The organism is Bacillus cihuensis, assembly GCF_000504145.1.
GTDB classification, from domain to species: Bacteria; Bacillota; Bacilli; order Bacillales; family DSM-1321; genus Peribacillus; species Peribacillus huizhouensis.
On record NZ_KI632495.1, the window covers coordinates 1,207,071 to 1,322,413 of the forward strand.

103 protein-coding genes, 1 riboswitch and 1 other annotated feature (2 of these 105 cut by a window edge) are annotated in these 115,343 nt (G+C 37.5%); of the genes, 22 read left to right on the forward strand and 81 right to left on the reverse strand.

Annotated elements, in window-relative coordinates:
* The 5 genes from deoB to spoIIM form a co-directional block, all read right to left on the reverse strand.
* Nucleotides 1-498 carry the start of a phosphopentomutase gene (deoB, locus tag V179_RS0111710; protein ID WP_028391615.1) on the reverse strand. Its footprint begins 690 nt before the window's first position, so only the first 498 of its 1,188 coding nucleotides appear in the window; its start codon is at nucleotides 496-498; the stop codon falls past the left edge of the window.
* A gap of 540 nt (nucleotides 499-1,038) precedes the next feature.
* Nucleotides 1,039-1,932: a site-specific tyrosine recombinase XerD gene (gene xerD, locus V179_RS0111715; RefSeq protein WP_028391616.1), complete on the reverse strand. Its 894-nt coding sequence runs from the start codon at nucleotides 1,930-1,932 to the stop codon at nucleotides 1,039-1,041.
* A 5-nt stretch (nucleotides 1,933-1,937) separates the two neighbouring features.
* Nucleotides 1,938-2,165, reverse strand: coding sequence for a DUF4227 family protein (locus V179_RS0111720; protein ID WP_028391617.1), 228 nt, complete (start codon nucleotides 2,163-2,165; stop codon nucleotides 1,938-1,940).
* 171 nt (nucleotides 2,166-2,336) lie between these two features.
* Nucleotides 2,337-2,801 (reverse strand): ferric iron uptake transcriptional regulator, encoded by a 465-nt coding sequence (gene fur, locus V179_RS0111725; protein WP_028391618.1) that lies wholly within the window; start codon nucleotides 2,799-2,801, stop codon nucleotides 2,337-2,339.
* Nucleotides 2,802-3,453: 652 nt separating this feature from the next.
* Nucleotides 3,454-4,101 (reverse strand): stage II sporulation protein M, encoded by a 648-nt coding sequence (gene spoIIM / locus V179_RS0111735; protein WP_028391619.1) that lies wholly within the window; start codon nucleotides 4,099-4,101, stop codon nucleotides 3,454-3,456.
* A 210-nt stretch (nucleotides 4,102-4,311) separates the two neighbouring features.
* Between spoIIM and V179_RS0111740 the strand changes: the two genes are divergently transcribed.
* A complete protein-coding gene (locus tag V179_RS0111740) occupies nucleotides 4,312-4,875 on the forward strand; it encodes a GNAT family N-acetyltransferase (RefSeq protein ID WP_028391620.1) in 564 nt (187 codons plus the stop codon).
* Between the two features lie 373 nt (nucleotides 4,876-5,248).
* Here the strand turns inward: V179_RS0111740 and V179_RS0111745 are convergent, their stop codons facing one another.
* Both V179_RS0111745 and V179_RS0111750 read right to left on the reverse strand, forming a co-directional pair.
* The gene (locus tag V179_RS0111745; RefSeq protein ID WP_028391621.1) at nucleotides 5,249-6,424 is read right to left on the reverse strand and encodes an endonuclease Q family protein; all 1,176 of its coding nucleotides are present in this window, start codon (nucleotides 6,422-6,424) and stop codon (nucleotides 5,249-5,251) included.
* The gene (locus V179_RS0111750) at nucleotides 6,425-6,976 is read right to left on the reverse strand and encodes an NUDIX domain-containing protein (protein WP_028391622.1); all 552 of its coding nucleotides are present in this window, start codon (nucleotides 6,974-6,976) and stop codon (nucleotides 6,425-6,427) included.
* Between the two features lie 190 nt (nucleotides 6,977-7,166).
* On the opposite strand from V179_RS0111750, the gene mciZ reads away from it, so the two are divergent.
* On the forward strand, nucleotides 7,167-7,328 hold the full coding sequence (gene mciZ / locus V179_RS30040; protein ID WP_084552325.1) for a Z-ring formation inhibitor MciZ: 162 nt from the start codon (nucleotides 7,167-7,169) through the stop codon (nucleotides 7,326-7,328).
* A 146-nt stretch (nucleotides 7,329-7,474) separates the two neighbouring features.
* The gene (locus tag V179_RS0111760; protein WP_028391623.1) at nucleotides 7,475-8,395 is read left to right on the forward strand and encodes an aldo/keto reductase; all 921 of its coding nucleotides are present in this window, start codon (nucleotides 7,475-7,477) and stop codon (nucleotides 8,393-8,395) included.
* 96 nt (nucleotides 8,396-8,491) lie between these two features.
* Here the strand turns inward: V179_RS0111760 and V179_RS0111765 are convergent, their stop codons facing one another.
* Nucleotides 8,492-8,743, reverse strand: a complete 252-nt coding sequence (locus V179_RS0111765) for a YqkE family protein (protein ID WP_028391624.1) — start codon at nucleotides 8,741-8,743, stop codon at nucleotides 8,492-8,494.
* Between the two features lie 127 nt (nucleotides 8,744-8,870).
* Between V179_RS0111765 and V179_RS0111770 the strand changes: the two genes are divergently transcribed.
* Nucleotides 8,871-9,800 (forward strand): alpha/beta hydrolase, encoded by a 930-nt coding sequence (locus tag V179_RS0111770; RefSeq protein WP_028391625.1) that lies wholly within the window; start codon nucleotides 8,871-8,873, stop codon nucleotides 9,798-9,800.
* Nucleotides 9,801-9,901: 101 nt separating this feature from the next.
* On the opposite strand, the gene V179_RS0111775 is transcribed toward V179_RS0111770, so the two are convergent.
* The gene (locus V179_RS0111775; protein ID WP_028391626.1) at nucleotides 9,902-10,234 is read right to left on the reverse strand and encodes an iron-sulfur cluster biosynthesis family protein; all 333 of its coding nucleotides are present in this window, start codon (nucleotides 10,232-10,234) and stop codon (nucleotides 9,902-9,904) included.
* A gap of 265 nt (nucleotides 10,235-10,499) precedes the next feature.
* Between V179_RS0111775 and crcB (V179_RS0111780) the strand changes: the two genes are divergently transcribed.
* Both crcB (V179_RS0111780) and crcB (V179_RS0111785) read left to right on the forward strand, forming a co-directional pair.
* Nucleotides 10,500-10,889, forward strand: coding sequence for a fluoride efflux transporter CrcB (gene crcB / locus V179_RS0111780; protein WP_312859676.1), 390 nt, complete (start codon nucleotides 10,500-10,502; stop codon nucleotides 10,887-10,889).
* Complete coding sequence (gene crcB / locus V179_RS0111785; protein ID WP_028391628.1) at nucleotides 10,886-11,251, forward strand: fluoride efflux transporter CrcB; 366 nt, start codon at nucleotides 10,886-10,888, stop codon at nucleotides 11,249-11,251. The genes crcB (V179_RS0111780) and crcB (V179_RS0111785) overlap by 4 nt, the downstream gene beginning before the upstream one ends.
* A gap of 207 nt (nucleotides 11,252-11,458) precedes the next feature.
* On the opposite strand, the gene V179_RS0111790 is transcribed toward crcB (V179_RS0111785), so the two are convergent.
* The 7 genes from V179_RS0111790 to V179_RS30705 form a co-directional block, all read right to left on the reverse strand.
* Nucleotides 11,459-11,743, reverse strand: coding sequence for a YolD-like family protein (locus V179_RS0111790; RefSeq protein WP_028391629.1), 285 nt, complete (start codon nucleotides 11,741-11,743; stop codon nucleotides 11,459-11,461).
* Nucleotides 11,744-11,880: 137 nt separating this feature from the next.
* Nucleotides 11,881-12,096 (reverse strand): DinB/UmuC family translesion DNA polymerase, encoded by a 216-nt coding sequence (locus V179_RS32450; RefSeq protein ID WP_084552327.1) that lies wholly within the window; start codon nucleotides 12,094-12,096, stop codon nucleotides 11,881-11,883.
* A gap of 39 nt (nucleotides 12,097-12,135) precedes the next feature.
* Nucleotides 12,136-12,705: a GNAT family N-acetyltransferase gene (locus V179_RS0111795; RefSeq protein WP_028391630.1), complete on the reverse strand. Its 570-nt coding sequence runs from the start codon at nucleotides 12,703-12,705 to the stop codon at nucleotides 12,136-12,138.
* 276 nt (nucleotides 12,706-12,981) lie between these two features.
* Nucleotides 12,982-13,452, reverse strand: a complete 471-nt coding sequence (locus tag V179_RS0111800) for a DinB family protein (RefSeq protein WP_028391631.1) — start codon at nucleotides 13,450-13,452, stop codon at nucleotides 12,982-12,984.
* A 673-nt stretch (nucleotides 13,453-14,125) separates the two neighbouring features.
* A complete protein-coding gene (locus V179_RS0111805; RefSeq protein WP_028391632.1) occupies nucleotides 14,126-15,487 on the reverse strand; it encodes an amino acid permease in 1,362 nt (453 codons plus the stop codon).
* A gap of 79 nt (nucleotides 15,488-15,566) precedes the next feature.
* Nucleotides 15,567-15,818: a binding site (T-box leader), on the reverse strand.
* A gap of 330 nt (nucleotides 15,819-16,148) precedes the next feature.
* Nucleotides 16,149-16,265: a YjcZ family sporulation protein gene (locus V179_RS30050; protein WP_084552328.1), complete on the reverse strand. Its 117-nt coding sequence runs from the start codon at nucleotides 16,263-16,265 to the stop codon at nucleotides 16,149-16,151.
* Between the two features lie 353 nt (nucleotides 16,266-16,618).
* A complete protein-coding gene (locus V179_RS30705; RefSeq protein ID WP_051404937.1) occupies nucleotides 16,619-17,218 on the reverse strand; it encodes a hypothetical protein in 600 nt (199 codons plus the stop codon).
* 238 nt (nucleotides 17,219-17,456) lie between these two features.
* On the opposite strand from V179_RS30705, the gene V179_RS0111820 reads away from it, so the two are divergent.
* Nucleotides 17,457-17,990, forward strand: a complete 534-nt coding sequence (locus V179_RS0111820) for a TlpA family protein disulfide reductase (RefSeq protein ID WP_028391633.1) — start codon at nucleotides 17,457-17,459, stop codon at nucleotides 17,988-17,990.
* Nucleotides 17,991-18,246: 256 nt separating this feature from the next.
* Here the strand turns inward: V179_RS0111820 and V179_RS0111825 are convergent, their stop codons facing one another.
* The 11 genes from V179_RS0111825 to V179_RS0111875 form a co-directional block, all read right to left on the reverse strand.
* The gene (locus V179_RS0111825) at nucleotides 18,247-19,491 is read right to left on the reverse strand and encodes a M20 family metallo-hydrolase (protein ID WP_028391634.1); all 1,245 of its coding nucleotides are present in this window, start codon (nucleotides 19,489-19,491) and stop codon (nucleotides 18,247-18,249) included.
* A gap of 36 nt (nucleotides 19,492-19,527) precedes the next feature.
* On the reverse strand, nucleotides 19,528-20,880 hold the full coding sequence (locus V179_RS0111830) for an aspartate aminotransferase family protein (RefSeq protein ID WP_028391635.1): 1,353 nt from the start codon (nucleotides 20,878-20,880) through the stop codon (nucleotides 19,528-19,530).
* Nucleotides 20,881-20,900: 20 nt separating this feature from the next.
* Complete coding sequence (locus V179_RS0111835) at nucleotides 20,901-22,367, reverse strand: CoA-acylating methylmalonate-semialdehyde dehydrogenase (protein WP_028391636.1); 1,467 nt, start codon at nucleotides 22,365-22,367, stop codon at nucleotides 20,901-20,903.
* A 94-nt stretch (nucleotides 22,368-22,461) separates the two neighbouring features.
* Complete coding sequence (locus V179_RS0111840; RefSeq protein WP_028391637.1) at nucleotides 22,462-22,692, reverse strand: hypothetical protein; 231 nt, start codon at nucleotides 22,690-22,692, stop codon at nucleotides 22,462-22,464.
* Between the two features lie 209 nt (nucleotides 22,693-22,901).
* Nucleotides 22,902-24,374 (reverse strand): NCS1 family transporter, encoded by a 1,473-nt coding sequence (locus tag V179_RS0111845; protein WP_028391638.1) that lies wholly within the window; start codon nucleotides 24,372-24,374, stop codon nucleotides 22,902-22,904.
* 324 nt (nucleotides 24,375-24,698) lie between these two features.
* On the reverse strand, nucleotides 24,699-26,111 hold the full coding sequence (gene hydA, locus V179_RS0111850) for a dihydropyrimidinase (RefSeq protein WP_028391639.1): 1,413 nt from the start codon (nucleotides 26,109-26,111) through the stop codon (nucleotides 24,699-24,701).
* Nucleotides 26,112-26,148: 37 nt separating this feature from the next.
* Nucleotides 26,149-27,426: an NAD-dependent dihydropyrimidine dehydrogenase subunit PreA gene (gene preA, locus V179_RS0111855; protein WP_028391640.1), complete on the reverse strand. Its 1,278-nt coding sequence runs from the start codon at nucleotides 27,424-27,426 to the stop codon at nucleotides 26,149-26,151.
* Nucleotides 27,427-27,461: 35 nt separating this feature from the next.
* A complete protein-coding gene (locus V179_RS0111860) occupies nucleotides 27,462-28,835 on the reverse strand; it encodes an NAD(P)-dependent oxidoreductase (protein ID WP_407637233.1) in 1,374 nt (457 codons plus the stop codon).
* 342 nt (nucleotides 28,836-29,177) lie between these two features.
* On the reverse strand, nucleotides 29,178-30,068 hold the full coding sequence (locus tag V179_RS0111865; RefSeq protein WP_028391642.1) for a nitrilase-related carbon-nitrogen hydrolase: 891 nt from the start codon (nucleotides 30,066-30,068) through the stop codon (nucleotides 29,178-29,180).
* 849 nt (nucleotides 30,069-30,917) lie between these two features.
* The gene (locus V179_RS0111870; protein ID WP_028391643.1) at nucleotides 30,918-31,709 is read right to left on the reverse strand and encodes an SDR family NAD(P)-dependent oxidoreductase; all 792 of its coding nucleotides are present in this window, start codon (nucleotides 31,707-31,709) and stop codon (nucleotides 30,918-30,920) included.
* Between the two features lie 15 nt (nucleotides 31,710-31,724).
* On the reverse strand, nucleotides 31,725-32,684 hold the full coding sequence (locus tag V179_RS0111875) for an MBL fold metallo-hydrolase (protein WP_028391644.1): 960 nt from the start codon (nucleotides 32,682-32,684) through the stop codon (nucleotides 31,725-31,727).
* A 701-nt stretch (nucleotides 32,685-33,385) separates the two neighbouring features.
* Between V179_RS0111875 and proC the strand changes: the two genes are divergently transcribed.
* Both proC and namA read left to right on the forward strand, forming a co-directional pair.
* Nucleotides 33,386-34,237 carry a pyrroline-5-carboxylate reductase gene (proC, locus tag V179_RS0111880; RefSeq protein WP_028391645.1) on the forward strand — a complete coding sequence of 284 codons (852 nt, stop codon included), beginning with the start codon at nucleotides 33,386-33,388 and terminating at the stop codon, nucleotides 34,235-34,237.
* Nucleotides 34,238-34,312: 75 nt separating this feature from the next.
* Nucleotides 34,313-35,329 (forward strand): NADPH dehydrogenase NamA, encoded by a 1,017-nt coding sequence (gene namA / locus V179_RS0111885; protein WP_028391646.1) that lies wholly within the window; start codon nucleotides 34,313-34,315, stop codon nucleotides 35,327-35,329.
* 220 nt (nucleotides 35,330-35,549) lie between these two features.
* Here the strand turns inward: namA and V179_RS0111890 are convergent, their stop codons facing one another.
* Nucleotides 35,550-35,786: a hypothetical protein gene (locus V179_RS0111890; RefSeq protein ID WP_028391647.1), complete on the reverse strand. Its 237-nt coding sequence runs from the start codon at nucleotides 35,784-35,786 to the stop codon at nucleotides 35,550-35,552.
* Between the two features lie 219 nt (nucleotides 35,787-36,005).
* Nucleotides 36,006-37,187 (reverse strand): acetyl-CoA C-acetyltransferase, encoded by a 1,182-nt coding sequence (locus V179_RS0111895; protein WP_028391648.1) that lies wholly within the window; start codon nucleotides 37,185-37,187, stop codon nucleotides 36,006-36,008.
* Between the two features lie 321 nt (nucleotides 37,188-37,508).
* On the opposite strand from V179_RS0111895, the gene V179_RS0111900 reads away from it, so the two are divergent.
* Nucleotides 37,509-38,015 carry a MerR family transcriptional regulator gene (locus V179_RS0111900; protein ID WP_028391649.1) on the forward strand — a complete coding sequence of 169 codons (507 nt, stop codon included), beginning with the start codon at nucleotides 37,509-37,511 and terminating at the stop codon, nucleotides 38,013-38,015.
* Nucleotides 38,016-38,471: 456 nt separating this feature from the next.
* Here V179_RS0111900 and V179_RS0111905 read toward each other — a convergent pair whose 3' ends face one another.
* Genes V179_RS0111905 through V179_RS0111915 form a run of 3 tightly spaced genes read right to left on the reverse strand, consistent with a single transcriptional unit; the run spans nucleotide 38,472 to nucleotide 42,154 of the window.
* The gene (locus V179_RS0111905) at nucleotides 38,472-39,533 is read right to left on the reverse strand and encodes a Ger(x)C family spore germination protein (RefSeq protein ID WP_028391650.1); all 1,062 of its coding nucleotides are present in this window, start codon (nucleotides 39,531-39,533) and stop codon (nucleotides 38,472-38,474) included.
* Nucleotides 39,530-40,621, reverse strand: a complete 1,092-nt coding sequence (locus V179_RS0111910; RefSeq protein WP_028391651.1) for a GerAB/ArcD/ProY family transporter — start codon at nucleotides 40,619-40,621, stop codon at nucleotides 39,530-39,532. The genes V179_RS0111905 and V179_RS0111910 overlap by 4 nt, the downstream gene beginning before the upstream one ends.
* Before the next feature lie 36 nt (nucleotides 40,622-40,657).
* The gene (locus tag V179_RS0111915; protein WP_028391652.1) at nucleotides 40,658-42,154 is read right to left on the reverse strand and encodes a spore germination protein; all 1,497 of its coding nucleotides are present in this window, start codon (nucleotides 42,152-42,154) and stop codon (nucleotides 40,658-40,660) included.
* A 205-nt stretch (nucleotides 42,155-42,359) separates the two neighbouring features.
* A riboswitch (TPP riboswitch) is annotated at nucleotides 42,360-42,513 on the forward strand.
* A gap of 239 nt (nucleotides 42,514-42,752) precedes the next feature.
* On the opposite strand from V179_RS0111915, the gene tenA reads away from it, so the two are divergent.
* From tenA to V179_RS0111935, 4 genes are read left to right on the forward strand one after another with little or no spacing between them, the layout of a single operon-like run.
* Complete coding sequence (tenA, locus tag V179_RS0111920) at nucleotides 42,753-43,436, forward strand: thiaminase II (protein ID WP_028391653.1); 684 nt, start codon at nucleotides 42,753-42,755, stop codon at nucleotides 43,434-43,436.
* Between the two features lie 35 nt (nucleotides 43,437-43,471).
* A complete protein-coding gene (locus tag V179_RS0111925) occupies nucleotides 43,472-44,056 on the forward strand; it encodes an ECF transporter S component (protein WP_028391654.1) in 585 nt (194 codons plus the stop codon).
* A 12-nt stretch (nucleotides 44,057-44,068) separates the two neighbouring features.
* Nucleotides 44,069-45,529 carry an ABC transporter ATP-binding protein gene (locus V179_RS0111930; protein WP_028391655.1) on the forward strand — a complete coding sequence of 487 codons (1,461 nt, stop codon included), beginning with the start codon at nucleotides 44,069-44,071 and terminating at the stop codon, nucleotides 45,527-45,529.
* 12 nt (nucleotides 45,530-45,541) lie between these two features.
* Nucleotides 45,542-46,312 carry an energy-coupling factor transporter transmembrane component T family protein gene (locus V179_RS0111935; protein WP_028391656.1) on the forward strand — a complete coding sequence of 257 codons (771 nt, stop codon included), beginning with the start codon at nucleotides 45,542-45,544 and terminating at the stop codon, nucleotides 46,310-46,312.
* 205 nt (nucleotides 46,313-46,517) lie between these two features.
* Here the strand turns inward: V179_RS0111935 and V179_RS0111940 are convergent, their stop codons facing one another.
* The 5 genes from V179_RS0111940 to rnz form a co-directional block, all read right to left on the reverse strand.
* Nucleotides 46,518-47,312 carry an ABC transporter ATP-binding protein gene (locus tag V179_RS0111940; protein WP_028391657.1) on the reverse strand — a complete coding sequence of 265 codons (795 nt, stop codon included), beginning with the start codon at nucleotides 47,310-47,312 and terminating at the stop codon, nucleotides 46,518-46,520.
* Nucleotides 47,287-48,312 (reverse strand): ABC transporter permease, encoded by a 1,026-nt coding sequence (locus tag V179_RS0111945; RefSeq protein WP_028391658.1) that lies wholly within the window; start codon nucleotides 48,310-48,312, stop codon nucleotides 47,287-47,289. Before V179_RS0111945 ends, V179_RS0111940 begins: the two co-directional genes overlap by 26 nt.
* Before the next feature lie 45 nt (nucleotides 48,313-48,357).
* Nucleotides 48,358-49,368, reverse strand: a complete 1,011-nt coding sequence (locus tag V179_RS0111950) for an ABC transporter substrate-binding protein (RefSeq protein ID WP_028391659.1) — start codon at nucleotides 49,366-49,368, stop codon at nucleotides 48,358-48,360.
* Between the two features lie 173 nt (nucleotides 49,369-49,541).
* Nucleotides 49,542-50,360, reverse strand: a complete 819-nt coding sequence (locus tag V179_RS0111955; RefSeq protein ID WP_028391660.1) for a squalene/phytoene synthase family protein — start codon at nucleotides 50,358-50,360, stop codon at nucleotides 49,542-49,544.
* Between the two features lie 150 nt (nucleotides 50,361-50,510).
* Nucleotides 50,511-51,464, reverse strand: a complete 954-nt coding sequence (gene rnz, locus V179_RS0111960) for a ribonuclease Z (protein ID WP_028391661.1) — start codon at nucleotides 51,462-51,464, stop codon at nucleotides 50,511-50,513.
* A gap of 365 nt (nucleotides 51,465-51,829) precedes the next feature.
* Between rnz and zwf the strand changes: the two genes are divergently transcribed.
* The 4 genes from zwf (at nucleotide 51,830) to V179_RS0111990 (ending at nucleotide 54,817) form a co-directional block, all read left to right on the forward strand.
* Complete coding sequence (gene zwf / locus V179_RS0111970; protein WP_235179029.1) at nucleotides 51,830-53,332, forward strand: glucose-6-phosphate dehydrogenase; 1,503 nt, start codon at nucleotides 51,830-51,832, stop codon at nucleotides 53,330-53,332.
* A 377-nt stretch (nucleotides 53,333-53,709) separates the two neighbouring features.
* Nucleotides 53,710-53,883 (forward strand): hypothetical protein, encoded by a 174-nt coding sequence (locus V179_RS0111980; protein WP_028391664.1) that lies wholly within the window; start codon nucleotides 53,710-53,712, stop codon nucleotides 53,881-53,883.
* A 170-nt stretch (nucleotides 53,884-54,053) separates the two neighbouring features.
* A complete protein-coding gene (locus tag V179_RS0111985; protein ID WP_034301077.1) occupies nucleotides 54,054-54,485 on the forward strand; it encodes an SRPBCC family protein in 432 nt (143 codons plus the stop codon).
* A complete protein-coding gene (locus V179_RS0111990) occupies nucleotides 54,485-54,817 on the forward strand; it encodes an ArsR/SmtB family transcription factor (protein ID WP_028391666.1) in 333 nt (110 codons plus the stop codon). The genes V179_RS0111985 and V179_RS0111990 overlap by 1 nt, the downstream gene beginning before the upstream one ends.
* A gap of 223 nt (nucleotides 54,818-55,040) precedes the next feature.
* Here the strand turns inward: V179_RS0111990 and V179_RS0111995 are convergent, their stop codons facing one another.
* From V179_RS0111995 to mce, 6 genes are all read right to left on the reverse strand, one after another.
* Nucleotides 55,041-56,297: a DNA polymerase IV gene (locus V179_RS0111995; protein ID WP_034301080.1), complete on the reverse strand. Its 1,257-nt coding sequence runs from the start codon at nucleotides 56,295-56,297 to the stop codon at nucleotides 55,041-55,043.
* A 289-nt stretch (nucleotides 56,298-56,586) separates the two neighbouring features.
* Nucleotides 56,587-57,894, reverse strand: coding sequence for an MFS transporter (locus V179_RS0112000; protein WP_028391668.1), 1,308 nt, complete (start codon nucleotides 57,892-57,894; stop codon nucleotides 56,587-56,589).
* Between the two features lie 607 nt (nucleotides 57,895-58,501).
* Nucleotides 58,502-58,630 carry a hypothetical protein gene (locus V179_RS32055; protein ID WP_268745193.1) on the reverse strand — a complete coding sequence of 43 codons (129 nt, stop codon included), beginning with the start codon at nucleotides 58,628-58,630 and terminating at the stop codon, nucleotides 58,502-58,504.
* A gap of 842 nt (nucleotides 58,631-59,472) precedes the next feature.
* Nucleotides 59,473-60,594 (reverse strand): M20/M25/M40 family metallo-hydrolase, encoded by a 1,122-nt coding sequence (locus V179_RS0112020; RefSeq protein WP_028391669.1) that lies wholly within the window; start codon nucleotides 60,592-60,594, stop codon nucleotides 59,473-59,475.
* Nucleotides 60,595-60,966: 372 nt separating this feature from the next.
* Nucleotides 60,967-62,517: an acyl-CoA carboxylase subunit beta gene (locus tag V179_RS0112025; RefSeq protein WP_028391670.1), complete on the reverse strand. Its 1,551-nt coding sequence runs from the start codon at nucleotides 62,515-62,517 to the stop codon at nucleotides 60,967-60,969.
* Nucleotides 62,514-62,930 (reverse strand): methylmalonyl-CoA epimerase, encoded by a 417-nt coding sequence (mce, locus tag V179_RS0112030; RefSeq protein WP_028391671.1) that lies wholly within the window; start codon nucleotides 62,928-62,930, stop codon nucleotides 62,514-62,516. Before mce ends, V179_RS0112025 begins: the two co-directional genes overlap by 4 nt.
* Before the next feature lie 172 nt (nucleotides 62,931-63,102).
* Between mce and prli42 the strand changes: the two genes are divergently transcribed.
* Nucleotides 63,103-63,201, forward strand: a complete 99-nt coding sequence (gene prli42 / locus V179_RS30710; RefSeq protein WP_152534725.1) for a stressosome-associated protein Prli42 — start codon at nucleotides 63,103-63,105, stop codon at nucleotides 63,199-63,201.
* Nucleotides 63,202-63,371: 170 nt separating this feature from the next.
* On the opposite strand, the gene V179_RS0112040 is transcribed toward prli42, so the two are convergent.
* The 5 genes from V179_RS0112040 to V179_RS0112060 all read right to left on the reverse strand — a co-directional run bounded on the left by V179_RS0112040 (nucleotide 63,372) and on the right by V179_RS0112060 (nucleotide 67,509).
* Nucleotides 63,372-63,881, reverse strand: a complete 510-nt coding sequence (locus tag V179_RS0112040; RefSeq protein ID WP_028391672.1) for a L,D-transpeptidase — start codon at nucleotides 63,879-63,881, stop codon at nucleotides 63,372-63,374.
* 27 nt (nucleotides 63,882-63,908) lie between these two features.
* Nucleotides 63,909-64,901 (reverse strand): aromatic acid exporter family protein, encoded by a 993-nt coding sequence (locus V179_RS0112045; protein ID WP_028391673.1) that lies wholly within the window; start codon nucleotides 64,899-64,901, stop codon nucleotides 63,909-63,911.
* A 318-nt stretch (nucleotides 64,902-65,219) separates the two neighbouring features.
* A complete protein-coding gene (locus V179_RS0112050) occupies nucleotides 65,220-65,942 on the reverse strand; it encodes an amino acid ABC transporter ATP-binding protein (RefSeq protein ID WP_028391674.1) in 723 nt (240 codons plus the stop codon).
* Complete coding sequence (locus V179_RS0112055; protein ID WP_028391675.1) at nucleotides 65,935-66,594, reverse strand: amino acid ABC transporter permease; 660 nt, start codon at nucleotides 66,592-66,594, stop codon at nucleotides 65,935-65,937. Before V179_RS0112055 ends, V179_RS0112050 begins: the two co-directional genes overlap by 8 nt.
* 93 nt (nucleotides 66,595-66,687) lie before the next feature.
* Nucleotides 66,688-67,509 carry a transporter substrate-binding domain-containing protein gene (locus V179_RS0112060; RefSeq protein ID WP_034301084.1) on the reverse strand — a complete coding sequence of 274 codons (822 nt, stop codon included), beginning with the start codon at nucleotides 67,507-67,509 and terminating at the stop codon, nucleotides 66,688-66,690.
* 635 nt (nucleotides 67,510-68,144) lie between these two features.
* Between V179_RS0112060 and V179_RS0112065 the strand changes: the two genes are divergently transcribed.
* From V179_RS0112065 to V179_RS0112075, 3 genes are all read left to right on the forward strand, one after another.
* Nucleotides 68,145-69,008, forward strand: a complete 864-nt coding sequence (locus V179_RS0112065) for a TetR/AcrR family transcriptional regulator (protein WP_028391677.1) — start codon at nucleotides 68,145-68,147, stop codon at nucleotides 69,006-69,008.
* A gap of 26 nt (nucleotides 69,009-69,034) precedes the next feature.
* On the forward strand, nucleotides 69,035-70,252 hold the full coding sequence (locus V179_RS0112070; protein WP_028391678.1) for an MFS transporter: 1,218 nt from the start codon (nucleotides 69,035-69,037) through the stop codon (nucleotides 70,250-70,252).
* Between the two features lie 319 nt (nucleotides 70,253-70,571).
* Complete coding sequence (locus tag V179_RS0112075) at nucleotides 70,572-71,477, forward strand: AEC family transporter (RefSeq protein ID WP_028391679.1); 906 nt, start codon at nucleotides 70,572-70,574, stop codon at nucleotides 71,475-71,477.
* Between the two features lie 205 nt (nucleotides 71,478-71,682).
* On the opposite strand, the gene V179_RS31050 is transcribed toward V179_RS0112075, so the two are convergent.
* From V179_RS31050 to V179_RS0112245, 33 genes are all read right to left on the reverse strand, one after another.
* On the reverse strand, nucleotides 71,683-71,850 hold the full coding sequence (locus V179_RS31050; protein WP_154664006.1) for a hypothetical protein: 168 nt from the start codon (nucleotides 71,848-71,850) through the stop codon (nucleotides 71,683-71,685).
* A 577-nt stretch (nucleotides 71,851-72,427) separates the two neighbouring features.
* The gene (locus V179_RS0112085; RefSeq protein ID WP_028391680.1) at nucleotides 72,428-73,240 is read right to left on the reverse strand and encodes a MetQ/NlpA family ABC transporter substrate-binding protein; all 813 of its coding nucleotides are present in this window, start codon (nucleotides 73,238-73,240) and stop codon (nucleotides 72,428-72,430) included.
* Nucleotides 73,241-73,557: 317 nt separating this feature from the next.
* On the reverse strand, nucleotides 73,558-74,220 hold the full coding sequence (locus V179_RS0112090; protein WP_028391681.1) for a methionine ABC transporter permease: 663 nt from the start codon (nucleotides 74,218-74,220) through the stop codon (nucleotides 73,558-73,560).
* A complete protein-coding gene (locus tag V179_RS27835; protein ID WP_084552417.1) occupies nucleotides 74,213-74,974 on the reverse strand; it encodes a methionine ABC transporter ATP-binding protein in 762 nt (253 codons plus the stop codon). The genes V179_RS0112090 and V179_RS27835 overlap by 8 nt, the downstream gene beginning before the upstream one ends.
* Nucleotides 74,975-75,326: 352 nt before the next feature.
* Nucleotides 75,327-76,286 carry a C-terminal binding protein gene (locus V179_RS0112100; RefSeq protein WP_028391682.1) on the reverse strand — a complete coding sequence of 320 codons (960 nt, stop codon included), beginning with the start codon at nucleotides 76,284-76,286 and terminating at the stop codon, nucleotides 75,327-75,329.
* Nucleotides 76,287-76,465: 179 nt separating this feature from the next.
* On the reverse strand, nucleotides 76,466-77,377 hold the full coding sequence (locus V179_RS0112105; RefSeq protein WP_028391683.1) for a dihydrodipicolinate synthase family protein: 912 nt from the start codon (nucleotides 77,375-77,377) through the stop codon (nucleotides 76,466-76,468).
* Nucleotides 77,378-77,732: 355 nt separating this feature from the next.
* Nucleotides 77,733-78,620, reverse strand: coding sequence for a fumarylacetoacetate hydrolase family protein (locus tag V179_RS0112110; RefSeq protein WP_028391684.1), 888 nt, complete (start codon nucleotides 78,618-78,620; stop codon nucleotides 77,733-77,735).
* A 35-nt stretch (nucleotides 78,621-78,655) separates the two neighbouring features.
* Entirely contained in the window at nucleotides 78,656-79,423 is a 768-nt protein-coding gene (locus V179_RS0112115; protein ID WP_028391685.1) for an IclR family transcriptional regulator, read from the reverse strand.
* 32 nt (nucleotides 79,424-79,455) lie between these two features.
* Entirely contained in the window at nucleotides 79,456-81,687 is a 2,232-nt protein-coding gene (locus V179_RS0112120) for a dihydroxy-acid dehydratase domain-containing protein (RefSeq protein WP_028391686.1), read from the reverse strand.
* A gap of 114 nt (nucleotides 81,688-81,801) precedes the next feature.
* Nucleotides 81,802-82,848 carry a TRAP transporter substrate-binding protein gene (locus V179_RS0112125; RefSeq protein ID WP_028391687.1) on the reverse strand — a complete coding sequence of 349 codons (1,047 nt, stop codon included), beginning with the start codon at nucleotides 82,846-82,848 and terminating at the stop codon, nucleotides 81,802-81,804.
* A 58-nt stretch (nucleotides 82,849-82,906) separates the two neighbouring features.
* Nucleotides 82,907-84,181, reverse strand: coding sequence for a TRAP transporter large permease subunit (locus V179_RS0112130; protein ID WP_028391688.1), 1,275 nt, complete (start codon nucleotides 84,179-84,181; stop codon nucleotides 82,907-82,909).
* Nucleotides 84,178-84,732, reverse strand: coding sequence for a TRAP transporter small permease (locus V179_RS0112135; RefSeq protein ID WP_028391689.1), 555 nt, complete (start codon nucleotides 84,730-84,732; stop codon nucleotides 84,178-84,180). The genes V179_RS0112130 and V179_RS0112135 overlap by 4 nt, the downstream gene beginning before the upstream one ends.
* Before the next feature lie 36 nt (nucleotides 84,733-84,768).
* Nucleotides 84,769-85,794, reverse strand: coding sequence for a TRAP transporter substrate-binding protein (locus tag V179_RS0112140; protein WP_028391690.1), 1,026 nt, complete (start codon nucleotides 85,792-85,794; stop codon nucleotides 84,769-84,771).
* A 463-nt stretch (nucleotides 85,795-86,257) separates the two neighbouring features.
* Nucleotides 86,258-86,878 carry a YitT family protein gene (locus V179_RS27840; protein WP_034301090.1) on the reverse strand — a complete coding sequence of 207 codons (621 nt, stop codon included), beginning with the start codon at nucleotides 86,876-86,878 and terminating at the stop codon, nucleotides 86,258-86,260.
* 733 nt (nucleotides 86,879-87,611) lie between these two features.
* A complete protein-coding gene (locus V179_RS0112150; protein ID WP_028391691.1) occupies nucleotides 87,612-88,322 on the reverse strand; it encodes a GntR family transcriptional regulator in 711 nt (236 codons plus the stop codon).
* A gap of 349 nt (nucleotides 88,323-88,671) precedes the next feature.
* The gene (locus V179_RS0112155; RefSeq protein WP_235179109.1) at nucleotides 88,672-89,649 is read right to left on the reverse strand and encodes a YeiH family protein; all 978 of its coding nucleotides are present in this window, start codon (nucleotides 89,647-89,649) and stop codon (nucleotides 88,672-88,674) included.
* A 256-nt stretch (nucleotides 89,650-89,905) separates the two neighbouring features.
* A complete protein-coding gene (locus V179_RS0112160) occupies nucleotides 89,906-91,264 on the reverse strand; it encodes an aminotransferase (RefSeq protein WP_028391693.1) in 1,359 nt (452 codons plus the stop codon).
* A 243-nt stretch (nucleotides 91,265-91,507) separates the two neighbouring features.
* Entirely contained in the window at nucleotides 91,508-92,641 is a 1,134-nt protein-coding gene (gene ald, locus V179_RS0112165) for an alanine dehydrogenase (protein WP_028391694.1), read from the reverse strand.
* Nucleotides 92,642-92,959: 318 nt separating this feature from the next.
* Complete coding sequence (gene xsc / locus V179_RS0112170) at nucleotides 92,960-94,723, reverse strand: sulfoacetaldehyde acetyltransferase (RefSeq protein ID WP_028391695.1); 1,764 nt, start codon at nucleotides 94,721-94,723, stop codon at nucleotides 92,960-92,962.
* A gap of 155 nt (nucleotides 94,724-94,878) precedes the next feature.
* A complete protein-coding gene (locus tag V179_RS0112175) occupies nucleotides 94,879-96,213 on the reverse strand; it encodes an MFS transporter (RefSeq protein ID WP_235179032.1) in 1,335 nt (444 codons plus the stop codon).
* A 653-nt stretch (nucleotides 96,214-96,866) separates the two neighbouring features.
* Nucleotides 96,867-98,072 carry an iron-containing alcohol dehydrogenase gene (locus tag V179_RS27845; RefSeq protein WP_051404940.1) on the reverse strand — a complete coding sequence of 402 codons (1,206 nt, stop codon included), beginning with the start codon at nucleotides 98,070-98,072 and terminating at the stop codon, nucleotides 96,867-96,869.
* Nucleotides 98,073-98,515: 443 nt separating this feature from the next.
* Nucleotides 98,516-99,928, reverse strand: coding sequence for an amino acid permease (locus tag V179_RS0112190; RefSeq protein ID WP_028391698.1), 1,413 nt, complete (start codon nucleotides 99,926-99,928; stop codon nucleotides 98,516-98,518).
* Nucleotides 99,929-100,636: 708 nt separating this feature from the next.
* Nucleotides 100,637-101,074, reverse strand: coding sequence for a BrxA/BrxB family bacilliredoxin (locus V179_RS0112195; RefSeq protein ID WP_028391699.1), 438 nt, complete (start codon nucleotides 101,072-101,074; stop codon nucleotides 100,637-100,639).
* A gap of 499 nt (nucleotides 101,075-101,573) precedes the next feature.
* Nucleotides 101,574-101,702, reverse strand: a complete 129-nt coding sequence (locus V179_RS32060; protein WP_268745194.1) for a hypothetical protein — start codon at nucleotides 101,700-101,702, stop codon at nucleotides 101,574-101,576.
* Nucleotides 101,703-102,684: 982 nt separating this feature from the next.
* On the reverse strand, nucleotides 102,685-103,632 hold the full coding sequence (manA, locus tag V179_RS0112205) for a mannose-6-phosphate isomerase, class I (protein ID WP_028391700.1): 948 nt from the start codon (nucleotides 103,630-103,632) through the stop codon (nucleotides 102,685-102,687).
* A gap of 178 nt (nucleotides 103,633-103,810) precedes the next feature.
* On the reverse strand, nucleotides 103,811-104,698 hold the full coding sequence (locus V179_RS0112210; RefSeq protein WP_028391701.1) for an ROK family protein: 888 nt from the start codon (nucleotides 104,696-104,698) through the stop codon (nucleotides 103,811-103,813).
* Between the two features lie 15 nt (nucleotides 104,699-104,713).
* The gene (locus V179_RS0112215) at nucleotides 104,714-106,120 is read right to left on the reverse strand and encodes a glycoside hydrolase family 1 protein (protein WP_028391702.1); all 1,407 of its coding nucleotides are present in this window, start codon (nucleotides 106,118-106,120) and stop codon (nucleotides 104,714-104,716) included.
* 87 nt (nucleotides 106,121-106,207) lie between these two features.
* Nucleotides 106,208-107,665: an ABC transporter substrate-binding protein gene (locus V179_RS0112220; protein WP_028391703.1), complete on the reverse strand. Its 1,458-nt coding sequence runs from the start codon at nucleotides 107,663-107,665 to the stop codon at nucleotides 106,208-106,210.
* 39 nt (nucleotides 107,666-107,704) lie between these two features.
* Nucleotides 107,705-108,607 carry a carbohydrate ABC transporter permease gene (locus V179_RS0112225; protein ID WP_028391704.1) on the reverse strand — a complete coding sequence of 301 codons (903 nt, stop codon included), beginning with the start codon at nucleotides 108,605-108,607 and terminating at the stop codon, nucleotides 107,705-107,707.
* 141 nt (nucleotides 108,608-108,748) lie between these two features.
* Entirely contained in the window at nucleotides 108,749-109,633 is an 885-nt protein-coding gene (locus tag V179_RS0112230) for an ABC transporter permease (protein WP_051405022.1), read from the reverse strand.
* Nucleotides 109,634-109,888: 255 nt separating this feature from the next.
* Nucleotides 109,889-111,397: a response regulator transcription factor gene (locus V179_RS0112235; RefSeq protein ID WP_028391706.1), complete on the reverse strand. Its 1,509-nt coding sequence runs from the start codon at nucleotides 111,395-111,397 to the stop codon at nucleotides 109,889-109,891.
* A 7-nt stretch (nucleotides 111,398-111,404) separates the two neighbouring features.
* Nucleotides 111,405-113,204 (reverse strand): sensor histidine kinase, encoded by a 1,800-nt coding sequence (locus tag V179_RS0112240; RefSeq protein WP_028391707.1) that lies wholly within the window; start codon nucleotides 113,202-113,204, stop codon nucleotides 111,405-111,407.
* Nucleotides 113,205-113,332: 128 nt separating this feature from the next.
* Nucleotides 113,333-115,343, reverse strand: the 3' portion of a protein-coding gene (locus tag V179_RS0112245) for an alpha-mannosidase (protein ID WP_028391708.1). 1,112 nt of this gene lie beyond the right edge of the window; the window shows 2,011 of its 3,123 coding nt (coding positions 1,113-3,123); its start codon lies beyond the right edge, outside the window; its stop codon occupies nucleotides 113,333-113,335.

The following is a 115,343-nucleotide window of genomic DNA, read 5'->3' on the forward strand; positions in this document are numbered from 1 at the left end:
TGCGGCAATCTGAAGAACAGAATCAGCAGATGTATAGACAATCAGCGCTCCTGTTTTCATGTGCTCTTCACCAAGCTGGTCAAGAATTTCTGTTCCACTTGCTGGAATATTTCCGATGATTGAGCGACCTGTTCTAGCTTCTAATTCGTGAATGAGCAACTCAGGAAACCCGTCAGGAAAGACACGGAAAGGCTTCGTAATATTCAAACCCATTATTTCCCAGTGACCTGTCATTGTGTCTTTTCCCGTTGATGCTTCTTGCATTTTAGAGAAAAATCCTAGCGGTTGGTCCGCTTTATCCACACCTTGAATCTCCCGAATATTACTTAGTCCCAATTTACCTAAATTCGGCATTTTCAATCCGTTCATCTCAGCAGCGATATGACCGAGTGTATCCGCACCCTCATCACCAAATAAGTCAGCATCCGGTGCCTCGCCAATCCCAACTGAATCCATTACAACTAAGAAAATTCTTTTATATCTAGATTCTTGGTTCATGTTTATTCCTCCTAGCTTTTTACCTCTATTTTTTATATTACCCGTAACAATATTGATTAAATCACCGTTTAATATGTAAGCGTTTTTGAAGTCAGAAGTCTGACCACTACATTGTAAACGATTTTTGATCTTTTTTACAATGATTTTATCTTCTTAAACCCGGTAACCACTCATGTTTTAGTTATATGACATAGATCTAACTTGATAAGACTAACCATCAGCATGGGTTTTTCCTCCCCCAGTGATAGTTAGTCTTGTTTGATTAGCGCTAAAGCCTCGTTAGAGTATTACTACGAACCCATTCAATAAACAAATAACGAAATTCGACGCATGGTCATGTCTATGTCTTTAGTCAAACTTTCTCTTTATTAAATCTAGGTAGCATTGTAACTCGCCTAATTTTGTTTTATTGCAAAATTGAAGCGACCGGTATTATACGGGCTGCCTTTCTCTTGAATCTACAAAGCCATCCCGTTAAACCGGGATAATTGGTGTTAATAATGTGCAAAGTCAAGACCTTAAATACTCCTTATCATTCTATTAAGCTCTTGGATGAAACTTTGTATACACATCTTTCAAACGAACGTTTGTCACATGGGTATAGATTTGCGTCGTTGAAATATCAGCATGCCCGAGCATTTCCTGTACCGCCCGTAAATCTGCTCCATTCATTACTAAGTGCGTTGCAAACGAATGCCGTAATGTATGTGGCGTCAGTTCTTTTTCAATGTTTGCTTCTTTTGCTAATCTTTTTAAAATTTTCCAAAAACCTTGCCGAGTCAACCGATTTCCATGATGATTCAGAAATAAAGAATCAGTTTTATAGTTTTTACTTACAAATTTTCCGCGAGCTTGAACTATATACTGATCAATAGCGAAAAGCGCTGTTTTTCCAATCGGAATGATTCTTTCTTTATTCCCTTTACCGACACAACGCACAAAGCCCATTGTCGAGTGTACATCAGATAAATTAAGATTAATCAATTCACTTACCCGCATTCCTGTTGCATATAACAGCTCAAGCATCGCTTTATCTCTAAATCCATAAGGTTCGATAAGCTTTGGAGATTCTAGCAATGATTCTACTTCTTCCATACTTAGCACTTTTGGAAGGCTTCTTTCTGGCTGTGGTGATTCAATATGTACAGATGGATCTTGGTCTGTCACTTTCTCACGAATGAGAAATTGGTGAAAGGACCGTATCGATGCAATATGTCTAGCAATTGTTTTCGAGGATTTTCCTTGGTCTTTTAAATGAGCAAGAAACTGGATAATGTTCGTTCTGCGAGAATCATTCCAACTAGCCAATTGACAGACATTTTTTAAGTAAGTCCGATATGATTTCAAATCTCGCTCATAGGAAACAAGGGTATTCGCAGCAAGCCCCTTCTCTATAGTCAGAAAGTGAATATAATCTCTTATTTGGTCTTCCATTGGCATTACTCCCCATTTAAATAAAACAGCATAAGTCTGCTAAACCAGGTCTCTTCTTCTGGATCTTCCGCTGTTGTTACTTTAATTGCAGTTCCTTTCGGTTCATCATAGCGATGATACCCTTCAAACTCTTGATTTAACCATACCATGCCGCTATAAAAAAGAACAGTAAAGCTCACAAAGAGCAGCAGTACCTTTAAAGTATGAAGTAACATGGAAAATGATGTCTTCATTTCTTCCCTCCGTCCCCTCATTATTCAAGATGCACTCGTTCGTACACAGTTCGAATAACTTGTCTTACTTCAATCTATGCCAAGTAAGAAAGGATTTATACGGATTTTCACTTTATTTAAGGGAAATATGCAAAAAAACCTTCTCCTAAGGATAGGAAAAGGCTGCGTAACTCATTCAGTCGCTTTATCATCTTCTGTTTTTTCATGACATCTGTGGCAAATTCCGTGGAAGGTCAATCTATGATCTTTTATCTTAAAATTCCAATCACGTTCAACGATCGTTTCTACATCTTCAAGCAAATCTTCCTGAATTTCGTCCACTGCCCCGCATTCAACACATACAAGATGATGATGAAAATGCGCTGCGCCCTCTTGTCTTAAATCGTATCGGGACACTCCATCACCAAAGTTAATTTTATCAACTATTTTTAATTCAGTAAGCAATTCAAGCGTACGATATACAGTTGCCAAGCCTATCTCCGGCGACTTCTCTTTGACAAGGAGGTACACGTCTTCAGCGCTTAAATGATCCTCTTCATGTTCAAGTAAAACGCGAACGGTCGCTTCTCGCTGAGGCGTCAATTTATAGCTGGACGAGTGCAACTGCTTTTTTATTCGATCGATTCTGGTCTCCATACTTTTCCCTCCCGCGCCGTATCGTTTCTATTATATCAAAAGAGGGAAAACTGTCAAAAGAGAAAATCACCATTTGCTTATTTTTTCTGTAGAAAAGGGGCAGGGCTTTGCAAAACCAACTCCGGACAGCCACGTTTATTAGGTGATATCGTCATAGAACCTGAACCTTTTTCATCATCGAATTGGGAGCTAGCGCTCACGGGTGTTTTTTCCCGCATTAACGGTCAACCCCTCCACCTTAAAGCTTAGCGGAATCGAGGAAGCTTGAGGGATAACTGTCTAATCTAGTTGCGACTCCTAGCTCCTCGAAGTCATAAGCTGTAATACTCTGTGGCAAACTACGCCAATCCGTATTCCATCTTATACTTGTCGGACTATCACAGGAAGTAAGCGCGATCTTAGGAGACGTTCCCACACCATTCGCCTCGCTTTTTGATGTAAAAGCCCGATGTGATTTTTCAAAGGTATAATTGAGGCCCACAGGACGTGGGTCACACAGACGAAGACATGAGGACGCGGCGTACTTAGTCTGTGATTCATTGATTCGGGTTCGTACTGTCGATTGATCGAAGCTGTCGCTGCGATCTTAGCGACAGTAGAACGGGACTAACAACCTGTGGAAGATGAAGCCCTCACTGATTGAAATTTCACTTTATCTATTTAGTAAACTAACAACATTTTTCATTAAAGAAGGAGATACATAGGCTTCAATTGCACCTGCGCAAGCTAAAAAGACGATCGATACGGTCAATGCTAATATATAGCGCATGATAATCGGTTTTAAAGGCTCGCGAATTTGTTTCATGAGAATTCTTTGAATCATTTTCACAGATAACGAAACGGAAATGACTGCGATAATGATAAATACAGGCACGATAATAATATTTTGCGGCAAAATCGAAACAAACGAAAGCAAGAAGCCCCCCCACCCCATTTGACTAACCAAGAAGCCAACCGTAAATCCGACTACCATACCCTTTAAGAACAATAGCACCAAAATCACAGGCAGGCCAATTACTGACACTCCTAATATCCACATAAACGCTATATATTTCACATTATGCGCAACACTTTGGGTAAACATGTCCCAATCAGCTGCAATTTTCGCCTCGGATACTTGTCCAAAGAATTGTGATAAATAGTAAAATAAGTCATCGCTCTGAGTAAAGCTCAAACTATTTACAAGAATGGCCCCAAAGATGACTCCCATTAAAAATAGGACAGTAATAAACACATACAATGAGGAATGTTCGTTGATATGATTAATTGCTGCGTTTTGTACGACGGATTTTTTCTTCATCTTTTTTCCTCCTGACTATTGCTTAGTAGATTGTATGACGAACCGTGTTTATTATGACTCTGGATTTTTTTGAATATATACATCTATTCTTTTTTTCAGACAACGGTTATCTTTCGTGATATAATTTTCCAATTAAACTTTTAGATATATAGGATGAATTTTTTTGGCGCCAATGGCCGTCGATCAGTAAGCATCTAAGGAGGTAATGAAATGAAGGCGATATTAAAGGATTTCCCAGAGAGAATTGAAACAGAGAGGCTTTATATGAGACCTTGTCGGCCAGGAGATGGGTATGAGGTCCATCGGGCCATTTTGCATTCACGCGATCAGTTAAAAGAATGGCTTCCCTTTGCAATCCATGAGCCTGTTTTAGAAAATATAGAAGAAAATATCCGCAGTGCTTATGCTGATTTTATTTTGAAGGAAGATATTCGGTTACATATCTACCGAAAGAAGGACGATGCTTTCATCGGTTCAACTGGACTTCACAGAATCAACTGGAATGTTCCTAAATTTGAAATCGGCTATTGGATTGATACTCGCCATAGCAAACAAGGTTATATCACAGAGTCCGTCTGCGCTTTAACCGATTTCGCATTTGACTATTACCAAGCAAAGCGAGTTGAAATCCGCTGTGACCCGAGCAATCTAAATAGCAGACGGATCCCTGAGAAATTGGGCTTTATTCTGGAAGCTATTCTTCGAAACGATAGTATAAGCGTAGATGGAAAATCAGTACGGGATACTTGTGTTTTTTCGAAAATCACAAAATAAAAAAGAGGATGTCCCATAAGAAAGGTCAGACCCCGCAACTACAACCCATAGTTTAAATAAACTGTGATGAGTGTTGGGTTAAACTCTCTTAAGACATCCTCTTTCTCTGCAGTTATATAGTATCGCCGTAATCTTTGTTCCTTGTTTTAGTGTTTTTCACTGTTAAACTTGCCTGTGATTGCAACGAGAGACGATCGCTTACTGTGGGCGGTCCGGGAGCCTCCTCGGCACTATGCACCTGTGGAGTCTCCCTTTGACTCGCTTTTCCACCAGAAGTCTCACGCCTTCCGCTCCAATCATCATAGTGGCAAAATCAACAACGTGCTTTAACATAGCCACCATTCAATTTATTGCGAATGATTCTTCAATGAAATCACTCTTCAGCTTTCACCTTGCCATATCTTCCACCGCCACCTGTCTCAATCACCAATTGACCTTTACGTGCCATATCAATATAACGTGCGATTTTATCAGGAACGACTTGATTTAATTGTTCAAAGGTTGTTTCATGCAAAATATTCATTTCCGAGCCGAAATAATCCAAAAGCTTGTCCATTGTTTTCGGTCCAAGTCCTGGAATGAAATCGAGTGGAATTTGATGAATATATGGAGGTCGTTCGCGTTCATTATGGATGTTATTTATATTCGCTAACTCATCAATCCGAATTGCAACACCTTTGACGATTGCTTTAGCTCCGCATTTCAAACATATTTTCGTATTTGCCTCAGCGGGCGCAAAACATTTCGCACAAACTGTATTATGATACTTGCCTAGCTTCGGGTCTAGACCATAATTCGTGACAACCCTTCTGCCATTGATTTCTTGAAGCGCCATTCTAAGCTCAGAGAAACTCGGTTCTTTTAATTCCAGTTTTTGATACTCCCTAGCAATTTTTCCGAGTGAATGAGCATCAGAGTTCGTAATAAATACATAATCGTTCAGCTCATTTATTTCTTTGGCCATACTTGTATCCGAACTTAATCCTAGCTCTATCGCGTCAATAAGTAACGGGTCAAATACTTCCGTTAGACTTTCTGTGACTCCTTTTCCATACAAGCTTTTAAAGGGGGTGAACACATGGGCTGGAATGAACAAACCATTTAGTTCTTTCACTTTTAACTGCAGCGTTTTGCCGTCGCAATAAACACGTTGGGAGCTAAGTTGAATATTAGTTACATGTTGTTCTAGCCAATTTGAGAACAGTTTCATCTTATCTATTGTCGGAAAATAAGCTAACACATGCACCGGACCTTGACAATAGCTATCGTACACTTCGATTTCTGATCCAGGAATGAGGGTCGTTTTGCCAAACCGCAAACCGCCTCCTGCTAATTCAGTTACACTTCCCTGCCTCATTAACTCAGTAATCTCTTCAATGACCTCTGGTGAATGACAATCAATAACACCAATCATATCCAACCCTTTACGTTCACTTGATACCATTAACACTTCAGATAATGTTAAGGACTTGGCACCAGTGATTTTAACTGTTTTACCGGTCCATGTCCGGCCGATGTGAATATGCAGGTCTGCATAATATTCATTCATTTACTTGCCAATCGCTTTTTGTAATTGTAAATATTGAACTGCATATGCCGTTTTTGCATCTTTGATTCTTCCTTCTGACTCATACTGGATAGCTTCTTCTAAGGTTAGTTCCATTAGTTCTACAAATTCATCCTCATCCGTCTCGGCTGGCTGTTCAATTTTTTGCAAACCGTGAGCCACATACATATGTACAATTTCGTCAGCAAATCCAGGTGATGTGTAAAAAGATGTAAGATGTTCCATTTCGGCACATCCATACCCAGTTTCTTCTTCTAATTCCCGTGCAGCAGAAGCAGCAGGATCCTCTCCTGGTTCAAGCTTACCCGCAGGAATTTCTACAAGACTTCTTTCCATGGCCTTGCGATACTGCTCGACCATAATAATCTTCCCTTCATCGGTTACGGCAATAACAGCCACCGCTCCTGGATGTTTAATAATTTCCCGCTTGCTCGTATTCCCGTCTGGCAATTCAACTTCATCAACCTGTAGGCTGATGATTTTTCCTTTAAATATAGGCTGTGACGTTAGTGTTCTTTCTTCAAATTTCTTCATTCTGTCCCCTCCTTGTTCTACTTCTAGCATGTTGGTTCATATATTTTACCATAATAATGCATGTTCAAAAAGCTGGATCAAAAAAGTCAACGAGTTTGAATTCATACGTGAGGATCGGAGAGATGAAGATATTTGACAGCTCTTTTGACCGGACTTTTTGAACAACCTCTAATGCTGGGGAGTGATTTTTATGAAGGTGTATATCTTGGAAAAAGCAATTGTTCTTACAGGTAAGAGTTGGGAAATTAAGCAAAAACTTAAAGAATTTCAAGTGAAATATGAATTTGTCAGTGATTGGATTAACGACATTCACACACCGAAAAAAGAATCAACGCCTACTCGTATTAAGTGAAAGACATTCTATTACTTGATTATTTTAAAGCGAACGAAAACTTTCGATTCAGATAATGGTAATTCTTTGAGTTAGTCGCCTTCCTCCATTACAATTGATTTATATTAAATTTTCAATTGAAACAGTCATGATAAGGAGTGAGAGCATTGGAAAAGAGAAAGTTAGGGAATTCTGACCTACAAGTTTCTAAGATTGGTCTTGGCTGTATGTCGTTAGGAACAGATGAGAACCATGCAAAAGAAATTATTATGGCTGCGCTTGACGAAGGCATTAATTACTTTGATACGGCAGATTTATATCATTTTGGTCAAAATGAAAAGATTGTTGGTAAGACGCTTCAGTCAATCCGTGCTGATGTGGTGATTGCCACAAAGGTTGGTAATCGCTGGAATGAGAGTCATGACAGTTGGAGATGGGATCCTTCCGCAGATTATATAAAAAAAGCAGTAAAAGATAGCCTACATCGTCTGGGGACGGACTATATCGATCTCTATCAGCTTCACGGAGGCACGATGGAAGATAATATCGAGGAAACAATTGACGCTTTCGAAGAATTAAAAAAAGAAGGGTACATCCGCTTTTACGGCATTTCCTCTATTCGCCCGAATGTTATTAAAGAATTTGCAAAGAATTCCACCATCGAATCTGTGATGATGCAGTATAGCCTGCTTGATCGCAGACCTGAAGAATGGCTACCGCTTCTTTCTGAAAATAATATCAGCTTGATTGCCCGGGGCCCCGTTGCCAAAGGACTTCTGAGCGAAAAAATGTTAGAGAAAGCTTCTGAAAAGATGAGACAGAACGGATACTTAGATTATAGCTATAAAGAATTAGAACTCATTCTGCCGCATATAAAAGAAAAACTATCTCCACGCAATCTGAACGAAACGGCATTACAATATGTTCTGTCCCATCCAGAAGTCGGGGCAGTGATTCCAGGAGCAAGCTCCGTACAACAACTTCGTGAAAACTGCCGTGCTGCTAGTGGCACGCCACTTTCTGAAGAAGAAATTCTATTCCTAAAACAACTGACGAAAGCAGGAATTTACGACAGCCATCGTGATTAACTAGGAAGGTGCAGACCTCGCAACTATACCAGCTAAAATTAAGCGTAAGTACCGCTTTAAACTGTTCATAGTGTGCGAGGTCTGTCCCTTTCGTACTTATTTATAATTTTTCCAATTAAGATCACTTTCACCAAGCAGTTCTTCAAACGACTTGTTTTTCTCCCGTAATCTTCGTTCTTCTTTTTGTTTCGCCTCTTCTGCTGCTTTTTCTGCCGCTTGAGCCTCTGTTAGCTCTTTCTGTTTGCTTTTAAGCTGAGCCATAATATCCCCGCCGATTAAATCGCCAAGTTTTAACGAATCGTCTTTCTCTCTTTTTGGATGTTGTTGCTTCGTTTGCTTTTTCTTCATCGTTAAAAACCTCCTCTAAATTCGTACCTATTAGTATATCATGATTGCTTCATTGTTAGGATTCATTTGTCATCTGATTCTGCCAGCTATATAATGATGGTATTTCATGGAAATCGAGGGATGTAAGATGAAAAAAGTTTTTTTTGCGTTAGTCGGGGTGCTAATTTACATAATCGGAATCGGCATCTATTTTTCCAATCGAGTGATGTTTATGAAGAAAAAAGAAGTTGAATTTATTAAAAATCGTGAAATTACAGCAAAACGCTTAAATCCTCAAGATTTTGCGGGGTTGCCGAAAATGGAAAGCTGGGTCAATTCACCATCAGGATATCGATTGAAATGTATTTTTATAGAGCCACATGAATCAAATAAATGGGTAATTATTTGCCATGGCGTAACGGAAAATAAGGTGAACTCTATTAAATATAGTTCGATATTTCTTGAACGTGGCTTTAATACTGTTATTTATGACCATCGCCGACACGGAGAATCTGGCGGTAAAACGAGTAGCTATGGTCATTATGAAAAATTCGATTTACAAGCGGTAATTGCTGAGTTAAAAAAACAAAAAGGTGATGATCTTCTAATCGGTATTCATGGTGAGTCCATGGGTGCGGCCACTTTACTTTTGTATGCCGGAATGATTGATGATGGGGCTGATTTTTATATTGCCGATTGTCCGTTTTCTAATTTTGACAAGCAGTTACAGTATCAGATTACAAAAGAAATCCCTTTGCCTGCCTGGACAGTACTTCCAATTGGGCGTGCTTTTATCAAGCTTCGCGACCATTATTGGACGAGTGAAATCTCTCCAATTGACTTTGTACAAAATATTAAGAAACCCGTTCTGTTCATTCATAGTCAAAATGATTCGTTCATACCAGCTTCGATGACTGTTGATTTATTTGAAAAAAAACAAGGGCCGAAGCAATTATATTTAGCGGTTAAAGGTGCACATGCTCAAAGCTATAATGAAAACCGCAAAGAGTATGAGCAGGTGATTGATGATTTTCTTGATAAATATGTATTAGCTAATAACGAAAAAACCGCTTTGTAGGAATTCACCCGCAAAACGGCTTTTTTTCATACTGCTTTATCCCGGTTTAACAGGCGTAATCTCGATTGGTTCAATTAACCACAAATAGTAATTTTCCCTATTTATGGGAGTTTCACTTTATTATGAAAGCTTAATCGCGGATTCAGCATACCATTTGGGCTTTTTAGCTGAAAACTATTCACTTCCGGTACAAAATCAATTTTCATTACTTCGTCGAAGAAAACGGCTTTAGTACGCTCTATATATACAGGCATAAGATTCGTGTCAATCTGCACGTCATCTGCTTCAGTTTCTGACACTAGCCATAATGCCGTTACACCACTCATCACACAGCCGCAGCCTTCTGTATCATACTTTATTTTCATATAGCCTTCCTGACCATTAAGCATTTCCGTTATTTTCTGTTGAGCCGTCTCTGTCCATTCAATTTTCATACTTTCCACTCCTTATCGTGCCCTATTATACCGAATCTCTTCTATTGCGTTAATTATTTTGCTTATAAGCCGATTAATCAGTATGCAATTCTCAGGTGTCTTGATTTGTAAAATAGAAACGCACATATTTACTTATAGCTTGGTAAGGTTCTTTTCCTTTACAATTAAAAATACTACAATAGTGGGTAGGAATAATTGGGAATTTCTGCTCTTAAATTGATTATTTCCTCTAGTTACTAATCCTTAGGAATAGAGAAAGGTGATTATGATGCATTTATTGGCAGTTTTGATTGGCGGTTTTTTCGGTGCTGTATGTAGGTACGGGGTAGGAATAGGGTTCCCTGCACAACACGGTTTTCCTATAGGTACATTCATCATAAACTTATTTGGGTGCCTATTCCTAGGCTGGTTTCTAACATTTATCGGTCAAAAGAAAACAATCAGACCTGAAGTTACTTCGTTGATTGGAACAGGGTTTACCGGCTCTTTTACGACCTTTTCTACCTTTTCAGTAGAGACTATTCATTTATTCCAAGAAGGACTATTTTTTCTTGCATTGCTTTATGTTTTTGCTTCGACAATACTCGGCTTACTATTCGCTTATATAGGTCGTAAATTAGCATTATCACACCAACAAACAGGAGAGCTACTATGATTTGGTTAATTGGACTAGGCGGTTCATTAGGAGCTGCTACTCGATTTTTATTAGGTCGTTTCATTACGAACAAAACGCAAAGAGTGTATCCATTCCCAATAGGTACATGGTTAATTAATTGTACAGGTTCATTTTTACTTGGAGTTCTTACTAGTTTGCATCAGACATATCAAATCAGTGACTTGGTTTTTGCATTTTTCGGTGTCGGTTTCTGTGGTGCCTATACGACTTTTTCTACTTTTGGACATGAAACAATTACTTTAATTCAAGCAAATCACATAAAATTAGCTGTCATTTATGTGATCACTTCTGTTATTATAGGTACTCTTTCAGCATGGGCTGGTCTAGTGATCTTAAATTAGAAACGAGCGATCTAAATTTCACTATTCCAGCTAATGCAGCTGGCTAAACTCTCACCCATCTACCAAGCAGGATTACTTGATCATCTTCCCCTGTATCAATGGAGTTGTTCTGATATCAGGCTTTTTCGTTTATACTCCTACCTTATCTTTAGTCTTCTCTTCTGGTTAAGCTTATAACGAAAACGCGTCGTTTTCTAACCTAAACATTCATTCCACATCTAAAATCCTCTCTAAGTTTAAAATTAGAACATCCTCATCATTCATGATCTTCAGCCAGTTTTCATGTTGATTTATTTTCGTAATCCAGCCCCAAAATTGACGGTATTCATACGTATCAGAATATGTTATCGTAATAGATTGTTCATTTTTAATAGAGTCCATAATAATCCTGTTAAGTTTTTCATAGTGGTCCTGGTCCAAAAATGGTTGTTGGAATTCTTTTTGCTTGAGCTTCCTGTTCATTAATGCTTGTTTATGCTCGGGTAAAAACATTCAACTAGATTCCCATAATTTATTTCCCCTTCTTATTTTTTACGACCTCTCAAATACTTGACTTGCCGGCTTCAAGGATGCAGCACGAATAACAGCCGTCATTCCAAATCGTTTTTTTAGATCATCGATTGTATAATCTAGCTCCCTTTAATCCTCTGCCAAACCTCATCAGACACAAGGTTTGTTATGCTTATTCCAATTCTTCTGATAGGCTGATCATTCCAAAATTTTAAAAATAGTTCCCATGCAGCATAAAAAATTTCCATTGTATGATTGGTTGGCTCATTAAGCTTTCTTTGTCTATGAAAACCAGTAGGAAAATCAAAACTGGCACCACTACAACTTACAGAGATGGTCCCCCATCACTTTAGAATTCCTCGCACGAAAAAAGTTTAATCAAAAATGTCCCTAAAACCGTTGTTTAAGAGCAATCTGATCTTGATCCTCCAAATCATATGATCGAATCCTTTGCCCCAATAATCCTTTAACAAATAATTAGGGTCTCCAAATTTCTTTTTCCAGATTTTTTGCGCACTAATATATCCACTATCTAAACAAAATTCTTCTATGCCTTTACTCTGTAAAGTAAAATACATTGTATTCAATAGCAAATTCCCTACCCCCATTCTCTGGTAGTCCGGCTGAACAAATACTGTACCTATCTCATTTAGCTCTCTGAAAGTGTTATTTGTACAATTACATATGAGATCACTTGCTGGGCCATATTCAATTGAACCAATAATTTTATCCCCATCTAAAGCAATCAAAAAATATCGTTTCTCACCATTGCTTTCAAAATCACTTTCTAAGTATTTTTCCTTAACTTCGACTTCATCATTAATATCATTCAACTTCTCGCCTAAACCTTCTTTAATAAACGTATCAGTAATCACTATTCTAAAAAATGAATTTAACTCTTTTATGTCCTCAATTCTTGGCCTTCTTATCTCCACTTTAAGCACCCCAAAACTCCTTCTCAATTCAAACCGTACTTCAATTATCCTTATTAAGTACAGTTCTTCACAACCTTATCTAAATTTTAACATAAATATCCAATTCAACTGACAAGTTTACTTCAACAATCTGGCCCTATAATGAAAAAAAAACGATCTTCTTTATTGAAGAATCGCGCAGGATTGTGGAAGATCGTTATTAAAGTGAGCAACCCTTTAATTTAGTAGTCTATAGAAAGAACGTTAATTCCTTCCTGGATACTATGCTACTATTAGATTAGATAACTATTCAAACATTAATACTTTGAGGTCCTTGGCATAACAGTGTACAAGTATAGCATGTAATTGACCTCTATGATGATAAATGTGTGCCAATATTTCTAACAACCACTCATATCTTGAGTAGGTTACACCCCAAAAAGAAGTAATTTCTTGCTGAAGTTCTGCCTCTATATAGTTCAAATAGCTTTCTTCGAGTATTTGAAAATTGTCTAAAAGACCAGTCTTTATCCCACTTAAGGATCCATATTTAACAGAAGAATAAAATGCACTCATCTCATCCTGTGTTGCCCCGTTAGCAATAAGTAAATCCGCTTTACAAATGGATGCTATGTGCACTAATAGTTCACCAATTGAATGTTTATCTTGAGTAGGTCTATAATCTAAATCAGTCTCATCTAACGTATCCATTATCTCGATAGTTTTTGTTAATGCTATCTTGATTTGATTTAATGCACTTATACAGTATGTATTCATGAGTTCCTCCTTGCAGCGAATGTATATTCCGTTCATCTTAACTGTTAAAACTGTCTTATTTAACCAAGTGACCATATAATGAAAATAGCGCTGTTTCTTATTACAGAAAAGCGCCCGATCGTAATATAAGTTTAACCAGTTTTTACTAGTTGAGCTTTTTTTATTTGGTTTTATTATGGCGGTAGTGGGAGTAGAACGTAGCGCCCGTGGGACTTGATCCCGTCAGCAAAACTGTTCACTCCCTACTTGTATAAGCATGTTTCAGGCTGGTTGGGACAATGATCCCGTTTTGTGGAAGATCGTTTTCAACTAAAGCCCCTGTAATTGAAGTATAGGAACGATTAAAAAATGTAGGTTTAAAGCGTCAATTTTACAGGTTTTTATTCAAATAACAAACTCTGAATAATTCTGAAAAGTACTAACGTAGCCATGTTTATATATTTGCGTAAAAAGCTGTATAGGCAATATTCAAAGGGAAATCCAAGAAATGTTGGTTTAACAGCATTTCTTGGATTTCGGTTTCTTTCCAAACTTTCATTTGGGAACGTTATTAACGTTTACTAGTGTATAAAAATTATTAATCTTGAGATAGGTGTAACCAATCGAGTTAACCAAAAGGACTTTTTAACATATGCCTTCGTTGAAGAAGTATCAGTTAAATGAAATGATTTAACTACTTTTTAACATTTATTACTTTGTATCCAACAAATAAGATTAAAAACCAAACTGGTGCGACATATAGGGCAACACGCATATCTGGAATAAACGCCATTAACACAATAACCATTAATAAGAATGCAATGGCAATATACGTAGAAAGTGGATAAAGCGGAATTTTGAATTTCAGTTCGGCTACTCCCTCTTTGGTTTTTGACTTTCTAAATTTCAATTGTGCTAATAAAATAATCATCCAGCTTGTAATGACTGCAACAGTCGAAACAGCAGAAATATAGATGAACACTTTTTCAGGTACTACATAGTTTAAGACAACCGCAATTAATAAAACCGCTGAAGAAAATAAAATCCCTCTACGCGGACTACCGTTTTTGCTTACTGTTTTAAAATATTTTGGACCACTTTTTTGTATCGATAAGTTGTGTAGCATACGTCCTGAACCGTATAAACCACTATTAAATGCAGACATTGCTGCTGTAATTACAACAAAGTTAATAATGTGAGCCGCAGCAGGGATGCCGACGTAATCGAAAATTTGAACGAACGGGCTACCTTCTGAACCAACTTCGTTCCAAGGATAAATAACCATCATAACGCCTAATGCACCAATGTAGAAAATTAAAATACGCCAAACGATGTTGTTAATAGCTGAAGGAATTGACTTGCTAGGATTTTTTGCTTCTCCTGCAGATATACCAACTAATTCAACCCCACCGAATGAGAACATAACTAATACTAGTGACATTAAAATACCATGGAAACCGTTTGGCATGAAGCCACCGTGTGCCCATAAATTATCGAAGCCAATTGCTTCACCGTGGTTGCCAACACCGAAGAAAATAATGGTTAATCCTAGAACGATCATACCGATAATCGCAACAACTTTAATCATCGCAAACCAGAATTCGAATTCTCCGTAAGCTTTTACATTTGCTAAGTTTACAAGCGTCATAATAACAAGTACTACAAGGGCAGTTACCCATTGTGGAATATCAGGGAACCAGTAGTTAATGTATACACCGACTACTGTTAATTCTGCCATGCCAACGACAATCCACATGAACCAATACGTCCAACCAGATAAGAACCCAGCAAAACGTCCTAAATATTTATTCGCGTACGTACTGAACGAGCCTGATACAGGTTCCTCTACTGCCATTTCGCCTAATGCACGCATAATTGTGAAAATAACTAATCCGCCAATTAAATAAGCTAGTAAAATAGATGGCCCAGCCATTTGAATTGTTGAACTAGAGCCATAAAATAAACCGGCCCCAATGGATCCACCAAGTGCAATTAATTGCATGTGACGAGTACTTAATCCGCGCTTTAGCTGTGAATCTTGATGATTGTCTTTCATAATGTCATACTCCTAATACGTTTAGATTTTCAAATACTTTGCTCAAAAAAGGAATAAAAAAAAGCCCTTTTGGATTAACCAAAAGGACGATTCAACTCGTGTTACCACCTTTAATTTATAAGCAATTCACATTACTTACCTTATGAAGTACGGTCATTTGACGATACTCTCGCACATGATTACGGGTGCTTACCGGCGTAGCCTACTTAGAATGATCTTTTCGGTACACAGCTCCAAGATGAATTCTCAATCGTTTTACATGCACCTCTCATCAACCGGTTACTTTCTGTTCGTAAAAATAATTGATACTATTTCTTTTCATAGCCTTTGTTCTATACAAATATTTTTGAATTGTTTTTCATTTTACAGAAAAAAAATATTTTGTCAATATAATTTTTGAAATTTCTTCATAACCCACTTAAATATAAAAGCTAAAGGAAATATTTCAACAAATGTTAGTAAAGTTCTTTTAAGAATGTTATTCAACAATCTGGCCCTTTCGTGGAGTAACATACTTGAATTTTACAACATTAGTAAGAATATAAAAAACCCTCCAATAATAGGAGGAAATTCTTTGTTTCATCTATAATTAATGGTTCTTTTGTAATCTTATAAATAAAAAAGGACGACCATCAATGGCCATCCTTTTTGTTATTTACTATCAATAAAATCCACCGCAGAAGCTGGCTCCAATAATGATTAAGAGGATGAACAATACGATTAATAAGGCAAATCCTCCACCAAATCCGCAGCCGCCATCAACACCACAACCTGACATATACTTACAACTCCTTTTTTTAAGGAGGTACTTTCATGAGCTAATTTATTGTATGTTTAAAATAATGATGTGGTTGGGTTTTTACCTATATGTTTAATGAAGATAAGCTGATTTATTAAATTTATACATAATATAGAAATGGGTATAGCCCCGTCTCCAGACAAAAAAGCTTTCATAAACTGGGTAGTCATTTCGACTACTCTATTTTTATGGAATAGATTGAGTTCTCTATTCACACCAATTTATGAAATTGTGGCATATTTTAGACATAATAAGGATTTGGTTTGTCTTAGGAGAGCAAAGGAGCACAAACTTGACAGATTTTCGCTCTCCTTTGGGGCATTTTTTAGGAGTTAATTCGCGATTTTTGTTACCACTAACGAAGGATATAAATATTTTACATCTCCAAGTGCAAATTCAGGAATGATACTTAGCCGATCATTTGCATTTAATCGCTGCTGTATTGTTTTTCCTATTGTGTTTTGCGTCTCGGACCCTATGGATGTACTACTGCCAATTGTATTTGAGGACCAGAAAATACTTCCAGGCACTGGAAGTGTATCATTGATGTACAAGCCAAATGCCACTGCCGAACCAAAAACCTCGTCGTTATGGGCAAGAAGTGCGACTGTGAGGTCCATACTGATTTCATATACGCCATCACTCAAAACCTGAAGATCGGTAGTACCAACAGGAGTTGTGCCCAATAAGGGTCCAGGGGGGCCACCGAAAATAACCTTCGGCCCTGGTATAAGGAAAGAGGGTGGAGACAGCCTAATAAAATTGTTCGACACATTGTATAGTGAACCGTAGGCTAAAGCTCCCCCTGGTCCTGGTTGTCCCGCAGGTCCTGGTTGTCCTGGAGCCCCTGGTTGTCCCGGAGGCCCTTGCGGTCCTGGAATAAAACATGGATTGCAAAGGTTACATGAACAATCTCTTCTACATGAACTCAAAAAGATCACCTCTATTATTTACATATAAGATAATTTATTCGGTTATCTTTTTTTTGCATGTATGCTTGTCCATTGTTCAACAATTTAAATCAAGACCTCCACCTGACTCCTCTGCTTGGTCTTTGAGATTTCCAGCCTAGATCGCTTTTTTTCTTTTGTAATTCAACTACTACTTTTCATATTTGCAAGTGTTCAGGGAAAATTAAGAGAAGTTGATGTAAAAAAGGAGGGAATGTTAATGAGGAAATTATGTTATACCATCCTATTTATAGGGGTTTGGTTAATAGCAGGAGGCTCAAACACCAGTGCTAATGGGTTAACAACAATCATACAAGAACGACCTGTTGTTAAAATAGGCAGCCCTGCGCCGGATTTCGAATTAACGACATTATCAGGAAAGCAAGTAAAACTTTCGGACTATAAAGGCAAAGTCGTGATACTAAACTTGTGGGCGACATGGTGTCCGCCCTGCAAAGCGGAAATGCCGGAAATGCAAAGTTTTTATGAAAAAAGTCGAAATTCCGATATTACGCTGTTGTCAGTAAATTTAACTGCTCAAGAAAAAAATGAAAAAGCGGTCAGTGATTTTGTTGTAGACTATCAATTAACATTCCCGATTTTGTTAGACAAAAAGGATACTGTTGGAAAGCTCTACAAAACGATTTCAATCCCAACAAGCTATATTATCGATCGCGAGGGCATTATTAGAGAAAGGGTGATTGGTCCGATGGATGAAGAGAAAATGGCTATTTTGGCACATGGGGCGAGCTGATAAATCTTTTTTCCGTAGTGTAGTACTCGTATGGAAGATAAAAACACCTGCTTTTTGGGGGCATCATTAAACCACTGAAAGCAGGTGTTTCATATCTATTCCTCACAATAAAACGATTCGGCTTGTAAATCTCGGTTCCGGATCGATTATTACTCATTCTGGCTTGTAAATCTCAGTTCCGGATCGAAAATTTACCCTCTGTCTGTACATAGTTTTCGTAAAGAAAGCAATTCAATCGACAATTTAAAGGTAAAAGTTATTCACTCGCCATCTTAATAGTCGTCCGGTACAACAGTTCCGTTCCTAATGAAATATCCTCAATGGAAGAAAACTCTTTTGGATTATGGCTGATCCCATCTTTGCAGCGAACGAAGATCATCCCAAATTCACAAACATACGACATAGCGAGGGAATCGTGGAATGGTCCACTCATTAATTCAATTGGATTTAAGCCGATTTGCTCACTTTCTTCCCTCATTACATTCATAATTCTTTCGGAACAGTAGCGCGGCTCACTATTGGTGTCTTCTGAGATTTTACAAACTAATTGATGCTCCTCCGTGATTTCTGCTATTCTAGCTCTTAATTGCTTTTCAATTGTATGTCTACGGTTGATATCAATATCTCTTAAATCAACTGTAAAACTCACCTTTTCAGGGATAATGTTGCGTGAGTCTGGAAAGATATTCATACTTCCTACTGTACCAACTGTAGGGGCCGAAGAGTCTGCGCTAGCTAGCTCATTGAGCGCTACAATAATTTTCGCTGCTCCAACGAGGGCATCCTTTCTCATTAGCATCGGCACTGAGCCGGCATGACCGGCAAAGCCCTCTAATTCTACCGTTAACCATAATGGTCCTGAAATACCCGTAACAATGCCAACAGGTGTATTCTGTGCTTCAAGAACAGGCCCTTGTTCAATATGCATCTCAAGAAACGCAGCAATACTACGATCTAAATATTCCGACTCTTTCAGCTTTGTCGGGTCACACCCAAAATGAATTAATGCCTCTTTTCTTGTCATTCCGTTTTTGTCAGTCCGTTCTAATTCACCGTCTTCTAGTTTTCCAAGTATGCCTCTAACCCCAAATAACCCCTTATTAAACCGGCATCCCTCTTCATCCGAAAACGCTACGACTTCAATAGGCATGCTTGGTAAGATGTTTTGCTCTTTCATCGTTTGAACAACTTCAAGTGCACCAAGTACTCCGATGACACCATCAAATCTTCCGCCATATGGCTGTGAATCGATATGTGAACCTAGCATCAATATCGGCGCTTCTGGATTTTCTCCTTCTAATCGGCCAATTAGATTGCCGAAATGATCAATTCTTGCCGTTAATCCAGCCTCTTCCATCCATTGTTTCACTGTCAGAACTGCTAGTTTATCCTCGTCTGACAGTGTAAGCCGACACACTCCTGTACCTGCAATTTTGCCGATTTGCGAGAGGTCCTTTATTTTTTGCTCTAATCGGTCTTTGTTTATTGATAAAGTTTGCATTACGTTTTACATTCTCCCCCCATCTCAGATCACATTCTAAATAGCTTTCAACTCTTCTATTAAAGTTTTAATAATAAAGTTTAAATCTTCTTCTGAAATATTTAATGGTGGAGCTAGCGTAATCACATTATTATACCCTGCAACAGTTGCTCCATTTTTCCCGATAATGAGTCCTTTTTGTTTACAGCCTGCAATGACTTTATTGACTAACCCAGCTTCCAGCGGTTCTTTCGTTGCTTTATCTTTGACAAGTTCAATCCCAACTAACAAACCTTTGCCTCTTACATCGCCGACAAATGGATGCCCTTCTGTAAGAGTTGATAAGCTTTGTATCAAGTATTCTCCTAATTTTTTTGATCGATCAGATAATTTTTCATCATCCATAATTTCAAGGTTCTTTATAGCCAGAGCACAAGCAGCTGGATTCCCGCCAAATGTATTAATATGGCGGAAATAATCATATTCTTCTGAGCCTTTAAACGCCTCATAGATTTCTTTTTTCACGGCAGTTGCTGATAAAGGGAGATAAGCACTTGTAATCCCTTTGGCCATTGTAATAATATCTGGTTTAACTCCATAATTCATAAAGCCAAAGGGTTTCCCTGTACGGCCAAAGCCGCAGATTACCTCATCTACTATAAGAAGAGCCCCATGCTTTTCACAGACCTCTTTGACACCGGCCATATAACCATCAGGCGGAACTAATATGCCGCCTCCCGTAATGATCGGTTCCATGATGACACCAGCAATTGTGTCGCTTAACTCCCAAGTCATCACTCGATCAATATCTTTCACGGATTCTAATTCTGAAGGTGTACAGTCAGCATGGTCTTTCTGTCGATATAAATCCGGTGGTGCAACATGAATGAATCCAGGGGCCAATGGTTCATATTTATATTTGCGCTGTGCTTGACCTGTTGCCGCTAAAGAGCCCATTGAATTCCCATGATAGGCTCGATACCGAGAAATAAATTTGTAACGAGCATGATTACCCTTTTGTTGATGATACTGTCTTGCTAGTTTAAATGCCGTTTCATTTGCCTCTGATCCGCTATTGGAAAAAAAGATGACATATTCTCCGTCTAGCATTTCGTTTAACTTTTCTGCTAATTTAATTGCCGGAGTATGACTTTGTGTAAGCGGAAAATATGCCATTTCTTTTAACTGCTCATAAGCAGCATCAGCCAATTCAGTTCTTCCGTAACCAATATTTACACACCATAAACCAGACATAGCATCTAAATAGCGTTTGCCCGTATGATCGGTTACCCAAGATCCTTCCGCCTTTTCAATAACCATTGTGGAGCCAGGGCTATATGGCTTCATCGAATGCCAAACATACTCTTGGTCTAACGCATGGATATCGCCACTTCGTTTAACATTTTCCATTTAGTTCCACCCTTTCACTTTTAATAGTCATATCTCGAGGTAATCATCTTTTTCCGAGTATAGAAGTTTACTCCATCTTTTCCATTCACATGCAAATCTCCGTAAAAGGAATCCTTCCACCCAGAGAACGGGAAAAAAGCCATCGTTGCTGGTACACCAACATTTATCCCTAGCATTCCTGCATCTGCTTCTTCTCTAAATTGTCTAATGGCTTTTGCATCATTCGTATAGATTGTGGCACCATTCCCATAGCGAGACTTGCGAATAAATTCAAGTCCTTCATCTAAATCCTTTGCATGTAACAAACTTAGAACAGGAGCAAATATTTCTTCCTTGGCTATTGTCATTTCGGGTGTTACATGGTCAAAAATGGTCGGACCTAAGAAATTTCCTTCCTTCATTTCAGTCATTTCTTTTCGACCATCTCGGATTAATGATGCTCCTTCCTTTAAGCCTGTTTTTATATAATGCAATACTTTCTCACGATGAGAGTCTCTAATTACTGGAGTTAGAAACACATCTTCATCTAATCCGTTTCCGATCATTAGCTCATCTGCTTTTTGTTTTAACTGATTAACAAACTCATCACCGTTTCCTACAACGACGACAGCACTACATGCCATACAACGCTGACCCGCACTTCCATATGCGGAGCTGATAATATTAGCAACAGCCTTTTCTATCGGAGCATCAGGCATAACAATGTGATGATTTTTCGCACCAGATAGTGCTTGAACACGTTTTCCATTTGCAGCTGCTCGCTCATATACATATTTAGCGACCGGCTGCGAGCCAACGAATGAAATGGCTTTTACATTTTTATGGTCTAACAATCCATTTACAACATCATTTGCACCGTGAACGACATTTAATACCCCTTTTGGAGCCCCCGCTTCGGTAAATAAGTGAACGAGCTCATTTGCCAAAATCGGCGTCCTTTCAGAGGGCTTCAATACAAATGTATTCCCACAAGCGATTGCCAGTGGGAACATCCAAGTCGGCACCATCATTGGAAAGTTGAAGGGCGTTATTCCGCCAACTACACCAAGCGGGTATCGGAACATTTCTGAATCCAACTCTTCAGCAATATTTGATAAAGTTTCCCCCATCATTAAGGTTGGGGCACCTGCTGCGAATTCTACACATTCAATCCCTCTTTGCACTTCACCGTACGCTTCCTTGTATGATTTCCCGTTCTCTTCCACAACAAGTCTAGCTAGTTTTTCATGATTCTCCGTTAATAGATAATGATATTTATATAAAATCCTCGCTCGTTTTGGGACCGGTGTATGTTTCCAAGTTTTAAATGCTTGATGAGCAGCACTTACCGCTTGATCGACATCTTCTTTTGTAGAAATAGGAACTCTTACTAATATTTCTCCGGTTGCTGGGTTTAAAACAGCTACTGTTTCCGTACTTTGTGCCGCTACCCATTCTCCGTTCAAATAATTTTTCAATACTACGGTTTCTTTTTTGGTTCCAGCCATGAATAAGTAGCCCCCCTTCATTTGTCTAAATTTTCAAATTAATTAATAATGGGACTGCCCCATTGCTTTCTTTATTAATAATCAACCTACAATTTTATGCATCTTCTTTTTGTTGTTTGATCAAAATAACGGAAAAATATTTCCGAGCTTCTGGGGTTGTAATGTGGATTGTTGCATACTCACTCTCATCCTTATGATGTTTCTTTTTTTCAAATTCTACAAAAGCACCACTCAAATTTTCCGTAATCTTCTTAATTTTATACTCATTTTGTAGGAGGAAATCGATTCGATCTCGCTCTTGTAAGAACTGTTGGTACTCGGACATTGCTTTCTCTCCTTTATCCCGGTTTAACAGGCCGTAATCCCCCCTACCTCAATTCCTGTGAGATATTTAAGAAATAAATAGGTAAGGGATAAACAGCCTGTAAATCCCCGATTGGTTCGACTAACCATCATAGGAAAAAAATCCCCTTTGATGGAAGCTTCACTTTATCAAGAATATATTCAAAAAAAGCGGACAAAGACCAAATATGATTATAATTGTGGGTCAACACTTTCAGGAACAACGACCGTTTCGCTTCTTGTTTCAATTACCCAATCACGGCCAACTGTAATTCCCAAATATTTTTCATCACTCGGATCTGCAATTTCTGCTTGTTGATATTTCTTAAACCACCAATATTTTGCTAAAAAGTAGTAAATAACAGCACCAACTACAAAGCCAACGAGAAATGAATAAGCCGGTAACCAATAGGCAGCAAAACCGCCAATGACCCACGCAATCATTCCAGCTAGGTTAAATCCATTCATGTATTTAAATTGGCCATGATCTTCATAGAGTTCATGCACATTTACTCGTCTCTTACGAAGCACATAGTAGTCCGTAAATAAAATACCTACAATCGAAGACAAGATTCCTCCAATAACAAGTAGAGCCGGGATAATAACATCAAATAAACTCCATGGTTGTACGACGATGCCTATGATACCAGCTATTATAACCCCTACCCAAAACGGCACCTTTGGACCACCAACATTGGAGAAAATCGTAGCAGCAGGAACGACATTGGCGGACGTATTCGTAGACCATTGTGCAAATACAATCATCAATAAAAGAATTCCTAAGATAAAGCCACTTGCTGCTTCTTGAAGTGCAGCTACAGGATCAAAATTGGAGACTGCGATGTAGGAAACGGCCCCGATAAGGATCATAAATGTGTTTACAATCGGCATGACAATAATGCTTCCTACAATTTGTGATTTATTTCGTTTAAACCAGTTCCTTTCATTTTTTGGAGCTTTAAAAAATCTGGATAGAGAAGGCATATCAGCTGCCAATGTTGCCCAAAAGCCCATATTACTCATGACTACGACCATAAAAGCGGTTATGGCGGCTCTGCCAACAACAGGATTCTCCACCCAAGTCCAGATTTCTCTTCCTTGCTCCATTGCTTGATCAGAAAGGGAGGTGTACATCCATGCTGAAATAAGAATAATCGTCGGCGCAGCTAAATCGGCAAAACGCTCAATTGCCTTGATCCCAAGTGCTGTATTTACTAATTGAACGGCTGCAAATAGTAAGAAGCAAACAAACCAATTATCGAATCCAAAGAGGATATTCAAGATTCCATTCATGGCAGTTGCTCCAAAAAACGTGTTGATACCGAACCAACAAGCAGCGGTTACACCACGTACTAAAGATGGAATATGTGTGCCAATGGTACCAAATGGCGCTCTCATATAGACAGGAAAGGAAAGACCGTGTTCAATCCCGATATCACCAATAATGGTCATGAATATCCCAATCGCAACAGATCCGATAATCGTTGCAACAATCACCCATCCTAGCGATAAACTTTGTACGCCTGCACCACCAATGGCAAAAGCGGCTAAAACAACGGCCATCCCTACCCAAATTACTGCAAAACCCTTCGTCCCTATGTTTCTATCTCCATGTGAAATTGGCAATAAATCTGTAGACTTGAGATAATTCCCACTCTTTTTCATTGAAGTACCCCTTTTCTTCGTTGTTTTTATTATATTCTGGGTCATTATCACACTTGACACGTTCGCTATTTTTTTGAGATTAAACATCCATGAGCGTCTCCTCTAAAACTCAAAGATGAAAAAGGTTCAAGTTCTCAAATTGCATCACCTGATAAGGGTGGCGGTGAGAAGCTGATTTTTTAAAAGCCCGCCTCTTTTCCACAGAAAAGAAGGAGAGGCTATGAAATATTTACGCCTCTACCTAATCATCTTGTTACATTTTTTTATATCGTTAAAAATTGATTTTTGAAGAAAGGCACAAAGAACATTGTAACCTGTTGAAAGTTATACAAGATTTGTTGTTCCTGAATGATCGCTTGCACCATATTTCCCTCGTTTCAAATATTGACCGGCACCTAATTGTCCTACAAATTTCTTATCTCGGATGACAAATTCGCCTCGAGATAAGACGGAAATAGGTTCTCCTGTTACTTTTATTCCTTCAAATGGATTATAATCAACAGCCATATGGTGGGTCTCTACGGAAATGGTTCTCACTACTGTCGGATCAAAGATGACAATGTCCGCATCCACCCCAACAGCGATGGTGCCTTTTCTTGGATATAATCCAAATAATTTGGCTGCTCTTGTTGAAATAAGATCTACAAATTGATTTAATGTGATTCTTCCCTTTTTTACACCTTCTGAGAACAAGATACTAACACGATCCTCGATAATCGGCCCCCCGTTCGGGATTTTTGAAAAGTTCCCTTTGCCAAGATCTTTTTGTCCATTGAAGTCAAAAGAACATTGATCCGAGCCTACTGTTTGCAACTGTCCGGTTTTTAGAGCATTCCATAACACGTCTTGATTCCATTTTTCACGTAAAGGCGGGGACCATACGAATTTTGCCCCTTCAAAATTCGGCTTTTCTAAGTAGGACTGATCCAACACTAAATATTGCGGACAAGTTTCGCCCCAAATATCAATTCCATTATTTCTTGCTTCAGCAATTTTTCTCGCAGCATCTGCACAAGACACATGAACAACATAAAGTTGTGAGTTGGCTAGTCCTGTCAAAATCGCTGCTCTTCCAGTCGCTTCCCCTTCCACTTCAGAAGGTCTTGTTAAAGCATGAAATATTGGATCGGTATTGCCTTGTTTTAATGCTTTTTTCACTAAATAATCAATGACGTCGCCATTTTCTGCATGTACCATGACGAGCGCTCCAAGTTCTTTTGCCGAAATAAGCGTACGGAAGAGTGTTTCATCATCAGCTTGCAGCACATTTTTATAAGCCATAAATACTTTAAATGATGTAATCCCCTCCTGCTCAATCACTTTAGGCAGTTCATGTAATACATCATCATTCATTTCGACAATTTGCAGGTGAAAACCGTAATCAATCACCGCTTTATGTTTTGATTTTGCATGCCAAGTTTCAATCGCACTTTTTAATGTTTCGCCTTTATTCGTTAAACAAAAATCAATAACTGATGTCGTACCACCAAAGGCTGCAGCAATTGTACCGGTTTCAAAATCATCTTTTGTTACCGTCCCGCCAAACGGCATTTCCAAATGAGTATGTGGATCAATGCCTCCTGGGAACACATAACAACCTTTTGCATCAATGATTTCTGCGTCATCAAGTGGAAGATGCTTGCCAATTTGATTAATCACCCCATTATCAATCAATAGATCTGCTTGATACGTATCCGTTGCCGTGACTATCGTGCCGTTTTTTATCACTTTTTTCATAGATATCCTCCTATTTAAAGAGTATGAATATTCAGATTTATTTATCTGAATCACATGAAGCTACCCCTAGCGCTGCTTGACGTTCATTCCAAGTCATTGGCGGAAGACCACTTGGTATTTCAATCATGTCAATTGCCCCATCCACTGGGCATACAATGGAACATAGATTACAACCTACACAGTCCTCTTCTCTAACTTTTAATTGGCTGTTTCCCGCGAGATCTTTCAACATGTCGATACATTGGTGTGACGTATCTTCACAGGCTATATGGCATTTATTACAATTAATACAAACATCAGCGTTAATTTTCGCAACGATTTTATAATTAAGATCAAGATTGCCCCAATCTGAATATTTCACAACAGATTTTCCTACCAAATCCATAACCGAGGCGATTCCTTTGTCATCTAAATAATGATCCAATCCTTCAATCATATCTTCTACTATTCGAAAACCATGGTGCATAGCCGCTGTACATACTTGCACGCCCGTTGCACCCATTAAAAGAAATTCAACAGCATTTTGCCAATTAGATATGCCACCTATTCCTGATATCGGGATAGGAATTAGAGGATTTCTCGCACATTCACCAACCATATGAAGAGCAATAGGTTTTACAGCCGGTCCACAATAGCCACCATGGGCCCCTTTCCCACCGACATGGGGAATCGTATTCCAAGAATCTATATCGACCCCTGCTAAACTGTTGATTGTATTGATCATGCTAATCGCATCAGCGCCTCCATTTACAGCAGCTTCAGCCGTAACCGTAATGTCAGTTATATTAGGTGTTAGCTTAACGATTACAGGCGTTTTGGCAGCCTCCTTTGCCCAATACGTTTGTTTTTCAACTAATTCTGGCACCTGACCTGAAGCAGAACCCATACCTCTTTCAGCCATACCATGCGGACAGCCAAAGTTCAGTTCTAATCCATCCACTCCCGCATCTTCTACTCTTTTGACAATTTCGTGCCATTTTTCTTGGCTAGGCGCAACCATCAATGATGCAATGATCGCATGATTAGGAAAAAGCTTTTTTGTTTCGTAAATTTCCTTTAAGTTTACTTCCAACGGTCGATCGGTGATTAATTCAATATTGTTAAAACCCGCCACTTTTTGACCATTAAAACTAACTGCAGCAAATCGCGATGTAACATTTAATATAGGGTCGCCCAATGTCTTCCAAACAGCTCCTCCCCACCCCGCTTCAAATGCACGTTGGACTTGATACCCTGAATTGGTTGGCGGTGCAGAGGCTAGCCAAAATGGATTGGGCGATTCAATACCTGCAAAGTTAATACGTAAATCAGCCATAAATTTACCTCCTAATTCGTAAAATAGGTTTTTGATTATGCCGTTTCTGAAACAGGATTAAACAATAATTTATGAATGGCATGTGCTGTCTCTTTCCCCTGTTGTGCAGCTGATACAACCATTGCTTCGCCCTGCCCTTTTCCAAAAATTACATCGCCACATGCAAACACCTTCTCATTGGAGGTTTGAAAGGTGTGTGGATCAATTTGTACAACGCCATCATTATGCGCTACTGCAAATTCCTCAATTAGATCTATATATCTTGATTGTCCAATTGCTTTAATAACCGCATCTACTTCAAGTGTAAATTCAGATCCCTTAATTGGAACCGGACGACGTCGGCCATCTTCTCCAGGCTCACCTAATCCCATCTTGATACATTCGATTGCTTTTACATGCCCTTGTTCATCGCCAATAATCCGCTTTGGAGCAGTAAGCCATCTAAATTCAACACCATCTTGTTTCGCAAATTCATATTCAAACTCGTAAGCTGTCATTTCTTCAATTGTACGTCTGTATAAAATTTTTACATTTTCAGCACCGAGGCGTACCGAACAAGTAGCTCCATCAATTGCTGTATTACCTGCTCCGATTACTACGACCCGTTTTTTGAGAAACTGATTCGAAATAGGTTTTGTTTTCGTTTCTTTTACAAATTCAATCGCATCATACACACCAGCTAGTTCTTCCCCACTAATTCCCAAATTTGGAACACTAGACATGCCAATTGCCAGAATCACAATGTCATAGTTTTCAAGGATTTCTTCTACTGAAATATCTTTACCTACACGGGTATTTGTACGAATAGACACTTGTAAGCTTTCAACTTGTTTCACTTCCCAATAAGAGATTTCCTTTGGCAGTCTGAATGAAACAATGCCATACGTGTTTAAACCTCCCGCTTTTTCATTTGCTTCAAAAATTGTCACATCATAGCCTAATAGACCTAATTCTCGAGCAGCTGCCAAACCAGCCGGACCTCCACCAATAATAGCGACTGTTTTACCGTTCTTCTTTCCTGGATGGAACAATATCTGCTCATTTTGTATCGCCCAGTCTGTTGCATAGCGCTGTAAATTTCCGATCATTATCGGTTTTGTAGTATGGTTTAAAACACAAGCACCCTCACATAATTCCTCAGTTGGACATACACGGGCACAGCTTGCTCCAATTGGGTTTGCTGTCATAATCGTCTTAGCTGACCCTCTCAGATTGCCAGATGCAATTTTTTTAATAAAGGTTGGAATATCAATACTAGTTGGACATGCTGTAATACAAGGAGCATCGTAACAATAGAGACAACGATTCGATTCTTCATTTGCTTCCTGTTTCGTTAACCCTTGATAAACTTCTTGGAAATTTCCACTTAAATCTTCAATCGAGATTCTTGGATTCTTTACACTACTCACTATAAACATCCTCCTTTAGAGACGATCTTTATTAGCTCCGTGTTAAACTATGTTAAAGTTTGTTGTTGATTATGGCACTATCTTGATTGGTGCGGAAAGCGTGAGACTCCTTCTTGCAGAAAAGAGAGACCTCTCTAGCGCACAGCGCCAATGAGGCTCCCGATTGCCCGCGGATAGCGAACGCCTTACCTTCCAATCAACAGGCAAGTTCAATAGAGCCAAACTTTCTAGATGAAGGTGCCGCCCCCCCACTCTATATACCGATCATTGTGACTTTTACACACCAGATAACAATATACAATAGTCTATATGAGACAGTCCCCATTGAAAAAAATCCGTTTATTAAGGCAATAACTCAGACATTTCCTGATACGTTTCTGGTCTTCGATCTCGATAAAATTGCCATGTATCACGAACTTCTCGTATCATTTTTTTATTCACTTCTCCAATAATTACTTCATCACAGTCGCGACTTCCCATTGCGACAAAGTTCCCCCTTGGATCAACAAGATAAGATTGTCCGTAAAATTCTCCCATATTCCACGGCCCTTCTGTTCCTACTCTATTAATGGCGCCAAGATAGTAGCCATTCGCTACAGCATGCGCAGGTTGTTCAAGCTTCCATAAGTATTCGGAAAGTCCAGCTACTGTCGCAGAAGGGTTTAATACAATCTCTGCTCCTTTTAACCCTAGTATTCTCGCACCTTCAGGAAAATGACGATCATAGCAAATGTAAACCCCTACTTTTGCAAAGGCAGTGTCAAACACTGGATAGCCTAAATTTCCTGGTTTAAAATAGAATTTTTCCCAAAACCCATAGCCTTCATTGCCTACTCCTACATGGGGAATATGTTGTTTTCGATATTTACCTAAATACGATCCATCTGCATCTATGATCGCTGCAGTATTATAGTATGTAGCAATCCCTACTCTCTCGTAGATTGGCAAAACAATCACTACAGATAGTTCTTTTGCTAGCTCCTGGAATAGTTTTGTCGTCGGGCCGTTCGGAATTTCTTCTGCTGCATCATACCATTTCGTATTTTGCTCTGAGCAAAAGTAAGGTCCATAAAAAATCTCTTGTAAACTGATAATTTGTGCACCTTTTTCCTTTGCTTCTCTTACAAGCCTCAAATGCTTTTCAATTGCTCGTTGTTTGTGAACTTCTACAGGTTGATTTCCATCGACATCATTAGAGGCTTGAATAAGACCAATTTTCACATTATCTGCCATAAGTATCCCTCCTCAATTATGATATGCATGTACATTTCGAATATATGAATGATTTTATCATTCAAATGGAAAGCGTTTACAATAGTAGAGCGCCAAGATTAAATAAATTGCTGATCTCCATTTTTATACATGTAATACCTATATCAATTCTGTACAGAAATACATAAATTGTAATTAATCCTTCTCCCATACATTTAAGAATAGGCATATGTTTTTTAATACGTTCACGCTTTTTATTTTCCCGCTAATAATCTCACATTATTTTGGGTACATCGACAGAGATAACTCATGAAGAAATGAAAAAAAGAAGCATTCGAGAGGAAAGATTGCCAGATGGATTTTTTCATAATCTATATTCGGCAAGACGCATTGATTTTGATTCCCGTCTTGTATTTTATCCCGCATTAACGGGCAGTAAGAGCCCGATTGGTGAGATACAGTGAAACTTACCGATGCGTGAGCAGAGGTTTAGTCGAACCAATCAGGTTCGTAGAGTCGATTTATCGAAGTGGAGCGGTGATATTAGCGACTCTAGAACGGGACTAACAATCAGTGGGGTATGAAGAGAACCTCCACTGATTGAAGTTTTACTTTATTGGACTATTTTTACGTCAAACGCCATTTATTCCACCATGGTGTTCTGCATGGATACAGGTTAGTTTTGCTGTTATTTCTTGACTTCTTTATTACGGATTTGACATTACGTCTGTTTACAATCTATGGAATTAGAGAAAAGAAAGCTGAAAACAATGGGACCCTTATAGAGGAGGATTTATACCTAAAAATGAAGTGAATAAAAGCGATAAGACCAGTGATTAATCAAACTGGTCTTGTATCAAATTTCCGCCTTTACTTTTTAAAAAACGCATTTTTCCCTAGCGTTTCTACCGTGTTAGGAAAAAGTGTATGCATTTTACTAATCGCATTCATGAACCGTGGTAAATTGATCTCGCGCTTTTTCGTAAGCATCGCGGACACAATTTTCTCAGCCACATATTCTGGCTGTAATATGAACTTTTCGATATTCTTCACATAAGTTCCACTTTCATCAGCAATATCGAAAAAATTTGTTGCAATCGGTCCTGGATTAACAGTAGTTACATGAATACCCTCACGCATTACTTCCAGGCGCAACGCATTGGAATAGCCAATTACTGCAAACTTCGTTGAAGAGTACAAGGTAGATTTTGGTGTTGCAATCTTCCCTGCCATCGAAGCAATATTGATGATATGACCAGATTTCCGCCTTTTCATCGAAGGAACGACCATTTTCGTACAAGCCATCAAGCCAATTACATTCACACTGAACATGGCTTGGATTTCCTCGATATTAGTTTCGTCGACTTCTTTAAAAGTTCCATACCCAGCATTATTTACGAGAACATCGATTTCGCCAATATTTGTATAAATATCTGTAAATACTTCAACAATCTGTTTCATATTTGAAACGTCTAATTCATATGCATAAGCTACATCGCCATACTGGTTGTTTAGCTCATTCCTTAGCTCCTCTAATTTATCCGTATTTCGGGCAAGCAGAACGACACGTGCTCCCTGCTCTGCTGCTTTCTTAGCAATTTCTTTACCAATTCCACCAGAAGCACCTGTAACAACGACGCATTTTTTATGTAATCTACTCATTAGCCACCACTCTTTTCAACTATTTACTGAATACATATAGATCCCGTTTTGATCTTCCTTTTTAATTTCACCTAAAAGCTCTAAATAGTCAAGTTGGCCGACTGTTTCAGAAATCGTTAAGCCAAGTTCCCTCTCATAAACTCTTGGAAAAAGCTGTTTACAGATCTCAAACCCAATTTGAGGCTTAACTTCTAGCATTTGTTTGACTTGCATAGCACGACCATGCTGTCGAGCAAAATTATGCCTAATCAATTCATGCGTATCGGAAATATCATCACCATGACCTGAAAGGGTAAGTGAAATGGGCAGCTCGAGCCACTTCCTAAGTGAGCTATTGTATTGATTTAACGGCTCAGGCCGATTTACATCTTGTGAAATCGGTGGTTCCAAGATAGGATTTGGTGAAATTTTGTCCAATAGATGATCTCCACCAATCATAACCCCATCACTTTCACGGTAAAGAGAAATATGACTTTGAGCATGCCCAGGCGTTTCAATGACCTGAAAGCCAGATAGACCGGGGATTTCATCTCCTTCTTGCAATAAAGTTTGCACATTACGCTTACTAATAAATCCTCCACGATAGTTATTCATCGAAGCGACCATCTCTTCGGGTACAGCTAATTCCTTTCCGACACCTAAATAAAACAGATGGAGCGACTCTTTAAACTCATCCGTCAGTTCTAACCATCTTTGATTGTTGGCATGGCCAAATACATTTGTTTGCTCAGGAAAAAAATCAATACCACCAGCATGATCAGGATGATGATGTGTCAGCACAATTTGATCAAAATCACTAATTAAGAGCCCTAAATCACGAAGACTTTTCGCTAATACTTCTTTGCCTTCAGGAGTTCTCGGTCCAGCATCCACAAGTGTAAGTGCTTCCCCTTTTATCACATAAACATTTACATCACCAACAGCATAAGGAGTTGGGATTGATAGTTTTTCAATTTCCGCGTCATATCTTGTCATGTGGATTCCACCTTTAATAAAATCATTCGAATCGTAAATATCATAATATAGTCTATATTTTACATTCTGGCTCAATCATTGTCATTATTTTCGCATAACAATCAGAAAATTATAGATATGGCTATTGACAACAAGTTGAAACTTCCATCATAATTTATCCATAGCGGATTGACTATAATCGATTAAAGTTACATCCCACAATGTAAATAATAGGCGATGAATAAGACCAGTACATAAATTATGGTGCAAGAGAGTGAGGCTCGTTGGCTGCAAGGCTTCACCACCCGCTGTTTATCGAACCTTCCTTATGAGCCATCAGGAAAACCTGACGTCTATCTGGCGATAACGGATTGTGAGCTGCATCTTTCAAAGAAAGATGAACGAAGGTGGTACCACGGAAGCAATGTCTTTCGTCCTTTATTGGATGAAAGGCTTTTTTTATTTATCCCGCATTAATGGGCGGTAACCCCCGCTGATTGATGTTTCACTTTATTAAAAAGGCTTGTTTAATCTAGTTGTTGATTTTGGCACATTGTTGTTTGGGGCGGAAGCCGTAAGATTCCTGCTTGAAAAGTTAGTCAAAGGGAGACCCCCACAGGCGCACAGCGCCGATGAGGCTTCCGGACTGCCAGCGGTAAGCGAACGCCTCTCATTGCAATCAACAGGCAAGTTTAAAAAAGCCTAAAAAAGGAGCGAATGAAATGAAGAATATCGCATATATTGGCATCGGCTCAATGGCAGAAGCGATTATATCAGGCATAATTGCAAGAGGTGGAGTCAACCCTACACAAATTAGAGTAGCAAACAAGTCGAATCAAGAACGGTTAGCGTATGTACAACAACAATATGGGGTACATGGATATACATCTCTTGAAGCAGCTCTAACGAATGCAGATGTAGTCTTTCTTGCGGTGAAGCCTAAAGACGTACTAGCTGCATTATCGGCGGCCCGCCCCTATTTAACAGAAAATATGCTGCTCATTTCCGTAGCAGCAGGTGTTAATCTAGCAAACCTCGAAAATATTATTGACAAAAAAATGGCGATCGTTCGAGCCATGCCAAATACGTCTGCTGCTGTCGGCTTATCAGCAACTGCTCTTTCCGCAAATTCATTAATAGGAACCGGACAGCTACAATTGGCAATTGATCTCTTTTCATCCATCGGTACAGTTTCGGTTGTTGAGGAAAACAAATTGAACGCGGTAACTGGGCTTTCAGGTAGTGGCCCTGCCTATATTTACTACGTAGTGGAGGCCATGGAAAAATCCGCCCAAGAATTAGGCTTAGATTCCGATACTGCTAAGCAATTAATTATCCAAACGATTCAAGGAGCAGCAGAAATGCTTAATCAATCTCCTAAAACGCCAGCAACGCTCCGTAAAGAAGTAACTTCCCCTGGAGGTACTACAGAAGCAGGACTTAAAGTATTGGACGACTATCAAGTTAAGAGTGCTTTTATTTCTTGTATTGAAGAAGCTACGAAACAAGCAAAACGGATGGGTGATGAAATTTCGAAAGATATTAATAAGGAGATTTCCAGTCTTAATTTCTAAGGATAATCAAATTTTTGGCAGAATCAAAAAGAAGTTGATATACTAGCCATAACATAATCCGAGGAGTTGAGCAAAATGAGTTCTAAGCTATTTTCACCTTATACAATTAAGAATATTACCTTAAAAAACAGGATTGTTATGTCACCAATGTGCATGTACTCGTGTTTTGCTGAAGACGGAATTGTCCAAAACTGGCATAAAACTCACTATACAAGCCGTGCAGTTGGAGGTGTAGGTTTAATTATCGTTGAAGCTACAGCTGTAACTGAACAAGGTAGAATCTCTCCGAATGATCTAGGTATTTGGAGTGATGAACATGTATCGGGATTATCTGAACTAGTTTCACTCATAAAAGAACAAGGAGCAAAAACCGGCATACAAATCGCTCATGCCGGTCGTAAAGCTGAACTTAAAGAAGAAATTATTGCTCCTTCTGCTATAGCGTTTAATGATCGATATCAAACTCCAAAAGAAATGACCAAAGAAAATATTCAAGAAACAGTCATTGCTTTTCAAAAAGGAGCAGAGCGTGCCAAGAAAGCAGGCTTTGAAGTGATTGAACTTCACGGAGCGCACGGATATTTGCTCAATCAATTTCTTTCACCAATCAGTAACAAACGAACGGACGAATACGGCGGTTCTGCTGAAAATCGCTACCGAATCGTTAAGGAAACAATTACTGCTGTCAAAGAAGTATGGGATGGACCACTATTCATTCGCATTTCAGCCTATGATTATTTAGAAGGCGGAATGACTCCAGAACAGTATATCGAAATTGTCAAATGGATGAAGGAAGATGGCGTTGATTTAATCGATGTAAGTTCTGGCGCAGTAGCTCCTGCCCACATTCATGCGTATCCAGGCTACCAAGTACCATTTAGTGAAACGATTAAACACGGTGCAGAAATTGCGACAGGCACAGTTGGCCTCATCACCTCGAGCATTCAGGCAGAAGAAATCCTCCAGAATGACCGAGCAGACCTTGTTTTTCTTGCAAGGGAGCTGCTTAAAAATCCGTATTGGCCGCGAACAGCAGCTCAAGAACTGAACGCTGAACTGACACCACCCGTTCAGTATGAAAGAGGCTGGTAAGAACAAAATCCCAAGTATCTTGTTCAACCTAACATAATCCAAGCAATAAATATGGAGGATCGTTTTCTCTCCATATTTATTGCTTGTTTTTGATTTCCTACAGTTAGCCTACTTTAGCTCGAAACAAGAATTCATTGTTAGCGAAATGCTCCTAGGTTCTTGTCAACGAGTAAATTTTAAAAGCGGTGCAAAAATAAGAGGCTATAAAAACTTGGTATTATCAATCAAATTTTTGTCGGTATTTATTAACATAAATCTTTTCTGCAAAAAAACTTACAATCAAACCAATTATTAAAGGAACGAATGAACCTGTTGAAATAATAAATCCATTTGCGTTATTTATATACTCGAGGTGAAACATTAACCAAGGGATAGAAAACAAATGACCAATTAACAAAAGCATAACTGTTGTTGATACAAGCGATAAGAAGGTAACAATAAAACACTTTAATTTCATCTATAAGCACCTCCTAAAACTATTTAAACAGCATTCTATTTTGTTGATAATATTATATATATATATAATTATCCATTTAGCCACAATCTTTTAGAAAAGAGCCTTTAAATAGACTTACTTTTAAAGGCTCCCCCGTTTCTAACCTCAATTTCGTTTCTCCTAAATGGGGGAAATCCCCCTTTTTAGTTTCTAGATACTTGGGCTTTTATGATACAACCTTTAGACGTTTTCTAAAACAACAGCGATTCCTTGTCCACCACCAATACAAAGGCTTGCGATTCCAAAATGTCCGCCCCTCCGTTTGAGCTCATACGCTAGTGATAATAGGATACGCGTTCCACTCGCACCGACTGGATGACCTAGTGCAATCGCTCCCCCATTGACATTTGTTTTATCACGGTCGAGTCCAAGCTCCTTCTCAACTGATATATATTGCGCAGCAAATGCTTCATTCACTTCAACTACATCCATTTCTGCAATCGTCAATTTAGCTTTCTCCAATGCTTGGCGGATTGCAGGAGCGGGGCCGATTCCCATAATTGCTGGATCCACGCCGGCAACTCCCCAAGAAACAATTCGCGCAAGTGGTTGTATGCCTCTTTCGTCGACAGTACTTTGACTTGCAACAACAACAGAAGCTGCTCCATCATTGATCCCACTCGCATTTCCTGGTGTAACAGTTCCATCTGTTTTAAACGATGGGTTTAATGATGCCAATTTTTCAGCTGTTACATCCCCTTTTATATGTTCATCCACGGAAATAGACTTGGTGCCTTTCCGGTGTGGAATCTCTACAGGAACAATTTCTTTAGCAAATACACCATTATCTCTCGCTTTTACTGCCCGCTGTTGACTTAATAAAGAGAACGCATCTTGTTCTTCACGAGAAATCGAGTACATGGATGCCAATCTCTCGGCTGTCATGCCCATTCCACTGCCTGCAAACTCATCCGTTAATGAACATTGCAGCATGTCGTCAAAAACAAGCGTTCCATATTTTAAGCCACCAAATCGTGCATTAAAATTAGCAAATGGAGACATTGACATATTCTCCGCCCCACCAGCAAGTACGATTTGGGCCTCTCCTAATAAAATATGTTGCGCAGCAGAAACAACCGCCTGTACACCTGATCCACATAAACGATTTACAGTGTACGCAGGAATCTCAAAAGGCACCTCCGCCTTTAAGCCGATATGTCTCGCCAAATAAGATGCATTCGTAGAGGAATGAATAACATTCCCATAAATGACATGATCTATATCTGTTGGCGCTATGTTTGCTCGTTTTAATGCTTCCCGTGCTGTTGTTGCCCCCAAATCGGCAGCTGAAACTGACGCAAAGGATCCTCCAAAACTCGTAAATGCTGTTCTTGCTCCTTCAATTACATACACATTATTCATAATTCTACCTCCTTATCTACCAATTATCAGAATATTCATTATATAACTGGATTATAACCGCTCATTTAATAATGTCTATAGTTTTCTGAACAAACTTTTATCACCGAAGGCTGATAAGACATTAAAATTGGTTGAGTTCTCATTATCTCCTCCCTACTCACTTTCGTATTATTGAGCGGTTTTAGGAAATCGAAAATCGACATCTACTAAAAAAGACGTTGCAAATGCACTTTCTTTGCCGAATTGAAACTTGTTTTGTCATAGGGAAAGGATATGCATGATTAAGGAAGAATTATATTAACTTAAGAGGAGGGATTTTTAATGAAAAGTTCGGGAGCAGTAGCAAATGAATTAGGAATTTCTCAAAGTACAGTAAAGCGTTGGGTCACAGTATGCAATATGGAGATTGAGCGTAATTCACATGGTCACTATTTATTTACGGATGAAAACATACAGCAATTAAAACAAATACAACAACAATTGAACGAAGGATTTGTGCTCCATCAAGTCGCGTTAGGAGAAAAAAAGACTAGGAAAGGAACAATCCTACCCATGGTTCAATCTCCTGAAAATCAGAATGTCATAGAGAAGCTGCTGATATCGGTTCAAGAATTAGAAAGACGGCTGGACGATAAAGCGGATGGTGTAGCATCTTACCAACTCCTTCAACATCGAAGAGAAATTGAAGATCTAAACAAAAAGATCGAAAGCATGGCCAATCGGATCGAAGTGCTTGAAACCGGGAGAAATAACGAGAATGAACGTTCAACCTTTGACATTGATGGAAGCAAGAAAAAGCGACATATTTTCCAATTTTTATTCGGCTAACCAAGCTTCGAGCAGAATCAACTGCTCGAATTTTTATGCCTTTCACACAAATAACCACTTTGTTTTCTACTCATTTCACGCACTTTTTCACATCAAAAGGAGTCTAGGTACAAAGTGTATTCTGAAAGCGATACACTAAAAAAGCAAGTTAGTTCAATCTCAGCACAAAAGCTAAAATCCTAATCAGACTAAAATTTAGCAAACATTCATCCAAAACCCATATAGCGATATACGCCACCATTTACCATAACGGATCAATCATGTAACTCGCTAGACTCACATAATCAAAATGGTGGGGGTGCGGAACTGGGTTTTGGAAGACTTTCTATCATAACAAAGTATATCCGTTAAAAAAAATGAGCTATATTATAGGATTGCGGAGCCCCGCCCCATGTCCTTCATTCAAAAAAACGCACAATTCTATATGTTTATTTTTCGTAGATTAGCGAACCTCCCTTAGATAATAAGAGGTTCCTCAATTGTGACCCGGCAGACTACTTTAATATTCAGATTTTTATAATTTTCTGCCCACTTTTCATAGTCAAACCCTCGATTCCTACTTTTATAAAATGCACCTAATCCCATCGGATCAGTATCGTTTTTTTGAAAACTCTTTACTAGCTGAAGGCACTCCTTTTCTACCTTCTTTTCTAAATTTTTCTGTATTTCTTTTACTTGTTTCACTCCTAAATTTTTACCTGTATATTCTTGAATGGCTCCTTTTATCGTAATTTGAACAGTAACCTCAGTTGGTTTTTTTTTAGATAGGATAAATTCATGTTTGGAACTGAGACCTTTAATAGATGCCGCTTCTTTTTTATTTTTAGGGACGAAAAAAAAACCTTTATTGTGCTTATCCACCAACAATCTAAAATAAAACAATTTTCCACTAGGAATCACATCTACTTCTTTATCCTTTTTAAAAAGGCTAACCCCACTTATTTCAATTTGATTCGTGCTTATTTGTTTAAGTCTAGGAAGATAAATATCTTTTCCTTTTTGATAATAATCTCGTAATAAAAAATGGAGATTCGTTTCAGGTAATTCCTTGCTCTTGATTTTGTTATCCAAAAGATTATATAAATAAGTCCCATTTCCTTCCGGCCCATATTGACCTTGTAATATCTTCTTAGCAGTTCCTTCTGATATTGCGAAAAAGTTTCTGGCGCCAATGGTCACATCTCCTTGATAAATATCTAAGATATCATCAATTCCTTGCTTTCCGAGCTTTTCACCAATCACTGTCACCCTTACTCCGCCGATGACAAGTGGTTGTGCTGCTTGATGATTCGCTTTGATTAATAGATCTCTTCTTAAAGGTGCCTTAGATGTATACGTTTTATTTGTGATACTTTTATCAGGCATGAAATTGTCAGTAAGAAATGTACCCATCATTTGTTTACGATCAGATTGGTCTAATCCGACAGCAAGTATGATATTAATATCATCAATCGTATTCGTTTCAACACAACCTGACAGTAGACACAGTATGCATAAGTACATCATAAGACTTTTCATTTTTTCTTCACCTTCTTTACTATGTAGACAGCTATGAATAATAGAGGGATGTACAGCATCGTAAAAGCAAACCCTACTTTCGCCATCAAGCTATTTAATAAATTAATTTCTTCCCGTGTATGAATGAATGTGATCATCCCCAATTGGGCGATAATCAACAAATACACCCCTTTTTTCTGCCTAATCTTAAAAATTCTTTTCACTAGCCTGGATCCAATCCAGATTGATATACAAACATTAGGTAGGATAATTAAATTCCAGAATGCAATGCCGATAAATTCGAAACGCTCTACAAACGATAATTTAAAAATCTTCCACATCATTAATGTTGGCCACATTACTTTTTGCAACTGTCCTTCCGAAAAAAAAGCAAAGGTTAAAATCGCCAAAATCGTATAAAGAAACGTTGTCGCAAGTAACCCTAGATGGGCCCATTTTTCCGACTTTTGTGATTCCTTAATAAAAGGATATAGAAACAGTACGACTTCAAAGCCGATAAAGGGAAGTGACATGTGAAAGGAACCCTTTATCAAATCTTTTACCGAATGGTCAAAAATTGGCAATAAACTTTCAAAGTTAGAATACAATAAATTAGGAAAAAATGTAAATACAAGAAAAGCTGGCAAGACCAAGGAAAAGAAGGCAATTCCAACAACTGTCCGCAATCCGCCAAAAACAACATACATTGAAAGCAACATATACCCTAGTGAAAACCAGAAAAGGTTCAAAGTAGGAAATATCCAAACTTGGAGGATTTCGAATAATGTACGAAGAGAAGCCAAGGAATGCAAAAGAAAATAGAAAATAAATGGAAAACTTAAAACCTTCCCAATGAGATTCCCAGCAACATACATATGAGCCGTTACGATATCTCCATTCACGATTTTAGCAATTTTATATATCATCCAAACAATAATATGTAGGCATGTACCGGCAAACACTATCGAAATCCATGCGTCGTAACCAGCATCTTTGGCAATTATACGCTGATAATCCAACGCACCGAGTCCTATCTGCATGGCCATGATCACATAAAAAATTAAAAAAGGAGAAATTTTCAGTCTATCAGGAATGGTTTGCTCTTGCATAACTGAGTCATCACCTACTTTTCGTTATCATCATTTTCATTCATCAATATCTTTTTTGACGCTTGCTTTTTTCTTACTGAAGCGGTAAGGATTTTCCGTTCTTAAAAATTGTGGACGCATCGATCGCTCTTTGAACGGTAACATGAGCAAGGAATCTTTTAAGTCTTGCCACCTTGGTGGATAGAATGGATCTAAAAACGGCCTACCAAGGGAAGTAAGGCGGATTAGATGGGTTAATACAATACAAACACAAAAGACAATGCCAACTAATCCCCAAAGTTGAGCAAACAACAAAAAAGGAAAGCGAAGTAAGCGAATCGTATTGCTCATTTTATAAACGGGCGTCGTAAAAGAAGCAAGAGCGGCCAGTGCGACGAGAATAAGCAGAATATTACTTGTTAGACCTGCTTCAACCGAAGCGGTTCCAATAACAATACCTCCTACGATACCAATTGTCTGGCCAACTTTTGTCGGTAGTCTCGCCCCAGCCTCCCTTAACAATTCAATCGTTAATTCCAACGTTATTGCTTCTAAGATTGGTGGAAAAGGAACAATTCTCCTTGATGTAATCAATGTACTTAATAAATCATGTGGAATAATTTCATAATGATAAGTAAGTACCGCCACATAGAGGGGCGTGATCAAGATCGAAAAAGTAACCGCAAACATCCTAAGCAGTCTAAAAAATGAAGCAATTATCCAATTTAAATAATAATCTTCGAATGAACTAAAAAAATTAACTAACGTAGTCGGCGTAATTAAAACCTGTGGTGAACCATCAACGCAAATGGCGATCATTCCTTCAGCCAAAACTGCAGCGACTCTGTCAGGCCTTTCTGTATCGAGTAACTGGGGAAATGGTGAATTCGAATTATCGGATATGATTTGCACGATGTAAGAACTGTCAGATATATCATCAAATTCAATGTCTTTTAAACGTTGCCTGACGGTGTTTATATTTTCCTGATTTGTAATGCCTTCAATGTGTAAGATAGCAATTTTTGTTTTAGATAATCTACCAATTGTAAATTCTTCAATGACTAATTCTTTAACAGGCAATTTTCTTCTAATTAAGTTTAAATTTGTCGCAATCGATTCCACAAAAGCTTCTTTTGGGCCAACAACGGAAATTTCTACTTCTGGAGGTGATAGCGCACGAACAATTTCCTTTTTGGCAGCAATCAAACCATAATTCTTTTCTTCAGTTTCAATCGTCAGTAGCACATAACCGCTACATAAATTTTCCTCAATTTTAGAAGGATCATTACAAATTTGAACATCATAAAGAGGCATGATTTTCTTAATATCATCAATCGAATGAAAATCACCTGCCAATAAAGATGAAAGAATACTTTGCTCAATGATTTTTTCGTCAACTAAAGTAGTTAAATATGTTAAACAAAAATGAATATTAGTTTTTTGATTGTAATAACAAGTTTTAGTAAAGTCTTTTGATTTTGCTAATGTTTGTGTCGCATTCTTTTGTTCCGTATCCCCTTGTCCGTTTTTATTTTGAAACCAACCTTTTTTCATTGATTCATCACCTTCATTTCTACCATTGCTTATATAGTTTCCATTTATGGATAAATTATGAGTTGGGTAAGAGGAACAAAAAATGGGCTTGGAGAAGCTATCCGTTACGTTATATTAAACGGAATATACCACTCTTATTTCACAAAAGGTTGACAATTATAAATTTAATGATAGTATTTAGACAAATACCAATTAAATAAACAATTTTTACCACTAGGGGTGCCTCTTGAATGGGATATGAAGCTGAAGAAGATATTTGATGCTTCGTAGACCGAAAAGGCTGAGATTAAAGTGAGACTTTAAGACCCTTAGAACCTGATCTGGATTATACCAGCGTAGGGAAGTGGGGGCGTCTTAACGAAGATACCTATTTTGTAATCGATCAAAACCACTTTCTTATGCTAAAAAGGAAGTGGTTTTTTATGTTGTGTCTCTATTAAACATTTCTGTTGATTGAAACGAAAGGCGTTGGCTTTTCGCTCCAATCAACATAGTGCCAAAATCAACAATGAGCTTTAACATAACTTATTTTAAAAGATGATACCGAATCATTATTTTCATTTATGTCTAATAATTAAAAAAATGGAGGGCAATTTATATGACATTTTCAAAGGAAATTCGTAAAGAAGTTGATCACATCTGGGAAGCAAGCTTTCATCACCCTTTTGTTGAAGGAATTGGAAATGGGTCACTTCCACTAGTCAATTTTCGCTATTATGTGATGCAAGATGCTTATTATTTATCTCATTTTGCTAGAGTACAAGCTTTAGGGGCAGTAAAAGCCACAGATTTATACACAACGAGTCGACTTGCCAGCCATGCACAAGGAACGTATGAAGCTGAGCTATCGCTGCATGAGAATTTTTCCAAACGATTGGGCATTACCGAAGAGGAACAGAAAAATTTTAAGCCTGCACCTACCGCTTATGCATATACATCACATATGTATCGTGCTGCCTATTCAGGACATTTAGGTGACGTAATTGCGGCGATTCTGCCATGTTACTGGTTGTATTATGAAATCGGTGAAAGACTAAAAGAATGTACACCAGAAGAACCGATTTATCAAGAGTGGATCGCTGCATATGGAGGCGATTGGTTCCGGACATTGGTAGAAGAACAGATTAAGAGAATCGATGAGATTGCGAAAAAAGTGACAGAGGAGGATAAACTACGAATGAAAGAGCATTTCATCCTTAGTAGTCAATATGAATACTCTTTTTGGGAGATGGCGTATCGGTTAGAAACATGGCCGGTTCAAAAAGAAATATTGGAAGTATAAAGGCTAGCAAATTCTCAATAAAGGAGATTCGTAACATGACAAAGGGATTAAAATTGACAGACATATTAGTGACGATTGTGATTGCCATTGCATTTGGCATTGTTTATATTCTATGGGGCTCGGTGTATTATGCTCTAAAACCAATTGGCTTACATGCCGATCAATTTATGTATGGAATGTGGTTTATTGCTGCTACTGTTGCCTTTTTGATCATCCGTAAACCTGGCGTTGCATTGCTTGCCGAAATCGCAGCGGCGTCTGGTGAATTTCTTTTAGGTTCACCATGGGGGCTAACCGTACTACTTTATGGCGTTGTCCAAGGATTGTTTGCAGAGCTTGTCTTTATGGCATTCAAATATAAACGATTTCATATTTCAGTAGCGATATTATCGGCTATCGCTGCTTGCTTAGGATCGGTACTTATGGATTTCGCCTATGGAGAAATCGGCAAACTTGCGGCATGGAATTTAACATTATTTATGATTGCTAGATTTCTCGGGTCTATTCTTTTTGCTGGAGTGTTTGCTTACTATCTAGTGAGAGTTTTAGAAGCGACAGGCGTAACAAATCTTGTTCGTCCAGCATCAAGTAAAGATTATGCAGAACTGGATCAAAAGTAAGGGTTGATAACTATGGAACGAATTGCACATGTAGATAAATTACGATTGAAATTCCCAGGAGATACTTCCTTATTATTTAAGGACTTATCTTCTACAATTTATAAAGGGGAAAAAGTCCTCCTGCTCGGACCATCAGGTTGCGGGAAGTCAACGCTTTTACAAGTTTTAAGCGGCTTAATACCTCATTCCATTGAAGTTCCTATGAAAGCTGAAGAATTAGTAAGTCCCCCTTCTTTTGGGTATGTTTTTCAAGACCCAGATAGTCAGTTTTGCATGCCATTTGTTGATGAAGAAATTGCATTCGTCCTTGAAAATATTAACGTTCCAAAACAACAAATGATTGATCGAATCCATCATCACTTACAGCAGGTCGGCTTACATTTACCAAATATTCATACTAGCATTCAAACACTATCTGGGGGCATGAAACAACGCTTAGCGATAGCATCGGTCTTGGCCCTAAAACCCGATGTATTATTTTTAGATGAACCAACAGCAATGCTTGATCCTAAAGGAACAAAAGAGATTTGGAATGTATTAAAAGAAGTCGGCCAAGAAAAAACAGTCATTATAGTGGAACATAAAATTGATCATGTCCTAGAATTCATTGATCGAATCATTCTTTTTAATGAAGCTGGTCAGATTATAGCCGATGGACCAAAAGAAATCATCTTGTCAACGTATCAAGAGGAAATGAGGGAACAAGGTATCTGGTTTCCAGGTGTTTGGGAAGAGTATCTAGATACCACCCCCCTGCTTCGTTTGAGGACGCCTTTTGAAAAAAAGGAGAAAATATTAGATGTGCAAAACTTTAAGGGATTTAGGCAAAAGGAAGAAAAAATACGAGTAGATCAATTGCAAGCCTATTCTGGAGAATGGATTGTTATTAAAGGAGAAAATGGTGCTGGCAAGAGTACACTTTTACATGCTTTCATGCAATTCATCAAAACAACAGGACATTGTGAGCTAGTAGGGACTGCTATTAAAAAAGTGAAAAAACAATCAGATTTCATGACATTCGTGTTTCAAAATCCCGAATTTCAATTTGTCGCAAATTCAGTCTATGAAGAAATCGCCTACACATTAAAAGTAGACAAAAAGGATTCTCGAGAAATAGAAAAAAAAGTCGAAGAACTTCTAGAATGGTTCCGATTAGTAGACCATCGGGATAAGCACCCTTATCAATTATCAATGGGACAAAAGCGTCGTTTAAGTGTAGCTGCATCGATTGTAAATGAACAAAAACTCATTCTTTTAGACGAGCCTACCTTTGGTCAAGATTCCAAAAACACCTTTGCGTTACTTGAATGGATTGAAGAACTCAGACTGAAAGGTACGACGATTATCATGATTACCCATGATGAACAGATTACAAACAACTTTGCAACAAGAATTTGGACAATAGAGGCTGGGAAAGTGATCAGCGATGAAACACAAAGTATAAGCATTAATTCTGAATTAGTATCCGTGTAATGGAGGAACGTCATGCAATTAGATTTTTCGAGTAAAGAAACATGGCTACACCAAATTAATCCTAGCCTTAAGTTATTCGTATTAATTATGTTGTGTATAGTTGTGTTATTAGTTCATAATTTACTTTTCATGGTAAACTTCACGATAATCGTATTGATTTTATTTTTGTGTTTTACAGGACAGCCGCTCAAACGAATTTTATTACTCTTTATCCCTTTTTTTGTTGTATTTTTATCGACTTCTTCTTCGATGATTTTATTTGGACAAGGAAACACCACTTGGTTTAAGTGGGGGCTCATTCATATTACCGAAGAAAGCTTTTTTAGGGGACTACTCGTTGGTTTTCGCGCCTTGCTATTTGCAGTGCTAGGATTAACCTTTGCCTTAACTACGAGACCCGTCTATCTGTTCTATTCTTTAATGCAACAAGTCAAACTCAAGCCAAAATATGCTTATAGTTTTATGGCAGCATTGAGATTAATTCCGATTATGCTGGAGGAGTTTCAAACGATTCAAAATGCTATGAAAGTGCGTGGTGTGGTCAGACAAACAGGTATACGGTCCGTTTTTTTTAAAATGAAAGCTTATTCCATCCCAATGTTATCAGGGAGTATCCGACGTGCACACCGGATTGCTATAGCCATGGAAGCAAAGCGATTTTCCGACACTCGGGACCGGACATATTATTACGAAATCGGCTTTTCTAAACATGATCTTGTATTCATATTATATTTTGTCATCCTACTTCTAGGAGGATATTATGGAGCAGTTAAGGGGATTTGATATCTTCAATGATCTGGCGCTGACTTATTGATACAAAAATCTTATTCAAAGGATATTTAGCAAGGTTGCACTGATAGATTACTTACATCCAACTAAACCATTTGAGATCATCATAAAAAAGCAGTGAGATTTCATAATTATCTCACTGCTTCTATATTCGTCAATATATGTTTCTAAAAAATGTAATAAAAACAATCTTCCTTATTTAAATCAATACAGCTCGATCATTCAGCATTTTTTCCCCTTTAATTCGTTGGAATTCATGAAGAAGCTTCTCTACGGTTAACTTTTGCTTTTCTTCGCCTCTTGCTTCAAAGATGATTTGACCTTTATCCATCATAATTAAGGAGGTGCCAAGATCAAGGGCTTGTTGCATATTATGAGTGACCATTAATGTCGTAAGATTGTTTTGACTAACAATCTCTTTTGTAAGTTTAGTAATAAGGTCGGCTCGTGATGGATCGAGAGCTGCTGTATGTTCATCAAGTAGCAAAATTTTCGGATTCGTGAAGGTCGCCATCAATAGCGACAACGCCTGCCGTTCACCGCCTGAAAGCATACCTACTTTCGCATTCATCCGATTTTCTAATCCGAGGTGCAAAGTCTCGAGTTTTTCTTTATAAAAGCTACGTCGACTTTTCGTGACACCTAATCTCAAGCCTCTTTTATTCGTTCTGCCATATGCAATTGCCAAGTTCTCTTCAATCGTCATATGTGGAGCAGTTCCAGCCATTGGGTCTTGGAAAACACGGCCAATCATTTTTGAACGTACATACTCATCGACGGATGAAACATCTTTACCATCTATGATCACTGAACCTGCATCAGGAATCAACTTACCGGAAATCATATTCATCAGTGTTGACTTACCGGCACCATTACTACCGATGACGGTCACAAATTCACCTTTTTCAAGGGTAAGCTCGAGAGATTTTAACGCTAGCTTTTCATCTGGAGTTCCTTGGTTAAACACTTTATAAATTTGATTTAGCTGTAGCAACCTCTTTCGCCCCCTTCACCAATGTTTGCTGCATTTGCAATTCTTTTAAACGTTTCCTCTTCATACTTTTTTCTTTCTGCTTATCCTTTATCTGCGGAATGATTAATGCACCGATAACAATCGCTGCGGTAATTAATTTTACATCCCCTGTTTGTAGGAATTGAACTTGAAGCGCGAGTGCAACGACAATTCGATATACAATCGCACCGCCAATTACAGCCAGGGTAGCTCGTGCAATCGTTTTTGCCCCAAAGATTGCTTCCCCGATAATAACAGAAGCGAGCCCAATGACAATCATGCCTATCCCCATGCCAATATCACTAAAACCATTGTATTGGGCAATAAGTGAACCAGAGAAAGCAACTAGTGCATTACTAATTGAAAGTCCGAGTACCTTCATGTTATCAGTATTGGTGGAAAAACTTTTCACCATCGATTGGTTATCACCAGTAGCGCGGATAGCCAGACCAATTTCTGTTTTTAAGAAAAGCGATAATGCAAATTTAATGACTAGTGAAATGACGAGCATAATAAAAATAATTGCCCATGTGCTTGGCACTGAATTTCCAAGTCCTAACAGTTCCATTCCTTTATTTAAAAAGGAATCCAGTCCTGTTTTTGACCAAATTTCCTTAACACTCGTAATAATCGTTGATTCAGAAAATAACGGAATATTAGATTTACCCATAATTCGTAAATTTATCGAGTATAGGGCAATCATCATCAATATTCCAGATAGTAGCGGATTGATTTTCCCTTTTGTATGCAAGAGGCCTGTAATCGAACCAGCTGCAAAACCAGCTAGTAAGGCTGCGCCCGTTGAGATTATCGGTGAGTAGCCATTTACAAGCATAATTGCTGTGACAGCTGCTCCTGTTACAAAGCTGCCATCAACTGTTAAATCTGGAAAATCAAGAATCCGAAATGTTAAATATACGCCAAGTGCCATGATGGCATAAATCAGTCCCGATTCAAATGAACTAAAGATTGCTGTAGGCATCCTTTCATCCCTTTCTTAGAAGCTTATTCTAGATGTTTTTTATTTTTATTTAATAAGTTCTGCTTCTGATTTCCATTCTTCCTTCAATTCGATTCCCATTTCCTTTGCTGCCTTTTCATTTATGACAAGTTTAAGATTTTGCGGATATTGAACCGGAAGCTCTGCAGGTTTTTTTCCGTTTAATAAAATGTCTGCAGCCATCTCCCCTGCTTCATATCCGATATCGTGGTAGCTGAAGCCATATGCCGCAAACCCTCCGCGACCAACAGAATCCAACTCTCCAACAAACAATGGAATATCTTTTTCATTGGCAACCATAATAACCGATTCAAGTGCTGCAACAACCGTGTTATCTGTGACGATAAAGAAGGCATCCGCTTTACCAACGAGTGATTCAGTTGCCTGTTTCACATCAGCAGACGTCGCAGCAGAAGCTTCAACTACTTTAACTCCTTGTTTTTCCGCTTCCGCCTTTAACATATTAATCTGAACAATTGAATTTTGTTCTCCTGAGTTGTAGACCGTTCCGATCGTTTTCGCTCCAAGTTCTTTTGCAATAAATTCCACTGAATTAGCAATTGCATCAGGGTGTGCATCAGTCGTACCAGTGATATTTCCACCTGGGGCCTCAAGCGAAGCGACCAATTCAGCTGCTACTGGATCAGTTACAGATGTAAAGACAATTGGGATGTCCTTATTACTGTCTTTTGTTGCAGTTAATGCTCCCATTGCACTTGGCGTAGAATTAGCAAAGATTAAGTCAACATTTTTCCCAGCAAAATTTTGCGCAATTGTTAATGAGTTATTTGGATCTCCTTGTGCATTTTGCTCGTCATATTTTGCATCGATTCCTTTATCTTTTAATGCTTCCTGAAACCCTTTGTATGCTTCATCAAGTGAAGCATGTTGGACGATTTGAGAAACACCAATTTGATATGTTTTTTCCTTTGACGTCTCTCCAGAGTCACCGGAACTACTAGTATCACTTCCGCACCCTACTAACAATACACTTGCCGCTAAACCGACCGCTGCAGTTTTAAACCATGTGTTTCTCATGAATATATCCCCCTATTTCCTTTATCGCTTTTATGCTTTGTTGAAATAAATTATAACCAAATACCTAGACCAATTACAATACAATTCTAATTTTTCCGATAATATTTTAAAAAAATAAACAAAAAAACCGTTCAAAAAAGTGAAATACACTTTTTTAAACGGTTCTATAATAATTAACTGCCAACAATTTTTGTTACAATGTCGGTAACAGTTTTTCGATTTATTTTTTCTTTGCCATCCTTTAACGCCGAAACAGTAGCATGGGCAAATGCTAATGGAATTTCACAGAAATGGCGGATGGATGTTGTTTGAATATCTGCCAAATATAAATTAGCGCGTTGCAAATTCTGTTCAGTATACTGAAGCATATCTTCGAACTCCCAGCCTTCCGGGAAGAAGTTCACACCTCTTTCCGCATCTTCTGCTTTGTTTCTAAGAATATTGACGGTTTGGAGTCCGCGACCAAATGCAATGGCTAGTTCTTTATCTGTTTCTGTACCGTCATGCCAATTCCAAAGATCCGATAGCATCGTTCCGACAAGTCCAGCCACATAATACGTATATTCACTCAAATCCTCTTCATTTTGAATTTGCCAGTCCAATTCAACCCATTTTGCCATTCCTTCTGCCATTTCTGCCGTAGCATCAAGTACTTTATCTACGACCGTTTCAGGACAGATTGCAATCCAGTCATTGAGAAATAACGTAACGTCAGGAAGGGAAGCTTCATAAGGAAGGAGGATTTTCAGCAGCTCCTCACGATTGTAACCATTTCTCAACAACTTGCTGATTTCTTTTAGTAACTTACTTTTTATCTCAGCTGGAAGTAAGGGGTGATCCTCAATTTCATCGATTGCACGCATGCATAAATACGCTGCCCCCACGGTTTCCTGTAATCCAGAAGGAAGCTGGCTAATTGGAATAACAAAGGTTCGGCTCGTTTGCACTAAAAAATCATGGGCCTTCTTTTGTAAATCTTTTTCTTCGCTCATATTAAAGCTCCTTTTTTATGTACAACTTTCATTTTTTTAATAATTCATCCCACTGATGGAAGTTACACTTTATCCCGGTTTAACTAACCATAAGGGGGGAAATACGCCCCATTTATGGAAGTTTCACTTTATCATACCATACAAAAAGGTCTATTCAATAATCGTCTTTCTTTGTTTTTCTATGTACAAAGGGACCTTAATCTGGAGTAAATCTTCTGCAATCAACGTGTTTTGAAAAATTTCACACGCTTCGTTTTGCAGTACAGCAATGTCTTCTCCCATATATCTAGCACTAATATGTGTCAAAATTAACTGATGGGCACCAGCTAGTTTTGCTGTTTCAGCTGCTTGCGCTGTCGTGCTGTGGAAATAATCAAATGCCATCTCTCCTTCTTCCTTGGAAAAAGTTGCTTCATGAACGAGATAGTCCGCATTTTTCGCAAGCAAAATAGCCTGTTCACATGTCCTCGTGTCACCGAGGATCGCTAGGATTCTTCCTTTATTTGGTTCACTTAAATAATCAGATCCCTTTAAAACTCGTCCATCTTCCAATGTAACATTTTCACCGTTTTTAATAGCTTTAAAGATAGGGCCAGGTGCTATACCTTCATCTCTCAGCTTATCGACAAGCAAGGTCCCAGGTCTGTCTTTTTCTACTATCCGATAACCGTAAGAAAGGATTCCATGATCAAGCACTAAAGCTGAAACAGTAAATTGCTCATCCTCAAAGATGATACCTTCTTCTATTTCAACTATGGATAGAGAATATTTAAGATGAGTGCCACTTATGGCAAGACTTGTTTGAATAAAGTCTCCAATCCCTTTAGGACCGTATACAGTTAAGTCTTCAGTTCCTCCTTGAAAAGAGCGGCTGCTCAGTAGACCAGGCAAACCGAATATGTGGTCACCATGTAAATGCGTAATAAAAATCTTCTCAATTCGACGTGGTTTAACTGATGTTTTTAATATTTGGTGTTGGGTAGCTTCACCGCAATCAAACAACCAGACCACTCCTCGCTCTTCCAGCAATTCAAGCGCGATTGCCGATACATTTCTTGCCTTGGCAGGTATACCTGCACCAGTTCCTAAAAAAACAAAATCCAAAATATTACCTCCGTTGTATCATTTCCTTTTTTTATTATAACATAAAGTGAAACTTCCATAAGTGAGTGTAGTTCCCCGCCTATGGTTAGTCCCGTTTTAGTGTCTCTATATCGAAGGCCAACACTTCGATATAGACACATTAAAAACCCGATTGGTTCAACTATACCTTTGAAAACCACAAAGGTAAGTTTCACTTTATCTCACCAAAGGGGTTTTACAACTGTTAAACTGGGTTAAATACAATAGTCAAGTTATGGGTATCCTTAAATAATGAAAGTGCAAGAATATTGCGTTCACTTACATGTATCTTTATAGTTAAATATATGAACAATAGATTATTTTTTATGAAAAGTGAGGTTATGCAAGTGATATCAACGAATAAACCGACCGCATTAATCATCCTTTTTGGGGCCACCGGAGATTTGGCCAAACGGAAACTATTTCCGTCGATTTATCGATTGTTTCAAAAAAAAAATATTGAGAAATTCGCAGTGGTTGGGGTAGCCAGAAGACCTTTAACAAACGCTGAATTTCAAGAAAATGTTAAAGATTCTGTTCAGACTTTTGCTGACAGCCATGAAAATGTCGATGAATTTGTCTCACATTTTTCTTATCATTCCCATGATGTGAGCAGTTCAGAATCTTACATTGAATTAAAAAACATAGCAGATAAGCTGGATGAACAATATGATTTAGGAGGCAATCGAATTTTCTATTTAGCTATGGCACCTGAATTCTTTGGTACAATTGCTGAGCAAGTGAAAGCCCAAGGTTTAACAGATACGCCAGGATACAAAAGACTCGTGATTGAAAAACCATTCGGTACTAGCTTTGAATCAGCTAAAGAACTTAATGAACAAATTCGTACAGCCTTTTCTGAAGATGAAATCTATCGAATTGATCATTACCTTGGAAAAGAAATGGTCCAAAACATTGAAGTGATTCGCTTTGCAAACGCAATGTTTGAACCGCTATGGAATAACCGATACATATCTAATATCCAAGTGACTTCCAGTGAGACGCTTGGCGTTGAAGAACGAGGTCGTTACTACGAAACCAGTGGAGCGCTTCGTGATATGGTCCAAAATCATCTGATGCAGATGGTTGCATTGCTTGCAATGGAACCGCCAATCAAATTAACTGACGAAGAAATTCGTAGTGAGAAAGCACGTGCATTGCGCTCATTGCGCCCAATGAGAAAAGAAGAGGTCGACGCTTTCTTTGTCCGAGGCCAATATGGAGAAGGCACTGTTTCCGACTCCTTACTTCCTGCCTATCGAAATGAGTCATCTGTCGCTTCTAACTCCAATACCGAAACATATGTAGCTGGTAAGTTACTCATTGATAATTTCCGTTGGGCAGGAGTACCGTTCTATATTCGTACAGGGAAGCGGATGGATGTTAAATCAACGAAAATTGTTGTCCAATTCAAAGATATTCCGATGAATTTATACTATAGCAAAGAACCAGAAGAAAACGTCCATCCTAACTTGCTTGTCATCCATATCCAGCCAGAAGAAGGTGTCACCCTACTCTTAAACGCTAAGAAAAATGGCAACCAAATGAAAACGAAACCAGTTAGACTTTCCTACTCCAATACAAGCATTGACCGAATGAATACTCCAGAAGCTTATGAAAAATTATTATTCGACAGTATGCGTGGAGATGCCACCAATTTCACCCATTGGGATGAAGTCGCTCTATCTTGGAAATTTGTTGACATCATTTCAGAAGTATGGGAAAACACGAAAGATGAAAGCTTCCCGAATTATGCTGCTGGAAGCATAGGTCCAAAATGTGCAGATAACCTACTGGAAAAAGACGGTCATTTCTGGTGGCCAGTTGAAAATCTAGAAATCGATAATTAAGATAGATAAAAAACAAGGCTGACTTCTTTCACTTAAGAATCAGCCTTGTTTATTCATGTTGTTCTCGGTCTACATACTCCCCTTTTCCTAAGTTAAGCCAAAAAGCGATTCCTGTTTCCAAGGCAATGAAAAATAAAAATAACACTCCAAAAATCCAGCTAGAATTCATTTATTACGCCCTCCTTGAATGATCTAATCTACTCTTTCTGCCTCGCTACTATATTGATTACATTATCTGACATACACCAAAATTTTCAAATTCCAAAATCCCTAATTCATACTAGGTACTTACTCCTGTTTTTACCTGATTTGTGACTATCAAAGAGGTTAAACTATTGATGTAACATCAAATTTCGCTTGTGTGGAGGGATAACATGATGCACATTCGAGAAGGCTTAATCCCTACTGCTCTAGGCACAGCGGTAACGGCAACTGGGTATGCAATGAAACAAAATAGGAAGTCCAACAAAATGGTCGCCAACACTCTATTTCGCTTCGGTTTAGCACATATCGTTCTCGGTGTTATTGATCTTGTAGAGCATCGACATTAACAGAGGACCTTACGCTTTATACAATTTTATAAACGTACTAAAAGAATTTTGAGGCCTGACCCTATCATTACGGGTCAGCCTCTTTTACCATTGACACGAAACCAAAAGGTGTTATATATTATAAAAACAAAACCATCTGGTTTTATATTTATACAAAAAGGAGAATTATTTTGGTAGAAAATTATCAGGTTACATTACAAGATATTAAGCAAACAGTCATTATTGATGCGCCCATTCAAAAAGTGTGGGATACAGTTTCAACTTCAGAAGGAATTGCCTTATGGTTCATGCCCAATGATTTTCAACCGAAAGTAGGACAGGAATTCCATTTACAATCACCGTTCGGACCTTCGCCTTGCAAAGTCACTGAATTAGATCCACCTAATCGACTTTCTTTTTCATGGGATGAAGATGGCTGGGTCGTTTCTTTTATCTTAAAAGAGGTAGATGGTAAGACAGAGTTTACACTTATTCATGGAGGATGGAAAAACCCTGATTACATCCTTCCGAAACCGAACGAGAAAAGCTCCATTATTCGTGACCGGATGAGTCAAGGTTGGACAGGAATTATTGAAAAGTTGAGAAAGATTGTGACTAATTAATGTCTGCTTCAGCACAAAAGCATGATGTTTTCCAAGCTATTGCGGATCCTACTCGGAGAGATATACTCAAATTACTCGCTGAAAAAGAATTATCTATTTTAGAAATAACCGGGCATTTCCCAATGAGTCGTACAGCTATTGCAAAACATCTTCATATTCTTTCAGAAGCAAAACTAGTTAATGGACGAAAAATAGGAAGAGAAAAACGTTTTCGAATACAACCAGATTCATTGGATGAATTGAAACAATGGCTTTCCTATTTCGAACAATTTTGGCATAACAAGTTATCTATCCTTAAACATATTGTTGAAAATCAGAATGAAAAAGATTAAAAGTCATCAAAACAGATCTTGAAAATCAATAGGTTAAGTTTTAAAGTCTGATTCACAACAAAGGTAACCGGGGTGTCCCAAAAACAAAGGGTCAGACCCACAATCACTAAATACAGAGTAAGATACGTGTATGAAACACTACAAACTGATTTAGAGTGCGAGGTCAGACCCTTATGACATCCCTTTTATTTGTTCCTGAACCAAACAATTATTATCTGCTCTATTATTCCTTTAATCGCAAGTTATCAAGAAAATCCTTGCTGAAACTCGTCTCCGCTTGCCCTTTCTTTTCAGCAGCTTCGACTCCTCTTTTGATGATTTCCTTGCCATATTTGCTTTGCAGTTTTTGCATAGCGTAGTAAAGCGGTTCTTTTTCCGCATCTTCTTCATAAGAAAATAGATCTAGCTGTTTATAGGCAGCTTCCTTATCCATTACATCGAAAGCGGTCACTCCAAGTAGACGCACTTTCTCTCCATTCCAATGCTTTTTAAACAAATCGACTGCAAGCTGATGAATCTCAGGTTTCTCGAAAAAAGGATTTTCGACAATTCTGCTTCTCGTTATCGTCCTTCGGTCTTTATAACGAATGGTAACACCAATCTTTTGCCCTACTAATTTTTTATTTTTCAACCTAAGAGCTACCTTTGTTGAAAGTTGCTCTAATATATCGATTAATTCTTTCTGATTCGTTATATCCTTTGGCAATGTCGTTGAGTTGCCAATGCTTTTATGATCAAATATGGATTCTGGGTCGACTGCTCTCCCGTCTATTCCTTGCGCTCGTTCCTTTAATTTTAGCCCATTAATACCAAGAACTTGCCTGAGTGTTACATCATGAGCTTTAGCGAGATCGCCAATTGTTTCAATTCCGATACTATTAAGCTTCTCTGCTGTTTTCTTGCCGACTCCATGCATTTCACCAACCTCAAGAGGCCAAAGTTTCAACGGAACATCTCTTTTTCTGAGAATCGTGATGCCCATCGGTTTCTTCATATCTGAAGCGGTTTTAGCTAGAAATTTATTCGGGGCAATTCCGATGCTACAAGGCAAATCCATCGTTTCAAAAATCCGCTTTTGAATACTATCGGCAATTTCAATTGGAGAACCTAGTTCCGCGCAACCTGTGATATCTAGATATCCTTCATCAATTGAAACCGGTTCTACTAGGTCTGTATATTGTCTCATCAGTTCAAAAATGGCAATGGAAGTTTTCCGGTATCGATCAAAGTTAGGCTTTAATATGATAAGTTCAGGGCACAGCTTTTTCCCTTGCCAAATCGGCATCGTCGTTTTCACTCCAAATTTCCTTGCTTCATAGCTACACGTGATTATAATTCCACGGCGCTCCTCAACATTCCCAGCGATTGCAAGCGGCTTCCCCTTAAGTCCAGCATCATACGCCATCTCTACAGAAGCAAAAAAACTATTCATATCCACATGAAGAATTACTTTTCCATTTCTAGGATACATCTCATCCATTCAACTGTCACTTCCTTACAAACAGCAGATATACTTATTGTAGCATAATAAGGGGTCAGACCCCATTTCCCAGAATATTTCCCACACAAAAAAACGGAATCTAAGATATCTCAGATTCCAGTCATATTTATTCAATTATTCTCCTAGTGTCGATTAATAAATCTATAAACTATCTACTTCTACTAGTGGATGATTCTAGGAATTTTGTTTACACATGCATACCAACCTATCTTTTTACTTAAATGTAATAGTTTATTTCACTTTATTTCATTGAGCTAATTTCAATAATTTATGCCTTTGCTGGTTCTTCAATTGGGTTTTTCACAATAAACAAATAACAAATAGCTGCACAGCATGCTATAATACCACCACTAATAAAAGCTAACGAATATGAACCGGTGGATTGTACAATTAGCCCTGCTACCACTGGTGAGAAGGCTCCTCCGAAGTATCCGCCGAAATTTTGTATTGAACCAACGGACGCTACCATTGATGAAGGAGCAACATCTGTGGCCAATGCCCATGCGTTCCCCGTAATCGCTGATACAAAAAATAACGCAAATGTAAGAAGTACGATCGTTGAAGCAATATTGTTAACAAAGGGTAATAAAATTACAGAAATGCCTGCCATAACAGCACAAATACTAATTAAAATCTGCTTTGATTTCATTGGTGAAGCGAATCCCGACTCCACCATTTTTTTTGTCATAAATCCACCTGTAAGGTTACCTATTCCTCCACCTATCCATGGGATACTTGCATAAATCCCCATTTGTGCCAATGATATTTGATATTCATCCAAGAGATATAAAGGTAAAAAAACGAGAAAGATATTCCATATCCAAATCGTACAAAAAAATCCCAAAATCATTCCCCAGACACTACGGTACTTAAATAAGGAAAGCCATTTGATATTTGAACTCTTATTACTCTGTTCTTCACCGGCTCCATCTGCTTTTATATATTCTAATTCTTCCTTTGATAGTCTCTTGCTATCATTTGGATTTTGGTAAAACTTCAAAAAGATAAATCCAAATATAATCCCAATGCCCCCTGCAAAATAGAATAGTTCCCGCCATCCAAATGTGATCATGATAAAAATTAAAATTGGAGGGGCAATCGCAGGTCCCCATTTAGAAGACGAATCCCAGATACTCGCAGCAAGTCCTCGCTCTTTTTTCGCAAACCAGTTAACTGTAATTTTTGCTGATGTTGGAAAACAAGGTGCTTCACCAACCCCTAAAATAACTCGTAATAAAATGAATACCCAAAGCGCACTGGCCATTCCGCTAAAAAAGACTGATGCACTCCATACTAAAATACCTATCGAATAAAGTTTTTTAGCACCAAATCTGTCAATAAGCCATCCAGAGGGCAATTGCATAATAGCATACGACCAAGAAAAAAAAGCGCCAAGTAAACCTATATCCGTTACACTTAATCCAAGTTCCGGCATCATTTTCGGAGCCGCAATGGAGAGAATAGAACGATCTAAGTAATTGAGCATTCCACCTATTAACAACCAAATTAAGACTGTATAACGATATTTCTTTTGAGTTGTTTGTGTCGGCAAACTTGGGGCGGTGTTCATCTCCATAATAATTCCTCCTCTTATAATAAATCACAATCCAAATTTAACTAAAACAAGGTGCTTCTGAGAGTTATAGTTGATACCCCTGAAATATTGAAACTTTATTCCTAATGAACGCTCACTTGTTAATGTCAACACAATTTTGTAACTAAAAAGGAAATATATATTTTTATCTGATTAATTGAAGTACTTCTAACAGAATTGTTAATAACTCTCTTATTTAGCATATCCATCACTGATCTTGAAAGAACGATAACTACCTTATTCAACTAATTTCTCTATCAAACTAGAATTGAAAACCCTTTCATTTTTTATAGGCTAATAGACTTCTGGCACTAGAAATGAAGGTTCAAACCGTTTACTCCTTTATTTCCCTAGTGCATTTGCACAGCTAATTATCTCTCTTTGCCATTTCAATAAAGTATTCCGATTAGGCCTGCCCCTTGCTAGTACATTCAATAGAGCATTAGGAAATTGCCTCGAATACTTAATATATTAATCCGCCATTCCATTCCCTTCTCTTCCTCACCCTCGAATTTTTATCATTTTCCCAGATAAATAGTAAATTCAAAGTTGCTAATTCAATTTCCTTACTAACCATTTATTCCTTAAGTCATTCTTGTGAGTTCGAGTTCTTATATTCTTCTAACAAAGCGATCTGAACATCAACCCCTTTAATACCAGCTTTGCTCACTTCAGCGATAATACAATCTAAATAATCTGATTTCCTTGTCGTAATCAAATTGCCTCGTTGAGCTGTGACATATAAACTTATTTTTCACCACCTCCCTTTAAACTACCAAAAATACCAATTTATCTTTATTTTGTAATTATTTTCTATATTTAACTTGTTTATTATTTTATCATTCATTTTTATTTCTTCAATACTTTTCCAAATATTTAAAATATTTTAATAATGGATGTTTTACATTTGATAAACATTATTAGCCTCTTTTCCAGTTCCACTTTTATGAATATTAGTATTTAAACCAGCACTTACTCCAATAAGGATTTGATTCTGTTTAATATTTCGACTAACTGCAACACCTTTTGCTCCCACATCCATGATATTTTACAAATTTAATGTATTCTTGATTTTAGTTTTTCATCGGTGAACATCCCTTTTTCTTTGATTCTAGGGACTCAATTCCTTTTGTAATTAGTTGAAATCGCCATTTTCTAATCCATGCAGGTGATGAAATATTAAAAATGACGGCGGTTTCATTCGGAGACGTTCCATTTTCATTTATATAGTTAATATAGTTAAGTACGTCTGATTTATACTGCATTGAATAAACTGTATAGCTTTTTTCAAAAGCACTTATTCCGTGATATTCAACTGCTTCCCCCACATTCGAACGACTTTATAATTCGCTCCCAATAATTTTGCACTTTTATCTTACAACAGCATCTATTTTTTGGATTCAATGTAAATTTAGTCATAAAAAAATGCACCTCCCATTGTTAGATCGTGTCTAACAATGGGGGGTGCAGTTCAATTCCACGCTATTGCTTTTTAATTGTCACATCAAATTCTATATCTGATATATAAATCTCTTTAAATTCCAGGCATATTTCGTTCGATTATTCTCCTGCAACTTCTTCGATAATGGCTAGGACCATTTCCGTTAATTTCGTTAATTCTTCAACAGGAATTTTTTCATTAGTTGTGTGGATATCTTCATAGCCTACAGCAAGGTTTACTGTTGGAATGCCGAAGCCAGCAATGACGTTCGCATCACTTCCACCGCCGCTTTGAAGTAGCTTTGATGGACGGTTGATTTTTGCTGCTGCTTTCTTGGCTACTTCAACAACATGATCACCATCGCCATATTTAAAACCAGGGTACATAACCGTTACTTCAACTTCAGCTCTTCCACCCATTTCAGATGCAACGGATTCAAACGCTTGTTTCATTTTCTCAACTTGAGCTTCCATTTTTTCTGGAATTAAAGAGCGTGCCTCCGCCAAGATTTCCACAAAGTCACAAACGATATTTGTTTGCTGCCCACCTCTGAAATAGCCGATGTTCGCTGTTGTTTCTTCATCAATTCTTCCAAGCGGCATTTTCGCAATCGCTTTTGCTGCCATTGTAATTGCGGAAATTCCTTTTTCAGGGGCAACTCCTGCATGAGCTGTTTTGCCGTACATTTTTGCAAAGATTTTTGCTTGAGTTGGCGCTGCCACAATAATATTTCCTACCTTTTCATCACTATCTAGTGCATAGCCGTATTTAGCTGTAACGAGGGTACGGTCTAAAGCTTTCGCCCCAACAAGACCAGATTCCTCGCCTACCGTGATGATGAATTCAATCGTACCATGGGGGATATTTTCTTCTTTTAATACCCGGATTGTTTCAAGCATCGCTGCAAGACCTGCTTTGTCATCCGCTCCAAGAATCGTAGTTCCATCAGAAACGATATAGCCGTCTTTAATGGACGGTTTAATTCCTTTGCCTGGTACAACCGTATCCATATGTGAAGTGAAATAAATCGTATCCACTCCTTCTTTCGTGCCTTTCAGCGTGCATATCAAGTTGCCTGCTCCATGACCTGTAATAGCGGTAGTATCATCCTCGAAAACATCTACACCTAATGCCGTGAATTTTTCCTTTAAAACTTTAGCAATTTCCGTTTCAAACTTTGTTTCCGAATCGACTTGGACTAATTCAATAAATTCCTTTATAATACGTTCTTCGTTCACCATTCCTACAAAACCTCCAATATGTATAAACCTGATTTTAGATCCATTTCGTGATCGGTAAAATTCCGATGAGAAATCTTCACTTTATCCTAGCTAACGATCGATCAGTTTAGGAAGATAAAGTGAAATTTCAATCAGTAGGGGGTTTTCTTCGTACTCCCACTGATTGTTAGTCCCGTTCTAGAGCCGCTAATATCTCCGCGCAGTGTAGATAAATCGACTCTACGGACAGTTGATCCTCATCAATCTTCTCATAGCGTGCTCAACGTCAAGAGTGGGATAAATATCCCCTTTGATGAAGTCTAACTACTTCCACATCCCTAGTATATCGCTAATAGTTCGGTACCCGCAAGAAATCATGATTCATTTTCACCATTATAAAGGAATATTCCCATGTTTTTTTAATGGTCTAGATTCCTTTTTGTTACGCAACATCTCTAGAGATTGGAGCAATCTAATGCGCGTTTCCCGGGGATCGATGACATCATCAATCATTCCTTGACTTGCTGCTACATACGGATTTGCAAATTTCTCAAGATATTCGGAAATTTTCTGTGCCCGTGTCTGCTCTGGATTTTCACTCGTTTCAATTTCTTTTGCAAATATTATATTCGTAGCCCCTTGAGGCCCCATGACGGCAATTTCAGCATTAGGCCAGGCAAATACAAAATCGGCACCAATTGATTTACTATTTAACGCTACATAAGCACCACCATATGCTTTACGGAGAACGACTGTTAACTTTGGTACTGTCGCTTCAGAATAAGCATAAAGGATTTTTGCACCATGGCGAATGATTCCACCGTGCTCTTGCTTAACTCCAGGGAAAAATCCAGACACATCTTCCAAGGTAATAAGTGGAATATTGAACGAATCGCAAAAACGAATAAATCGTGCTGCTTTGTCTGAAGAATCGATATCAAGCCCTCCAGCTAATACTTTGGGCTGATTGCAGACGAGTCCGACCACCTCGCCCTTCATTCTCGCTAAGCCGATCACAATATTTTTCGCAAAATCTTTTTGGATTTCCATAAACGAATCAGTATCTACGACTTCACCAATTACTAAACGAACATCATAAGGACGCAAACCATTAAATGGAATAATTTCTGTAAGTGTTGGTCGGTAATCTTCTTTATCATCTACAGCATAGAGAGGTGGTTTTTCCTCATTATTTTGCGGTAAATACATGAGTAGCTGACGTACCATCTCCAATACTTCTTTTTCTGATTGAGCTTGAAAATGGGCGTTTCCGCTAATGCTAGTATGTACAATTGCACCACCAAGATCTTCAGCACTAACCTTTTCTCCTGTCACCGTTTCAATCACTTTTGGTCCAGTGATGAACATTTGACTCGTATCTTTTACCATAAAAACGAAATCGGTAATAGCTGGTGAATAAACGGCTCCGCCGGCACATGGGCCCATAATAACCGAAACTTGCGGGATAACCCCCGAATAAATTGCATTTCGATAAAAGATCTGTCCATATCCATCCAGAGAAGCAACCCCCTCTTGTATTCGAGCTCCTCCAGAGTCATTTAACCCTATAAACGGAGCACCATTTTTCGCGGCTAAATCCATGACATTTACTATTTTTTTTGCATGCATTTCGCCGAGAGCTCCTCCAAAAACTGTAAAGTCGTGAGAAAATAAATAAATCGGACGCCCATTCACTTTTCCATATCCTGTAACTACGCCATCTCCAGGTCCTTTGATTTTATCTAGGCCAAAATCAACACAGCCATGCTCGATAAATGGATTGAGTTCAACGAAACTCCCTTTGTCGACCAAAAGATGTATTCGTTCTCTTGCTGTTAACTTACCTTTTTCATGCTGCTTCAAAATTCGCTCATCTCCACCGCCAAGCTCTACTTCCTGCCGTCGATCATACAACTTATTGATAAGTTCATAGATGTCTGTCATTTTTCCTCCTCCTCGTCATGCTCACACAACTCATATAGAACGCCTCCACCTGACTTTGGATGAAGGAAAGCAATCTGAGCTTGATGAGCACCAATTCTTGCTGTCTTATCAATCATATGTAAGCCTCCATTATTAATTTCTTCAATTCGAGATGAAATATTTTCCACACTAAAAGCTATATGATGAATACCTTCGCCTCGTTTTTCAATAAATTGGGCTATTGGGCTATCTTTAGATAATGCTTCCACTAATTCCAACTTTGTATTGCCAGCGTTTAGAAATGCTACCCTTACTCTTTGATCCTCTACGATTTCAATTCCTTCCAGTTCCAATTGAAATACATTCGTATAAAGCGGCAAAGCTTCGGCTATTGATGTGACAGCTATACCTATATGATCAATTCTCTTTATCATGTAAAGCCCCCATTTAATATTGTTGAATAATAATATTAAATAAATTCAAATAGATTCTTGCTTATATTCGTTACTACAATATATCCTTGAGATTCTACTATGGACGAGTTAAACTATATATATACGCATGCTGTAAGGAATTCTATACTCCTTACATAGAGGAGAGATTAAAATGAAAAACAAGAAAACGAGAAAAATCGTTGTTTATTTAATGATTATTTCCATGTTATTAACGAGTCTACTTTCTGGCATTGCATTCTTTCTACAATAAAGTGAATCTTCAATCAGTGGGGGCTTCACTACCCGTTAATGCGGAATAAAAAAGATCATTCAAAAAGGGGCAGACCCACACTCTATCATCGTTTATTTGTTAATAAACGATGATAGTAACTGTGAGGTCTGACCCTTTTTTTAACATTTTTTTAAGGCAATTCGCCATTCTTATTTCATAAATCCCTGCTCTTTAGCCAATGTTGCAAAGTCTTTTGGCGAATGGGTGATAAAAACCTTTGTTCCAATTGGTACACGCTCATATAAAGACTCGATGTCGACTTTTCTCAAGCGGACACATCCATTTGAGATATATCTTCCAACAGAAGCTTGATTGTTCGTACCATGAAGTCCATAAATTCTCCCATCGGTTCCTAATGCATCAAAGCCAATCCATCTCGTACCTAGAGGATTTCTAGGATCTCCTCCAGGAATGTTCTTTTTACGGAAATACGGATTTACAGCTTTCACTTTAACGGTAAATAATCCTTCTGGTGTAAGCTCATTGCTTCTCCCCGTACCAGCAGGGTAGACATTCTGGACTTTATTATCATCAATGAATGCCACCTTGTTAGTTGCTTTATTTACGATGACAAAGGGTTTTCCAACAACAGCAGAAGCGGTCATCGTTACAAATGACAATAATATGCTTGTAAGGATTAAGGAAAGCAATATCTTCATCTGATCAAACCTTCCATTCATTTTCCGTTAGTTTTCACCCATCTTTAGCTTTTCATGCTGTTTTTTTGGTTCTGGTAGCCCTTTAAATGAATGCTTAAGCTGTAAATACTGCTCGATTTCCTTCATTAACTGTAATAATGCTGCTCGCGATTCAAACTCTTCACGGGTCACAGGTAGTTCCATTTTTTTGAAAACCTGCTCCATGTCATCAAGCTTCTTTAAGTAGATAATCGCGGTATTCTGCGGATGGACGTTGTTACTTAGTTCAATGAGAAATTCTCCTAACATCTTACTTTGCTTAACTTTTGACGGAATATTCGTAGCGAGCGGCAAGATACGCTCGATAATTTCAAATTGCTTTTCCCTCATTTTAAAATAATGATAATACACGTCATCATCACGCAAAAAATGATTCTCTACATCTCGAAATGCTAACGTCTTTGCTTCAGCTAATAATTTAGGTGTCTCAGTAATTTCTTTCCCATCCCAGTTACTTACATTTGTATGCAAATAATTTACTAGCTCCATAAGAATTATGCTGAAATTACCTTCAATTTTTTTCTGATAATCGATTAATTTATTCTCAAGACTCGGCATATACCAATTCATTAATAAGGCTGAGCCAATTCCAATTATGATGAGGCCTAGTTCATTCAGCCAGAGATCAAGCGTGATATGTTCAGCTGTATATAGATGTAAGATAATGACGCCGCTTGTTACGATGCCTTCATTTACTTTTAAAGCAACCGTTGTTGGTATCAAAAGTAATAAAATAATGCCAATGATCATTGGATTATAGCCAATTAGTTCAAACAGGATGGTGGAATAGACCATCGCAACTAAACAAGCTATGAATCGCGAATAGGCGGCCCCAAGAGATTTTTTCTTCGTTACCTTCGTACAGAGAATCGTAATAATCCCTGCAGACGGAAAACTATCCAACCCCGCTAATTGTGCTAGAAAAATGGCGAGCGTCGTACCTGCTGCCGTTTTCATTGTCCGATATCCGATTTTTAACATAACGAGATCACCCAGTTTTCTTATAATAATACCCATCTTACCAACAAACGCGACCAATTTATAGTGAAAGCACAGTCAACTATCATAATTAAAGTATTCACATTTTTCCGTAAAAAAAAAGACAACAATCATGTCGTCTTTTTAGTATGAAGGATATGGAGACGGATCTCCGCTACCTCCTAATATAGTCAATTTATTTTGCAGGTGTACTATATTTGTTGTAAAAAAAACAAAATTTAGCTCCACACCCCCCGTTAAGATTAGGTGGGTGTAGCTTGCTATTTTAAATAATGGGTTTAAACGCCATATTCGTTTGTCTTATAATACTTTTTCCAAAAAGTCTTGTGCTCGCTTGCTTTTTGGACTCGAAAAGAATTCACTTGGCGGTGCATCTTCAACAAGATTCCCACCATCAAGGAAAAGAATTCGGTCAGCTACTTCTCGTGCAAAACCCATTTCGTGTGTGACAATGACCATCGTCATTCCTGTATGAACAAGGTCTTTCATAACAGCTAGCACTTCTTTAACCATTTCTGGGTCGAGTGCAGAAGTAGGCTCGTCAAACAGCATAACATCAGGGTTCATTGCAAGCGCTCTGGCGATAGCAACCCGCTGTTTTTGTCCCCCTGATAATTTATTAGGATACTGCTTTTCTTTATCAGCAAGACCCACTTTTTTTAGTAATTCCCTACCTTGCTTCTGTGCCTCTTGTTTGGAAAGTCCTTTCACCTTCATCGGTGCATAAGTTAAATTATCCAATACCGTTTTATGCGGGAACAAATGAAAATGTTGAAACACCATCCCTACATGTTCACGGACTTTCATAATGTTTGTTTTATTATCGGTAATATTCGTCTCTTTTATCCAGATTTGCCCTTCAGTCGGCTGTTCTAGTAAATTCAAGCAGCGAAGAAATGTAGATTTTCCCGATCCTGATGGACCAATAACGGCTACAACTTCGCCTTCTTTAATACTTGTATTGATTCCTTTAAGGACGTCCAGTTTTCCATAACTTTTGTGGAGGTTGTCTACTTTAATCACTACGTTTCATTCTCCCTTCAATCAACTTGCCAATCACTGTTAATATCATGACCATCACATAATAAATCAAGCCAGCAAATAGTATCGGCTCGAAGAATTTATATGTGTCACCACCAACAATGTAAGAACGGCGCATAATATCTGCTAGTCCAATTGTTGTTACAATAGCTGATTCTTTTGTTAACGTAATAAATTCATTCATTAAGGCTGGTAAGATATTTTTGAAGGCCTGAGGCAGAATAATGCTTATCATCATACTCGAATAAGGAACACCAAGTGCAAGTGCTGCCTCTCTTTGTCCCTTATCAACAGCATTAATTCCACCGCGAATGACTTCTGAAATATAAGCAGCGGAATTTAATCCGAACGACAAGAAAGCAGCTTCAAATGCTTCAATTTGCACACCGAACAATTGTGGAGACCCAAAATAAATCAACATAAGCTGCAAGACAAGCGGTGTGCCGCGGAAAATTGACGTATAAAAGTCCGCAATCCAATTTAATGGCTTAATACGGCTAATTTTCATTAACGATAATATAATTCCTAAAATTATCCCAATTACTGCTGCTACTGCAACAACTTTTAATGTCATTGGGATCCCCTCTAAAATATAAGGAAGGGAGGGTATAATTCTTTCAAAATCCAAGTTCAAACCACATTCATCCTCTCTTTAGTTCGTATACGAGAAAGCGCGGAAAAACGTTCAAAAGAGAATACGTACCCTTTTGAACGTTTCTTTGCTCATTTATTCAGCCGTTTCGCCACCGAACCATTTTAATATAAGTTTTTCCAATTCACCGTTTTCCATCATTTTTTTCAATTCAGTATTAAATTTTTCAGTTAGTTCACTGTCTTTTTGGAAAGCAATCGCCGATCCCGCTTCTTCTGTTTTAGTATCTGACTCAATCAAGTACCCTGCAAGATCTGGATTATCTTTTAAATAGCCTTTTGCAACTGTATCTTCAATAATGGCTGCATCAAAACGACCAGCTTTGATTTCTTGAACTAAATCAGGAATACGATTACGATTTTCAATTGTAAGGTCGATACCGTCTTTTTTTAGGTCCTTTGCAATTCCTTCTTGAATAGATGCTAATTGAACACCAACAGTAGCACCTTTAAGATCTTTTGCACCTTTAATTTTACTATCTGCTTTCGTTACGATCATATGATTGGATTTATAATAGATATCACTGAAATCTACCGTTTTTTTCCGTTCTTCTGTAGGAGACATCCCCGCAAGTACAAAATCTACTGTTCCATTTTCTAAAGAAGGTACCAGACCGTTAAAATCAATATCCTTCACTTTAAATTCATAGCCAAGTTTTTCTGTAATTGCTTTGGCTACATCGATGTCAAAGCCAATGATTTCATCACTCTTTGATGTCTCAACATATTCAAATGGCGGATAATCTGCTGAAGTTCCCATCGTTAATACTTTTTTCTCATCACCATTAGCAGTTTCTTTATCGTTTGCTGAATCATTATTTGATGTACCGCAAGCCGCTAAAATGGTCATCATCATAATCATGGCGAACATTAGCATAAGTTGTTTACTATTCTTCATTCCATATTCCTCCGATTGCTTATTCATAGATTTTTCCCTATCAACATTCCATACATTTATTATAGGAAAATATAATTTTCTCTTTCAATATTCATGCACTGTAATGTATTTTAACACATTTTTATATTTATTCAATAGTATTTATAATGATAAATCCATGTTCAAAATCTGGTGAATGGTATGAATCAGCTCCCTTTTTTATTATTTCTCCAACTTTCATTTTCAATACAAAACTAATATGACGTTAATATGAAAGATCTATCAAGAAGAACGCTACACTCGCCTAATCAAAATGGCGGCGGTGCCGAGCCTGATTTGGAAATACTTTCTTAATATAGTAAGCATTTCTGGGAAAGTAGATTATTTTAATTTGTAAGTCGCGAAGCTCCGTTCCCACTACCTTCATAAAAAACTAAGCTAATTATCACCATTACTGATCACTTCTCGCATGATTGGATTGTTCCCTTAGACTGATCATGATAAACAAGAACTTCTCTGTATGACGAAAATTATGTGTGTTAAAAATTTCGCTATACGAAAATATTCAGGTGAAAGTGTTTGAGATTTGTGTTAGAATTTAATAAGAGATGACCAATTGGTCAATTCAAAAACCAAATGGTTAATAGGGGTGCGGGATGAACGAAAAGAAACGAAAAATATTAATCGCTGCAATGAAACTTTTTTCAAAAACAAGCTTTCACCAAACTTCCATGCAGCAAATTGCTGACGTTTGCGGAGTCTCCAAAGGAAGCTTATATACTCATTTCAAATCAAAAGAAGAACTCTTGTCGGAGATTTTTTCATATTATTATCATGTGCTAAGTCAACAAATGGCTGCAGAAGAAACGAAAGTTGATTCAGCCAAAGAAGCCTTTATTCGTGAAATTGCTATTCGACTTCGACATTACTGTGAATTTCACGAGTTTTTTAAAATGCAAATGAATGAAGTTAGAGGGCTTGAGGACCCATCACTCAATCAATTTGTACACCAAGAACATACCAAACTGCTCCAAAAAACAGAAAAAGGTATCGTGCTAGTCTTTGGGCAAGAAGTAGCACCATATGCGACCGATTTAACGGCCACTTTAAAAGGTATGTTAATTACTTATGTACGCGGGATTATTGAGCATGGAAAGAAGTGTGACCTTAATGAACTTGCTCGTTTTCTATTTCTCCAACTTGATGCGATTGTTCACACATTCATCGATAAAAAACCTAACCCGTTTTTTATCACCTCGCCTTTGCAATTACAGCCAAAAGAAACTACTCACCCACTGTATATTGTCAGGAAAATGAAAGAAGCGATCGCCTCTTTTACAGAAGATATTCTTATTGAATCTGTGGACATTTTAGAAAAAGAACTTTTAGAAATAAAACCACGTGCCGCTGTTTTATCAGGAATGATCCACAATTTGAAAGCAAGCAGTACCCTTTTCGAGCTTGCAACAGAGCTGGAAAAAACGATAAATCAAATGCCTATTACCACATTAAATAAATAGAACGTATAAAGAAAGCAGGTTCATATATGTCCAAAAAAACTTTACAACAGTTTCCCCTTCTCATATTGATGGCCAATATGTTTATCGTCATGACAGGAATCGGACTCGTTATTCCGATTATGCCGACGATTATCCATGATTTTGGAGCTGGCGGGAAAACCTTTGGTTTCTTAATTGCTACATTCGCTTTAGCTCAATTTATCTTTTCGCCTATTGCCGGTGATTTGTCTGACCGGTTTGGCAGAAAGAAAATTATAGTATTCGGTTTGATTCTTTTTGCTTTATCGCAATTTATCTTTGCTTTTTCTCAACAGCTCATCCTGCTCTTTATTTCACGGGCGATTGGAGGGATGGGGGCAGCCTTTTTAATTCCATCCATGATGGCCTTTGTAGCAGATATAACAACTGTAGAGAACCGGGCTAAAGGAATGGGACGTCTAGGAGCTTCGATGTCACTAGGGTTTGTTGTCGGCCCTGGTATTGGGGGCTTTTTAGCTGCTTTTGGAGTGAAAGCGCCATTTTTCATTGCAGGAGCTGTTGCCGCTATTGCCGTAATTTTGTCCCTCTTTTTCTTGAAAGAACCAACCCGTTCAGCCATATCCGAACAACCAGCCAAACGAACTTCACTAATCAATCAATTGGCTGTTTCCGTAAAAAAACCGTATTTCATCCTTCTACTCATGATGTTTACTCTTTCATTCGGATTGGCAAATTACCAGTCAACCATCAGCTTATTTACAGATGTAAAATTTGGGTTCAGTCCATTTGATATATCCATGTTAATGGTCGTTGGCGGTTCGATTGGGGTCATCGTTCAGGCGTTTGTTCTCGATCGAGTACTTCATCGATTTGGTGAAGTTCGCGTTATGAATTCGATGCTTGTCGTAACGGCGATTTCCTTAATCAGTCTTTTGTTTGCAACTGGTTTTGTCTCTGTATTGATTGTATCCACCTTTTTCTTTATCGCGACATCTTTGGTTCGTCCTGCTATCAATACGACCGTATCAAAAATGGCTGGAAGCGAACAAGGTTTTGCAGCTGGTATGAACAATGCTTATATGAGTATCGGCAACATGGTCGGCCCTGCACTTGCTGGCGCACTATTTGATATCAACATGGGGCTCCCTTATATTTTTGGTGCAATTATCATCATTGTGACCTTACTTATTTGCATCAAATGGGCAAACGGTGAGAAAAAGAAACAACAATTAAGAACAGCCAATCATACGAGCTCAGCTAGATAAAGTGAAACTTACCTTAGTGATCTTCAAAGGTTTAGATGAACCAATCGGACCTATACGGGCAGTTGGTCCCCACCTATTTTCTTTTAGTATGCTTAGTCTTACTGCCCGTTGGCAGGGTTAAAGTATGCATCAAAAAACCACTCAAGTCTCGCCATAAGGCTAGAGATTCGAGTGGTTTTTGAATGAAAAAATTTTGCTAAAGAAGTTACAGATCTTCCTTATTTTAAACGTAAGAAATCTTTTTAAAATCTGTAGGTATATAAATACTATAATAGTATGATATATTTTTCTTAACTACATTCAGAGGAGATCACCAAGTATGAATCAACAATTTCTCTATATAATAATCATCATTTGTATTGGTTATCTATTAAAACGTATTAATCTATTAAAAGAAAAAGATGGAGAAACTATTTCTAGAATTATATTTAATATTACCTTACCTGCTCTCGTTATTGTTTCTCTTGATTCTGTTAAAATTGAACCTTCATTAATCATGTTACCTGTAATAGCGTTTATAATTGGGTTTATTTCTATTTTTCTCGCTTTTTTTGTATTTAGAAAAGAAGAGAGGATGCTTAAAGGAACATTAATGATGATGGCTACAGGATATAATGTAGGCTTATTTGCCTTCCCACTCGTTGAAGCGATTTGGGGCGCAAAAGGTCTCATTTATTTCGGAATGTTCGATATAGGAAATTCTCTTATTGTCTTTGGACTTTCTTATATAGCGGGAAGCTATTACTCAAAAGAAGGACTAGTCCTGAAACCACTTGGAGTCGTAAAAAAATTCAGCAAATCCGTTCCATTAATGACATACATTATTGCGGGCATTTTAAGTTTCAGCAATATCCATTTGCCAAGTGGATTCATTGATTTAGCTACAATTATATCTAAAGCGAACTTGCCTTTATCGCTCATACTATTAGGTTTATATTTAAACTTCAATTTTGAAAAACAATATTTAAGACCAACTATTAAATATGTCCTTTTCCGATATGGTTTTGGGCTTGTATTTGGCTTGGCCTTTTACTTTTTACTTCCATTCGATCAAATGTTCCGATCCACTATCTTAATTGCATTATTACTACCAGTCGGACTATCAGTTTTGTCTTTTGCTCATGAATTTAAATACCCTACTCATCGCTTAATTGGTACTTTAGCGAATATTTGTATTGTCAATAGTATGATCATATTATATGTCTTTGCTAACTTTATTCTTTAAATAGAGAATTACAAAGCAAGCAATTGATATTTTTAAAGGATGTTATCGCAGTAAAATTAAAATAAGTAATTGGATAGATAAAGCTTAACCGTGAGGCGACAAATTTAGGTATTAATAAAAAAAACGTTCCAAAATTTGTCGCTTCGCTATTTAGAGAATATCGTAAAATTTACCGATTCACTACTGTGTTATCACTAAAGTTAAATTAATAACTAATCCCTTTAAATAGTAAGTTTACATTTGATTTTTTATCGATTTTCCTCTTTCTTTGCAATTCCTTTGCCTTCATAAATGCGTCCATCATTCCACTAGCTTCTATAATTATTTCTTCTGCTTCTATTTGGTTATCTAAGATAAAAATATAATCTTTCATGATGTAGTCCTCCTTTGATGTCTATTTTATTAGTTGAGTTTTAATTACACTCTTAAAGTTTATGTTATTTTTATAAAAATAATGTATGCGTTTACATCCGTTACCAAAGATACATACATCTACTTACTAAAAGTTGTGTTCACTTAAAAGTAAACGTTTTCTTTATGAGATTATTATAATACAAGCGCTTACAAAAAGCTATGAACAATTTGTGAAAAATATCTCAAATTAACAATCTGCAAATACAAAAAAAGAGATTCTTCATCCCACTGCTTTTTAAGGTCGTTCTTCACGATTTCGTATCGATAAATCGGAAAGCCACGAATCCGATTTATCGATCACAAACTATGGATCTCAACTAAACCTCTACTTACTACTGTATCTTACTAATCGGACCTTCACAGTAAAGTTTCTCCCTACTCGTTTCTTTGTTCCCCACTAGCTTTTAGTTCGAGGGCTTACTGCTCGTTAAATATCATATAAAAAATCCCAACACTTTCATATCCATCGCTAATATAACCTAGTAAACGATGGATACAGTGTGGGACATTTTCATAAAAAAATGTGATAATTACAATTAGTCAAATGCTGGTAAAGATGTATCTGCAAAATTTTCTTCTAAAAATTTCTTTACTTCAGGTCCTGTCATTTTTTCTGCTAATAATTGAATGGCCTCTGATTTAGCATTGTCTTTGCGAGCAACTAAAGAGATAGCAAATGCCGAGTTCACATTTTCTGTAATCACAGCATCTTTACTTGGTTTTAAGCCTAGCGGCTCGGCATAAGATGGGTACAATGTAACGAGATCAGCATCGTCCATCATCCTAGCAAGCATAAGTAAGTCTACCTCTTTAAACTTGTAGTTTTTCACATTTTCAACGATATCTGCTTGGGTTGCTTTAAGACCCACACCGTCTTTTAACTTGATAATTCCTTGATCAGCAAACATAACAAGTGAACGAGCTAAATTTATTTGATCATTCGGTATCGCGATTGTTGCACCTTCTGGCAATTCATCCATTGTTTTATATTTCTTTGAATAAGCTCCAAAAATAGCGTGATAAATTGGTTCTACTCGTACTAGTTCTGTTCCATTGCTTTCATTATACTGCTCCATAAAAGGCATATGTTGGAAGAAGTTAGCATCAACTTCCTTGTTAGCAAGAGCGTTATTTGGTTGAATATTATCGCCTAACACGACGATTTCTAGATTAATTCCTTCTTCTTTCATTAATGGCTTAGCAATTTCTAATATATCCGTCATAGGTGGAATCAATGAAGCAACTTTTAAGTCCACTTGTTTCTTTTCTTCAGGAGTAGATTCGGCATTGTCGCTACAGCCGGACAATACGAACATAGCTAAGGCTAATAGCATAATGAGTCTTTTCATTGTTGATTACCTCTCAATCTATTATGTTATCCTAGTTTACAAGCTGCCTAACACCTTCTTCGAATTTCTGGGAACTTTGAGTAAAGTGGGATAAGCAGCCCATATCCTTTGTTTGGTGCGATATAGCGAAATGATGTGTAAGTAGAGATTTAGTTGAGGTCCACAGGATTAAAGCCACACAGACGTTACCTCAGGAAGCAATACTTCTTCTATATTCGATTATTTCGTACTGTTGCTTTTCAAGATAGCAATCCTAGATAAAGGCGAACTATTAAGTGGGGATGAAGAACATCCCCCCCCCGATGAAAAATTTCCTTTTATTTTTTATCTAATTTTTTGGCGATGGTTGTGCCAGTAAACTGAATAGCTTGGACAAAGATAATCATCATAACGATTATATAAATCATTAACTCGGTTTCAAATCGCTGGTAGCCATAGCGAATCGCAAAATCACCAACACCGCCCCCACCGACAATCCCCATTACAGTTGAATAAGAGATAAAACTAATCGTTGAAGTTGTTAATCCGAGTACAAGGCTTGAACGTGCTTCCACGAACAAAAACTTAAAAATAATTTCTAAGACTGAAGCACCCATTGAAACCGCAGACTCAATAATACCACGCGGAATTTCAAGCAAAGCCTGTTCTACTAATCTAGAATAATAAGCAATTGCCACAATAGAAAGTGGGACAGTAGCTGCCATTGTACCGATTGCTGTTCCGACAATAAATCTTGTAAAAGGAATTAAGAATACGACAAGCAATAAGAACGGAAACGACCGAACAATATTGACAAATATGTTTAGTCCAGAATATATCGATCTATTTTCTAGCAATTGTCCTTTTCGGCAAAGATATAGTAATGTACCGACAGGTAATCCGACTAAAAGAGCAAAAGCAATGGATAGACCAACCATCACAAATGTTTCCCCGATTGACTGCCAAATTTCAGCTTGATACTTTAAAATAATGTCAGGCATTCGAATTCCTCTCTTTTTCAGTTAATTGCTCAAGAAACCATTTTGGATCATTGTCAGGAATCATATACGGCTCTGTTTCAATTGAAACTGTTTCGAGTATTTTTCCGCCATCCATAACTGTTACTTTATCGCAAATACTTCGCACAACATCCATTTCATGACTGACGATGACAATCGTGACACCAAATTCTTGATTCACGGTCTTCAATACGTCTAGAATGCCTGCTGTTGTCTGTGGATCTAAAGCAGAAGTTGGCTCATCACATAATAAAACAGCTGGCCTGTTTGCAAGCGCTCTTGCAATTGCAACCCTCTGCTTTTGTCCTCCGCTTAATTGTGCCGGATATTGCTCGGCTTTATGCTCAAGGCCAACAAATTTCAAACATTCATTGACACGATCTACCTTAGCTTTTTTTGAGTAGCCAGCTAGTTCAAGTGGTACTGCAACATTATCAAATACCGTTTTATTCGAAACAAGATTAAAATGCTGAAAAATCATGCCAATCGATCGTCTTGCTTCGCGAAGTTTACGGTTTGGTAGCGTCGTTAACGTTTGATTATTAACCACAATTGTTCCTTGATCTGGAGTTTCCAGCACATTCATTAAACGAAGCAGTGTAGATTTACCCGCACCGCTCGCACCGATCACTCCATGTATTTCGCCTTTGTCGATATTTAGCGAAACCGAGTGAACGGCTTGTAAAATTGATTGGTGCTGCTGATAGCTTTTGCTTATATTTTGTAAAGATATCACCATGCATATTCCTTTCTAACCATCTGATTCCTATGTAAAATCCCTATCCAAATTATTATAGCCTTTGTTGCATGAGATGTCACTCCCTTCATAGTTCCTCGGGCATCTCTCAAATAATGGCAAAAAAGAGACAACTCCCAAAGGTCTGATCTCAACAGTCTATACACCGTTTACCGTGTCATATACACGTCATTTAAACGATATAGTAGTGATGTTGTCTGACCCTTCATTATGGGATAGCCTCTTTTGGAAAAAAATATTAATCTTCTTCGCAATATTGATAAAGTTAACTATATTTGCGATTTAAATTTTATGTAGCGAGTGACAAGAGCAGAAAACATTTGCCCCATTCTTAAGTCAACGCATATGGTGATTTTTCACCACTTAAGACGTGAACGATGTTTTTGGCTGCTTTTTGACGCAGTTCAATCATCGCTTCCTCTGAATACCAGGCACTATGCGGTGTAATGATGACATTGTCCATATTGAGGAGCGGGCTTTCACTTGTGACTGGCTCTACTTCTGTCACATCTAATGCGGCACCTGCAATAATTCCTTTTTCTAATGCATCAATAAGAGCTTTCTCATCGATTATCGGTCCTCGTGCTGTATTAATGATGACTGCGTTTCTCTTCATTTGATTAAGCCGCTCGTCGTTAATGAGATGGAACGTATCTTTATTAAGTGGTACGTGTATTGACAAATAATCGGCTATTGAAATAATATCGTCAAGCTCCATTTTGTGAACGCCCACAGCAGTCATTTCTTCCTCTGTTACGAATGGATCATATGCAACAGTTTTAAAGCCGAGCGGTTTCACTTTTTCAATGAAACGGCGCGGAATACGGCCAAAGCCGAGAACACCAATCGTTTGTTTATTAAAGCGATGAATCGGCACAGATGCTTTAAAGTCCCAGTTGCCTTTTTTCACTTCATTGTTTTGTAACGGCACTTTACGCGCCCATGAAAGCAAAAGCGCCAATGCATGATTTGATACTTCTTCCATGCCATAGTCCGGTACATTGGCGACAGTAATCCCTTTTTCTTTCGCAGCATCGAGATCAATCGTATTAACCCCAACACCGTAGCGGGAAATGATTTTCGTGTTTTCAAGTGACTCGATAACGCGGCGAGAGATAGGAGCGTATTGATTTAGAATTGCGTCTGCTTCTTTCGCTTGGGCGATAACATCTTTTTCTGTTTTGCATTGTGCTTTAATGAATTCAATATCCAATCCACTTTCTTGAAACACGGCTTCTTCATATTGTAAATTCTCAAATTCATAATCAGTTAATAATACTTTAAAAGCCATTTGGTTTCACTCCTTCAATAAAATTCCTAAAACAAACAATTTGACACTATGTTTTGTTTCAGAATGATTTCTACTATAAGCTCTGCCATTACTTCAACATTTTTTATATTGTTTTTTTTGTACAACCGACCTTCTGATAGTCGTTAGCTTTTTTGTTCGATCAAGTCGCATGTTTTTGCTCATGATTGGACGCCTTCATTTATTGCATTATTTCTTAAAAGAGATGCTACATTATTACGCAAATCATCCGAAATGATGTCACAAGGAGCACGATGCCCAGCTGCCACATCAAACCAGCGCTGATGAACGGCTTCTTTCATGGCTGAAAAAAATGTCGGTCCATATGTGTACACATCCATTAGCTTTGAAATCTTTTGATGATTTTTCTGAGCTTCAGCTAGATCACCTCTTTGATATGATTTATATAAATCAACAGATATTTCCGGAATGAAGGCAGCACTTCCATTAATACTGCCAGTTATGCCAATCATTAGCGCTGGGAGCATATGCTCATCGAATGCAGAAAAGACACTGAAGTCACTTCGCACTTTTTTCACTTCTGTTTGCACTTGACGAATGTGACCGAAGTCACTGACAGTTTCTTTAATACCAGCAATATTTGAATAAGCTTCTGCTAATTTTTTTATCAGGTCGACTGATAAATTCTGTCCGGTTAATAGCGGAATATTATAAATAAACACTTGTAGTTTTGTATGATTCGCGACGATGGAATAATAACGGAATAATTGATCATCTGACAGCTTCCAATAATATGGGTTAACGACGAGGACACCGTCAGCCCCGTGCTCTTCTGCATAAGATGTTAATTCAAGTACTTCTTTTAAAGCGGTATGCCCGACGCCAACCATAATAGGCACACGTCCATTAATATGCTTAATCATTTCCCTGACGTATAATTTACGCTCTTCTGTTGTAAGTGATGAGAACTCGCCTGAACTCCCCATTAACAGAATACCGTCAATATTCCGTGAAATCAGCTGATCAATATACCTTCTGTTCAACGCTAAATCTAAATTTCCTGCTTCGTCAAACAGTGTGACAATCGGTGGAATAATACCATGAAAAGTCATTGATTTCCTCCTTCTTTTTTTAAAAGGCTGTTTTCGTATACTATATTGCTTTTAAATAATTTTCACACAACTATCCTGGGCTTATTTCCTTTACAGATACTGGCTACGGTCTCGGGAGCCTTCAAGTGCTTCGTACTTGCTGGGTCTCCCTCAACACGCTTCTCTAAGCAGGAGTCTCGCATATCAACTACATTCGACACCTGTTCGAATTTCTTAATAGTTTTTTCTGTTATGCCAAAGTCCCTTTTTCATAAACGACTATAAAGATTTTTCATTGCTAATTCAGAATCGTTCCTTAATTAAACGATAGCTGCCACGAATATTTCTTGACTGTATTCGCTCATTTTATTAGCTACTAAATGGTTTGTACGGTTTTACTTTGGATGACTGGGTTTTGTAAGATACCAATTCCCGGAATTTCAATTTCAATTCGGTCGTTGTCGTTTAAAGTAAATTCATTTGGTGGAACGACACATGTCCCAGTGAGCAGAACCGTTCCGTCAAAAATTTCGTTATCAAGAACTAAGTAATGTACGAGCTCATCCAGTTTCCGTTTTAACTGGTTAACCTGCGCTTCACCATCAAATACTTTTTCGTCGTTGCGGTAAATACGGCAAATAATTTTTAATTCATACGGATCACTCACTGCTTCTTTTAACAGAATAGCAGGACCAATTGAGCATGAATTTTTCCATACTTTTGCCTGAGGCAAATAAAGCGGATTCTCCCCTTCTATGTCACGGCAGCTCATGTCGTTTCCAGCAGTATAACCGAGTACTGTACCATCTCTATCAATTACAAGTCCAAGCTCTGGCTCTGGAATTTGCCAGTTAGAATCAGAGCGCAAGTAAACAGGATCATTCGGACCCACAGTTCTGGCAGCTGTTGATTTGAAGAATATTTCTGGACGTTTTGCATCATACACTTTATCATAAAACGTATCACGGTCGAGCTTACCTTGTGTTGCTTCATAGTTTCGTGCTTCTTTGCTTTTTTTGTACGTCACGCCGGCCGCCCATACTTCCGGTGCATCAATCGGTGTTGTTAATTGAAGACTATCTATCGGTTGTTTTTCGGCAACTTCAGCAATTTGTTTTATAATATCAAACGCGGTTTTATTTTTACTTCGTGCCGCTTCAATCAACGACATAAAATCTTCATACGGAATATCAAATACTTCATTTTCATTCGTAACAGCTGCTAGTTGTTTACCATTTTCTTTTACATAGCGAATAATTCTCATGTTTCCATTCCTCCTGATTGACGCGTAGTCATTTTTTATATTTTTTGATATCCATATCCGAGATCTTTAGAAATTTTATCGCAGCACTCTTTTAATAGTTCAACATAATATTTATTCGTTTCGTCATTAACCTTGGATGCTGGCATTGACATGCTAACTGCTGCAACCACTTTACTTGAATAATCTTTGACAGGTACAGCAAAACAAACAATCCCTGGTTCATTTTCTTCATTATCTATTGAATACCCATTGATGCGGACTTGTTCAATTTCCGTTAAAAACTCTTCTTTAGAGCTAATTGATTTTTCTGTTTGTTTCGTATATTTATAGCCTTCTAGAAGTTGATTTAATTCACCGTCTGTTTTTGTAGCGACAAGTGATTTCCCGACAGCGCTCGTGTGAATCGGTATACGACGGCCGATGCGGGAATATAAAACAGTTACACCACTCCCTTCTACTTTATCAACGTATAAACCTTCCTGGCCGTCTAATATAACTAAGTGAGTCGTTAAATTTGTGATTTGTGACAGCGTTTCAAGATGTTTTCTTGCAACATTACGTAAATCGAGATGACTTGCGACCATATTACCTCTCTCAAACAACTTCAGCCCAAGAGAATATTTTTCATTCTCTTCATTTTGTGCAATGTAACGCTGTTCTCGCAAAGTTTTTAATAATGAATGAACGGTGCTTTTATGCAAGTTCATCCGTTTGCTAATTTCAGTAATCGTTAACTCACGGTCGCGCTCATCAAATAAATCTAATATTTTTAGTGCGCGCTCCACAGATTGAATAATGGGCATAGTACTTCACTCCTAATCTTCATTTAGTCTAATCATACCCGACTTTTTGAGTGAGCGCCCTGTTTTATTCCTGAATTTTCTGATTGCAGTATCACATCTTGTTCATAATCAAGCACGGCATCTTCTACAACCGCCAATGGCACGACACCTTTTGCAGCATCGGTGTGACCGTACATCCGATTACTCGCAGCGACCATTTTTTGACGGGATTTCATTCGCTGTTTACGATCTTTCACAATTTGGCGTCTTTCTTCTTTCACGCTATCCGAGAAATCATGAACGACTTCACCTTTTTGAAGTTTTTCTGGATTGACAAAATCAATGCGTCGTCCGCGTAACTGCAGATGAACAACATCACCCGTCTCAAGAAAACCGATGCCTCCATCTTCATATGCTTCAGGTGTCATATGACCTATTGCAGCTCCATATGTAACACCAGAATAGCGACCATCACTTATAATTGCGGCTAATTTTTTCATCACCCGGTTCGCGTTAATATATTGCATGGGAGTGAACATCTCTGGCATGCCAAAAGCTACTGGACCTTGGCCCACGATAATGACCGCAATTTTCAATATTCCTTCTTCTGACATCACCTCGAACAATTCATCATATGAAGCATCTTTTAAACGCAGCCATTCTTGCTCATTGTTGTACTTAAGTGTCGCGAGCAGAAGCTCATGTGAGAACAACTTTTGTTCTTTAATTTGGGAAAGTAAACTTGTATCTAGCAGACTCCGATTCGCCTCTTCTTCATTTTCAAAATAAAGCACGAACGCAAGCTTGTCATCGAACTGTTCAAGCTGAGGCGTTTGCATACCACTAATTTTCACAACCGCGCTTTCAAAAAAGTTTCCTTGTAATACATCGACTCCGCTAAATGCGCGACGCGGTGTAGATAAAATAACCGGATTTTCTTTAACTTGAACCGCTTGCAAACTGCGTGTAATAACCAGGCGCTCTTTCCACGTCTTCGCTGCAACTGTCGGTGCATCTTGATCCATCGGTACACCATTTTCAAGCAATTCATAAAAGAGCGTTTCCATCCCACGACTCGTTCCACTACAACACTGCATCGCCAACGAGTAAATATCTCGTCCTTCTGTCAAACTATAATCAAACAAATCAGGAATCGGGTGCTCATGATGAATACGATCCAGATCCCATAAGCTGAATTTGTATCCAGCATATAGCATTCCTGCGACAATATGCATCATCAAGTTTGTTGAGCCACCAGACGCACTGTGGATCCGAATTGCATTTTTAATATTCGCCGCTACAATATTTGCGACCCCATATTTTTCGTCATTGATCATCAGAGCAAAGCTGTCGAGAACGGCATTAATCTGACGTTGTGTTGGTGGATCTGTCAATAACTCAACCGCTGGATGAACGAGTCCCATTCCTGCGACTAAATGGCGTGAACTATTGCCTGTTCCGTTAAAGGCACATACGCCGCCTTGACCATCACATGTTGCAACAGCTAAGCGCATTTCAAAATATTTATGTTGTTCTTTCGTCAAAATACCACGTTCATACGCTCGCTCAAACACGCCTTGAAAAGCTGTATTGGATGAACATTGCAAAATGTACGCCATCGTATCTCGCAAATCAACCGCTATATCCGCAGCGCCATCACTTTCTGCTTTTTTCGCCAGCACTTCCAATTCTTCAATCACGTCATCTGGAATTGAGCCGCCTTCTAATACGTGAGCAGGTGCAAATGTTGCGAAAAAAGGCGCTTCCCCCCGGTCGCGGCGTACACGATCGACATGTGCAAGCGCGCTTACAACTCCAAGTGGCTGTTTATCACATCCTTGAATAACGAATGCGCCATGGTAGCTGTGTGCCTCAATCTGATTGACGACCATTTGCGCAACAGCATTTCTGCTTTGCAATGAGTAGCTCATCCCTTGATTGCTTTGAGCAGTTCCATCACACATAACCGGTGTCGAGAAGTAGAACGGTACACCACCATTTTGCCATATGCGAATCGCTGCCCTAGCAGACGTTTGATAATCCATAATATGTGCTGGGTGATCAGATGAGCCACCAATTATCGCGATACGCGGCGCATTCCTCTCTAGTCGCAGATAAATTTCTTCCAACGTCCAGTCAGGCTTACCACCTTCATATGTAGAACCAAGGGTTAGCTTTGCGCGATCCAGTAGACCGGCAACCGTAATCGGTTCATTTGCTTTTCCCTGTACATTATCTCGGTAAGGGTTTACATCATTATCAATAAGTGGATATAAGTAAGTCATTTTTGCACTCCTCTTCAGTTTTTCGGAAGGCATTTTATTTAAGTGAAACTTAAACAGTGGGGGTTTTCTCATCCCCACTGATTGCTAGTTGAACCAATCGGGCTTTTAAGCTAATTAATTCGCTCTAACTTTCTCTACTTCTGCCTTCATTTCTTCTACAAGATCTTTCCCAAACTTTTTTGCATATTTGTCAGTTACTGGTTGGATAATTTCTTTCATGTTTTCCAACTCTTGTTCAGATACTTCATTAATTTTCATCCCAGCTTCTTCTAACTTCTTAATGGCAAGCTCATTATCTTTACGGTTTACCTCGCGTTGATAATCTCTTGCCTCTTGTGCACTTTCTTGAAGAATATTTTGTTCTTCTTCGGATAAGCCGTCCCAGAATTTTTTGCTAACCAATAATATGAATGGTGTGTACACATGATTGGTAAGACTTAAATAGGATTGAACCTCATCATATTTTTGAGTAACAATTGTAGCTAGTGGATTTTCTTGTCCGTCTACTGACTTACTTTCAAGCGCAGTAAACACTTCAGAGAACGCCATTGGTGTAGGGTTTGCTCCTAGTTCTTTAAAAGCATCTAAATGAACCTCGTTTTGCATCGTCCTAATTTTTAGTCCTTTAAAATCATCTGCTGTTTCGACTGGGTGTTTACTATTGGTCAGTTGACGGAATCCATTTTCCCAATATCCAAGTCCGATTAGGCCGTGCTCTGGTAATTTGTCTAAAAGTGTTTGTCCTATTTTTCCATCGAGTACAGCATATGCTTCTTCCTCCTCTTTAAATACAAATGGAAAATCGTAAATCCCATATTCCGGTATGATACCAACTAAAGGGGAAGTCGATGGTACAGTGATTTCTTGCATCCCTGCCTGTAGGGCTTCCGTCATTTTCAGGTCATCTCCAAGAGTGGCGTCAAAATAATTTTGCACTTTTATTTTCCCTCCACTTTTTTCTTCAACCAACTCTTTAAATTTAACCATCCCTTGACCTTGTGGATGACTTTCACTGTTGCCAATCCCTGCTTTAATCGTCCTTGTCTGTATGCCTTCTTTCACTTTCCCTCCTGACTTTGTACTATCTGTACCACAACCACTTATAACTAGCATACTCGGGAGTACCATCGCCATCACAGCTCGTTTCAACCACTTATTCATATCTCTTCCCCCTCATTCTTTTTTCCTTACAATTATTTTTTAAAAATTCTACTTTAATTTACGTAAACCATCCCAGAGGGACCAATACTATAGAAGGAAATAAAATTAATAGAATTAATACTATGACTTCAACTAGTAAGAAAGGCCAAATTCCTTTCATGATATCTTCCATACTAATTTTACTTATCCCGCAGATAACATTTAATACGGTACCAACTGGAGGTGTTAATAAGCCAATTGCAGTAGTAAGGATAAATATTACACCAAAATAAACTGGATCGATCCCTGCTTGTGTAATAATTGGTATTAATACAGGTGTAAGGATTAATATGGCAGGCGTCATATCCATCGATGTTCCAATAATTATGACTAAGAAAACAATCATAAACGTCAATAACATCGGCTGATCCATAAATGGTTCTAATAAGCTAATTATTTGAGTAGGTAAATTCGCAACAGTTATTAGCCAAGATGATACAAGGGCTGCAGCAACTAAAAACATAACAACACTTGTCATTTTTGCTGCATTCACAAACACATTATATAAATCTTTAATTTTTATTTCTCGATAGATTACGACTCCTACAAATAATGCATAAACTGCAGCGACTACTGCTGCTTCTGTAGGAGTGAACAATCCACCTCTCAATCCCCCAATAATAATAACCGGAAGAAAGAGTGCCCATATTCCTTGACGTAGTGATCGAAGTATTTCCTTTGTCGATTTACGCGGTTGAACTTGTACATTTTCTTTTCGCGCTATGATTGTCCACGCAACCGTTAAACCAACTCCAAGTAAAATCCCTGGAACAATACCTGCCATAAATAATTTTGTTATTGAAACACCACTGGCTACACCGAATACGATAAAGCCAATACTTGGTGGGATAATTGGCGCTATAATTCCACCAGCTGCGATTAAACCACTCGAGCGGTTAATATTATAGCCACTTTTAACCATCATCGGAACTAAGATCGCCCCTAGAGCTGCCGTATCTGCAACAGCGGACCCAGATAAACTTGCGAATAAAATACTCGCTATTATTGCAACATATCCTAGTCCCCCTCTAATATGGCCAACCATCGTCATGGCCATGGTAACAATACGTTTAGACAAACCACCAGCATTCATTAACTCCCCTGCCAACATGAAGAATGGGATGGCCATAAGTGGAAAATTATTCGCGCCATTTATTAAGTTTTGCGCAATAATTTGACTATCATATATGCCTAGAAAAAACATTAAAGCTACACTACTGACTAATAAAGCAAAGGCAATTGGAATCCCTAGACCCATTGCTCCAAGTAAAGATCCAACAAATACTCCAATCATCCTTGTATTTCCTCCTTTTCTATACTAGCAGCATGCATACTTAATATTTCTTCAGATTCGCTAACCGGGTTTAATTCCTCGTCCGTCACTTTATTAAATAAGATTCTATAAAGATTATGAAGAGTAATAACCCCCATAGATACGCCTACTAAAATACCAGTTCCATAGACTAGTGAAAGCGACATACCAATTGCAGGCGTTACACTATCCATATTCATCAGTGTCATCTTCCAGCTTCCATCTAAAATTAGATACAGGATGTACAGAATAATCAAATCACTAATTACGTTCACAAATTTCTTTGCCCCTCTTGGCAGTCGTCTAACTACTAAGTCTACGCCAAGATGTTCTTTATTTTTGTAAGCTCCTATTGCACCGAAAAATGTAAGCCATACGAATAAATATCGCGACATTTCCTCTGACCACGTTATACCTGAGTTAAAAAAATAGCGGAGAATGACATTTCCAAAAACAAGGATCACCATTAAAGCTAAAGCAGAGACCATAATAATATTCAAGACATTTTCCAAAATTCTTGAGATTTTGTTCACACTTCTTCCTCCATCCAAATAAATATAATTATTCCATTACTCTGCTTTAATCTTTTCAAACAATTCTTTTGCCCAATCATTCTTTTTAAATATTTCGTTATATAAAGGTTTTGAGGCCTCTTCCATATCTGTTACAAAACTTTCACTAGGTTTGGTAAACTTGATTCCATGTTCTTCTAAAAACTTTTTATCTTCTTCATAACTATCCTCTAATAGCTCAAATTCATATGCTGCCGCTTCCTTTGATGCCCTTTCAATAATATCTTGTTGTTCTGCTGAAAGTCGCTCCCAGAATTTATGGTTAATCACATAAATATTAGGACTAAACATATGTTTAGATTCAAGTACGTCACTTTGAACTTCATACCAACCAGAGGATCTCAAAGTAGCAATAGGATTTTCTTGAGCATCGACTACATGTTGTTCAAGTGCTGAAAATACTTCAGAAATAGGTAATGGACTAACGTTTGTCCCAAGAGAATCACCAAGCTTAATATAGTTTGGGATGTTTGGCATTCTTAGTCTGAGACCTTTGAAATCTTTCAAACTCTGAATTGGTTGATTACTAGAAAACATTCTAAACCCATTTGCACTCCATGCTAGTGGCTTTACACCATGTTTAGACTCTAAATCTTCAGTTAGTTCTTCGCCAATAGGGCCGTTAAGGACTGTCTTTACATGGTCAAAGTCTTTAAACAGAAACGGCCATTCCGGAACTCCCATTTTGGGAATATCTGCTTGCATGATCAGTCCTGGAACACCCATTTCTATTGTGCCATTTCTCACCCCGTCATAAAATTCTTGTTCGGCACCTAGCGTACTATTCGCATAAATTTGAACTTTAAGTTGTCCATCACTTTCCTCTTCAACGATCTTTTTAAATTTTTCTTTTAAAGCGATATTTTGAGGATGATTTTCAGCAAAATAGTGAGCTACTTTAATCGTTTTCGTTTCATTTCCAGTTCCACTGGTTTTTTCACCCTCGTTTCCACAGCCTGTAAGAAGTAATGACGCTGCAATTGTCACACTTGAAGCAAGTCCAAACACTTTTCCTTTTTTCATTTAAATCCTCCTCTTTGTTTTTTGTAAACGCTGTCATTATATCCTTCCGTTATCTCAACATTAAGCAATGTTGAATATCCACTAGTTAGTTGTTTTATAATATAAAACATCGTTTTGAAATTTAAACTTAAATTTATTATATATCGTTTCTCATCATTGTCAAAACATTTTTAGAATTTTTAAATAATTGCAAAAACAGATTTTAGATGTTGTCAGCTTTTTTCATCTTTTTTAGCCTTATTATGTCAACTAATACTTACAGTAGCTAGATTTTATGTATTGTATTTATTGATATTCTATGAGTCATTTCTATTGTGACCATACTGCTCCAACTAGTGATGAACCTTCAATTTAAGATGTTACCAGGAAGAATAACCATTTACTTGCCACTCAGTTATAATTTTCAGTAATTAATTAAACATTATTTCCAAAAAAAAGCATCGACGAGACAGGTACTATGTCTTCACTTTAGGTTTATTTTCCGACTCTCTTCCGTTTTCTCTATCATTACACTCTTCTGTTTTCTTTTTAGCATTTTCTTTAATAGGAATGAAAAGATTAACGTAAACGCAACACCCTTAATAATGGAAGTATAACCGTAAACGAGCAAACCAAGTGATAAAACAATAAGATTAATAATTCTTATGGTTACTGCTATATCTATCTTTTTATTTTTATAATTTAAAATTAGCGCTATTACATCAAAGCCAACAGTAGATGCATTAGCTGTTATACATAAATAGTAGCCTATTGCGATCAAAATCGATGAAATGAGAATCACTATTACGATATTTATATCTATACTTATATTCAATGAATAAAAAAGATTAAAAAACAGCATGTAACAAATGCTACTTACTATCGATTTAAAGAAGTATTCTTTTCCCAGGAAAATTAAACAGATGATTAATAAAAGCCCTGTTACAAAATTAGCAAGCATAGCAATGTTATACCCAGATAACGCATTTATTAGTAAGGCAGAACTCGTCACACCACCATTAATAATTTCATTTGGTACGATTAAGTAAGCATAGGCAAAAGTCATCGAAATATTTCCTACAATAATTTTAATAATATCCCTCATTAAATTGGCCACCTTTCTGTTCAAACAAATAGCATCAAAATAAGTAATTTGAAGTTTTGTCTTCTTAATTTCTATAACTGAGAACTGGTGGATACGCACAATTCAACTGTAATTGTATATATTCCGGTTCGTTCAAGTTACTTTTAATCTTAGGCATTTCAATGGCCCAGAAATGAATTAAATGGTTAAAATGAGATGATATTGTGTCAACTCGGTAATCTTATTGTCGATCTTCTTCAGCTCGTTTATAACTGATATATGAAATAAGTATTTAAGCTTTGATCTTCATTATTGATTTCTTCTGTATGTCTTTAGGATTACATTGGTACGATTTCACTCGAAAGAAGTATGTAGAATCTTAAGGATGGAAGGTTCGAATAAGGGCAACAATCGTTTTCATGTTTACAACTTTCTGTTCAGTTTTCTAAATATCGAAGTAAACTACGGATTCTAGAGCAATTCTAAGTGGATAGGAGATCAATTGAGGTCATTTTTCATTTTATAAAGTTATATATATAAGTTGTGAACATCATTTACATTAATATTAATTGTAGCCTGTAAAATTTTTCTTTATTACAAGTAAAAAAGAATAAACATACTTGGGGCTATAGGATCTGATCAAACTTAAGGATTTAGTAAGCAAATAATCCAAGCCTTCCTACGAACATAGAAAGACTTGGATTATTTAATGTGGTCTGTAATACATGAACTTGTTTGACACTTGAAAAGATCGTTAGTTGTTTTTCCGAGACATTTTCATATTAAATGAGTACATATCCGATCGAAATAACCCTTTATAGTATTCCACCATGTTTCCATCAGAGTCAAAAATCATACGTTCTGTTATTAACAAGCACATTGTATCGGTTACACCTAAATGGTCCGCATCTTCCTTTGATGGAAAGCCGCATGTAATGATTTGTTCCGCTTCGCAAAAGTCAATGTTGAGTTCACCTTCGAGAGCATCGTATAAAACAGTCGTACTTAAATCAAATTCTGCTATTTTTTGTCCAAGCTCGATAGGGTAATAATGCAATTCAATCGCAATTGGTATATCATCCTGTAATCTTAATCTCTTAATATAGTAAGACTCATCCTCAAATCCATGTGCATCTGCTATATTTTCAGGAGTGGATACAGGTCCATGATTTAGTAATTTTATCCCCATTTTTTTGGTAGTCTCAGTAAAACTAATCATTTTAAGCCATTCTTGTACAGGTTTAAGAGATACAAAAGTTCCCTTTCCATGCCTTTTTTCTAATATTCCCTCGCGAACTAAAATAGAAACCGCTTCTCTTACAGTGCTCCTGCTAACAGAATACATATCCATAAGTTCTCTTTCACTCGGGATTTTGTCCTTATAATACCCTTGTAAAATTTGATCCTCTAAAATATTTTTTAATTGAGCATGTAATGGAATTGGATTATTAAAGTCTAACTCCATAAAAATTCCTCCAAACAAAAAACATAGTGATGTTCGTATCAGTTCCATTAGTATAAGCGAAATTTTAATAATATTCAAACAGACTGTTTTTTCAATTCCTAATCAACTAGGGTAAACATCCGTCTCTATTTCCCTTCATTTACATACAATGGAAAACGGTTCTAAAAAATTGATAACAGCAACCACTTTATAGCCAACTACTATTACATTCAGATTGGTTAATAAAGAGCCAGACCACATCTCTCTTCTTGAAACATAATGTATGTGTCTTATGCAAGATTTACAATCATCCTTTGAGTTAATAAGAAGCAATAAAGATGCTACTGCCTAGGTTTTCATTTTTCACTCTTTAGATAATGAAGAACGTGATGACAGAAAGGAGCAAAGAGGTAATGGTTACGGCCACAAGAGGACGCATAGCTTTTGTACGAAGTGCCTGGAAACTAACATTAAGACCTAGGCCAATCATCGCCATCGTCAAAATAAATGTACTAGTAGTAGATACACCTTCCATAACAATCTGGGACACGGGAATATACGTCCCTAGTATATAACTTCCTATTAAACTCATAATAATAAAGCCTATGAGGAACCATGGAAAATCGACTTTCGCTTCTAGACCCGATTTGTCCGAGGAGCGTCTCTTCATCCAAAACATAAATATAAAACATAATGGGATTAGTAAGAAGACGCGTCCTAATTTTGCAAGTAGAGCAATGGCAAGAGCATTCTCACCCGCAGGAGCCCCTGCCAATGCGACATGAGCAATTTCATGTAGGCTGACTCCTGACCATATACCGTAATCCATAGCAGACATTGGAAGGATCGGCCGTAACAAAGTGTAAACAATAGAAAAAAGGGTGCCGATTAAAGCGATGATCCCAACCCCTATGGCAGTGTCTTCTTCTTTTGCTTTCACAATAGGAGATATCGCCGCGATGGCAGCTGCACCGCACACCCCAGTTCCTACTGCAAGAAGAAGGGAAATCGAAGCGTCAGCTTTTAACCATTTCGCTAGCAGAACCATTACTATAATAGCAAAAACCACTGTTCCTATATCACGAACCAACAAAGGCAAGCCCTGATTAAAAATTACGTCAATGTTTAATTTCAAACCATATAAAATGATAGCAAATCGAAGGAGTTTTTTAGCTGAAAATTCAATACCGCGACGGAATTTCTCTGGATATCCAGCAATTTGCCGATACATGATCGCAATAATTATTGAACATGCTAGCGGACCTATCCGATCAAACCCAGTAATTTTCGACAATCCTAAACCTAAAAGAGCGATAAAAAATGTAAAAGCAATGCCGCTTATCCACATTAGTAAACTCGATTTCTTTTGTTGACCAGGTAAGTTGGAATATTCGATTTCCGTCCCCTCATTCATTTCCTCACGATGCTTATATTTTTCTAATTCCATTTGCCTTTCTTCCCCCTCTCTACCGCTGTATTAACATTTGCTTTACCATCTTATAATAAAAATACGGGCATGATTTCCGAAATATCCAGACGAATCATACCCATGTTATTTTAAGTGTGAAATAGATTATTTAAATGAGTGATTCAAGCTTATTTTGTTAACAAAATTCATGCAAAACAGCTTTTACAGTTTCTATGACAAAGCGTAAATCTTCAACTGTAGAAGAAAGTGGAGGTGCAATGATTAATACATTCCCAAACCCAGGAACAGTATCACCGTTCCGGCCAATAATCAGTCCTTTTTCTTTACAAGCCCCTATAACCCTTCCCATAAACTCGTCAGAAACAGGTGCTTTTGATTTTTTATCCTCTACTAATTCAATTCCATATAAGAACCCAATCCCGCGCACTTCTCCTACTTTATTAAGAGCAGTTAACTCAAAGAGTTCACTCAAAGTGGATTTACTAAGTTCTGATACCCGTTTGACAATCTCTTCGTTTTCTATTATTTCAATATTTTTGAGGGCAACAGCACAGGATGCTGGATGACCTCCGTACGTAGAAACATGTCTAAAATGGTTTGATTTTCCATTCTCCTTGAATTTCTCATAAATCTTAGAGTTCACAGCTGTTGCTCCCAAAGGGAGGTAGCCGCTTGTTAAACCTTTCGCCATTGTGACAATATCAGGTTGAACCCCTTCTGAGTGCATAAATCCAAACATCTTACCAGTCCTTCCAAAACCTGAAACCACTTCATCTACAATTAAAAGAACATCGTGCTTCTTACAAATTTCTGCTACTCTTTTCAAGTATTCCTTGGAAGGGATAAGTACTCCCCCTCCAGAAATGAATGGTTCAAGAATCACGCCAGCTACCGTTTCAGAACCTTCAAAATTAATAACCTGGTCTATATACTCTGCTGCTAACAAGTCAGAATTCTCAACATTTTCTCCAAATGGGCTTCGATAACTATAAGGTGGTGGCACATGGAGAAAGCCCGGAACGGCTGGATCGTACTTTACTCTTCGATTTGCCTGAGCGGTTGCGCTTAATGCAGCAAATGTATTTCCGTGATAGGCTCGATATCTGGATATAAATTTATATTTTCCCGGGTTGCCATTTTGAGAATGGTATTGCCGAGCAATCTTAAAAGCCGTTTCATTAGCTTCCGAGCCACTGTTTGCAAAAAAGGTCGTATAGGATCCTTTTAGAAGTTCACTTATTTTATAAGATAGTTCAATAGCAGGTTTATGGCTTAAGGTAAGTGGGAAATATGATAAATTCATCATTTGTTCATAAGCTGCTTGAGCAATTTCCTTTCGACCATGCCCTAGATTCAAGCACCATAATCCTGATACTCCATCCAAATATTTATCACCTTTTGTATCGGTAAACCAAGAGCCTTTGCCTTCCGCAGCAATCATAGGAGTTGCCTTTTCGCTATACCGATGCATCGCATGCCATAAATGATCTTTATCCATTTGTACGAGGTCCTTCGTTTCAGTTTCTACCTTCAATATAGAGCCCTCCTCAAAAATTTATTACTATACAAAATAAATAAGGGGTTAAAGCACCACCATTTACCATGAGAATTAATCATAGAGTACGCTACACTCACTTAATTCCCAATGGTGGCGCTGCTAAGCCGAATTTCAAGGTACATTCTAAATGTTAAAAAGTATATCTACCAAGAAGAATAGCTGTATTAGTAAGCCGTGAAGTCCCGTCCCCTTGTCCTTCATACGGAAATCATTTAGTTTCTATGTCGTAACAGGATCCTTGGAAATAGCAGAGTCAAGAGAATGATAATTGTGACCATGAGCAATGGCCACAGCTTCATATGTTACCTTTCCATGGACAACATTAATCCCTTTAGCTAAAGGCTTATTATCAAGGGCAGCCTGCCTGTATCCTTTCGTTGCAATTTCTACCCCATAAGGCACAGTTGCATTCGTTAAAGCGATTGTAGAAGTACGTGATACAGCCCCTGGCATGTTAGCAACTGCATAATGAACAACACCATGCTTTACATATGTTGGGCTTTTATGTGTCGTAATTCGATCAATAGTTTCGATCGAGCCACCTTGATCAACGGCTACATCAACAATAACAGAACCTTTCTGCATGTCTTTTACCATTTCTTCAGTTACTAAACGTGGAGCACGAGCTCCAGGAATTAGAACCGCACCTATTAGTAAATCTGCCTTTTTCACCGCTTGGGCAATGCTTAAGCTGTTGGACACCAATGTTTTTAACCTGCCTTGAAATTGGTCATCCAATTGACGGAGACGATTTGCATTAATATCGATCAAGGTAACACTTGCACCTAATCCAAGTGCCATTTTAGCTGCATTCGTTCCGACAATTCCGCCGCCAATAATCACGACTTCAGCAGGGGATACACCTGGGACACCACCAATTAAAACTCCTTTTCCACCCTTTGGTTTTTCTAAAAATTGGGCGCCAATCTGAATGGACATACGTCCCGCTACTTCACTCATCGGCGTCAATAATGGTAGGGATCCATTTTCTAATTGAATAGTTTCATAAGCAATTGCTACTACATTATTATCTATTAGGGCTTGAGTTAACTCTGGTTCTGCCGCTAAATGGAGATAGGTATAGAGAATTAATCCATCTCGAAAAAATTTATATTCAGCTGGAAGGGGTTCTTTTACTTTAATGACCATATCAGCTAACCAGGATTGCTCTGCAGATTCTACGATTTTAGCTCCTGATTGGAGATATTCTTCATCTGTAAATCCACTGTTTAATCCAGCACCTTTTTCAATCCAAATCTCATGTCCACTATTTCTGAATGTCGTTACACCTGCAGGGGTCATACCTACGCGATTCTCACTATCTTTAATTTCTTTTGGAACACCTATAATCATCTCTATCACTCATTTCAATTTTATTAGATGATAAAGTGAAACTTCAATCAGTGGAGGTTTTTCCCACTGATTGTTAGTTGAACCAATCGGGCTTTTACGGGCAGTTGTCTCCACCTGCTCTTCTTGATTCCTACTCCTCCAAGCCCTTGAGGGGGGGATCTTACTGCCCGTTTATGAGGGATAAATTTTGGTATTTTCTTTCTTACATTACCAGGTGAATCAACCATTTTTCACAATGTCTGATTGTCTAATATAGACTCGATAACTCATGTATTAAGGTATCGAGCCTACATTTTTAGTTAGATCTTCTCTTTACCATTATTTATCCCAATTTTTATGATCCAAATGAGAGTATTTAGCTAATAATCGAGTAGGCATCTTTAACGCATCTTTCCTAAACGGAGGCGCTAATTGTGTTCCATCAACTTGAATATCAATGACTGTTGGTTTGTTTGATTTTATAGCTGCTTCTATAACTGGACCTAATTCTTCGGGGGTTTCCACTCTAATTCCAACCGCACCCATAGAACGGGCAACTTCAGCAAAATCAGGGTTTTGGATATCGGCCCCGACAAAACGGTTATTATAAAAATCGACCTGGTTCTTCTTCTCTGCACACCATGCATTATTATTAAAGACGCAAGCAATGACAGGAATATTTTCTTCAACTGCTGTACTTACTTCATGTAAACTCATGCCCCATGCTCCATCTCCAACGATAGCGATAACAGGAGCATTTGGCTCTGCTAATTTGGCACCAAGAGCGGATGGATATGCAAAACCAGTGTTCCCAAAAGTAAGTGCAGCGATATGCCTACGGCTTCGATTGAATTTTAAGTAAGCGTTTGCAGTAGATGATACATTACCTATGTCAGTTGTAACGATCGCGTTCTCAGGCAATACTTTTGTTAATTCTAACAGCGCACGACGGGGATTAATTGGTGTGCCATCTATCATAGCAAGATCTACTAGTTCTTGTTCCCATTTTTGTTTTTCATTTGTAATTTCTCCCAAACGCAGATTTTCTTGTTTAGGGTTAGGTTTAATATCTTTTAACCGCTTCATAATTTCTCGACTAGCTTCGCGGGCATCCCCAATAATCCCAACTTCCACTGGGTGAGTTCTGGCAATTTGTCTTGGATTTATATCAATTTGAATGATTTGTGCGTCTTTAGGGAAATAATCAATGTCATAACACGGTAATGTGCCAAATACGGATAATCTTGTGCCTACTGCTAAAATAACATCCGCTTTCTTTAAAGTATTCATAGCAGCTTTTGATCCCATATATCCAATTGGCCCGACCGCTAAAGGATGATCAGCTGGAAATGCATCATTATGCATATATGATACAGCCACAGGAGCTGTTAAATGTTCAGCGATGTCTCTAATTTCTTCAATACCGTCGGAATCAACTGTGCCTCTACCGGAAATAATGACAGGATACTCAGCGTTAGCTAAGATTTCCGCTGCTCGATCTAAGGATTCAGATGAACCACATCCTCGTGAATCGACTCGATATTGATGAGGCTTAAGAATCTGATCTTCCACTTCACCATAGAAATAATCACGTGGAATATCGAATAATACAGGACCTCTTTCCGCATAAGCAATTCTAAAAGCGGTTCGTAAACAATCTGCTACTCGGCCAGGATGAGTCACTCTCACTGTTTCTTTAGTAATTGCTTTAAAAACGGAAACTTGATCACATTCTTGAAATCCATCCCATCCGACAGTAGGTGTTCCCGCAGAAGGAGATATTACGACCATAGGAGTATGTGCTTGATTGGCTGCTGCTACCGAAGTCACCATATTGGTCATTCCAGGCCCATTTTGTCCGATCACAACTCCGGCAACGCCCGAAACCCGGCAATAGGCATCTTCCATATGCGCGGCACTTTGTTCATGACGAACTCCAATAAAACGAATACCAGCTGTTGGCAATAAATCAAGCATATCCATAAAAGCGGAACCTAAAATTCCAGATATATGTTTGACCCCTTCTGCGACTAACGTCTCAACAATTGCTTCACTTGGTGTCATTTTTACTTTCGTTCCTCTTAACGTTTTTGTTTCGGCCATTGTACATTCTCCTAACTTGATTTATTTCTGATAATGACGTTGGAACGTCCGTACCAGTTATATTTTTTATATTACAATCCCTTCCTAAAAAAGTCAATGAAATAATTTGAATATTTATATTATTAAGTAAATTATAATATCCAATAACCTGGAAACTAAGCTTTTCTTGAATTTATTTCTGATTTTATATTATTTTGATTTCGGGTCACTTTAACTTTATTCTTACCGATCCACCAGACTGAAATTGCACTTACTACACCGGCAAATAGAACATATAAAGTGAGCAAGACAGGAGAGCCATTATTATAACCCAACAAAGCAGTAGCAATGATTGGTGTTAGTCCACTTGCAAAAATTCCTGAAAATTGATAAACAAAAGACATTCCAGTATACCTAACCGGCGCATCAAATAACTCTGCAAATAATGCAGCTTCAGGACCATAGATGGAAGCATAAAAAATTCCAAAAGGGATGATGATTGACAACCAGATCAAAAGAATGTTACCCTCACTGTTCGACATTATCCAAAAAGCAGGAAGCGCTGAAAACCCTGTTACTAGACTACCAATCAAATAGGTACGAGTCCTTCCGACACGGTCAGATACATGACCGAAGAGAGGAATGAAAAAGCACATAACAAACGCTGCTGCGGAAACGCCAAGTAAAGCATCTGTGCGTGACAAATCAAGGGAACTTGTTAAATAGGTGATAGAAAACACACCCATAACATTAAAGAAAACACCGTCTATAAAACGTGCGCCCATTCCAGCTAGGACATTACCGGTATTATTTTTCCACATGTCCTTTATAGGCATATTTGATTCTTTATTTCGTTCTTTAATATTTTGAAACTCCGGTGATTCCGAAACATTTAGACGAATCCATAAACCTAGGAATATCAATATGGCACTTAGTCCGAATGCAATACGCCATCCCCATGTCATGAACTGGCTATCAGATAACGTAGAAGAAAGAAGTCCTACTATACCTGATGAAAGTAAAAGACCCATCGACAGCCCAATTTGTGGAATACTTGCATATAAACCTCTTTTTTTATGGGGAGCATGCTCAAAGGTCATTAATACAGCCCCACCCCATTCACCACCAAGCCCAATCCCTTGTAAGATACGCAAAAAAAGCAAACAGATAGGAGCCCAAATGCCAATTTGGTTATAAGTAGGAATTACAGCAATTAATACCGTACTTCCTCCCATAATACTTAAGGTCATTATCAACATGCTTTTTCGACCAATTTTGTCGCCGAAATGTCCAAATATAATGCCACCTATTGGACGAGCCACAAATCCTACCGCGAAGGTGATATAGGCTAACAAGGTAGATACAATCGGGTCCTCTGCAGGAAAGTATAGTTTATTAAATACAATTCCAGCTACTACACCGTATAAAAAGAAATCATACCATTCTATCGTAGAGCCAATGAGACTAGCTCCTACCGCACGTGAGAGCATATTTCCTTTTACTTTTTTCAATATTTCCCCTCCCCGATATCGTGATTTAATCAAATAAGAGATTCGAATTTCAAACATAAATGATTAATATACTTGTAGGAGATACCAAATGTAATTTTTATTTATCTTAAGAAGGAGTAGGCCAACCAAGTGTTTGACCTCCCTATCTAGAAATATAACGTTTATTTAACTGTTTCTAATATCCATTTTGGCATATTTGGGAATTACTTCAGCTTCCCCCTTCACTAGTATACAAGTTTCTCCCTTTTGAGTTTCATTTAGGTCATACTTGACAGGGCTACATTTAATTATTTTAGTGGGGTAAGATCGAGCAATTTCATAAAAGCGGTACCTAAAATCTAAAAATCCATAACTTAGATTGATGCCCTCTACATACAAAACCTGTTTTCCAGGCAGGATTAATCCTGTAGCACGGTACATCCACCTAATCCCAATGGTGGTGGTGTGGAGCTGGATTTCGGATGCTTTTCCGATAAAAAAGGATACCTGCTAAGTAGATTAGGGCTATTAGTAAGTCGCGGACCCCCGTCCCCATGTCCTTCATACAAAATTTCAACAATTGCTTCACTTCGTTGATGTCATTATTAACTTTGTATTATAATTGTAGTATCATTCGTTTAATTCTCCTTCTAGTGAAAGCTTTTGGGATTCGTTTATTTATTAATAATTTCTGGTTCAGTTTGCGAATCCGTTTTAGAAAGTTTTTCAGCCAATAAGTAATAAATCACCTGAATGTCATGTTCAGTTGGAACTTTCCTATTTGTCGCTATACCATTTCCTGATAACGTATCGGTAACCAAAGTTGGCATTTCAACAATCAACTGTTGGGAATCCATATATTTAAGTCCATCACGCCATATTCCAAACTGTTCATTATAATCTTCAAGGGTTCTAATTACGTATAATGCCTTATCATTTTCCCCTAATGAAGGGTTTGCGCCTAAAGCCATTGCTATTTCTGCCAACTGATCCCTGCAGGAATCTAGACTGAATCTCATGACAAAAGGCATTAGTAAGGCTACGCTTAGCCCATGAGGGATGTGAAAACGAGCGCCTAACGCTCTTCCAGTTGCATGCGCTAAATTTGTGGAAGCATTCGAAAAAGCGATACCTGCATAACAACTGGCCAATATCATATCTCTTCTTGATTCAATATCAGCGCCATTTTCATAAACTTTAGGGAGTGCATTACCTATTTTGTTAATCGCCTCAAGGGAAAATAGATTGGTCATTATTGAGGCTTTGTTCGATAGAAATCCTTCAATAGCATGGGACAAAGCATCAAGCCCTGTGTAGACCGTAAAACTGGGTGGAAGACTTAAAGTTAATTCTGGATCTAAAATTGCCACATCTGGGACAAGGTTCGGATGACTAGGATTCATTTTTATATTTGTGTCAAGATTGGTAATCACCATAACTTTTGTCACTTCTGAACCAGTTCCTGATGTTGTAGGTACGGCAAATAGTGGCAGTCGATCCAACCTTTGATATTGCGTTATGGTATCCCATTCCATATCCTTATTTTCACCAAAAACAGACAATGCTTTTGCCAAGTCAATAGCACTTCCACCCCCTATCCCAATGACACAGTCACCCTGAAAGGCATTTAGTTGAATTAGGGCATCTTCCACATTTTTTGTTGTCGGTTCTCCTGAAAAGTCTGTGAACACCTTACTTTCCAAACCGCTATTCATCAAGATCTGTTTTACTTTTTGATGAAGGTTTATAGGAGATTTAGCTAAGAAAGAATCCATAAGAATAAATATTTTACTACCACCTTTTGAAGCTACGATTTTATCCAAATGATTAATGGCACCATTTTCAATCAAAATATTCCGTGGCAAATCAAGTACAGCCATTGTACTCCCCCATTTCTAATTTTTTTTGAATGAAAATCACTTCGTTTTTTATCCATCTCAAAAGTATAGGTTTTATATCACTATAGATTTACTTATGCAAGAACCACACAAAAGATTGAATACAAAATGTTGCAATTATATTTTCACTCAACTTTCGCACATAACAACCCTAATGAGCCCTTGATACAACTTGGTAGAGACTTAAAGTTGTCGATCCTATTTTAAGAGTATGGCTCCACACTTATGAAATTCGTACACCCTCAAATGATTGGCTAAAAAATTACTTTTTTCATTCCCGTTTTTATTTTATAAAACAGACCTATGGCATGATGTGATTTTTTGTTGTGATGAAGTAGTGTTTCTGAAGGAGTTAGTTCAATGTAGTTGGGTGAATGGCAAACGTGTAGACTTCTTAATTAGATTTTGATAGTGTAATATTCCAGTTAGAACTTCTCAGAATTTGGAGGACTAGTAACAATATTTAATTCTTTCTCTATATATTTCTCTTTTTTTCGTCGAATGAAAAAGTAAGAACAAATAACGATAAAACTAAATAGCATTGTGAAAATAAACTGCGGACGTTGTGAGTCAATAAAAGCCATTAATGTTAATACCGATACCATACCGATGATGGTTGCATACGTTAAATACGGAAATAACCACATTTTAATTTTGAAAACACCAGGATTCTCTTTTTCCATTTTTCTTCTTAATCGTAGATGAGAAATCGCAATGGCTAAATAGACAAGAATTCCAACTCCACCAGAAGAATTTACTAAAAAGAAAAATATTTTGTCAGGAGAGGTATAACTAAAAATCGTGCTGATAAAGGCAAATATCGTACTCGCTATTACAGCAAAAACAGGGACGCCTTTTTTACTCACCTTTGAAATCAGCTTGGGCGCATCACCCTTTTGGGCAAGAGAATAAAGCATCCGAGAGCTCGTGTAAAGTCCTGAATTCAAGCAAGAAAGCAACGCTGTCAGTACCACTATATTCATGATAAGAGCAGCAAAGGGGATTCCTAGTATTTCAAGAACAGCAACAAATGGACTTTTTAGCAAGGATGCTGAATTCCACGGTAAAATAGTCACAACTATAGCAATTGAGCCGATATAAAAAATGAGAATCCGCCAAACTACACTATTTAAAGCGCCTCTTACTGACTTCACTGGATCACTTGTCTCCCCAGCTGCAATAGCGGGGATCTCGACTCCCACAAAAGCATGAAAAACAATCGCTATACCAACAAGAACTGAACCTATCCCATTAGGAATAAAACCACCGGTGTTTATAAGATTAGTTGTACCAGGTGACTCTAAAGTTGGAATGATCCCTAGAATTACTGCTACTCCTAGGCATAAAAAGACAATAATACTGCCTATTTTAATAATAGAAAACCAATACTCAAATTCACCAAATGACTTAACGGAAAAAATATTTGTAAGTGTTAATAGAATAATTAATGTGAGGCTTATTAACCAAACTGGAACTAAAGGTAGCCACTCATGTATGATTGCTGCTCCAGCAGTTGCTTCAAGTGCAATTACAATTACCCAAAAAAACCAATATAACCAACCTGTAGCAAAGCCTGCCCACTCACCAATCCCTTCCCTTGCATATACAGCAAAAGATCCCGTATTTGGGTTTACTGTAGCCATCTCCCCAAGCATCCTCATTACTAAAACAACAATTAAGCCTGCAAATACGTAAGACAAAATAGCTCCGGGACCAGTTTGGCTAATGATAATACCACTTCCTACGAATAAACCAGCACCAATGACTCCACTCAAAGATATCATTGTTAAATGTCTTTGTTTAAGACCAGGTTTTAATTCTTCCTGTTGATGTTCCAAACTTCCACCAACTTTCAGTATTTTTTTGGAATTACCAATAAGTAAGCGTTTACATTAGGTGGGCACTTAAGCTAAGAACACATTACACAAATAATTAATCTGATTTTTTCCATACCTATAGATCCATAATTATTTCAAATAATCATTAAATTCTTATCGCCATTAAACTAAATATTCAATCAATATTTCCAGCGTACAAATGATAGATAGTGTTCATTTTATTTCTTTGAATGAGTTGAATCGATTTTCAAGCCCTTATGTTGTCCTATTTTTTCCTCCTCCATTGAGTTTATTTTGAACATCTGAGCAAAACTAACATCCTGACGTACTGACGTTAGTACCACTTTCTAAGTATAATACACTTTCATTTTTTCAAAGTCAATAATATTTTTAGAATATTTAGGTAATTTCAAGATTTTAGTGTGACAAATTTCTATCAACTTCTAGCCACAATTATTTCTCTGGCTGGTCCAATTTTATTTTGGTAAAACTAAAACTTGTAGTTTATATACGGAAGCCACTTCCTATCTCTCTAATTTATATAGATCGGATATTCCATTCATTTTCTTTATCGGACTTTACAAATGATGGTGCTAGTAGACTTGTAGTAAAGGCTAGATTAATAAAAAGGGGTTGTCCATCTTAATGAATTAATAAATACACTTGCTTTCAAAAAAAGACCCGATAAACGAGTCTTTTCATAAAATATTAAACTTCATCACAATATTGATCAAAGTAGCCTTGTAGCTTATTCACGACAGACATTGGATCATGCCCTTCAATTTCATGACGTTCTACCATTGTAAGGAGTTCTCCATCTTTCAATAGAGCAAAGGAAGGAGATGAAGGTGGATATCCTTCAAAATAATCACGTGCTTTTTCCGTTGCTGCTTTATCTTGTCCGGCGAAAACGGTAACTAGTTGGTCTGGGCGTTTATCAAAGTGAACCGAATGAGCAGCTGCCGGTCTCGCAATTCCGCCAGCACATCCACAAACTGAGTTAACCATCACCAATGTCGTACCCTTTTTGGCAAACGCCTCTTCCACCTCTTCAGGTGTCTTCAATTCTGTATATCCAGCAGCCTTTATTTCAGTTCGCGCTTGGCTGACAACATCATTCATAAAAAAGTTAAAATCCATGCTCATGTTTCATTCCCCTTCCATTATTCAACTACTCTTCCATCATATCAAGTGCACGGTAGTGTTTCAATCTTTTTACCTACTCAAACCAAAAGACAAGCATGAAATGGAAAAGCAAAAATTAGAGAAGGTCTTTTACCTATGGTAAGTGTTCAAATGTATACGAGACTTCAATCAGTGTGGGATTCTTCATCACCTTGCTGTTGTTAGTCCCGTTCTACTATCGCTAAGATCTTCGCTTCGATCATTTGACAGTAAGAAACCGATTGGTTCATATAAACCTCTACTCACGCATCAATAAGTTTCAGTAGATCTCACCAATTGGTTTCATACGCTCCTACCATTTATGCTTGTTCATTTCCTCTAAGCCTTGAGTGTTAATGCAGCATAATAAAGTGGTTTCAAACTGTTTCAAACGGGGAAACATATAAGTAATCTAGACCCACTCCCTATTCCCTGTTTGGATAGCAGAACTTCTGCTATCCGTTTTTTTTGAAAGATGAGATTATCTTAATAAAAAGGATTGATACTCAGTATGAACTACTTTTGTTTCCGTTTTATCATCAGCGGCGATAACTTGGCTTGTTTTTATTTGTTGATTCCCATAAAACAACAGTCGAAGCTGATCATTCATTAATGTTTATTACCATTCCTTCACTTGTGACCTCCCTTCTTTCCTGAAATACGCTGAATCATATTCCACAATTCTGGAATCTCCCTCCATCAAGTATGGAAACGCACATACCAAAGGTCGTAATAAAAACATTCTCTTAAATTTGTACTGTGTTTCTTCATATATATAAGTAAAGAAAGTTGCCCTCTTCGATAATATCAAAAAAAACTTAATGCTCTAACAAATCTAACTTAAGAAATGATTAAGTTTGTCTAAGTTTCATAACTGAATTACACAGTCCTAATATTTCCACCAACATCCCTACGTTTATTCAAAATTGATCTATTTCAATTAATTTAGTCTTTACTCTTTTATAGTCATTTCCAATCCCCAAAAACGCAGGAATAGACCCTATTTTATGAATAATTACACTCTAATATTTTAAGAATCATAAGTTGTGATCCGCTGTAAGATAAAACTGTAGAATAGTGTTTATCCTTTTCTTTATGAATAAAGATATATAACCACCTTATTACACTAGTATTTTATACCCTCTTATGAAATTGAATATTCATAATTCGGTAGACAAATCACTGAGGGAATAGTAAAATTAGTTAACCAATCTGTTAGATTTGTTCATATGCATATCCTATAACGTCCTTTCCCGATAAACACGGACATGAAAAAAGGTAAAAATGAAGACGTTGTTGCTAAAAAACTAAGTTATACGTTGACGAAAATAAACAAATCAATGATTAATATTTTGCGTTAATTTCCTTCCATGCTAAAGAATGCCTTGAAAGGGCAATAAGCCAATCAAGGTCTTAAAATTTTTTTGAAAGCTGAGCACTGGCATGGCCACTATTCGAAAGGAGTTAATATTTCTCCTAAAGAATTATCTCTTTTAACTAGCATTGATAATATTAGTCGATATTTAGATTGCCGCCTTTTTGATTTAGATAGTACATACTTACAATGAAATCAATATAGGGATATGAGCACCTTACGGATGAGAAATAATCATTTCCGCTGACCCGTTTATGTGGAATTTTCCTAAGCCATTTGGTAAAATAAAATGACTACCCTTTTCGAATGAATAGCTACCATTTTCTGTAACAATCGCACCCGCTCCACTTATAACGCTACCTATTAAAAAGGGTTTATCTTGTGTAAACGTAGCTACTGTCTCAATATCCCATTTGTAGACAGAGAAATACTCACTCTGAACGAAGGTTGTAATTGTGCCACCAGTGATTTCTTCTGTAGTAGGTATAACAGAAATATCACGATGTGGGATAGTTGTGACATCAACTGACTTATTAATATGTAAGTCTCTCTTGTTACCTTGCTTGTCAATACGCTCATAGTCATATACACGGTATGTTGTGTCTGAGCTCTGCTGCGTCTCTAAAATAAGAACGCCTGAGCATAATGCATGGATTGTTCCACTTGGTACATAGAAGAAATCACCCGGTTTTACTTTTATACGACGCAGTAGGTTACCCCATTCTCCGTTATTAATCAACTCAACAAACTGCTCTGTTGAAGTCGCTCTATGCCCAAAGATTATTTCAGCATTTTCTTCACAGTTAATCACATACCAACATTCCGTTTTACCTAGTTCTCCATTTTCATTTTTATTGGCATATTCATCATTAGGATGCACTTGAACAGAAAGGTCATTATTTGCATCTAAAATCTTGGTTAGTAACGGAAATACTTCACCCTTGAGACTCCCGAATAATTCTCGATTTTCTGACCAAAGTTTACTAAGAGACTTCCCTTTATAAGTACCATCACTTACTGTGCTTTGACCATTAGGATGTGCGGAGACTGCCCAGCACTCTCCAGTCAAATCAGATTCGATATCATATTGAAATTCTGTTTTAAGCTTTTTTCCACCCCAAATTCTTTCTTGAAATACTGGAAGTAAAAAAATAGGTTGTTTCAATTAAGCCACTTCCTTCATTATCTAATTATTATTTTTACATGAAAATCCATACATATTTAACAAAAAATGTAAATTCATATGTACACGAAAGATCTTACTTATATAAATTTCTATAAACCTATCACTATATAAAGTGATAGATTATTCCTATAGAAACTTTCATTGCTTCACATCTATCTTACTGACTATTCTGAAAATGGTATAAGGCACCAACTTGCCCTGCAAGATTTCTAAATTTACATACATCAATCTCAGTAATTTCAACGATTTCCGGACGAATTTTCTTTAGACGTTTGTTGATATGGTTTGTGAATCCTGATTGTTCACTGATTCCACCCCCATACAAAACCTTTTCAGGTGCAAACGTGTGAATTAAATTAGCAGTTCCTATTGCTATTGCATCAAAAAATGATTCTACTTCTTCTTGTACACTATGATCTTTTTTATTATAACGATCGATTAATTCTTCACCGGTCAGTTTTTCACCTGTTTTAAGAAATACTCGATTCAGTAAATTCCAAGTGGATCCTAATCTACTAAACGTACTCGTTTCAACAAGAGTATCTAATGATTGGGTTGAACTCATAATCATGAGTCCTACTTCGCCAGCCATCCCCTTTCTTCCACGTCTCAATTTTCCGTCTAGAAGTATTCCTCCACCTATGCCAGTTCCAATTGTCATACATATGAAACTATTACATTCTTGTGCATTTCCTTTCCACTTTTCGGCTAAAGTTGCACAATTCGCATCATTTTCAACCTCAACAGGCAAGCCTATATCAACTAGTTCTTCCTTAATACTTCTTCCGATAAAATCAGTTACTTGACCAGCATAATGAACATAACCGGTCTTTACATCAACTGCAGCTGGTATACTTAATGCAACCCCGCTAAGATACCATTTGTTTTTATACTTTTTCGTCGTATCAATGATAAATTTATATATTTGTCCGTCTCCTTGGGGAGGCGTTGGGCTTGAAGAGCTCTCTAATACATTAGCTTGTTCATCCATAACTGAATATTTAACTGATGTTCCACCAACGTCATAGACTAGATACTTTTTCATAACATACTCCTCATTTCAAAACCCATTGTTATCAACTAACTTCTTGAACCAATAACCACTTTTCTTAATTGTTCGCTTATAGTCATTCTGTAAGTCGACTGATATTAAACCATACCGATTTTTATAGCTGTTTAGCCAAGACCAATTATCCGTAAAGGTCCATACATGAAATCCTTTTACATTGGCACCTTCGTTTAATGCTTTATGTACCCACTTTAAATGATCTTCGTAAAAGTTAATTCGGTAATCATCCTGTATCACTCCATTTGTATCCTTAAAGCGTTCTTCTGATTCAACTCCCATACCATTTTCCGAAATGAAGCATTCAATATTCCCATAGTTTTGTTGTATGTTTTTTAAAATATCGTAAATACCCTTTTCATAAATCTCCCAGCCTCTGTATGGGTTCAATTTTTTCCCTGGCATGTCATAATTATCAAAGTACCGCTCTGGCATGAATGGAGCATTTGGATTTGGCATATTTTCCTTCTCCTTAACTCTTCGCGGTTGATAGTAATTAATCCCTAATAGATCAACCGTATTTTTACGGATTATGTCCAAATCTTCAGCTTCATATTTAGGTAAAAAGTTTTCTACCCGTAACATGTCAATTAACTTTTCTGGAAACTCGCCTTTGACTGATGGATCTAGAAAGGAACGGTTAAATAACAAATCAGCTTTTTCTGCAGCCTCTAAGTCAGCAGGGTGATTGCTCCTTGGATAGGAGGGAGTAACATTCAATATAATTCCAATTTTTCCTCCAAGCTCTTTATCACGGTATACCTGAATTGCCTTTGCAGAGGCTAATACAGAATGGAATCCAACCTGAACAGCCTTTTCAAAATCACAAAGTGCGGGATAATGATGTCCATATAAATAACCGCATTCTACAGGTACGATTGGTTCATTATGTGTGAACCATTTAAGTACACGGTCTCCAAAATGCTCAAAACAAGTAGATGCATATTCCACATACGCCTCAACTACAGAGCGGCTTTCCCAACCACCCTCATCTTGCATAGCCATTGGCATGTCAAAATGATAGAGATTTACAAAAGGTTCAATCTCATTTTCTAGTAAAGTGTTAATAATTGTGTTATAAAAGTCAATGGCCTTCTGATTTATGTCTCCACGACCCATGGGAAACATGCGGGACCATGAGATAGAAAAGCGAAAGCTTTTATGTCCTGTTTCTTTCATGAGTTGAATATCTTCAAAAAATTTCGTATAAAACTGTGAAGTATTATCAGGTCCAATTCCCTGATAAAAACGATTCGGTTCTGTTTCATACCAGTAGTCCCATATATTCTTTCCTTTTCCCTCTGCCCCTGAAAATCCTTCCATTTGTGTTGCAGATGATGCAGATCCCCACCAAAAGTCTTTCGGAAATATGTATTTATTCTTTTCTACATCTGTACTCATTTAAATAACCTGCCTCCCATTAAAAAGAAAGCAAGTCGGAAAATAAAGCATCCGACTTTGTCTCCTTTGTTATTTGTACGGAATCTTTTAGTTATTTTTCTTCCACTCATCATATTGTTTTTGAATTTCTTTAAGCACTTTATCTAATCCTGCATCTTTAAACTTCTTATTAGCTTTTGGTAGATATACTTCAGGGTCAACACTACCCGTTAATAGTGCAGGTGCAAATTCACTTGCAACGTTTGAAATTGCTGCGATTTCTGTACGAACAGGATTCGTATCAAAATAGAAACCTAAGGTTGGTGCTTCTACAGAAGCTTCATTGAATTTTTTGAACGCTTCCCATTTATCGTCAGGATCATTTTCATATAACTTAAGAATGAAATGGTTTCCTAGAGAGTAAGTTGGCATGTTATAGCTTTCAACACGAGCTGGAAGGTCTTTAATTTTACCATTATCATTCTCTTCATAATGCACGCCTTCGATACCACGATCAATTAAGTTACGAAGATATGGATCTGTATTTAATAGATTTAAGAACTCCATAGCTTTCTCTGGATTTTTTGAAGTAGCTGAAATAGCTTGGATAGCCCCTGTTACAGAGTTGTTAAATGTAATCGGATTATGCATTGGTTGAACTGCTACATCATAACCTGCTGAACGAGACCATATTAATTCCGCATATGGCTGGTACATTTCTTTACGTAAGAACCAGTTTTGTACTTCTAACGGCCATGGATCTGTACTTGTTGCAGCATCGGCTTTTATATAACCAGCTTTATAGTATTTGTGCATTGTTTTTAACGTTTCCATCATAATATCTGATTCAAAAATATTAACTACCTTATTTTTATTTCCTTCTAAAGAAATCGCGAATGGCAGTTCATCTTCTAATATATAATCAAATGGTAAATACGGTTTAAAAGTTGCGATCGGTGTAAAATCTGGCTCATTCTCTTTAACTGTTTTCAATAACGGTTCTAAGTCTTTTAGCGAGTTAATGCTTGAAATATCCATTTTGTATTTATCGACTAAATTCTTATTAAAAACGTACACACTTTGCTGTCCAACTTCTTTATTAGAAGGAATACCATAAAGCTTCCCATCAATTTCAGCTCCTTCTATGAACGCTGGATCAAGTGCTGCTTTTAATTCTTTTCCATGCGTATCAAGAAGTTCATTTAGGTCTTTAAATGCTCCTTTTTGTGCATTCAACACATAGTTTCCACCACCAGTATAGGCAATATCAAACGATTCACCTGAAGCAATCATCAATTGCATCTTTTGATCATAATCACCCCAGTCGATTTGTTTCAATTTAACGGTTGCGTTAATCTTCTCTTTTGTGTATTTATTTACTTCTTCCATTACTTTTTCAACATCTTTTTGGGGTGTACCAATCGTGTACCACATAATTTCATACGGTTTATTCTTATCGGCTTTACCGCTTCCACTCGTATTAGCTGATTTATCTCCACCACATGCAGCTAACAATGCTGATAAACTGAATAATAGTACAATCATAAAAGCAAATTTCTTATTAATGGTAATTCCTCCCTTTTAGTAATCTATTTCAAAAAGTATTTATTCCTTAACGCCACCAATTGTCAATCCACTAACAAAGTATTTTTGGAAAAATGGATAGGCAATCGCTATTGGCAAAGTAGAAATAACAACCATTGCCATTTTTGCAGCATCTTGAGGTATTGCGCTTAATAAATCATTTTGTGCTCCACCTGCTAACGAATTTTGTCTTAAAAATTCTATGTTGTTTTCAATTTTCATCAACATGGACTGCAGTGGAACCAAGTTCGGTTCATCAATAAACAATAGGGCATTAAACCAATCATTCCAGTAACCCAATGTACTAAAAAGGGCAATGGTTGCAAGACCTGGTAACGATAGTGGAACAACGATTTGTGCAAAGATTCGTAATTCACTTGCTCCATCAATTCTAGCAGATTCCAAAATGGATTCAGGTACAGACCTTTGGAAAAAGGTTCTCATAATTAATATGTAGAATGCGTTCATTGCAAGTGGTAAGATCAATGCCCAAATAGAGTTACGTAAATGTAAAAACTGTGTTGCTACGATATAGAAAGGAATTAGTCCTCCACTAAAGAGCATTGTAAAGAAGGCAATAAAAGTAAAGAAACCGCGGAATTTGAATTGCTTTCTAGAAATAGCATAGGCATATAATGCAATCATTACTACACTGAAGACCGTACCAAGCACTGTTACGACTATCGTAATCGTGTAAGATTGAAGCAATTGATCCTTCATTTGCCACAAGTATCGGTATGCTTCAAAACTCCAAATTTCAGGTAAAATCTGATAACCATTTCGCGCTAAGGTTTTCTCATCAGTTAAAGAGATGATGATTACATATAGAAATGGAAAGATACACATTAAAGCAAACGATCCTAACAATATATTCATCAAAAGATTAGGAAACCCACTTAGACCATGTGGTGTGTACTTTTTCATACGCTTACTTTTTTTGTTCGGTTGATTCAGTGGATTTTGTACATTCCCTTTATGTAACGGAGTAGGCGGGGAGCTATTTTGATTGATTTTCATAGTATTTTGCCACAAAACTGCGGCCGCCCTCCTTTCTCTCTCGATTTTTTAAAATAGAGCATATTCTTTATCGACCTTCTGAGCTAGATAGTTTGTCAGCATGACTAATGCAAAACCTACAAGTGATTGGTAAAGACCAGCAGCAGTACTCATACTAATGTCCCCCATTGTCGTTAACCCACGGTATACATACGTATCAATTACATTTGTTACTGAATATAACGTACCGGAATCACGAGGAACCTGGTAAAACAGACCAAAGTCTGCACTGAAAATTTTACCAACGTTTAAAATGGTCAAAATAACAATAAGCGGTGTTATCATCGGGATTGTTATATTACGGATTTGCTGCCACTTATTTGCACCATCAATCATAGCAGCTTCATAATAGTTTTTATCAATCCCGACTATGGCAGCTAAATATACAATGCTGCCATATCCAATACCCTTCCACATGCTTGTTAGAACGATAATGAATGGCCAATATTTTGCTTCGTTATACCACGAAATAGGGTCTTCTACTCCAAACCAGCTTAGTATATTATTAAACAGGCCTCTATCCACGCTTAGAAACGTGAAAACGAAATAACTAACAACAATCCACGATAAGAAGTGTGGAAACAGCATTCCTGTTTGGTATATTTTAGACAGCCTCTTATTTGCGAGTTCACTTAAAACAATTGCTACAAATACTGCTAAAATAAGCCCTAATACGATAAATACTAAATTGTATAGTATCGTATTTCTTGTAATGATCCAGGCGTCATTTGTATTAAATAAAAACTCGAAGTTTTGTAAACCAACCCACTCACTATTTTGGATACTTGCAAAAAATCCATTCGGATCATAATGAAAATTTTTAAAAGCAATGACCGTTCCAAACATCGGAAGATATGCAAATAACAATAGCCAAATCGTTCCTGGTAAAACCATGAGAAGCCACACACGATTTTTATAAACATCTTGAAAAAAACTCTTGATACGATTCACGAAGCCCCTCCTCTCTTATAATGAAAACCTTTACATCTCTATATTAAAGAAAAGTCAAAAATGTATATAGTTAACAATATTAAGATTTACTGTACTTATTAAACATTCCGAAGTTCATCCACCACTTTTAATATTTGTTGATTCTTTTGGGCCGAGATATGGCCCTCTACAACAGAAAAAATCCCGAATAACGGGATATCATGACTGGATATTCATTGTTCTCCAAGCAGATGGAGTAATCCCCACCACCTTCTTAAACTGTTTATAAAAATAAGCAGAATCCGAATAACCCACTTGTTTTCCAATTATTCCAGCTTTTAAATGTGTGCCTCTTAACAATTGCTTAGCTTTTTCCAGTCTTAAATGGTTCATATACTCAGAAAATACTAAGCCAGTTTCTTTCTGGAAAAGTTGGCCTAAATAAATGGAGTTTATATGGAATTTATAGCTTAAAGTTTTCAAAGAAAGTTCTTCATGAAAATGTTCTTGAATATATTGCACCACGCTTTGAATAATAGGACTTCCATGCTGTGTTTTTTGCTCTAATGTTCTAAAAATCCCTTCAATAAAATCAATAAGAATGTCAACTAAAAGTTCCATTGAATAGGTCTCTAAGATACGCTTTACAATACCTACTGTTTGATCATTTGCATGTGAAGATACATCTTTTTGTATGGACGTAACTATATCGATAGCGAATCCTCTAATAATAGTAGGAGCAACCTTTTTAGTAGATTTATTAATCACAGCAAAGACACCTTTGATCCACAAAAACGCCTTTTCTTGTTCTGAACCAACAATATATCTCTTCAGATCATCCAATTCATACGAAGTAGAAAAGTTTGCGTGGGTATACTGCATGATTGATTCATCTGTTATGAGCCCACTTTCTTTGAGTACTAATCGAAAGCTAGATAACTCTTTTGCACGTTGATAGCTCTTATACAAATCATTTGTGGAGCAAACAAATGATCCAACACTTATATGATACTTACAAGAAACATAACCAGCAAATAGCTCGTTCAATTCATCTAGTTTTTTCTTAAATTCCTTTTCACATGTAGACGAAACTAAAAGGATAAGTTCGCCATCTGGATTAATAATACAGACAGACTGAAATAGTTCCTCTACCCTTTTTCTAAAAAAGGAAATGTTTTCATGCTCAATCTCATCTGATATTTGCATTAAAACAACAGCTAATTTTTGACCATCAAACTCCAAATTATATAAGTCTACTCGTTCCCGCCATTCTTTTGCATCGATGTCTTGATTAAGACATCGCCAAATCGTATTATCTCTTAATATCGTAAATGCTTCTTCATTATTTGTTGACTTCTCAAGTTTCTCTACACTATTTTCCAATGTTGAAATGAGTTCTTGCTCATTGACTGGCTTCAAAAGGTAATTTTCGATTCCTAGCTTCATTCCCTTTTTCACATATTCAAATTCTTCGTATCCAGATAAAACGATAAATTTTGTATGTGGTTGACGTTCTTTCAATTTACTAATTAATTCTAATCCATCCATTAATGGCATCATGATATCTGTTAATAATAGATCAACATGACATGTTTCTAACTTTTGTAGAGCTTCACTGCCGTTAGAAGCATCACCAACAACTTTAAGTCCATAATCTTCCCATGGTACCAAGGCTTTCATGCCTTCAATAATAAATGGTTCATCATCTACTAAAAAAACATTATACATGTTGTAATTATTCACTCCTAGCTGCTGGAATTCTAACTTCTACAATCGTTCCTTCTCCCTCAATACTACTAATCTGAATTCCATACTCTTGTCCATATTTTAATCGTATTCTTTGATGAACATTACTTAACCCTATTGAGCCCTCAGAGGTGGTAGTTCCTGCTAATAATTTAGTATGTATAGCCAATAATTTATCTTGTGAAATACCTTTCCCATTGTCTTCTATAATAATTTCAATGTCCCGATGAATTCTTTGAACTTTTATTCGTAATTCATTATGAATGGTTTCTTTTCGAAAGCCATGAATCAAATAATTTTCAATAAGCGGCTGAAGGGTAAATTTGAGCATTTTATCATCTAAACAAGTTTCTTGAATCTCGTACGTTACGTTTATACGATTAGGATATCTAATCTGATTTAGACCTATATACTCCTTAACATGTTGGATTTCATCAGAGATTTGAACGATTTCCCTACTACTTAAAGAATAACGAAATAATTGCCCTAAACTATAAATCATATTACTAGCTGGTTTAGATCCGTCAGCTATAGCTTTCATGCGAATAGCTTCTAATGTATTATATAGAAAATGTGGTTGTATTTTCGACTGAAGCGCTTCCATTTCAGCCTCTCTTTGGCGAATATTTAAAACATATACGTCCTTAATATACATGTTTAAATCATCTAACATATCATTGAAACTTTCTGATATGGTTGTTAACTCGTCCTTTTCTCTACTATCTGGGATTCTAATTTGCAAGTTTCCATTTCGAACTTCGTGAATGGCCGTTTCTATTTTATGAATTCTTCTAGAATAAGATCTCATGGCAAAATAGGTTACAGCAATTGCTATTCCGGAAAGTATAAATGTAGATAATAACATATACCTATGTACAATTGTTACTTTCTTAATATCATTTTCAGGGATGAATCCTACATACATATACCCCATCTGGTCATCAGCTAATGTATTAATATAATAAATTTTTCCATCCCACTTTATTTTCTTAAAGCTCGTTCTAAATGATAGATCTTTCAATGGTTCTGGAATATTACTATTGTCTGACGAGTATAGATAATCCCCATCACGTTGAAATATATAGACTTTTCCTTTAAATTGGGATTTCCGTAATCGAATCAAATCTTGAATTCCTGATGTATCATAAAAAACTGTAAGATCTCCTAATTTCTTAAGGGTCGCTGGATCATTAATTGAACGAGAAATTTGAATATTGTTGAAGATACTTCGTTCTTGCTCCCACTCAACATTCTGGAGTTGTAAGTCTTCAGGATGAAGACTTTTGCCTTCCAAATCTACTTTCTTAGTCATATATTTATTCCACCTATGATGGTTATAAATATATTCATACTCTGTACCAGGGCTTGCACTTTTTAAACTCACTGCATTGATATCAGGGTCTTGGCTAAAATACGCTTGGAAAAATGTATTAAGATTATTCGGAACAAATGAAGAGTTCTCACTGTACTTATCTAGTCGATACGATAGATATGTATCATAATCATGTTGCAACGCAAATGCAATATCATTAAAAATCAGATCTGTTTTTAAATATAAGTCTTGCATAACATTTTGTGTATACTCATCTTTTCGCTGGAGATACGATTCAACCCGTTCTAGTGTTCGTGTACTTGCGTCCATTTCTTTCTGAATAATAACTTCTGTATAATAGCGTGATAATACAAGTAGTAATAGAAACATTGTAAGAAGGATTGTTGTGGAATAAGTGATTAATATTTTGCTAAACACCTTATTCGTTAGCCGCTTCTTCATATTACTCAAGAACATTCCTTAGATCCTCCCATGCAGACTTACTTGCCCAACTACTATTCTACTATATTTTCTGTCGGAAAAGTGAATTAATTCCACTTTTCCGACAGCTGGATAAATTATTTATCATGTATGATCTTATTTCATCAAGAAAAATAGACTAATATTGTTTTAATTTCATATGGTCTTATTTCAAAATCAATACTTTGAGTTTGTTCCTCGCTATCAAATTGTTCCATCAAATTTGTTTCATACCATTTTTTTACGTTTCTCGGGAATTCAATCAAAACATTTCCACGTTGCCCTTCATACTCATGTAAGCGAATAATGACTGCATCCTCATCTTCTTTTTTCTTAATCGCATCGACCTTAACATGATCGTTAGTAAGATTCATAAACGAGCTTTCTTCTGGTAAAAATCCACCGTTTACTACTTTCAATGGATTATTTAAAAACCAAGCTTGCTTTACTGTTTGTCCAACTCGCCAATCTCCCTGATGAGGTAGCAATGAATACGTAAACTCGTGCTCTCCTTGATCTGCAGTTGGATCAGGGTAGATTGCTGCTTTTAGTAAGGATAAGCGAATCGTTTGGTCTTTAATGTCATACCCATATTTGCAATCATTTAACAAACTCACTCCGTACCCTGTTTCAGAAAGGTCTGCCCACTGGTGTCCAACTGTTTCAAATCGTGCCATATCCCAGCTTGTATTCCAATGTGTCGGTCTCTTAACATTACCAAATTGTATATCATACGTTGCTTCGCTTGAACGAATATCAACTGGGAATGCTACTTTCATTAACTTGCGTTGTTCATGCCAATCCACTTTTGTTTTAAAGTCAATCCGTCTATTTTGAGCATGGAAAATCATATCTTGTTCAATTAATGAATTTTGGTACTTCCATTTCGTCCGAATGACAACCCGAAGTGGACCGTTTTCAACAACTTCACTTGATACTACTTCACGGATTTCCTCCATTTTTTCTTGGTAATACAAATCAATATCCCACGCATCGTGTGCCAAAGGCTTATCTTCAAAAATTTGGAGGATATTTCCCTTTTCCTGTTGTGCTAGTACTTCACGCTTAGCTTTCTTATCAAAAATACGAGTCAGCTGAAGGGAGTCATTCCATTCGACTAGATAAAAAGGTGTTTCTAGCAACTTCTCCTTAATAAGAAAAGGTGTATTATTTTCTAGCATAGAATCTTGTGTGAATTGGATTTCTACTGCACCAAATTGTTTGGTCTTGTCTAAATCGACGAACCAACCATCTTCAGTTCGTTGGCTATTTAGTTTTTCGCCTGAACCTGAAGTCCATCCACCAGCTACATCATTCGTTTGATCGTATGGGATGAATACATTTTGGGCATCTTGCCAACTAGTTGCATTGAAGACTGTATACGTTCCATACTTAGATTCAATAAACTCATTGAAATTATTTTGATCCATTTCAAGTTGGATATCCTCTGCTTGTTTATACTCCACTGCTGCATCTTCATATACTTCCTTAATGGATGAACCAGGAATAATATCATGGAATTGATTTCGTAAAATAATCTTCCACCCTTCATCAAGCTGTTGCTTCGGATACTTCTCCCATGAAGATAATAGAGAGTTCCACACAGACAACCACTCTGATTCCCTGTAACTCAACTCGAGTTTTCGATTCATTCTTTTTACGAATGCTTGACTTGTATAAGTTCCCCGGTGATATTCAAGGTACAATTCTCCATCCCAAGTGTGGACATACTCATTTGTGTTCTCAATATTTTCGTGTAATTTTCGGAAGAAATCTCCAGCTTTTGTCGTTTGTACTTTTGGTAGTCCTGGCATATTTTCGAATCTGCGACGAAGCTCAATCATCTCTCGATTGACTCCACCACCACCATCACCATAGCCGTAAGAAAGAAGTAAATCTTGGTTAACATCTTTATTTCGGTATGAATTCCATGCGCCGTTTACAGTTTTTGCAGTAATCAGCCCATTATATGTGTAAAACCATGAATCATCCGAATTCCAAGGTTCTGGAGTGGTTACAAAATGAGTTAGGATTTCTGTCCCATCAATTCCACGCCATTGGAACGTATCATTTGGCATACGATTGTACTGATTCCAGCTAATTTTTGTAGTCATAAATGTATCGATTCCTGATTTT

What these genes read in the sequence shown, in the direction of transcription:
- xerD (WP_028391616.1), bottom strand. Translation starts at nt 1,932, where the DNA reads ATGGAAGACCAAATAAGAGATTATATTCACTTTCTGACTATAGAGAAG.
- V179_RS0111720 (WP_028391617.1), bottom strand. Translation starts at nt 2,165, where the DNA reads ATGAAGACATCATTTTCCATGTTACTTCATACTTTAAAGGTACTGCTG.
- fur (WP_028391618.1), bottom strand. Translation starts at nt 2,801, where the DNA reads ATGGAGACCAGAATCGATCGAATAAAAAAGCAGTTGCACTCGTCCAGC.
- spoIIM (WP_028391619.1), bottom strand. Translation starts at nt 4,101, where the DNA reads ATGAAGAAAAAATCCGTCGTACAAAACGCAGCAATTAATCATATCAAC.
- V179_RS0111740 (WP_028391620.1), top strand. Translation starts at nt 4,312, where the DNA reads ATGAAGGCGATATTAAAGGATTTCCCAGAGAGAATTGAAACAGAGAGG.
- V179_RS0111745 (WP_028391621.1), bottom strand. Translation starts at nt 6,424, where the DNA reads ATGAATGAATATTATGCAGACCTGCATATTCACATCGGCCGGACATGG.
- V179_RS0111750 (WP_028391622.1), bottom strand. Translation starts at nt 6,976, where the DNA reads ATGAAGAAATTTGAAGAAAGAACACTAACGTCACAGCCTATATTTAAA.
- mciZ (WP_084552325.1), top strand. Translation starts at nt 7,167, where the DNA reads ATGAAGGTGTATATCTTGGAAAAAGCAATTGTTCTTACAGGTAAGAGT.
- V179_RS0111765 (WP_028391624.1), bottom strand. Translation starts at nt 8,743, where the DNA reads ATGAAGAAAAAGCAAACGAAGCAACAACATCCAAAAAGAGAGAAAGAC.
- V179_RS0111770 (WP_028391625.1), top strand. Translation starts at nt 8,871, where the DNA reads ATGAAAAAAGTTTTTTTTGCGTTAGTCGGGGTGCTAATTTACATAATC.
- V179_RS0111775 (WP_028391626.1), bottom strand. Translation starts at nt 10,234, where the DNA reads ATGAAAATTGAATGGACAGAGACGGCTCAACAGAAAATAACGGAAATG.
- crcB (WP_312859676.1), top strand. Translation starts at nt 10,500, where the DNA reads ATGATGCATTTATTGGCAGTTTTGATTGGCGGTTTTTTCGGTGCTGTA.
- crcB (WP_028391628.1), top strand. Translation starts at nt 10,886, where the DNA reads ATGATTTGGTTAATTGGACTAGGCGGTTCATTAGGAGCTGCTACTCGA.
- V179_RS0111790 (WP_028391629.1), bottom strand. Translation starts at nt 11,743, where the DNA reads ATGTTTTTACCCGAGCATAAACAAGCATTAATGAACAGGAAGCTCAAG.
- V179_RS0111800 (WP_028391631.1), bottom strand. Translation starts at nt 13,452, where the DNA reads ATGAATACATACTGTATAAGTGCATTAAATCAAATCAAGATAGCATTA.
- V179_RS0111805 (WP_028391632.1), bottom strand. Translation starts at nt 15,487, where the DNA reads ATGAAAGACAATCATCAAGATTCACAGCTAAAGCGCGGATTAAGTACT.
- V179_RS30050 (WP_084552328.1), bottom strand. Translation starts at nt 16,265, where the DNA reads ATGTCAGGTTGTGGTGTTGATGGCGGCTGCGGATTTGGTGGAGGATTT.
- V179_RS0111820 (WP_028391633.1), top strand. Translation starts at nt 17,457, where the DNA reads ATGAGGAAATTATGTTATACCATCCTATTTATAGGGGTTTGGTTAATA.
- V179_RS0111825 (WP_028391634.1), bottom strand. Translation starts at nt 19,491, where the DNA reads ATGCAAACTTTATCAATAAACAAAGACCGATTAGAGCAAAAAATAAAG.
- V179_RS0111830 (WP_028391635.1), bottom strand. Translation starts at nt 20,880, where the DNA reads ATGGAAAATGTTAAACGAAGTGGCGATATCCATGCGTTAGACCAAGAG.
- V179_RS0111835 (WP_028391636.1), bottom strand. Translation starts at nt 22,367, where the DNA reads ATGGCTGGAACCAAAAAAGAAACCGTAGTATTGAAAAATTATTTGAAC.
- V179_RS0111840 (WP_028391637.1), bottom strand. Translation starts at nt 22,692, where the DNA reads ATGTCCGAGTACCAACAGTTCTTACAAGAGCGAGATCGAATCGATTTC.
- V179_RS0111845 (WP_028391638.1), bottom strand. Translation starts at nt 24,374, where the DNA reads ATGAAAAAGAGTGGGAATTATCTCAAGTCTACAGATTTATTGCCAATT.
- hydA (WP_028391639.1), bottom strand. Translation starts at nt 26,111, where the DNA reads ATGAAAAAAGTGATAAAAAACGGCACGATAGTCACGGCAACGGATACG.
- preA (WP_028391640.1), bottom strand. Translation starts at nt 27,426, where the DNA reads ATGGCTGATTTACGTATTAACTTTGCAGGTATTGAATCGCCCAATCCA.
- V179_RS0111865 (WP_028391642.1), bottom strand. Translation starts at nt 30,068, where the DNA reads ATGGCAGATAATGTGAAAATTGGTCTTATTCAAGCCTCTAATGATGTC.
- V179_RS0111870 (WP_028391643.1), bottom strand. Translation starts at nt 31,709, where the DNA reads ATGAGTAGATTACATAAAAAATGCGTCGTTGTTACAGGTGCTTCTGGT.
- V179_RS0111875 (WP_028391644.1), bottom strand. Translation starts at nt 32,684, where the DNA reads ATGACAAGATATGACGCGGAAATTGAAAAACTATCAATCCCAACTCCT.
- proC (WP_028391645.1), top strand. Translation starts at nt 33,386, where the DNA reads ATGAAGAATATCGCATATATTGGCATCGGCTCAATGGCAGAAGCGATT.
- namA (WP_028391646.1), top strand. Translation starts at nt 34,313, where the DNA reads ATGAGTTCTAAGCTATTTTCACCTTATACAATTAAGAATATTACCTTA.
- V179_RS0111890 (WP_028391647.1), bottom strand. Translation starts at nt 35,786, where the DNA reads ATGAAATTAAAGTGTTTTATTGTTACCTTCTTATCGCTTGTATCAACA.
- V179_RS0111895 (WP_028391648.1), bottom strand. Translation starts at nt 37,187, where the DNA reads ATGAATAATGTGTATGTAATTGAAGGAGCAAGAACAGCATTTACGAGT.
- V179_RS0111900 (WP_028391649.1), top strand. Translation starts at nt 37,509, where the DNA reads ATGAAAAGTTCGGGAGCAGTAGCAAATGAATTAGGAATTTCTCAAAGT.
- V179_RS0111905 (WP_028391650.1), bottom strand. Translation starts at nt 39,533, where the DNA reads ATGAAAAGTCTTATGATGTACTTATGCATACTGTGTCTACTGTCAGGT.
- V179_RS0111910 (WP_028391651.1), bottom strand. Translation starts at nt 40,621, where the DNA reads ATGCAAGAGCAAACCATTCCTGATAGACTGAAAATTTCTCCTTTTTTA.
- V179_RS0111915 (WP_028391652.1), bottom strand. Translation starts at nt 42,154, where the DNA reads ATGAAAAAAGGTTGGTTTCAAAATAAAAACGGACAAGGGGATACGGAA.
- tenA (WP_028391653.1), top strand. Translation starts at nt 42,753, where the DNA reads ATGACATTTTCAAAGGAAATTCGTAAAGAAGTTGATCACATCTGGGAA.
- V179_RS0111925 (WP_028391654.1), top strand. Translation starts at nt 43,472, where the DNA reads ATGACAAAGGGATTAAAATTGACAGACATATTAGTGACGATTGTGATT.
- V179_RS0111930 (WP_028391655.1), top strand. Translation starts at nt 44,069, where the DNA reads ATGGAACGAATTGCACATGTAGATAAATTACGATTGAAATTCCCAGGA.
- V179_RS0111935 (WP_028391656.1), top strand. Translation starts at nt 45,542, where the DNA reads ATGCAATTAGATTTTTCGAGTAAAGAAACATGGCTACACCAAATTAAT.
- V179_RS0111945 (WP_028391658.1), bottom strand. Translation starts at nt 48,312, where the DNA reads ATGCCTACAGCAATCTTTAGTTCATTTGAATCGGGACTGATTTATGCC.
- V179_RS0111950 (WP_028391659.1), bottom strand. Translation starts at nt 49,368, where the DNA reads ATGAGAAACACATGGTTTAAAACTGCAGCGGTCGGTTTAGCGGCAAGT.
- V179_RS0111955 (WP_028391660.1), bottom strand. Translation starts at nt 50,360, where the DNA reads ATGAGCGAAGAAAAAGATTTACAAAAGAAGGCCCATGATTTTTTAGTG.
- V179_RS0111980 (WP_028391664.1), top strand. Translation starts at nt 53,710, where the DNA reads ATGCACATTCGAGAAGGCTTAATCCCTACTGCTCTAGGCACAGCGGTA.
- V179_RS0111990 (WP_028391666.1), top strand. Translation starts at nt 54,485, where the DNA reads ATGTCTGCTTCAGCACAAAAGCATGATGTTTTCCAAGCTATTGCGGAT.
- V179_RS0111995 (WP_034301080.1), bottom strand. Translation starts at nt 56,297, where the DNA reads ATGGATGAGATGTATCCTAGAAATGGAAAAGTAATTCTTCATGTGGAT.
- V179_RS0112000 (WP_028391668.1), bottom strand. Translation starts at nt 57,894, where the DNA reads ATGGAGATGAACACCGCCCCAAGTTTGCCGACACAAACAACTCAAAAG.
- V179_RS0112020 (WP_028391669.1), bottom strand. Translation starts at nt 60,594, where the DNA reads ATGGTGAACGAAGAACGTATTATAAAGGAATTTATTGAATTAGTCCAA.
- V179_RS0112025 (WP_028391670.1), bottom strand. Translation starts at nt 62,517, where the DNA reads ATGACAGACATCTATGAACTTATCAATAAGTTGTATGATCGACGGCAG.
- mce (WP_028391671.1), bottom strand. Translation starts at nt 62,930, where the DNA reads ATGATAAAGAGAATTGATCATATAGGTATAGCTGTCACATCAATAGCC.
- prli42 (WP_152534725.1), top strand. Translation starts at nt 63,103, where the DNA reads ATGAAAAACAAGAAAACGAGAAAAATCGTTGTTTATTTAATGATTATT.
- V179_RS0112040 (WP_028391672.1), bottom strand. Translation starts at nt 63,881, where the DNA reads ATGAAGATATTGCTTTCCTTAATCCTTACAAGCATATTATTGTCATTT.
- V179_RS0112045 (WP_028391673.1), bottom strand. Translation starts at nt 64,901, where the DNA reads ATGTTAAAAATCGGATATCGGACAATGAAAACGGCAGCAGGTACGACG.
- V179_RS0112060 (WP_034301084.1), bottom strand. Translation starts at nt 67,509, where the DNA reads ATGAAGAATAGTAAACAACTTATGCTAATGTTCGCCATGATTATGATG.
- V179_RS0112065 (WP_028391677.1), top strand. Translation starts at nt 68,145, where the DNA reads ATGAACGAAAAGAAACGAAAAATATTAATCGCTGCAATGAAACTTTTT.
- V179_RS0112070 (WP_028391678.1), top strand. Translation starts at nt 69,035, where the DNA reads ATGTCCAAAAAAACTTTACAACAGTTTCCCCTTCTCATATTGATGGCC.
- V179_RS0112075 (WP_028391679.1), top strand. Translation starts at nt 70,572, where the DNA reads ATGAATCAACAATTTCTCTATATAATAATCATCATTTGTATTGGTTAT.
- V179_RS31050 (WP_154664006.1), bottom strand. Translation starts at nt 71,850, where the DNA reads ATGAAAGATTATATTTTTATCTTAGATAACCAAATAGAAGCAGAAGAA.
- V179_RS0112085 (WP_028391680.1), bottom strand. Translation starts at nt 73,240, where the DNA reads ATGAAAAGACTCATTATGCTATTAGCCTTAGCTATGTTCGTATTGTCC.
- V179_RS0112090 (WP_028391681.1), bottom strand. Translation starts at nt 74,220, where the DNA reads ATGCCTGACATTATTTTAAAGTATCAAGCTGAAATTTGGCAGTCAATC.
- V179_RS0112100 (WP_028391682.1), bottom strand. Translation starts at nt 76,286, where the DNA reads ATGGCTTTTAAAGTATTATTAACTGATTATGAATTTGAGAATTTACAA.
- V179_RS0112105 (WP_028391683.1), bottom strand. Translation starts at nt 77,377, where the DNA reads ATGACTTTTCATGGTATTATTCCACCGATTGTCACACTGTTTGACGAA.
- V179_RS0112110 (WP_028391684.1), bottom strand. Translation starts at nt 78,620, where the DNA reads ATGAGAATTATTCGCTATGTAAAAGAAAATGGTAAACAACTAGCAGCT.
- V179_RS0112115 (WP_028391685.1), bottom strand. Translation starts at nt 79,423, where the DNA reads ATGCCCATTATTCAATCTGTGGAGCGCGCACTAAAAATATTAGATTTA.
- V179_RS0112120 (WP_028391686.1), bottom strand. Translation starts at nt 81,687, where the DNA reads ATGACTTACTTATATCCACTTATTGATAATGATGTAAACCCTTACCGA.
- V179_RS0112125 (WP_028391687.1), bottom strand. Translation starts at nt 82,848, where the DNA reads ATGAATAAGTGGTTGAAACGAGCTGTGATGGCGATGGTACTCCCGAGT.
- V179_RS0112130 (WP_028391688.1), bottom strand. Translation starts at nt 84,181, where the DNA reads ATGATTGGAGTATTTGTTGGATCTTTACTTGGAGCAATGGGTCTAGGG.
- V179_RS0112140 (WP_028391690.1), bottom strand. Translation starts at nt 85,794, where the DNA reads ATGAAAAAAGGAAAAGTGTTTGGACTTGCTTCAAGTGTGACAATTGCA.
- V179_RS27840 (WP_034301090.1), bottom strand. Translation starts at nt 86,878, where the DNA reads ATGAGGGATATTATTAAAATTATTGTAGGAAATATTTCGATGACTTTT.
- V179_RS0112150 (WP_028391691.1), bottom strand. Translation starts at nt 88,322, where the DNA reads ATGGAGTTAGACTTTAATAATCCAATTCCATTACATGCTCAATTAAAA.
- V179_RS0112155 (WP_235179109.1), bottom strand. Translation starts at nt 89,649, where the DNA reads ATGTGGATAAGCGGCATTGCTTTTACATTTTTTATCGCTCTTTTAGGT.
- ald (WP_028391694.1), bottom strand. Translation starts at nt 92,641, where the DNA reads ATGATTATAGGTGTTCCAAAAGAAATTAAAGATAGTGAGAATCGCGTA.
- xsc (WP_028391695.1), bottom strand. Translation starts at nt 94,723, where the DNA reads ATGGCCGAAACAAAAACGTTAAGAGGAACGAAAGTAAAAATGACACCA.
- V179_RS27845 (WP_051404940.1), bottom strand. Translation starts at nt 98,072, where the DNA reads ATGGCTGTACTTGATTTGCCACGGAATATTTTGATTGAAAATGGTGCC.
- V179_RS0112195 (WP_028391699.1), bottom strand. Translation starts at nt 101,074, where the DNA reads ATGAGCATGGATTTTAACTTTTTTATGAATGATGTTGTCAGCCAAGCG.
- V179_RS32060 (WP_268745194.1), bottom strand. Translation starts at nt 101,702, where the DNA reads ATGAATGATCAGCTTCGACTGTTGTTTTATGGGAATCAACAAATAAAA.
- V179_RS0112210 (WP_028391701.1), bottom strand. Translation starts at nt 104,698, where the DNA reads ATGAAAAAGTATCTAGTCTATGACGTTGGTGGAACATCAGTTAAATAT.
- V179_RS0112215 (WP_028391702.1), bottom strand. Translation starts at nt 106,120, where the DNA reads ATGAGTACAGATGTAGAAAAGAATAAATACATATTTCCGAAAGACTTT.
- V179_RS0112225 (WP_028391704.1), bottom strand. Translation starts at nt 108,607, where the DNA reads ATGAAAAAGTACACACCACATGGTCTAAGTGGGTTTCCTAATCTTTTG.
- V179_RS0112230 (WP_051405022.1), bottom strand. Translation starts at nt 109,633, where the DNA reads ATGGTTTTACCAGGAACGATTTGGCTATTGTTATTTGCATATCTTCCG.
- V179_RS0112235 (WP_028391706.1), bottom strand. Translation starts at nt 111,397, where the DNA reads ATGTATAATGTTTTTTTAGTAGATGATGAACCATTTATTATTGAAGGC.
- V179_RS0112240 (WP_028391707.1), bottom strand. Translation starts at nt 113,204, where the DNA reads ATGTTCTTGAGTAATATGAAGAAGCGGCTAACGAATAAGGTGTTTAGC.